Consider the following 95302-nt stretch of genomic DNA (forward strand, 5'->3'; position numbering starts at 1 on the left):
TTAATTTCATTTTCCGTCACCAAATTAGCATCAATGGAAAAAGAAAAAATACTACCGACATTTTCTTCACTAGAAACATTAATTTCTCCCCCCATCAATTCTACAAATCTTTTGCTAATGGATAACCCCAAACCCGTACCATCATTAACCTCTTTTCCTGTTTTAGTTTGGCTAAATGGTTGAAATAAATTTCCCAACTCATCCTGACTAATTCCTTTGCCAGTGTCTCGAATAATAAATAAAAGTTTTACCTGATTTTCTGGTAAATTATCTTCTGAATTATGAAGATTGGCAATTTGTGCAGATATTCCCCCTTGTTCAGTAAACTTGATCCCATTACCAATTATATTAAGTAAAATTTGTCTTAATTTTGGAGCATCAGCTTCCACAAAACGAGGTAAATTATCTACCTTTTCAAAAATTAACTGTAAACCTTTTTTATCACACTTATATTTAAAAATATCCTCAATATCATCTAATAATTTATATAAATCAAATTTTTCTGAATTAAGAGTTATTTTACCTGCCTCAATCTTCGATAAATCTAAAATATTATTGATCAACGTTAATAAATGTTCACCACTACGATTAATAATATCAATACTTTCTTGATGTTCATGGGGTATATCACTAGACCTTAACATAATCTGCGTAAAACCCAAAATAGCATTTAAAGGAGTGCGTAATTCATGGCTCATATTGGCTAAAAACTCACTTTTTGCTTGGTTAGCAACCTCTGCTTTTTCCTTTGCTTTTACCAATTCTTCTGTCCTTAGTTTTACTTTTTCTTCTAAGTCATTTAATAAACTATTAATTTTATCTGCCATTTCATTAAAAGCACTTCCTAAATTACCTAATTCATCATTTCTATTAATCTTAATAGGTTCATTATAGTTACCATCTTTAAAACGATTTACAGCTCTATTTAATTTTAAAATAGGTTTAGTAATATAGCCCGTAGTCCATAAACCAATTATGAGGGAAATTATCAAAGTAATTAACCAAATAAAAATAGTAATTTTCGTATTTTCTCTTACTTCTCCCATCACATCTTTTTCAGGTAAAAGAATAACCACAAACCACGGTTGATCAAGATTATTATCAAAAGGAACAATCTGCACAAAATAAGGTTCATTATCTAGGGTAATTTGTAAAAACTCTGGTTTTTGAACTTGTGCTAATCTACTACTAATTGTTTTACTTAATTCCCTCACTGATGAAGATTTACTATTGGCAATATTTACTCTTTCTGCCACTTGTTCGAGTGTATTTCCTTCAGGATTTCTAATGACAAAAGGATTTTCTAAGGAACTAGCAATTAATTCACTAGAGGAGTCAATAATAAATATTTCTCCTGTTTCTCCAATAGTTAAATTATCCAGAAAATTACTAATTAAAGATAATAGTAAATCACTAAATAAAACTCCCTCCAATTGATTATTTTGATCATATATAGGCACTACGGCAGAAATGGCTAAACGGGGAGTACCTTTGTAGATAAAAACATCACTCCACGTAGCTTCACCCATGGTGACGGCTTTTTGATACCAAGGACGATTTTCGTTAATGAAATTTGGTATGACGGTTTTTTGTGCTAGTCTATTCCCTTGATTATCAGTGCCATAAATGCGTAAATTAGTGGGGGAGGTTTCGTCCATTAAATTTAAGTCAATTTGATTATTATCTAGTCTTTCAACCCCAATTAATTCTCCTTGGGCTGAAGCATAACCAATAAAGCCTATTTCAGAAAAACTATTAATTTGTTTCCACAAGTATTTTTCCATCAAATCAAAATCTTGATAGTTGAGGATTCCTAATTCACGGTTACTGAGATTAAGTTCATTAATTTTTAATGGTTGGGATAGATAATTATTTAATTGTTGTTCAACTTTACTGTTGATTTCTGTTTGTAATTGTTCGGCAAGTTTTTCTACTGTTTTACTACTACTATTGAAGGAAATATAACCCACCAATCCAATGCTACTGAGAAGGGGAATAACGAAAAGAAGGATTATTCTGAAACGCAGAGAAGTAAATGGTTGCATAAAAGAAATATGGTGTCCAATGGAGGACAAACTTTTAACAGATTTGCTTCAATAATAGTGTATTCATCCGCTAATTCGCCTTGCTGAAATTAGGGACTTCTTTTGCCATTCACGTTAAACAATAATGGTTTAATACCAAATCTTGTTTTAATAATAAACTAATCAAGGCAGGGAATAGGCACTCTTGCTGATTCGACTACGCTCATGAACCGGGCAATGGTAATAATAGTGTTGATATTATATATTTGCTGCGATTGAGTCATATCCCATGTCCAAAATCACCAACGCTCAATTTTAAGTTAATGAATAGATATATTCACTAAATCGGATTTGGTATAAAAAGTTGGAAAGATGAAAAAATGAGATTATCCAAAAATTAATTATCAATTGTCAATTGTCAATTGTTCATTACCTATGGGTACAGATGTCAGTAAAATAGAAGGATTGAAATTAAGTTAAATTAAAAGGTTATGAGTCAATTTGATTATGATTTAGTTATTATTGGTGCGGGTGTTGGTGGCCATGGTGCTGCTTTACACGCCGTTAAGATGGGTTTAAAGACTGCTATCGTGGAGGCAGGGGATATGGGTGGTACTTGTGTTAACCGTGGTTGTATCCCTTCTAAGGCTCTTTTGGCAGCTTCTGGTAAGGTGAGGGAATTGGCAGATACTTCCCATCTACAGGATATGGGTGTAAGTGTTGGTGGTGTTACTTTTGATCGCAGTGCGATCGCCTCTCACGCCAATGATTTAGTGAGTAAGATTAGGGGAGATTTAACCAACAGTTTAAAAAGGTTAAAGGTAGATACCATCAGAGGATGGGGAAAAGTAGTTGCCCCGCAAAAAGTAGCGGTGGAAACCGAATCAGGGGAAAAAATCATCACCGCTAAAGATATTATGCTTTGCCCGGGCTCAGTGCCTTTTGTGCCAAGGGGTGTGGAGATTGACGGTAAAACCGTTTATACTAGCGATCATGCGGTGAGATTGGAATCTTTACCCCAGTGGATTGCCGTTATCGGTAGTGGTTATATCGGCTTGGAATTTGCCGATGTTTATACCGCCCTTGGTTCGGAAATTACCATGATTGAAGCCATGGATAAGTTAATGCCGACTTTTGATCCTGATATTGCTAAAATTGCCGAAAAGGTACTAATTAACAGCCGTGACATTGAAACCTATACGGGAGTTTTCGCTACTAAGGTAATTCCTGGTACCCCTGTGATGATTGAGTTAACCGACGCTAAAACCAAAGAAGTGGTAGAAGTGTTGGAAGTGGATGCCTGTTTGGTGGCTACGGGGCGCATTCCTGCCACCGAAAACCTTGGCTTGGAAAATTTGGGTGTGGAAACTGAAAGAGGTTTTATCCCCGTCAATGACAAAATGCAAGTTTTGAAAGATGGTCAGGTAGTTCCCCATCTTTGGGCGGTGGGTGATGCTAATGGTAAAATGATGTTGGCGCACGCGGCTTCTGGGCAAGGTATTGTGGCGGTGGAAAATATGTGCGGTAATGATAAAACCATCGATTATCGTAGTATTCCAGCGGCGGCTTTCACCCATCCTGAGATTAGCTATGTGGGGCTTAGTGAGCCTCAAGCCAAGGAGTTGGGTAAAAATGAAGGTTTTGAGGTAGGCACGGCAAAAACCTACTTTAAAGCGAATTCTAAGGCGTTAGCGGAGAAAGAAACTGATGGTATTGCCAAGGTGATTTATCGTAAAGATACAGGGGAACTTTTGGGGGTACATATCATCGGTATTCATGCTTCTGATTTGATTCAGGAGGCGGCAAATGCGATCGCCTCTCGTCAATCAGTCCACGAGTTAGCATTCAATGTCCACGCCCATCCTACCCTTTCTGAGGTACTCGATGAGGCTTATAAACGCGCTGGTTAGATATTAGGTAATGGGTATTAAGTGTTAGGTAACAATGTTTTTTCTAGCATTGCTGATTTTGAGTATGATTTCTCGTTGAGGAAGGGAACAGCTATAATATTTAGAAATCTTAGTTTTCAGCATAATTCAACTATGTTTCATACCATCATTAAGCAACGCCTTTTTTCTTAAACCTTGGTAATATTTACCGCACAGGCTTTTAATTCAGGTTGTTTAGACACAGGACAAGCTATAGGATGACTTAGGCTATTGGCTTCGGTGTTTTCCCCCCACAAAAAACCCCAGTGCATCGGGATAAATAGGGTTCTAGGGGCGATCGCCCTTGTCACCAAAGCCTTAAAAATTCCTTTGCCCCGTAAAGAAGTAATGGCCACCATATCCCCCGACTCAATGCCATATTGACTTGCATCCTTGGGGTGAATCTCCAACAAAGGCTCAGGGTGCATTTTATTAATTTTGGCAATTCTGCCCGTGCGCGTCATGGTGTGCCAGTGTCCATACAGCCTACCGATGGTTAACACAAAAGGATAATCAGGGTTAGGAGGTTCGGCCAATCCCCGACTATGCACCGCAATAAACTGGGCTTTTTGGTTAGGGGTATGGAACTTTAAATCAGTGTATAACCTTCTGCCATACTTATCATCAGGATTGGTGCCTTCAGGAAAAGGCCACTGGATGGGGGCTTGTTTTAACAAATCATGGCTTAACCCCGACATATCACAGGGGCGATTTTTGGTTAACGACACATACTCATCATATACCTGTGCCGAATTTTCAAAGGCAAAATATTCCTCAAATCCCAACCTTCTGCCCACCTCCGCAAAAATTTCCCAGTCCGCCTTCCCTTCCCCCACAGGTTGACTAAAACGAGGGCAATAGGTAACCACTCGCTCAGAATTGGTCATGGTACCTGCTTTTTCACTCCACTGTGCCGCAGGTAACACCAAATGGGCATAATAGGCGGTTTCCGTGGGAAAATAAGCATCTTGATATACCGTAAAAGGGGAATTGAGCAGGGCTTTTTTTGTCCTTTCCAAGTCTGGCATACTTACCACAGGGTTAGTGGCGGCCACCCAATAAAATTGTACTTCTCCTGTTTCTAAACCCATAATCGCTTCCCAAGCGGTTTTACCAGCTTCAGGAGAGATCGAATTTTCGGGCAGATTCCATAATTGTTCTACCTCTGCTCGATGGTTAGGGTTATGGATAAGGCGATAACCGGGGAGAATATGGGCTAAACCCCCCGCCTCTCTGCCTCCCATGGCGTTGGGTTGCCCTGTGAGGGAAAAAGGCCCACATCCTTCCCTGCCCATGGTGCCTGTCATCAAGTGTAGGTTAATCAAGGTACGAATTTTGGCAGTGCCTTCGGAGGATTGATTCAAACCCATGGACCACAGGGATATAACTCGATTAGACTCCGCCCAATAGGTGGCAGCGGTAATTAAATCGGCTTCAGGAATACCGCATATATGGGCTACTTTTTCGGGGGAATAATCTTTGATAATTTCTTGGTAATGGGCAAAGTTATCGGTATATTGGGCGATAAAGTCGGGGTCAATTTTGCCCCATTTTTGCAATAGATGGGCGATGCCGTTAAATAAGTCAATGTCGGTACCGGGGCGAATAGGTAAATGGAGATCGGCGGCTTCTGCGGTGGCAGTACGGCGAGGATCAATGACTACCATTTTGACATGGTCATTTTTCTTGTGATATGCCCTTACACGATTGAATACAATGGGATGGCAGTCAGCGGTATTCGTTCCCACCAAAAAGGCACAGTCGGTATTTTCTAAGTCGGTATAGGTGCAAGGGGGGCCATCTGCTCCAAAACTACCTACATATCCTGAGACGGCGGAAGACATACACAGACGGGAATTGGCATCAAAATTATTTGTCCTTAAGCATCCCTTGAACAGTTTTTGGGCGATATAGTAATCTTCGGTTTGAAATTGCCCTGAGCCATACATACAGATACCGTCAACCCCAATAGTATTTTTTACTTTGTTGATCTGATTGATGATTTTGTCAAAGGCTTCATCCCATGAAATACGTTGAAATTCTTTGTCTAGGCTTTCTCGCCAGAGGGGATATTGTAAACGACTTTTTTTGATGGATTCACCCACGGTTGCCCCTTTGACGCATACTTTTCCTAAGCTAGATGGGTGGGTGCGATCGCCCATAACCTTACCGATAGATTTTGTTTGATCATCTCCAGAGGGCATTACTTCTAAACCACAACCTACACCACAATAAGGACAAACTGTCTTTACTTTCTCACTCATAATCTAACAACGACAAAGGGACACCCATTTCACTACCACCCTTATCCTGTCAGTTCCTTGTGATGGGGAAAGTATTTTTTGATACTTTTTGTTATCTTATATGTTTTTTTTGAATTTTTAATATTCGATTAAAACATAAGATATTATCACCATTCTCTATTCCCTAAGGTTGATAAATATAATCTACTTATTTCCCATCTTCATCAAAAATAAGTAACCCTTAAATAGATGACATCAAGAGAATCAAATCTGATAATTGTGTATTTATCCCCTTAATTGTTCCCACAACAACTATCAATACCCAAACTTTTAAGAATTAAATCACTAACAGCATTGGCGATGGCAAATTCACTATAAAAACTTTTCTGAAAATCAAAAGACTGCATTTCAGTAACAATAGCAATAACTAGAGAACCTAAGTCATTTTCCCCCTCAAGACGATGACGAATAAAAATCTGTGAGGCACGGTAAGCAATGGTTTCATTAATAGCCTCGGGCAAAAATTCCTCATTTAACCACTTATGCAGATTTTGCCGTAACCAGTTTGCTTCAACTTCAACATTTTCAAGGGGAGGTAAAACTATGGGAGGAATGGGTTTAGACATGATTAAATATTACAATAGATAGATAAGTTGTCTTAATAATGATTATATAAAGATTTCCCATCCTTATGATAGATATTGCCTCCATTATTCAAGGCTATGCCCACGGTAATTTTTTGATGGCTGATGATTACCATAACCTAGGGTGGTATTCTAGCAACGAGCGCACCCTAATCCCCCTAGATCAAAGTTTCCGCTATCCTAAGTCCTTAAAACGAGTTTTAAACCAAAATAAGTTTTCCGTAGCCATTAATCAAGATTTTTTGGGGGTATGTCTAGGATGTGCTAATCGGGAAACTACTTGGATTTCTGATGATCTAATTGAAATATATCTTAAACTAAATCAAGCTCGATGGGCCTATAGTTTCGAGACTTGGCAAGGAGATAAATTGGCGGGGGGAATCTTGGGCATTGTCATCAAGGGAGCGTTTATCGGTGAGTCGATGTTCTACAATATTCCCGATGCTTCTAAAGTTGCCATGGTCAAATTGGTGGAACATTTACGAAGTAGGCATTTTGTTTTATTCGATGCTCAAATGCAAAACCCCCATCTTGCTCGATTTGGTTCTTATATTATCGACAATCATGAGTATATCAAGTTATTAAATCAGGCTTTAGATCGTAATTGCTGTTTTGAATGAACTAAAGCCCGATTATCTCCCCCATGGAGAGGAAGACGAAACCTATTGATTAACTAATTTTTCCTCCAATTTTGCAATGTCGAGGAGGGTTTTAAGCACCGAATCAGGGTTAAGACTAATAGAGTCAATGCCTAATTCCACAAGGAAACGGGCAAATTCGGGATAATCGCTGGGGGCTTGTCCACAAATACCGATTTTACGGTTATTTTGGTGGGCTTTTTCGATTACCATTCTTACCATATCTTTAACGGCCTGGTTGCGCTCGTCAAAAATGTGAGCGACGAGGGAAGAATCTCGATCCAATCCGAGGGTAAGTTGGGTTAAATCATTAGAACCAATGGAGAAACCGTCAAAGATTTCACTAAATTGATCCGCTAAAATAACGTTACTGGGAATCTCGCACATGACATATACCTGTAAGCCATTTTCGCCCCGTTTTAAGCCGTGTTTTTCCATCTCCGCTAAGACTTTACGACCTTCATAGGGTGTACGACAGAAAGGAATCATAGGTATTACATTAGTTAAGCCCATTTCATCCCTTACCCTTTTAAGAGCTTTACATTCCAAGCCATAGGCATCACGATATTTTTCGTCGTAGTAACGGGAAGCACCACGCCAACCAATCATGGGGTTTTCTTCGTGGGGTTCAAAGTCTGCACCACCCAAAAGATTGGCATATTCGTTGGATTTGAAGTCAGACATTCTCACTACCACAGGATTAGGATAGAACGCCGCTGCGATCGCCCCTACCCCTTGAGCCACCTTATCGACAAAGAAATCAGCCTTATGATCATAACCCCTGGTCAGGTGAGCAATTTCTGCTTTCACTGCGTCATCTTTCAATTGTTCAAAATTCATCAAAGCGAGGGGATGAGCCTTGATATGGTTCGCAATAATAAACTCTAAACGAGCCAAACCAACGCCATTACAAGGAATCGAAGCCAATTTAAATGCCTCTTCAGGGTTACCCACATTCATCAAAATTTGAGTCTTCGTAGTGGGTAAATTATCAAGGGGAGTTTCAATAATATCAAAAGGAATTAAACCCTCATAAACTCGACCTTCTTCCCCCTCGGAACAAGACACCGTAATATCTTGACCCGTTTTCAAAATGCCCGTGGCGTTACCACAACCCACAATGGCAGGAATGCCCATTTCTCGGGCAATGATCGCCGCATGGCAGGTTCTGCCCCCTTGGTTAGTAACGATCGCACTGGCTTTTTTCATAATCGGTTCCCAGTCGGGATCGGTTTTATTGGTGACTAAAACTTCTCCCTCCTTAAACTGCCCAATTTCATGGACATCGAGGATAACACGGGCTAAACCTTGCCCAATCATTTCCCCTACTGCCCTTCCCCTGACCAAGACCTTACCATCGCCCAGGAGTTTATAATCTTTAAGTACATTACCCGACTTACGGGATTGTACCGTTTCTGGACGGGCTTGGACAATGAATAATTCTCCCGTTTGTCCATCCTTTGCCCATTCAATATCCATGGGGGTAAGTTGTCCCCGTTTTTCGCTGTAATGATCTTCAATGATACAAGCCCATTTTGCCAGGAGCAAGGCTTCTTCATCACTGATGGCATATTGTTGGCGTTTGGCTTCGGATACAGGGACATTTTTGACCTTTTTGCCACCCCCTAAGTCATATACCATCTTGATTTCCTTGGAACCAAGGCGTTTACTGAGGATGGGTTTAAAACCTTGTTTGAGGGTGGGTTTAAAAACGAAAAATTCATCGGGGTTAACGGCACCCTGTACCACGTTTTCTCCTAAACCATAGGCGGCGGTAACAAAGGCAGCATCTTTGAAACCTGTTTCGGTGTCGATGCTAAACATTACTCCAGAGGAAGCCAAATCGGAGCGTACCATTTTCTGTACCCCTACCGATAACGCCACCTCAAAGTGGTCAAACTTGTTCATGGTGCGATAAGAAATCGCCCTGTCGGTGAAAATGGAGGCGAAACATTTATGGCAAGATTCTAATACGTCTTTTACCCCATGGACATTAAGATAGGTTTCCTGTTGCCCTGCGAAACTCGCATCGGGTAAGTCTTCTGCGGTGGCAGACGATCGCACCGCTACATCAGTATCATAGACGCAATCGCGCAATCTCATCTGTTCTTCTTCGGTTTTTTCGCACAAAGTAGGATCTGCTCCATATCTTTGGCATAATTTGAAGTAAGCATGGGCGATCGCCAATTCCAACTCTTTCGGAAAAGGAGTATTTAAAACCAAAGCCCTCGCCTGTTTACCCACCGACTGCAAACTAACAAGATTATCAACATCCAAATCCGCAAAGATTTTCCGTAACCCAGACTCAATCCCCGCATTTTCAATAAAATAACGGTAAGCATAGGCCGTTGTAGCGAAGCCCGTCGGCACATTTACCCCCTTAGCCGTCAACTGTTGGATCATTTCCCCCAAGGAGGCATTTTTTCCGCCCACCATGGGGACATCTTCGATGCCAACTTCCTCAAACCACAAGACAAATTTATTTTTGTGATTAATGTCTGCGTTAATTTTTTCTGGAGCTGTGTTCACCATAATAGCTAATCTCCTTAATTATTTTACTTACTTCCAATGGGTGGAGACTAAGCAACATTTTTTTTACAAAAAATAGTTATTTGGCTAATATTTTCAACATAAATAAACATAAATTTCATTAAAATAAATTAATTACTTTTTGATGCTTTATTTTTATGTTTTGCTTAAACCCTTGTCGAAATATTTTAAGAAAAAACTATGCTAGGTAAAGATTTACAGTCTCTTACTCTTTGGAAGATCGGATAAATAGTTAGTTATTTATTTAAGTTCCTATTTTTATTAAAGCAAATAAAATCTACTTATAATCTACCTTGATAAAAAACTTAATAAACTTTATCTTTATTTATCTATAATTTAAGTAAAAATACGATAATTATCAATAAATATATATGTTTAAGACTCTTAATCAAATCGAGAAAAAAATAACCAAAAAACCTTAGTTAGATTTATCCGATGAAAAATTATTCCCCATGACAAAAAAACCTAGCCATCAAAAGATAGCTAGGAAAGAGGAAAAGTAGTGTATGTAACAAAGAGATAGATTGCGAAAAAGACTAGAGCTTAAAGTTTGCCCAATCTTGAGGTTGTAGGAAAAAGTCGGTTAATTGTGCCTCACGACTATTCTTTTCTGGTTGATAGCCGTATTCCCAACGGGTAAGAGGAGGTAAAGACATTAATATCGACTCCGTACGTCCATTGGTTTGTAAGCCAAAAATAGTCCCACGGTCATAAACCAAGTTAAACTCCACATAACGCCCCCGACGATATAGCTGAAAATTACGCTCTTTTTCTCCATATTCCATGGATTTACGACGCTCCACAATGGGTAAATAGGAGGGAAGAAAAGCGTTGCCACAACTTTGCACAAAGGAAAATATATCCTCCCAGCTATGGTTCACCTTACCCACTTTCTCGCTATGTTGATGGGCTAATCCTTCATGGTTTGAACCTCCATAGAGTCTTCCTTCACTGTTTTGATAGTCAAAGAAAATGCCTCCTACGCCTCTGGCTTCTTGACGATGTTTGAGGTAAAAATATTCGTCACACCATTTTTTAAAGATGGGATAATATTCGGGGTAATGGCGATCGCACCCTACTTTTAAAGTTTGATGAAAATGAACCGCATCCTCCGCAAAACCATAATAGGGAGTTAAATCAGCACCACCGCCAAACCACCACACGGGGCCGGCTTCAAAATAACGATAATTTAAATGTACCGTTGGCACATAGGGATTACGAGGATGAAGCACCATAGATGTACCTGTGGCATAGAAACCATGACCAGCGCCCTCAGGACGTTGCATAAGAATAGAAGGAGGTAAAGTATCCCCCCAAACCTCAGAGAAGTTAACCCCTCCTTGTTCAAAAACGCCCCCATTGCGAATCACTCTGGTGCGTCCTCCGCCCCCTTCTTTTCTTTCCCATTTATCTTCCTGAAAACGAGCTTTACCGTCGATTTCTTCTAAACCTTGACAGATTTTATCCTGCAACTCCATGACAAATTGTTTGGCTCTTTCTCGGGAGTTTTTTGGTACATCTACACTGGTTTGTTTAGATGCTTGATTTAATACCGTGGTCATATTAGCTTTTTGTCAAAAAATAGTAGTAAGCGTTATTAATCACTATAAAGCGATGAATAAAATATGGTTAGTTTTTGTAATATAACTTTACAGTTGACAAGGTTAAGCAATCAAAATTATGGGCTGATTTTAACTAAATCAACGGCTTCAAGATTTAAAAAAAACAGGACATTAAACATAAAGACATAGCTATTTAAGTCTTTTAAAACTCTCTTTTGCAGTTGATATTCGAAAGATAACGACGTAAAAACCATCACCCTAAGTTTAAGTAATGTAAAGAATCCATGCAAAGAAAATATAATTCATCTAAACTTGTACAAATAAATCACTATTAAGTAATTAAATATGACAACAGCCGTAATTAAACCCCAAAGCAATAAAAAACAAGCTATTAAAGAAACCCTATTAACCCCAAGATTTTATACTACCGACTTTGGGGCGATCGCCTCTATGGATATATCAAGCCAAGAAGACGAACTACGAGCGATGTTAATCGAGATGAAAAACGACTATAATCGTAACCACTTCATCAGAGACGAAGACTTTGAAAAAACATGGGATCATGTGGATGGAGAAACCCGTGCCGCCTTCATCGAATTTTTAGAAAGATCCTGCACCTCAGAATTTTCAGGCTTTATCCTTTTCAAAGAAATTTCTCGCCGTATCAAAGACAAAAACCCCCTCCTAGCCGAAATCTTCAGCCTCATGGCAAGGGATGAAGCCCGTCACGCAGGATTTTTAAACAAAGCTATGGGCGACTTTAACATCTCCCTCGACCTAGGCTACCTCACCAAACATCGAGTTTATACCTTCTTCAAACCCGAATGGATTATTTACGCCGTTTATCTCTCCGAAAAAATTGGCTACTGGCGTTATATCCTCATGTATCGTCATCTTGAAAAAAATCCCCACTACCAATTTTATCCCCTCTTCAAAAAATTTGAACATTGGTGTCAAGACGAAAGCCGTCACGGTGACATATTTAACGCCCTTCTCCGTTCCCAAAAATCCATGTGGCAAGGATGGAAAGCCAAACTGTGGGCAAAATTCTTTCTCCTCTCCGTCTTCGCCACCCATACCCTCACAGTCCACGAAAGAGAAGACTTTTATCAATCCGTGGGTTTAGATGCCAAAGAATATGATCGCCAAGTAATCATCAAAACCAATCAAACCGCAGCCAAAGCATTCCCCGTCATCCTCGATACCGATAACCCCACCTTTTTTCCCAGACTTGAAAAATGCAACGAACATAACATTAAACTACAAAAAATCGAGGCATCAAAACAACCCCAACCCATTAAATTTCTGCGTAAAATACCCATCATGATGGCAATCTTTTGGAATCTACTCTGTTTATATCTACTAAAATCCCAAGACGCCGAAGAATTAAGAACCACTATTTATTAAACCACGTTAAATTAGTTCCCACTACGAACAAATACCAAAAACAGTGGTGGGAAAAATCACTACTCACCTGAAATGAAATAACCAAAACAAAAATTAGAGCCTTACCAAAATATTATTACCATGGGTGTCAGTGCCACAAGTGCTATACAAATTATATTTTTTTGCCATAGATTCAACCACATTCATTTGTTTGGGGCTACACTGCCAAGGTTGAGGATTACCATAAGCATAATAACTCTCTACCCCATCAATACCTAGCAGATGTGCTTCAGTGATTAACTCCTCGGCAGGACGACGATAACGGGCAGGATGGGCTAATGCTACCAAAGCTCCTGCGTTGTGGAGACAATTAATAACTTCCTGTGCTTGGGCGTCATATCCCTCGGGCTTATAGCCTCCTAAATATTTCCGAATAGCCGTAGCGTGGGGATCGAAACCATAGCCTAGTATATGCACAATGGTGCCGTTTAGCTCGGAGGTAATTTCTACCCCAGTCCAAAGATGAGGAAGGGAAATAGAAGAATTAACCTCTTTTTTTTGTTTCATCCATGATAATGCTCGATAAAAACCATCAATGCTGTGATGATCTGTAATGGCTAAACCCTGTAAGCCTATTTGTATGGCTTGTTCAATTAATGATTCGGGGGTTAATTGTCCATCGGAACAACTGGTATGCAAGTGGAAATTATATCTAAATGGACAACTATCGGGTTGAAGGGTAGCCCATACTTGTTTTAACTTTTCAGTATTTCTGGATGCTTTGTTTTCAACCCAGAGGGGTTTTTTTTCTTTACTCAATAGCATAAATTGGTTAACTATTACAGATTGTTAAGTTTAATTTAACAAATAAAACCTCCTTTTGACCGTACAAAATGAACAAATAATTAATTTTTTTTATCAGAAAAACTAATTTAAGTATTATTACTTATACTTGATGGAAGCTATTAAGAAAATTATGGGGGGTTTTTTAGGCAAGAAAATAGGCTAAAATTAGCGGTATATTTAGGACTAAATTGTTATGGTTAATTTTAAAAAATATTGTGGTTTATTAACATTGGGGTTTATCTTGCCCAGTATTATCTATAAGGCTCAGGCACAACCATCACAACAGGTTTATAACCCCATTGCCATTGAACATAATCGTATGGTTCAAGATATTCTCTCACCTAGTGATATTCCCACGGGGGAAGGAGGTTTTGCGAGGGATTTTTTTATTAATTTAAAAAGAGGAGATCAAATTGTCATTGATGTTACCTCGGAAGAATTTGATACGGTGGTGGTGTTGATGAAGGAGGACGGTTCAACGGTGGGAGAAAATGATGATGCTCCTGATGGTACGACCAATTCATTGTTATTTACGAGAATTATGGATGATGGAAAATATATTATTAGGGTAAGTTCTTTTGCTCTTTCAGGAAATGGTAGTTTTAATTTGCGTGTGACAAAATTACAGGAAGAAAATTAACTTTATAGTTGAGTTAACAAATGTGTAGCTTCACTAAGTTGATTAAAGTTTTTTTGCAGAAAATGTAGCGAAAAATTTTTTTTGGTGTATATTGAGGGAAATCGAATAAGTCACATTAGGAAAAGAACAGCGATTATGTCAAAGTTTTATTTTCACCGAGAAAACGTCCGAGCTTCATCACCCCATGGTTTGTCCTCTGATTCGCCGTCTTCTTCTGACAAATCGCCTTCGGTGACTTTTTCGGAAAAAAATCAATCCGTCCATCGTCCCCCTAACTCTAAGGATTCTATGAGACTTTATTTAAGGGATATTGGGCGGATTCCTCTTTTAACTAAGGATCAGGAAATTGATTTAGCTAGGAAAGTTCGCGCCTCGAAAAAGCTGATTGATTTACGGGATAAGCACAAGGATGATCAAAAAATTAAGGATTATATCAATGTGTTTGAGGTTTATGAGTCTTTGTCAAAGGATTTGTTGCGCTGTCCTAATTTTGATGAATGGTGCGCTGCTCTTGATTTCAGTTGTTTGGAGTTAGAGCAAGTTTTAGATGATGGTTTACACCGATGGGCGCAGGTGGCTGGTTTGGATGTGGAGGAGTTAGAGCATATATTGTCTGCAGGTAAGGGCGCTAAGAAGCATATGATTAATGCTAATCTGCGTTTGGTGGTTTCCATTGCTAAGAAGTATCAAAATCGTGGGTTAGATTTGTTGGATTTGATTCAGGAGGGAACTTTAGGCTTAGAAAAGGCGGTGGATAAGTTTGATTATCGTAAGGGTTATCATTTTAGTACTTATGCTTATTGGTGGATTCGTCAGGGGATGACAAGGGCGATCGCCACTCAGAGCCGTTCTATCCGTATTCCTATTCACATCACGGAAAAATTAAATTTACTGAAAAAGACTCAACGGCAATTATCACAAACCCTTGGCAGGACTCCGAAGGCGGAGGAGTTGGCGGAAAAAATGGAAATGACGACTTTTGAGTTGCGTAGTTTTCTTAGTCAGATTCCCCGTTCTATTTCCCTTGAAACGAAGGTAGGGGAAGATTACAATACGGAGTTGGTGGAATTGATTGAAACTGATTCGGCGACTCCTGAGGAAAATTTGATGTTGATTTCTATGCGTCAAGATGTTCATAGTCTTTTGAGTAGTTTAAGTGAGAGGGAAGCCCAAATATTACGCTTACGCTATGGTTTTGAGGATGGCAAAATTTATTCTCTTAGTGATACTGCGGCGATGATGCACCTTTCAAGGGAAAGGGTGAGACAAATTCAGGCTAAGGCAATTCAAAAGTTAAGACAACCTAACACCCGTCAACAGTTACATGATTATTTAGAAATTATTAGTTAAGCTATGGTGCTAGATGTAGATACGGTTGTTTATAAGAATCCTGCTCCCACGGTGGATATTATTATTGAAATGGTTGACCGTAGGGCGATCGCCCCTAGTTCTGCCCCTGAATTTAAAGGTAAATCTTTAGCCCCCATTGTCTTAATCGAACGCAAATTTGAGCCTTTGGGGTGGGCAATTCCGGGGGGATTTGTGGATTATGGGGAATCTGTGGAACAAGCGGCCATGCGCGAAGCCTTGGAGGAGGTGAGTTTGAGGGTTGATTTGTTAGAGCAATTTTATGTTTATTCCGATCCTCGCAGGGATAGCCGTAAACACACCATTAGTATTGTTTTCATTGCCCATGCGAAGGGAGAACCAAAGGCCGATGATGATGCCTTGAATTTAGGGATTTTTCCCCTTTGGGATATTCCTAAAAATCTTTGTTTTGACCACGATCGCATCTTAGCTGATTATGTTCATTATAAGTTGACGGGCGATCAACCTATGTTACAAATCAATAACTAAGAACAATTCAACGGGAAGAAATATATTATCACCATTGCCTATTCTGGGTTTTAAGTAACATTTCATAAATAAAAAATGTTCACCTTTTGTAATATTGCTTATAATCGGTTACATAAGATAAAAATTAATAATTTTTTTAACAAAATAATTTAAAACTCAAGATTAGCAAAAGGTTTGATATAGAATGTCTCGAATATTGGTCATTGATGATGATCCAGCGATCTCCGAATTAGTAGCAATTAACCTCGAAATGGCAGGGTATGACATATCCCAAGCCGAAGACGGTATAAAAGGTCAAGCCCTAGCCCTTCAATTGCAACCAGATCTGATTATGCTAGATCTTATGTTACCCAAAGTAGATGGTTTTACCGTTTGTCAAAGATTAAGGAGAGATGAACGGACAGCTAATATCCCTGTACTAATGTTAACGGCGCTGGGTCAAACAAAAAACAAAGTAGAAGGTTTTAACGCGGGGGCAGATGATTATTTAACGAAACCTTTTGAGGTGGAGGAAATGTTGGCAAGGGTAAAAGCCCTACTGCGTAGGAGCGATCGCACCCCCCAAAGTGCAAAACATACCGAAATTCTCAACTATGGGCCTTTAACCATCGTACCCGAAAGATTTGAAGTAATTTGGTTTGAGAAAACCATCAAACTAACCCATCTCGAATTTGAACTACTTCACTGTTTATTACAAAGACACGGACAAACCGTTTCCCCCAGTGATATTCTCAAAGAAGTATGGGGTTATGATCCCAATGATGACATCGAAACCATTAGGGTTCATGTGCGTCACCTGAGAACAAAACTAGAACCCGATCCCCGTCGCCCTCGTTATATTAAAACCGTTTACGGTGCTGGATATTGCTTGGAGTTACCCTCTAATTAGATGGTAAATCATCAATTGTTGTTTTAAGTGGCGGTTGATAAAATAAGACGAATAACTTTTTTGTTAGATGAAACTATATATTAGAGTATTCGTCAAAAAGCACAGTTTAATTTTTATTATTGAGAGAGATTATGTTAAAAAAGAAATCTATCATAAATACTATTCGTAATGCAAGTATCGTTGGAGCAACCGTCATTAGTTGTTGGTTGACACCCATGGGCAAATTATTGGCTTTACCCCAAGAGGCGATCGTTGAAAAGCTAGAATCTATTCCTGTTTTTACCATTGCCGATGGAGAAGGAGCGCCCTTAGTGGCCACTGATGGTGAAAACGGTAACAGACGAGTAGCTGGGGTGTTTATCAGTAAAACTGACGCTAATAATTTTGTAGAGCAATTAAAACAAAATAATCCCGAATTAGGCTCTCAAGTGCAGGTGATTCCCGTCTCTTTAGCGGAAGTTTATGAGATGTCAGAGGCTAACGCCGATCAACCCAATGGTCTTAGATTTGCCTATGTACCTCGTCAGGCAGATGTTGAACAGGCTAGACAGTTAAATTCTGAATATTCTGGGGGTGTGCCTTTATTTGTGGCTACCGCAGGGGATGACCAAGGTTATCTTACCGTGAGACAAGGGGATCAAGAATTTATACCTTTCTTTTTTGAGCAATCCCAAGTTAACGCATTGGTAAACAGTTTTAAACAGTCTCAACCAGATATGGCCGACTCCATTGAAATTGAAGTGGTTGTTTTAGAAGGGTTTATTTCGGCACTTCAACAGGGAGATGATGAGTTATTAGATAGGATTATTCTTTGGCCTTCCCAAGAGTCGATCCAATTTATTCAAGAAAATTCCCCTCAATTACAAGGAGAATAATTGGAAGGTGGGAAATAGGGAATAGGCAACAGACAAAAGATAATGATTGTTTATTATCAATTGTTAGACGGTGGATAATAGTAAACCTTACAAATCGGATTTGGTATCAGATGGTGGCAATGCCCACCCTAAGTTTCTAAGATTGTCGATTTTTCCTTTCCCTATGCTCCCAAAACCTAGGCTAAGTCATACCAGATTGCCTCTATTTGCTCAACGATCGCCCTTGCATGGGTAATAGTATCATAGTTAGTTAAAACAGTGATATGACCCATTTTACGCCCTGGACGGGATTCTGTTTTTTCATACCAATGAATGAAAGCGTCTTCGATGGTACTTATTTTCTGTAATTTTTCTTCATAGGGGGGATGAGGATGATTTAACCCCAATAGGTTAACCATGATAGCCCCTTGTTTTTGAAAACTTAAATTTCCCAGTGGTTTTCCCGTAACCGCTTGAAGTTGTAGGGCAAATTGAGAAGTGATGCAACCATTTAGGGTATAGTGTCCAGAATTATGGGTACGGGGGGCAGTTTCATTGACTAAAATTTGCCCATTTTTTCCTAAAAATAATTCGATGCCCATGACTCCCACATAATCTAGCGCTGTCAATAGTTTATGGGCGATCCTTTTTACTTCTTCTGTTTGAGCTATGGTAACATTAGCAGGGGCGATCGTCCAACGACAAACTTGATTTTGTTGAAAGGTTTCCACCACAGGATAATTACAAACCATGCCATCCAACCCCCTAGCTACAATTACCGCCAATTCACACTCAAAGGGAATAAATTCTTCTACCAAAAAAGGTACATTACCCAATGTTTTTAACGCAGATTCCAACTCCTGAGCAGATTTAACAATCATTGTACCCTGTCCATCATAACCATGACGACGCACCTTCAACACTAAGGGAAAACCAAAACTTTCTAAATCCTCCACCCTCTCAAAATTTTTAAACCGAGGTACAGGCAAACCAAGACTTTTTAAAAAACATCTTTGCTCATACTTATCCAACAAAGGAGCTAAACTGTTAAGGGAAGGACGAAAACAAACCCCTTTTTCTGCTAAGGTTTGTAGAGCTTCAAGATCAACAAATTCATTTTCAAAGGTTATCACATCACATTTTTGAGCCAGTTTTTTTGTCCCCTCCATAGAATCTATGGGGGCTAATATAACGTTATCAGCTAGACTCACGGCTGAATCATCACTACTAGGAGTTTGTACCGATAATATAATCTTTTGTGTCGGGGCTTCCTTTGCCATCATCCATGCTAATTGCCCTCCCCCGATAACACCTACTCTTGTCATCTTCTCTTTTCCTTATTTTTTCCCTCAACTATCTTAATGGATAAGTGCAAATAATTGATAATCAAAGTGAAAGTATCAGGTGTTGGGAGAATAGCAAATCCACAAACCAAAGTAATTCGTTTATTACACCCAATCCGACGTGAAAAGTATATTATCATCGCCTTGCAATAAATTACAAGGCTAACAATTTATCGTTCAATAAAAGGTATATTTTGATTCACGGATTTGATATTATTTATTGCTCTTTAATTATCCATCGCTTTTTCCATTGACTTGTAGATTCTAAAGTTGATAAAGACTGTTCTTTTTCTCGACGTTTAATAATATTAATGTTATTATCCGTTAAGCTAGGGTCACGATAAGGAATAGCGGCCCGAGTTTGTAAATGTTCTAACTCCATTAATGATAAGGGTTGTAGTGGAATCTTATTTTTAGTGGCGAGGGTGCCGGGCGCTCGTTTACCCACAGTATAATTCCTACCAATATTTAATCCCACCAATGTCATTGCTTTTCTCACCGCCGCCGAACAAGAATAAGTGGCTAAAATCCCATCATTTTCTAAACATTGAACCACCAATTTTAAAAAATCTACAGTCCATAATTGAGGACATTTAGGGGGAGAAAAAGGATCAAAAAAAATTGCATCAGCTTTAATATTTTGTTCTATTATTTTTTTTATAGTTTGTCTAGCGTCACCAATAAATAATTCTATATTTAAATTATTAATATTCAACTTGTTATCATGGACAACTCTTTTTAAATAGTCTTGTGTTTTTGAGGAATAAAAGGATAAAAGATTATTAGTAATAGCTTCTTGAGGAACATTTATATCTATTTCTAAGGCAAAAATATCTAAACTTACATTACTATTGATCTTTTGATATAAATCTAATAGTGAAGCCGTGTTATATCCTAAACCATAACAAAGATCGATAACTTTAATCTTGTTTTTACTATTAAGTTTTTCCTTTATATTACAACCTTTAATATAGGTTATTTCTGATTCTTTTTTTGCTCCATATTTACTGTGAAATGTTTCTTTAAATTGTTGAGAATAAAAAGTATGAGAACCATCTTCAGTTAATCTTGTTTCTAAATATGCCATGAAAAATAATTTTAATAAAAGACAATTAATAAAAAAATAAATAATTATGTGTGTAATACTAAATCTGATTTTAAAAATGTATTATCACTCACTAGGGTTAAGGTATATATTGATGGATGGATTTAGTTAGTATCAAACATTAATATATCTACTTAAATTCTATTTTCATAATTGATAAATCGTCAGAAAAATAGTCACTATCATTATGAGATTTTGCTTGAGCTAAAATTTTATCTAAGTCTGATTCTTTTTCCAGAATCGCACTAAAATTATCTATGCCCCACATCTGTTTATCTTTGCCGATTATTTCATAAATTCCGTCACTAAAAATATATAAAGTGGAAGGGGATTCAATCTCATAACTACTATTGTCGTAATTAACATTGGGAAACATTCCAATGGGTAGTCCAGGGGTTTTGAGTTTTAAAACTTGAAATTTATCTGAGTTGTCTTGATAAACATAAATAGCGGGGGGATGTCCTGCACTAGAGAAGGTTAATTTATTACTATTGATATTATATATACCATACCAAATAGTTAAATATTTATCATTTTTATTACTCATTTGAAAGAAGTTATTCAGGCTAAATAAAACCTGATTAGGTTCTTTATAATTCACTTTTCCAAGATTACCATAACGTAATAAATTAAAAGTAGAAATAGAAGGAAGTGCGGCCCCTAAACCATGACCAGAAACATCTAATAAATAAAAAACTATATTTTCTTCATCTAAAAAAAAGTAATCAAAAATATCTCCTCCTAGTTGACGAGAAGGAATAAAACGAAAATCGATATTAATTTTTTCATGGCGTAAAGATTCGGGTAAGACGACACTAACATAATCGGCGGCTTCTGATAATTCTGTTTCTAGTTGATGCTTTTGTTTTTCTAGTAGTTTTTTCTGTTGTTCTAAAAGTTGTTTTTGCTTTTGTAAATCTTGACTAAGTTGATGTAGTCTTAATCCTGCCCTAACTCTGGCTTTTAATTCTTGTAAGTCAATGGGCTTACAAATAAAGTCGTCGGCCCCTGCATCTAATCCTTGCACTCTATCATCAACGGATATTTTAGAGGTAATGAGAATAAAAAAGGTGGTAGCAAGGGCGGGATTTTGTTTTACTTGCCAACATACATCCAAACCTCCCATACGGGGCATTAACCAATCGGATATGATTAGGGCTGGTTTAATTTTTTCGGCTAATTCTAAACCTGTGATGCCATCGGAGGCGATACTGACTTCATAGCCACTTTTTTTGAGGGTTCTAGTGAGGAGAATTTGAATTGTTCGATCATCGTCTATGATGAGAATGTGCGCCATTGTGGGATGTTTTACATGATTTTGGTGTAATCTTGATCCTTAGTTATTGAGTCTAAAAACCAAATTTTATGCTGGATAATCAATAGGATAACTAATTGTTGCTTATTCGGGGTAGTTTGTATGGTGGTTTATAAATTTTTATGAATTTTGGTTGATTTAATTTTTTTTTATGAAAAATTATAAGTTATATTTATCGTTTATCGGTATTTTTTTGTTATCGGCTGGTGTTATTGTTAGTTTTTTGTCGGAAACCGCTTCTCTAGTTGGTTTTATTGTTTTGGGCTTGGGTGTTTTGGTTTTGGGATTTGTGGTGATTTCTTATCTTTATCAAAATAAAGGTTTTTGGGCAATGCGCTCGACGGAGGCAACCACTAATGCTTTAGTTTCTACGGGTTCGGTTATTCTGATTTTAGGGGTAATTAATTATTTGGGGATTAATTATTCTTGGCGGGTAGATTTGACGGAAAATCAAATTTTTACTCTTTCTCCTGAGTCTCGGGAATTGGTGAGTAATTTGGATGAGCCTTTGAGAGTATATGTTTTTGATAGTCCTGCGAATCCTAACGATCGCACCTTACTGGAAGATTATCAACGTAATAATAACTTATTTGAATATGAATTTGTCGATCCTCAGATTAGATTTAGTTTAGCCCAAGAATTTGGAGTTCAGAGAAAAGGTGATGTATATATAGAAAAGGGAAATCAAAGACAGTTGGTGCAGACGGTTTCCCCTAATAGTCGTCTCACGGAAACAGCGCTTACCAATGCAATCGCCACTATCCAACGCACAGAACAACCGATAGTATATATATTACAGGGTCATGGTGAACCTACCCTTGAGGAGGGTGAAAATAGCTTCTCTCAAGCCATAACTAATCTAACCGATAGGGGTTATGTGGTACAAGGATTAAATCTCACCACCACTCCCCTAGTGCCTCCTAACGCTGATGTTTTAATTATGGGTAGTGGTACAAGAGAACTACTAGAAGGAGAAGTAAGGGCGATCGAAAAATTCGTCAATAACGGTGGCAGTCTATTAGTGATGTATGATGCCCAAAGCCCCGTCAGTTTAAACCCCCTTTTTGTGGAATGGGGAATCGTGCTTCATGATGGCTTAATCGTAGATGGCTCAGGCACTGGAGACGTATTTGGTTTAGGCCCATCTGTCACCTTTGTTGTCGATTATGGCAATCATCCCATAACCAGTAACTTTGATAACGGAATAAGTATTTTTCCATTCGCTCGGGCAATTTTAACCACCCAAGAAGAAAATATTACCCCCAACCCTCTTTTATTAACCAATCCTCAGACATGGGCAGAAAATGACTTAACCCAAGATACCATTGAATTTAACCCACAAGAAGATCTTCCAGGCCCTTTAAACGTAGGTGTTGCCCTAGTTAGAGAAAATCCCGACGCTCAAACTGAGTCCAACACACAAACCCCCGAAAATACTCCACCAGCAACCTCAGAATCAGAAAATGAGACTTCCCAAGAAGAAGACTTATCCCAAGGAGATTTACCCCAACCACCTCCCATAAACGAACCAAATCCCGTACCCATTCAAGAAAATAATATCCCCGAATTACCCCCAGAAACAAGAATGGTAGTTATCGGTAACTCAACCTTTGCCACCAATGGTTGGTTTTCCCAACAACTTAACAGCGATATTTGGCTCAATTCCATTGCTTGGTTATCTGGTGCGGATGAATCGGAATTATCTATTAGTCCTAAATTACCAAATAATCGCCGTCTCAATATTGAAAATATTCACGTTACCTTAATCAGTTGGTTAGCCCTATTTATCATCCCTGCCTTGGGTTTTGGGGCGAGTATCTTGATTTGGTGGAGGAGGAGTAAATAAACTTATTTCGGAATAAACCCACAACCATTAAGCAATAGTGCTATTAGTGGGTTTATTTTTGTCCAAAAGCATCTTTAAATTTTCCTGAATAGCCTGTTGTAACTTATCGCAATAAATCTCTTTACTTTGCTGATAATCTTGGGGAGTATCAAGGAAAATAATACTATCAACTTCCCTTAAGGTAAACATTTGAAATAAAATCTCACTAATGTTGATTTCCTGAGCCACTATTTCTAACTTATCAATTTTACTATCGGCAAACTGTACAGCATCTTCTACCGTAGGAAAAGCGTAAACAACTTTTTTTTCTATTTCTGGTTGATTTTGTTTTCCTAATACCGTAAGGACTAAATTATTTTCTAGGGTTTGTCTGAGGTAGTATTTTTGATGGCTTAATTGTTGAGCATATACTTTTAAAACTGGTACAACACCATATTGCATAATGGGCGCTGGTACACCAAATTTTGGGGCTTGATTGATTAAGTTGTCAAATTGTTGGTCTAAGTTCATTATTTTGATTGGTTTTTCTTTCCCATTTTTATTATACTGACATCCTCTGATCAATCAACACAGCGCACCTTAATTGATTTACTGTGAAGAATTTGATTAATTTTTTATAATGGAAAAAATTTTCTGAGATGTCCCATAATCTACTATTAATAAATAGTTACAAAAATGCGAGGAGAAATTGAATTTAGATCGGATAAGTTAGCGGTTTTAATTGATGCGGATAATACTAGCGGTGACTTACTCCCACGCTGACCTTGCGGTACAGACGTGGGCTTCCAAATATCGCTATTTGGCTTTTCTGCTTCTTTGGGTGGCTCTAGCTGTAGATTTCTCTACAGCCCCGATACCATTATCCTCCACAGACTGCAACACCATTTGCCCAACGGCTATTAATCCTCTCTGCTCTATCACTAGGCTACTTGCATAGTCACGGTCGCAAGTAAAGCCACATTCAGAGCAATGATGGACTCTTTCGTTCAATGGTTTTTTCCCTGTCAGAGTACCGCAATTCGGACAAGTTTGGGACGTATAATCCTTATTAACCTTAAGGAGATATACGTCTCTTTTTTTTGCCACATGGGCTAGTATCTCCATGAAAGCACCAAAAGCAAAATCTAGGGAATGCTTACGCAATAACCCCTTCCCCCATGCTTTGGGGGAAATATCCTCTATAAATATCATTTTTGCTTGGTTACATAGATGATGACTCAATTCATAATGATATTGCTTCCTTTTGCGGTGAATTTTCTCATGGAGCAAGGCTATCTTTCGAGATACTTTTAACCAGTTTGCTGAACTCTTTTCCTTGTTTTTTAACTTACGTTGGAGCGATTTAAGCTGCCCTTGTAAGTCTAGTAAAAACCTCGGTCTACATATAGATTCATTTTTACTGGTATGTATAATTTTTTCAAAACCCAAATCTATACCTAGACTAGAATAACTCAAATCAGGTATGGGGTTGGGTATATCCCCCTCCGATTGGATTGTACAAATAGCATACCAACCTGATGCTTTTTGAACCACCTGAACTTGTTTGACCACAAATCCTTCAGGGATAGGTCGATGCAAGATTATCTTTACAGAGCCAATCTTGGGGAGTTTAATCTTGTCACCAACTATGGGGCAAGTTTTAAACTGGGGGAATACCATCGAGCGTATTTTCTTCCGAAATCGTGGGTATCCTATCCCCCTTTGATGAAAGGCTCGAAAAGCCTTATCTACTTTTCCCACTACTTCTTGAAGTACCTGAGACTGAACCGCTTTTAATTCTGGGTTAGTCTTTTTTGCTTCCGTCAATTGTCGCTTTTGGTGGTAGTAGTCAGGGTATTTGGTATCCGCAGGGATAATATATTCTCTATTAAGAGAGCATCTATCTACCCAAGACTTCCTTGACTTCATCCAGTCTTTTCTTTCCCCCAAGCAGTAATTGTAAACTTTTTTGCATACAAAAAGCCATTCCAGAAGGGTTTGTTCCTGTAGTAGCTCTGGATATATGCGGTACTCAAAGTTTAAATTTATCACTATTTCTAGGCACGGATGTTGTTAGCCTAGATACAGGTTAACATAACTTTCTTGATTTGTGCAATATACCTTGGCAACGATTCATCCCACGCTGATTTTGTCCTAAGTTCTTAAAAGAAAAATACAGCGTGGGGCTTCTCGTTGAGGAGCTAATTTATCAGTGATCAAGCAGATTTGATATAACTATTGACTCGAGGTAATACCCTTTTCTTCTAGTTGACGAATAAAGTAATCTTCGAGGGAATCACGCACAAGATTTAAGCTGACTAATTCGGCGTTAGTGGCGGCTAGATAATTGATAAATTCTTGGGGATTACCTCTCAACTCCCCTCGACAAATATGATTTTCTTGGCTAATGTTGCTTAACCATCCTTCCATGTCCGTGATTTCACAGTTTCTGATGGTGGCGTGGTAGGTTTCTTGAGTGCCTAAAATTTCGTCCAATGAACCTATATTTAATAATTCTCCTCGGGCAAGGATGGCAATGCGATCGCAAATTTTCTCTACATCAGCCAAAACATGGGAATTAAAAAAAATGGTTTTTCCTTGCTCTTTGAGGGATAATATAATTTGTCGTACCTGATAACGCCCCATGGGATCTAATCCTGACATGGGTTCATCAAAAAAGACAATTTCAGGATCGTTAATTAGTGCCTGGGCCATTCCTACCCTTTGCATCATTCCTTTGGAATACTGTCTTAACTGTTTCTTTTGGGCGGTTTGTTTGGCTAAACCCACTAAGTCGAGCAGTTCCAAAATTCTTTTGTTTTGGTGATGTTTGGGGATTTGGAATAGGGAGGCGATAAAGTGTAAAAATTCCCATGCGGTTAAGAAGTCGTAGTAATAGGCGTTTTCGGGTAAATAACCTAATCTTTGTTTAACGCTGTTGTCGCCGAGGGGTTTTCCAAGTAATTTTGCTTTGCCTGAGGTGGGTTTGATAATGCCTAACAGGGTTTTTAGTAGGGTGGTTTTTCCTGCACCATTGGGCCCTAGTAAACCGAATGTTTCCCCTTGATAAACTTTAAGGGTACAGTTTTTGAGGGAGGGGATTTTTTTGTTGAGCCAAAAGCCTGTAAGATAAATCTTTGATAATTCGTAGGTTTCTACTACTACTGTTTTATCGGTGTTGACATCGGTGCTGGGTAAATTTATTGTGGAGGTCATTTTCTGTATGGCAGTTATCGGTTTAAGATAAGAAAATAGAAACAGAAACTTGTTGATGTTCATTATACCCCTAAAGTTCAGTTAATATGACTCAAATTCCTCAATCCCTCGAAAGTGCGATCGCACAGGCACACACTGCAACCCTAACGGCTTTAGAAAGCGGTTTTAATCGCCTACAAGTTGAATTAATCATCCCTGAAATCGCCCTAAAAGCTCAAGAATTAGCTTTTGCCTTTGCCCAGTTGTTTAGCGAATATGGAGCAGGTTTAAAGGTGTTTTTCCCCGACACAGGCGCCGCTGCTTTGGCAAGAAGGGAATGGGGTGAGACGACTTTTGCGGTGACGGATTTGGGTAGTAGCAGAAGCCCCATTGAAAATCGTGTTAGTGATACGGACGAGTTTTATTTGGTGGTATCCCCTTCAGCTGTAGAAGTGGCACAGGTAGAAAAATTGTGTAATCTTGCGGGCGATCGCCCCGTAATCTTGATCATACCGCAGTTAGAAGATATTTCTGTCGTGGGTATCGGTTACGCCGCTAGGCAACTCAGAGAAAGATTTTTAAGCACCCTCGAATCAAGTTACTATTATCGCCCCCTTGAAGATGCCGTCGTGATGCGGGTTTTCCCTGGTTTATGGCAAGTATGGCGAGAATTGGAAGATAATAAATTTGAACTGATTACCGAAGTACCTAAAAAACCCCTCGGGGAAGTCTTAGACAGAATTTTGATGGGGCAAAATGACGAGGAGGAAACCAATCAAAAATCTCCATCTTTGGGATTATTGGCAACTATGAAGAATTTTATCAAAGCACTAAATAACTAATCTTTTAATGGGATAATCACTGATCATAAGCTCTCTGAAACTGTTTTACCGTGAAAACTTATGATTTTATTATTTTACCTATGAATATTTTTTATATCAACCATATACAAAACTCTATCAAAACATATTAAACTATAAACAAAGAACTATATAAAAGTAACTAATTAAACTGTGTTAGAAGCATTCATTTTAATAACGATTCTGAGCGGTTTTTTTGGCACAATTTTTAAGAAAAATTTGGTCATGAAAATAATGTCCATGGATGTGATGAGTACGGGGGTAGTCGCCTATTACGTCTGGGTAGCATCACGCACGGGAATGTTTACCCCTATCTTAGCAGGGCAAGTGGATAATGAATCCATCAAATATGCCGATCCTGTACCCCAAGCGGTGATTTTAACCGCCATTGTGATTGGTTTTTCTATTCAAGCCTTAATGTTGGTGGGGGTAATGAAATTAGGCAAAAATAATCCCACTTTAGAAAGTAATGAAGTCGAAAAAAATAACACTCCATGACAAATTTAACCATTATCTCTATTCTTCTTCCGTTATTTATCGGATTTTTAGTTTATTTATTACCTAAAATAGATAAAATATTTTGTTTATTAACGGTACTATTTTCTATTTTTTATGCAAGTTATATTATAATTAATAATGTAGATTTATCTTTACAGTTATTAGATAATTTTGGTGTACAACTATTAGTTAACAATTTAAGTGCTTATTTTATCATCACCAATGCCCTAGTAACTGGTGCAGTGATATTATATTCTTGGAAAACTAAGAAAAAAACCTTTTTTTATACCCTGTTAATTATCCTCCATGGCAGTATGAATGCTGTCTTTATTAGTGCAGATTTTCTCAGTGTTTATGTAGCTTTAGAAGTCATTGGTATTTCAGCTTTTTTACTGGTAGTTTATCCTCGCACCGACAGGAGTATTTGGGTAGGATTACGCTATCTTTTTACTAGCAATATTGCCATGTTATTTTATTTGATCGGCGCTATATTGGTTTATAAAAGTAATCAATCTTTTGCTTTTACAGGGTTAATAAATAGTACCCCTGAGGCGATCGCCCTTATTTTCTTAGGTTTACTTACCAAGGGGGGCATTTTCATCTCAGGGTTATGGCTACCCCTCACCCATGCCGAATCCCAAAGCCCTGTATCTGCCATTCTTTCAGGGGTGGTAGTCAAAGCGGGAATTTTTCCCCTGCTACGGTGTGCCATCATGATGAATGACTTTGATAGTCTCATCCATGCCGTAGGCATTGCCACCGCCTTTTTTGGCATCACCTACGCCCTATTTTCCCAAGACACCAAAAGAATATTGGCATCTAGTACCGTATCTCAATTAGGCTGGATTTTAGTCGCCCCAGAGGTAGGCGGATTTTATGCCCTTGCCCATGGATTAGCAAAAGCAAATCTATTTATGATTAGCGGTGTGTTACCTAGTCGTAATATTCAAGAATTACAAAATAGGGCTATTAGCACCAGACTATGGTTAGCCTTGAGTGTTGGTAGTTTATCCATTTGCGGATTTCCTTTATTCTATGGTTTTGCCGCCAAAACCCTCGCTTTAAAAAATCTTTCATCCATCGAAGAATTATTAATGAATATTAGCGCCGTGGGTACTGCCATGATTTATGCTAAGTTCATCTTTTTACCTCGGGGGGGAATTGATAAAACTCCCTCAAATTTATGGTGGGGTTTAGCACCTTTAATAGTTGCCATTTTCGCAGGTAATTTTTTATATATTTCCGCTTATACTCCCCTCAATGTTATCAAGGGTTTGGGATTAAGTGCGATCGGTTTTCTTCTACATTTTCTCATTTTTAAAAAAGCCGTATTTACTTTATCCCGATATTTTGAAGAATTAGAGCAAATTATGGGAGTAATGATTTTAATGTTAGTTGTATTATTTTGGATGGTAGTAGCATGGTCCCCAGTATCCTTTTTCGTTTAATACTTTGGTTTTTATTAACCGCTGATTTTGGTATTACTAATGTGATTATAGGCATATTAGTAGCTTTACTTTTACCACCCTATAACATTTTTAGTAAAGCACCATATACCAACACAGAAGAAAAACTTAAAGATTTATTAACTATTTTTAAACATATTATTATTGCCATTCCCCAAGCCTATAAAGAATCCATAGAAATGATTTTGAGTCCCCATCGCCATGAGGAAGTTGTTAGGGAAGCAGTACCCCCTAATCGTTCAAAACTGCTCATATTTCTTGATACCTATGTAATTACTTTTACCCCCAAAGCCGTTGTTATCAAATACAATGATAAGGGTTGGTATGATGTACATTATGTAAAAAGAAAAGCTGTGGATAGGACTATGGATAATTAGGCTGTATGGTAGCATTGTCAATTGATAATGATTATTTTTTCATCTTCTTTGACAATTAAGAAATACCTAAACTATTGATATTTCTTTATTTAGCAGATTCTAATTAAGTTTTTTCAAAATGGCAAAATAGTTCATATGTTATCAATTTTTTGACCTAAAAAAATAGCTATTAAATAAGTTTATTATGTGTTATGGGTTCATCTCTTTTGTCTATTGAAAATTTAAAAATTGCCTATCCAAGTTCTGTTAATGACAGCGATAAAAATACAAGCTGGGCGGTAAATGATGTTTCTTTTTCAGTGGATAAGGGAGATATTGTGGCCTTGGTGGGGGAGTCTGGTTGTGGAAAATCCACTATTGGTAAGACAATTATTGGTTTGTTACCCTGTCATACTAGGGTTGAGGGAGATATTTTTTTTCAAGGAAAATCCATCACCTCTTATAACCCCCAAGAAATGCGCCGTTTACGAGGAGAGGGAATAGGGTTAGTTTTCCAAGATCCTATGACAAGGTTAAATCCTTTAATGACCATTGGCAACCATTGTCAAGAAACCTTGAAAGCCCATCGTTCAGATTTATCTTCCCAGGAAATACGACAGAGGGTTTTAGATACCTTGGAGTTGGTGAAGATACCAAAAAAGCGTTTTAGTCAATATCCCCATGAGTTTAGCGGTGGTATGCGTCAACGGGTGGCGATCGCCCTTACTCTTATACTACAACCGAAATTGATTATTGCGGATGAACCTACTACCAGCCTTGATGTAACTATTTCTAATCAAATTTTGCAGGAGTTAACCACTCTTTGTAAACAACAGGAAATGGGTTTAATTCTAATTTCCCATGACTTAAATATGGTAGGTAAATATGGCGATCGCATCGGGGTAATGTATCAGGGAAAAATGGTGGAAACTGGTATGGTAAAGGAAATTATGAAAAATCCTCACCATGATTATAGTAAAATATTGTTAAATTCTACTCTACATAATAAAGAAAAAAAAGAGAATATTTTAGAATCGTTAAAAGAAAAAACAAAAACTATTTTAGAATTAAAAAATGTAGAAAAATATTATAGTTTAGAAGCTAACTTTTTAGAGCAATTATTAGGTAAAAAAACAGAAATAATAAAGGCTGTTGATAATATAAATCTTCAATTATATGAAGGAGAAATTTTTGGTTTAGTAGGGGAGTCAGGTTGCGGGAAAAGTACCCTATCCCGAACAATTTTACAATTAATCAAGCCCACTTCAGGACAAGTAATTTTTCAGGAACAAGATATTAGCCAATTATCTCCCCAATCCATGATCAGTTTGCGTCGAGAAATGCAAATGATTTTCCAAGATCCCCATGCTTGTCTTAACCCTCTTATAACGGTGGAAAAGGCGATCGCAGAACCTCTCATAATCCATAAATTGGCGGATAAAACAGAAATTAGGTCAAAAGTGACCCAAATGCTAGAAAAAGTAGGTCTATGCCCTCCAGAAGATTATCTGAGACGGTATCCCAAAGAACTATCAGGGGGTCAACAACAACGAGTGGCGATCGCCCGAGCCTTAATTACTAATCCCAAATTGCTAATCTGTGATGAGCCTGTGAGTATGTTAGATGCTACCGTACAAGACCAAGTCTTACAATTAATGTTAGATTTGAAACAAGAATTTCAACTTACCTATCTATTTATCACCCATGATTTGAGTGTGGCTCGGTATATGTGCGATCGTATTGCCGTCATGAATCAAGGGAAAATAGTTGAACAAGGCATCACCGAGGAAATTTTCATGCACCCGCAACATCCTTACACACAGAAATTATTAACACAGTGAAACATCGGGATGACAGGATTTGAACCTGCGGCCCCTTCGTCCCGAACGAAGTGCGCTACCAAGCTGCGCCACATCCCGTTGACCATAAAATATGATAACATTTTTGGTTATTCTTGGCTAGGAATCTTGGTCTTCGGGTAAAGAGGAGTAATTTTGCCATGTTTTAACTCCTGCTTTTAATCCAGCCCAAATACTTTTACTTTTCACTTGAACGTTATTAATCTGTTTTTTGGCTTCATTGAGATTATTATCAATTTGTTTACTAACGGAAGAAACGCTTTTAACCCCTTGTTTTACTTCCCCTGTTAATTGGGTGATTTCATGGTTTGTGGCTTTTAGGGATTCGATGGTATCAGGAAATTCTTTGTTAAGGGTGTCGAGTAGTTTTTCAGCACTACGGGCAGTATTTGTTAGTTGTTGAGCGACGGGAATAAGGGCAATTAAAACGGCAGTGAGACTAAGGGCAACGAGGGCAAAGGATAATCCTAACCAAATGATGGGATTATTCATAGATATTTATTTTTCTTCTTCTTCTTGATTAGTTTCTTCTTTACTGGCTTCTAATCCTGCGGCGATCGCAACTTTGAGCCTTGTTAAAGTATGTTCCCAATTATCAAGCGCCGATGCTGATAAACGATTACTATTAATTTTTAGGGTAGAGGATAAATCTTCTGCCATTTCTGGAAGGGCTTGGGCAGTTTTTTTTAACATCTGACGATTTTCTTTTCCGCTTCTCGGGGTGAAAAAAATAGAGGCGATCGCACCTAGACTACCCCCCAATAATAAACCACCAATAAAAGCCGTCTTATTCTTATCTTCACTCATGGTCTAATTAATCAATAACAATAAACCTCTATTTCTTAGTTTAACTGAGATTGTAAATTGTCAAACAATCAAACACAAAAAAAGGAGCAGATATTATCCACTCCTCTAAATTAGACTACAGCCTTAAAACTATACAGCTACAGTTTTCTTGGTAGTCGCAGCTAACTCACCACTAGCATATTTAGCAGCAAAATCATCTAAGCTAACTTGCTTAATTTTACTTGCATTACCAGCAGTCCAGAACTGCTCATAACGATCTAAACATACTTGCTTCATGTACTTCATAGAAGGTTTCAAGAAGTGACGAGGATCGAAGTTAGAAGGATCTTTTGCCGCCGCCTCACGGATAGCCGCAGTAATAGCTAAACGGTTGTCAGTGTCAATATTTACCTTACGAACACCACTCTTAATACCTTTTTGGATTTCCTCTACGGGTACACCATAGGTTTCAGGGATTTGACCACCATATTCGTTGATCATATCTAACCACTCTTGGGGTACAGAAGAAGAACCGTGCATTACTAAGTGGGTGTTAGGTAATTTGGCGTGAATTTCTTCGATACGGCTGATAGCGAGGATTTCACCAGTGGGCTTACGGGTAAATTTGTAAGCACCGTGGCTAGTACCGATGGCAACGGCTAAAGCGTCAACCTGGGTGCGCTCTACGAACTCCACTGCTTCATCGGGATCGGTTAATAATTGGGAATGGTCTAATTTTCCTTCAAAACCGTGACCGTCTTCGGCTTCACCCATACCGGTTTCCAGAGAGCCTAAACAACCCAATTCACCCTCAACACTAGCACCAACAGAGTGAGCTACTTTAACAACTTCTGCGGTTACGTTGACGTTATATTCAAAACTAGCAGGGGTTTTAGCATCTTCTTGTAAAGAACCATCCATCATAACGCTAGTAAAACCGTTACGGATAGCAGAATAACAAGTTGCAGGGCTATTACCATGATCTTGGTGCATAGCCACAGGGATATGAGGATAGGTTTCGGTAGCCGCTAAGATGAGGTGACGAAGGAAGTTTTCTCCAGCATATTTACGAGCGCCACGGGAAGCCTGTAGAATAACAGGACTATCAGCTTCATTGGCTGCGTCCATGATAGAAAGAATTTGTTCGAGGTTATTTACGTTAAACGCAGGGATGCCATAACCATTTTCTGCTGCATGGTCAAGCAGAAGTCTCATAGGAACTAAAGCCATAAATTGCCTCCGTTAAATTTTTTTTATAGTAATTTAAGATTTTCTATGTTAAGGATCTTAACTCATTATGGTTTGATCTTCAGATATTTTTCAGATTTTTGTCTTAATCTGCTCGAAAAAACTGATCATAATCAAAATAATCTCAGGAAGACGGAACGGGGAATAGGGAATAAGCAATAAAATAGTTGTCAATTCTTTACAAGACCATAAATTTTATCCCGAACTCAGATTAACCATTAACTAGCTTTCTTGTTTGGTGGCGAAGCTCCAAATTTTCCAAGCCCCTAAACAAAGGGTACAATTACCAATAACAGTAGTAAGAGCTTGGATGGTAACGAGCCATTCTAAACGGGGTAAATTATCATAAAAATGCCAAGTACAAGCACACATGGCGCTAACAAGGGCGGGTAACATTCCCCATGCTAACCAACGCCAACTATCTTCCCCTGTTACTTCTGCGTAACGCCAGATAAACCAAATGGCGGCTATCCATTCGATGACGCTAGAAACATGGACTATCCAAGTGGGAATTGATAATGCGTGCATGATTTCTGTTTCAAAATAACTACTCATTGCTGATTATGTTTATCTTAGCTCTTGTTTTACTTTTTCCCCATCTCTTTTAATAATGTAGGCGGGAATTCCCACCACTACGCAGTTAGGGGGTACATTTTTGGTGACTACGGCATTGGCGCCGATTACTACGTTATCACCGATTTCGATGTTGCCGATCACTTTTGCCCCTGCGGTAATTCTGACGTTATTACCAATTTTTGGTCTGCCTGTTTTGTCTTTGTAGCCGATGGTTACTTGTTGATTTATCCAGCAATTTTCGCCCATGTCTGCCATAATGATGGTACTGAAACCGTGCTGAATGAATAAGCCTCCACCGATATTACAGGATTCATCAAGGAAGAAATAACCACAGGGACGATAAATTATTTTCAGAATTTGGCTGATGATTTTGGCTGTTAGGTTTCCTTTTTTTAGGCGAAAGTAGTATAAGTTTCGATATTCGGGAGCGTTTTTTAAGAGTGTAATTAGTTGAATTATTAGATTTTTTGATTGTATAGATAGATACTCAACCCATTTTTGATTATCTTGTTTTATTAGCTCTTTTTCTGTGGTAAAATAATAAGGAATTAGGAGGGGGAAAAAAATAATTATTTCAATATAAAACCATAGTTTTTTAAGAGTTTTTTTCATCTATTTCAAGATTAACAGCAATGTAAAATAATTTGAACTAAATTCCCTGACCCCCTTATTAAAGGGGGAGTTTAGTTAATAACTAATGTTACTTTAGGAATGATATTGGACGATTAATTGACTAGGTGAGGTGCGTCCTGCGGAGCATATCCTTTCGGGATCGCCCTTAATATTTATACCTCTATTATTAGCCTCTAAATGGCGTAAAATTTTATAAATAGCTTCTATTTCTTGAGGATCAACTTGATTAGCAATATCCGCAATTGTCAGAGAATTATTTGAGCTTTTAACTACTTCTAAAACCCTCTTTTGTAAATCTAAAATAGAAGCAGCTGCCTTTTTACCAGCCTCAACCCCGGGTTGGTGGTAAGCATTAATATTAATTAAATAAGCATAGATACTAACAGCCCTTTCATAGAGTGCAATTAAAGCACCAATCATTTTTGGCGTAACCTCATTAATAGTAACCGTAATGGAGTCCCTACCGTTGTCATAGAGAGCTTTTCTCGTACCCTGTAACAGCCCCGAAAGGTAATCACCACTGGTGATGTTTGGCTCTAACTCCAAGGAATTTCCAGCCCTATCTTTTAATACCTCAATAAAAGTAACAAAGAAATTGGCAACCCCTTCCCTCAACTGTTGCACATAGGCGTGTTGATCCGTTGAACCTTTGTTACCATATACAGCAATACCCTGATAAACTTTGTTTCCGTCCAAGTCTTCTTCTTTACCCAAAGACTCCATCACCAACTGTTGTAGATAACGGCTAAACAATAATAAACTATCTTTGTAGGGTAAAATTACCATGTCTTTTTCCCCCTTACCATTCCCTGCATAATACCAACCAAGGGCAAGAAGGGCGGCAGGATTTTTTTTCACATCGGGGATACGGGTAGCCATATCCATTTCCTTTGCCCCATCTAACATTCCTTGAATATCGATGCCTTCTAGGGCGGCAGGTAACAATCCCACGGCGGATAATTCTGAGGTGCGCCCCCCTACCCAATCAAACATGGCAAAACATTCTAGCCATTTTTCTTCCTGAACAATTTTATATAATTTACTGCTATCATCGGGCATGGTGATGGCTACGGCATAATCGGCAAAGTTTAAGCCTTTATCTGTATAGGCTTTTTTGGCTTCCAACATCCCGTTACGGGTTTCGGGAGTGCCTCCTGATTTACTGATTACTAATACTAGGGTAGTTTTTAGTTTATCTCCAATTTGGGCTAAGGTGCGATCGATTCCTGCGGGATCTGTGTTATCAATAAAGTGAATCTTTAAAGGAGGATGGGTTGTGGTGAGGGCAGAAGAAACAAATTGAGGGCCTAAAGCTGAGCCTCCAATACCAATTGACAATAAATCGGTAAACTTTTCCCCATCAGGGGTGGTTATATTACCTGAATGAATATCCGTGGCAAATGCTTTTATTTTCGTCAAACTATCATTTATTTCTTTTTTTATCTCCTGATTAGGGGCTATATCTACATTGCGTAACCAATAATGCCCCACCATTCTTTTTTCATCAGGATTAGCAATGGCGCCTTGCTCTAATTTTGCTACCGCCTCAAAAGCATCAACAAATTTTGGTTGTAAATTGTTGTAAAAATCATCATCAAAACCCATGCGACTTATATCAACATAAAGCCCTAAACCTTCGTGATAATAAAGCCAGTCTTGATAACGTTGCCACAATTGTAAATTATCCATCATCTTTTATTTAATCTGATTCTGTTCTTATTATGATCGACAATCAACAGAAAACAACCTTGTTTTTAGTAAAATCAGTCAAGATTACTTTCTTTTAGTGATCGTTAATCTTTAATTAATTTATGCTAAAAGTATCAAATTAACAGCATTTTTAATTTTTAACCTAACTCCTAAAACTCACCTTGATTCAAGTAATTTTGGTGATATACTCTAATTAAACTTAGCTTTTGCCCGTTGATAAACTTCCACTGTAATAGTTACTTCTCCATTTTCTTGGGCAAACTTTTCAATCTTCTTTCTGGCGGCAGGGCGTACAAAAAAAGGTATTTCTTTCAATTTTGCTTCTGCTTCTGAAGTCCATTCCATAAATTTTTTTGATTACTGATTATTTTGTAAGGCAATTGTACCTTGAAAAATATGGTAATTGAAAGTTACCATTGTTACTTTTTTCTTTTAAAGCGGTGATGATTAAGCTGATTTCTATGCAAAACACAGAATAATTTGGCGTTGGTGAATTAAGATATAATTTTTAGTTTTGTTTGGCAATGGGGAATGGGCAATAGTAATAATAGTATAGTTTTAATACTATACACTTACTGTAATTTAATAATGTTTCATGCTCAAAATCAGCAATGCCAATAATTTTAAGGTGTTAGCTATTGGGGTGTTTCTCATGTTGAACATTATTTTTTGTTTGGGAGGAGAATCAATAATGGTGAGAAATAATATTTTGACATTTTAATTGTTAAGGTAATTCAATTATAGTTCACGCCACGATCCTTGCAATGGGATGATTAAAAAAATTTCTTTTTATTTACTCTATAATTTTTATTTTCTTATCAGTAGTAAATTATTTAGGTAAATGATAGGCTAGATTGTTTTTATTTCAATGATAAAGATTATTTTTTATAACTTGATGTATTACATTATGATTACGCTTACATCATACTTTGTAACATCAAATCAAGGATATTTTACAATATAAATACTTTTTTTCATAATGTATTTGTTATTACACCCATTTTATATAAATATGTTCTAACATGTTCATAAATCTTAAGAAAATATTAAAAATATGATTGACTTCCTAAGTTTTCTGGCTTCTAATAGTGTTTTGGAGTGGAATCAATGGAGAAAAGAAAATCCTGATGTGATTCCAAATTTGAGTGGAGTTGATTTAACAAAAAGAGATTTAAAGAATATCAATCTTAGTTGGGCAATATTATCTGATACAAATTTGGCGGGAGTTAATTTAAATCAAGCTAATTGTAGTAATGCTAATTTTGAGGGGGCTAATTTAAGTGAAGCTATTATCCGCAAAAGTAATTTTAGCAAAGCAAATATGACTAATGTAACTTTAGTCAAAAGCAATATTAAGGACACAGATTTTAGTAATGCAAACTTAAAGAATGCAGACTTAACGAAAGCTAAATTAATCGAATGTTATTTCATTAAAAGCCATTTAAAACTAGCTACTTTCACAGAAGCTAATTTGAGTAACTCCTATTTCACCCAAGGAAATTTAGAAGATGCAGATTTGATGGGTTGCAATTTAAATAACGTTGATTTGAGTAATGTCAATGCGTCGGGGGCAAATTTTACAAAAGCTGATTTGACGGGAATAACTATCGAGGAGTGGATAATCAGCAAAGCAACAAAACTTGATCAAGTTTATTGTAAGTATTTTTATGATGAATTACGGCAGAAGATAGGCAATGATACCTCTAAATTAATTAATTTTGAGATTTTAATGAATGAAAGCAATAAGAGTAATATAAGTAACTTAGATAATAGAGTTTCTGGCTATGATGATACTCCTGCACTATTAAACAGAAATATATCTTACATCAACAAAAAAGCTGATGAGGTGGATTTTAAACAAAAATATCTAAATTCTTCCATTAAAAGATTACAAAATAGATGGAAAAATTCTCGTGATTCATTCGTTGTCAATGAATAGACTAAAAGGGTTTGTTATTATTTGACTAACGTTGTGGAAAAAAAATGATTAGTCTTTGGTTTGGGGTGTTAGGTATCCAATTTTAAATAAAAAAAATCGTTATTTTCTTTTGTAAAAATAATAAAGATAAAGGCTAATTAAACTCACTATATAAGTAGTGCATCCGTTTAATCGTTAATATCAATTAATCTATTTTCTAAGTCATTTAACACTCGAATGCGGAAAGCAATTAAACTAATAACTACTCCCAAAAAAGAAAATAAACTATATTGTAAAGCCATACCACTTCCCTCACCAGCACCAAAAATAAAGTTAAAAATTGAGCCACTATTAAAATACTTCTCGAAAACATTATCCGCTAAAAATCCCGAAATTAATAAACCCACAGGAGACATTATCTGAGCTATAAAATAACGGGATGCAAATACCCTTCCTTGAATAGAAGGCTCAACCTTAGAAAGCCAAATTGATTGATTACAACTACCAACCAAAGGAGCAAAAAAAGACATTAAAAAAGCTGATACCATCCAGAAAGAAGGAATTTGAAATATACCAATTAAAATACTGTTAAATTCTGTCAAAAAATTACCTAATAACAATCCTTTTACTCGATTTCTAAATCCTCTCCACAGAGTTAAACTGATTCCCCCCACTACTCCACCCATGCCCATAGCCCCTTGAATCATAGCTAATATAGTTCCTGAGTTGTTAGTTCGAGCTAAAATCATAGCAGGAAATATACCCCAAGCAATGTTACTGACGAAATTAGTGATTAATAGGAAAATAAGTAAAGCTAGTAAACTAGAATTGTTGAAAATATAGCGAAAACCAAAAGTTAATTTATCTCTTAAGTTTTCCTGACAATTAAAGTTGTGAGTTGGTTGGGGTATCTTAACAATGATAACTGTGAAAATAGCAATAAAAAAGGTTAATAAATCAATAATTAAAATGCTACTTAACCCCTGTTGATAATAAAAAAAGGTTGCTAAAAAAGGGGCTAATATTTCTCCTGCAGAATAGGTTAAATAATCTTCCATTACTGTGGCTCTAGCATAATCTTTTTTTGGTACAATCATCGCCATGGATGTGGAAAAAGCTAAGTCTTGAAAGTAGCTAAATAATCCGTTAACTGCGCCTGTACAATATAAATGCCAAATTTGTAAATTATCAGTGAGTAATAAGGTTAAAATTGCCATGGTGGAAATTCCTGCAACGGTATCCCCCAACATCATCAAATATTTACGGTTAAAACTATCTACGATTACCCCTGCAAATAAAGAAGCGATAATCCTTGGTGCTTGTACAAAGAAGATAATTAGTGCTAAAGGGGTAGCTTTTTCGGTGGCTTCCCATGCCCATAGGGTGATGGCAAAATTGGTCATTTGTGTGCCAATGGTTGAGAGGGTAATGCCTACCCATAATGTTAAAAATGTGTTGAGATTTTTAGGTTTATTTACTAGTTTTTTTTTCAGCATAGGTATCTACTGCGGGTACTCTGACGAGAAGTTTTTCTTTTAAAATTTCGGGTACTTTTGCGGGTAAGATATAGCCGTTTTCGCTTTCTGTATATAGTTCTCCAAATTCTAATAAGGCTTGATAATATTCTTCTTGCAATGGGGGAATATTGACAAAATGATAGGTATATTTGTTATTAGCTAAAAATGATACTGCACAGGGTTGGTTACACGTCCATAAACAGCCACTTTTTATAATTTCTATGGATGATTGTTCTGCTTCTTTGATGAGGTTTTCATAAAGATAATATCCCCCTGTTTTCCCTTCTATTTTTTCTATTTCAGGGGATATTTGGCAGGATTTACAGATAAATAATTTTTCTTTTTTCATAATAATTTTAGTTAGTTTCTTCGGGTATTAAATACTTAAATAAATCGTCTAAAACTAGGTTAGCGGCGATCGCCCCTGAACCAATCCAATAACTAGGCACTTGATAAACTCGACCATTTTTCACGGCTTTGAGATTTTGCCAGAGGGGATCTTGCTGTAACTCGTCTAATTTCTCTTGTAATTCGGCATTGATTTCGGGGTCATTTTCTCCAGTCCAAATAAAAATGACATCCCCATCGGCTTGGCTTAATGCTTCCTTGCTAATGCTCCTTTGAATGGGATTTCCTGCTATTTTTTGGGCTTCTTCTGCCCCAATATCCTGACTTTCGGGGCGTTGTAATCCTGCATCGGCGATGATGGTGCCGGGAAAGGAATCCCGTAGATAAAGGTTGATATTGTCGGGGTAAATCCTGACAATAGATATTTCGGTATCCTGGAGGCGATCGCCCATTTTTTCTTTAAAATCTGCTATTCTTCGGTCATATTCTGCCATTACTTGTTCCCCCACCTCTTTTTTGCCGATTACCTCGCTAAACTCTTTAAATACAGCTTTCCATTGACCGCTGTGGGCAAAATTAATTAGCACTGTAGGGGCAATTTGAGATAATTGGGGATAGATAGTGGCTTGATAGTCCGTACCCACAATTAAATCAGGTTGTAATTCTAAAATCCTCTCTAAATTAGGCTCTCCCGAAAGCCCTATGTCTGTAACCTCCGTCAATTGTTCCTCTAAATGGACTGTTAAACCCGAAAAAGGAACTCCCATGGGCTTAATTCCAAGGGCGATCGCATTTTCTGCCGTCACAAAATCAACAGATACCAAACTTTCCCAGTTTTCAGGAATACAAGTAATCCCCTCAGAATGTTCCACTTGCTGACAATTATTCTTAGAAAAAGACTCTAAATTATTATCAATATTTTGATTTTGACAACCTAAAAAGAAGAAACTTACAATTATTAAAAAGATATATTTTTTAGTCATAAATTATTCATAAAATGAACAAATGTTATAAAAGATATTTTGGACAAAAGCTAATTATTTCTTTATATAAGTGGAAGTAAATAATTACTATTAAAGTCCCCTCTCTCCCCTTTTAAGGGGAGATATAGAAGACAAAGGAGTAGAGATTTAGGGGCAAAGCTGAGAAGTAATCATTTCAGTACGAATACAAATTAAAAACGCCAAGAAAACTTACCCGAAACAGTAAAAGGAGCCCCTGGACGAGCAGAGAAAAACTCCCCTGATTCAAAATAATTAGTATCAAATAAATTTTCGATATTAACTTGAGCATCCCAATTATCTCGCTTATAAAACAAAGCTAAATCCGTGCGAAAATAACTAGGTAAAATATAAGTATTGTCTAAAGTGCCTTGCCTTTCCCCCACATAAAATAAGCCCAAACCGAAACCTAACCCTTGATAATTTCCTTCTTGGACTTCATAAGTAGTCCATAAACTAAATTGATTAGAAGGGGCATTATCCAAAATATTACCTTCAAATCCGCTATTATCTCGATTGACAAAAGCATCTAAATGGCTAAATCCACCGATAACATTCCAGCCTGGTAAAACTTCCCCATTAACGAATACCTCAAAACCTCTGCTAGTTTGTTCCCCTGTTTGGATGCTTAATAAAGGATTGGTGGGGTCATCGGTACTGATGTTCTGTTTTTTAATGTCAAAAAATGCCGCCGTCACACTCAATCTATCTAGTAAATCAGCCTTAACACCTACCTCCCATTGTTGCCCAGTTTCAGGTTCAAAACTCGAGCCATCACCGTTACGACTAGCCCCAAAGCTAGGACGAAATGAACTGGTATAGGATGTATATAGGGAAACATTCGGAATGGGTTTATAAACTAAACCAAAACGAGGGGAAATTTTGCTATCTGTTTGCTCAAATTCATCACGAGAATCACCCACAAAACCTGCTGTACGGAATTGATAAGCATGATCATAACGTAATCCACCTAGGAAAATTAGGTTATTACTAAATTTAATTTGATCTTGTATATATACTGCAAAACGATTAACAAAATCATCTCTAAAAAATTCATTTTCAATGTCATAGGGCACTCTAGTATAAACAGGATTAAAAATATTAATGCTAGGATAAGGATCGCTAAATTGAAACCCGGGGCGCTCGGATAAATGTTGATATTCAACCCCTAATAAAAGTTGGTGTTCAATATTTCCTGTGTTGAATTTACTTTCTAATTTAGCATCAGTAAATAAGCGATTATAATTCCCATCTGCTGCATAGGCTAGTCGGGGTAACTCCCCTGTTTGTTCATCGGGAAAATCATCAAAAAATGGGATATATCTTAGGGGTGTATAATTGAGATATTGTAAATTATGCCGTGGGGCTAAATTATCATTAAATTGATGTTCAAAGTTATAACCGATAGTGAATTGTTGCTGACTAAATTCGGCAAAATCTTCCCCTAAAAAACGATTTCTTGGTAAATCAATAATACCGTTTTCTGATACAGGTATTCCTTCATCATTGGTTTCACTAATATCAAAATATTGGGCATAAATATTCAGAGAAGTTTGAGGACTTATATCCCATGTAATAGTAGGGGAAATAAAGATACTTCTTCCTTCTACAAAATCACGAAAACTGCCATAGTTTCTATAGGCTAAATTAAAGCGATATTTAACGGTTTTATCTTCATTTAAAGGGCCACTTAAATCGATCGCACCTTTATAATTATCAAAACTGCCAACGGTGGCAGAAATTTCCGCAAAGGGATTTTCTAATGGTTGTTTTGGGGTTAAATTAACAATGCCCCCGGGTTCGGCCGCACCATATAATATGGAAGCAGGACCTTTTAAAACATCTACACTAGCCAAATCATCGGTTTGCAAAGGTGCAAGAGAAAAATAGGGAATACCATTACGATATAAATTTTCGTTGGTTCTAAATCCTCTGATGGTAAAACCAGGGCCAAATCCACTGGTACCCCTACCCCCTGCCGAAACTACCCCTGGGATTGTCTCTAGGGCATCGCCTAATTCTTGTACGTTGCGATCGTCAATAACCCTTTCTGGTATAACTTGGATAGACTGAGGCACATCAATTAATGGGGTTTGTGTACCCGTGCCAGTGGTGGAATTGGGGGTAAAATAGCTCTCTGGTTGGGCTTCTTGGGTGGAAAATACTTCTATGTCAGGACTATTATTTTGAGCCATGAAAGTGGGGTTTTCGGTGGCGATGTTGATGGTTAAATCATTGGCGATGGAAGCGATGTTAACCTCTGGGGTTTGATTTTTACCAATGATGATAATCCTTAATCCGCCTTCGTCGGTGGAAAAGGCTTTTGTTTCTTGGATGGTTTCATGGGGATTGATTTGGATAAATTCTTGATCTTGGGATATTTTTAGATTATTAAAGTCAATAAAGATAGTATTTATATCACTAATTATTTGAGGTTGTGATATTTGATCCACAATATCATCAAGGGTAATAACAATCTTCTCGGAATTATTAACTACATTTAATGTGGTAATGGTTGATGATTGACTGGTTTTTGCTAATGGTTCGGCAATGGTTGATGATTGCTGAATTTTAGATTCCCCATTGCTGATTATTTCTTGAGCTATGGCTGACTGTGTATAGGTAAGGGCGATCGCACTTATTACCCCCGAAGCCAAACAATAAGATCTCATTTTCATCTTTATCTCCTTCACACTTATTGCATATATTTATCAGTTAAATTAACAGTGTAAGGAATTTGGATTTTTTTTTCTTATCCAAAATGAAATTTTCTTATCCTAAACGGATTTTTTTTCAAATTCATTAAATCAATGTGAAGATAGTCTTTGTTCATGAAGACGACAAACTTTATTTTCGTTTGCGTACCTTTGTATTAAATATCAAGTATGGATTAAAATAAAATACGATCGCCCTTAGGACTAATACCAAAATATTTTTTAAAGGCTTTAGAAAAGGAAGGTAAACTAGAGTAACCGCACAAATAGGCAATATCAGTTACTTTTAGATTATTTTGCCTTAATAAATGTTGAGCATATTCCATTCTTTGTTGATGTAAATAACCAAAAACAGTAGTTCCAAATAGTTGTTTAAACCCAGATTTTAATTTAAATTCATTTAAACATATTTTATGGGATAATTCTTGAAGACTAGGGGGATTTTGGAGGTTTTTATTAATTATTTCTTTTGCATAATTAAGAGCTTCAATGTCTTTTTTTTTCAAAGATAAATTAACATCAGCATCAATATTATTAGTATTTTCTGCCAACCATAAAGAAACTAATTCGAGAGCTTTACTTTCTAAATAAAAATTACGGGTACATCCTTGATAGGGACATTTGATAATTTGAGAAAGGGCATGATTCATCGCCATAGTATTATTTCCCTGACGATAACAAGGAAGCATTTTTTTGCCCTCTACTAAATGTTTTAACTCCATGGGTAAGGTATCTAAACAATCTTCACTCATTGCCCGTAAAGTATCGACTTCAATACCTACCCTTAGTTTTAAGATGCGATCGCACTTAGTCCAATATTCCGTCTCCTGACGAGAATCCCAAAACTCAATATAATTTTTTCCTGCGGTTTCCCAAACATAATCCGTCACCCCATGATGAATAGTTTTCACATTACCAGATACCACAAAATTAATAACAATATTGTCTAAATAATTTTGCTCTTTATATTCAGAATAAAAAACTACATTTTCATACATTTGAGAATCAGAAATTTCCAAAAATAAACCATGACATAAAGGAATATATTTCTCCAAAGATTCCCCTAATAAACCCTTTTCCTGCCAAATTTCTTCAGTTTTACCCACAGAATTAACCACGGATATACATTCCTGTTGCCAATAATTATGCCAATTTGAAGCCGAAAGTGCGATCGCCATTTAATCCTCCCAAAAAATTAAGACAATTGAGAAAAAGAAAACTTTTTACTAATAGGAATACATAAAGGAGTATTACTCACAGGATCAGCTATAATCTGAGCAGACAAACCAAAAACCTCCCAAATATTCTCAGTAGTCATCACCTCCTCAGGCTTCCCCTGCACATAGATATAACCCTCCTTCATCGCCACCAAATAATCGGCATAACGGGCAGCTTGATTCAACTCATGCAACACTATTACGATGGTGCGCCCCAAGCGATGATTTAACTCCGTCAATAAGTCCAAAACCTCGATTTGATGGGCTAAATCAAGAAACGTAGTTGGCTCATCTAATAGCAAAATTTCCGTATTTTGAGCCAACGTCATAGCAATCCACGCCCTTTGTCTTTGCCCCCCCGACAGGGAATCCAACTCCCGATGGGCAAATTCTGCCATAGCAGTAATTTCCAAGGCTTCATTAACTAATTTTTCGTCTTCCATACTCCATTGTTGCCACCATTTTTGATGGGGATAACGCCCTTGGGCTACCAAATCTTTAACCGTTAAACCCTCGGGGGCGCTAGGATTTTGGGGTAAAATACCCATGGTTTTGGCAACGGTTTTACTAGGTAATTTCTGAATGGCTTTACCATCTAAATAAACCATACCCCCAGAGGGGTGAAGAATACGCCCCAAACCTTTGAGCAGGGTTGACTTTCCGCAACCATTTGCCCCGATGAGAATAGTTATTTTTCCCGCAGGAATTTCTAGGGTTAAGTTATTAATGATTGTCGTATTTTGATAACCAAGGCTAATTTCTCTGGCGGATAATTGTTTCATTGCATTTAAGATTTTTTGAACTTAATTTTTTTATCAGAAATAAAATGTGAGTTATGTAAACTGTAGGTAATTTGTTTTACTTAAAAAAACTTGATTTTTTTTCCAAAATATCCCCCTATCATCGAGACTTAGTCAATAAAAAAAGGAAATACGGCGCCCCAATAATAGCGGTAACGATGCCACAGGGTAACTCTGTGGGGCTGAATAACCACCTTCCCATCACATCTGCACCAACCACCAACAAACCCCCCATTAAACCTGTAACGGGAATTAAACCCTGATGGGTGTTACCTACCAAAAAACGAGCCATATGGGGGGCAACTAAACCCACAAAGCCGATAGTACCTGCGATCGCCACACTAGCACTAGATAAAGCCACACTGGTGATTAAAAGCATTAACTGCACTTTACCAAGGGGTAAACCTAACCCAATACTCAGATTTTCTCCTAAATTAAGACTATTTAATTCTTTGCTCATAATCCAAGCTATGATCATAAAAATCATAATCCAAGGCAACAAAATCAAAACTTGGGCGTTGGTTTTGCCATAAACACTCCCTGTTAACCACACCAAGGCTTGAGAAACACTGTTAATATTGCCGAAGGTAACGATAATATTAGTAATAGCGAAAACCATAAAGTTAAAACCAATACCCACTAACACTAAACGGATTACAGAGTTTTCCCCCTGCCACGCCACCAAATAAATTGCCCCTGCCACCAATAAACCCCCCACAAAAGCCGATATGGGCAATAGGGCGATGGGTAAGTTAGGGAAAATCACGATGAATAAAACAGCGGTTAACCCTGCCCCTGCGTTGATGCCGATGATACTGGGATCTGCTAAGGGATTACGGGTGATTGTTTGCATAATACAACCTGCGATCGCCAAGCCCACTCCCACCAAAAGGGCAACAAGGGTACGAGGTAAACGGAGGGTATTGATAATAAATTGAGCGTCTGAGTTAGTATCCAATCGAAGGAGAGTTTTAACTACTTCAAGGGGTGCAATATAATATTCTCCCTGAACAAGACTAATAATAATTACTAGCAATAAACTGAGAGTTAAAATTAATAGTACTTTTGGTAATCGCCCATCTAACCAAAAAGAAACAGGGGGTTTTTGAAAGCGAATAATTAACCAAGGATTTTTCATGGATGGTTTAACGGGTAATGGTTTTCCAGCGAATGAGATAAATAAAAAAAGGAGCGCCTAAAATGGGCAAAATTAAACCCACGGGTACTTCTTGGGGTTGAATAATCAACCTAGCGATGATGTCTGCGTTGAGCAGTAAAATAGCCCCACCCACCAAGGAAAAAGGCAATATCCAGCGATAGTCATTACCCACCAGCAGACGCACCCCATGGGGCATAATCAAGCCAATGAAGCCCACAGGTCCTGCAATGGCAACACTTGCCCCCGCCAAAAGAATTACTGCTACCATGGCTAAGAGTTTAATAAGCAGGGTATTTTGGCCCAAACCTTTGGCGGTTTCTTCCCCTAAACTAAGGATAGAAATTTGTCTTGATAATGCTAGGGCGAGGATAAAACCGACGATAAAATAAGGTAGTATCTGCGTAACTAATTGTATATCTCTACCGGCGATCGCCCCTGCTAACCAAAAACGAATTTCTTCTAAGGTGCGCTGGTTAATAATCAAAATGCCACTGGTGAGGGAAGAAGTAAAAACAGTAATGGCAGCCCCTGCTAATGTGAGACTCAAGGGGGATAAACCCTGCTTACTCCGTGAAGCAAAAAAGTAAACTGCGATCGCACTTATTCCCGCTCCCAAAAAAGCAAACAAAGCAAAAGTCGTCAGATTACCATCCCTAAAAAATAAACTTGCACTAACTACCGCCAAAGCCGCACCACTATTGATGCCCAAGATACCGGGATCGGCCAAAGGATTACGAGTAATACCCTGCATCAAACAACCTGCCATGGCTAAAGCACCCCCCACCATCACCGCAACTATCGCTCTCGGCAGTCTTAGGGTGCGGATAATTAAATGTTCTGTGGAGTTATCAAAATTATAAAAAGCATCATATAAATCAGCCAAGGAAATATCAGCTACCCCCAAAATTAGACTCCCAAAGAAGCTCAATCCCAACACCAGTAAAGCAATGGTGAAAGGAATGATCAAAGAAAAGGACGTTTTTTTGCTCCTTTGTTTAGTTCGCATCTTTTATGAATAAAACAACTGTAATTATTGCTAATATATAGCATTTAGTATCTCCGTACAAGACGTATCATAATAATAGCCAATGTCATCAATAACATTTTTGATCACTGATTTTGAGGGGAAATAGAGAATCGGGAATTATTGAACCTATTATATTTGAATAGTTTTCGTTATTGTTATATTCAATTAGAGGTTGTGTCGGATGATTTTTAACCCATTGATACATACAAAAAAACTATTTTAGGGTTAAAATGTGATCAATTTTTCATTATCTATGGTGAATGATTCATTTTAACGATAGGTTATCCAGTGCAATATTTTAATCAATCAGCTTTAAAGGGTGCGTTATGGGGTGCTTTAGGGGGTAATTATTTTTCTTCTTATCCCCATTCTCAACTATTTCTTAATGATGATTTTCAGAACATTTCAGATGGTTTAAATATATTATTTTTAAGTCTCAAAAATATTAGTAATAATGATATTTTTTCTGTTAATGATTGGTTATATAGTTTAGAGAGCCATGGTGTTTATTTTATCGATTTAAATTTAGAAAAAAGGGCGATCGCCCTTATACCCTTAATTTTATATTGCTACGAAAATCCACTAAAATTAGCAACCTATTTACAAGAAATAAAAGAAAAACTATTGATAGATAATCTAAGGGAAGAAAGTATTTTTGATCTGATGGAAATATTTCGGTTAGTCTTAACAAAAAAAGACCATTTAAATTGGCAAACACTAATAAACAGTGATAGGAAACAATTAACTACACTATGTTCCATAACATATACAAACAATAATATTAAAGCAGTAGAAAAACAAATCAAGGAATTATATAACCCCCAAGAAATTTTCATCTATCAAGCAATTTATAGTTTTATTAGCTTACCCAATTATGTAGAAATATCACTTTTAAGAAGTACCTGTTTTGAACATCAAAAACAACTTACTGCCATTGTTACAGGCTTACTATTAGGTTTAAATAATGGTTACCATTCCTTGCCACTGTCTTGGCGAAAATATTTACAATTAATCCCCCTAATCAGAGAAAAAAATATCGACCAACTAAGTCAAAATTTTGTCGATAAATGGCAAGGTAAATATATCAAAAATCCCCTACTCCAAACCTAGAGAGGGGAATATTATTATGATAATTTTGAATCCTATTGATTAAACATCATAGGGATTTTTACCAGAAAACTTGAGGGTAACAGGCTCAGGATTTCTGCCGATATTTCTATCTTTTTTACCGTGGAATTCACGCCCTTCATTAACTTTTTCAGGGAATACACCATCAGCAGGATGAAGATATTGTACTTCACCATTAGGATATACACGGTAAATTTTATAATCTTCCATTTTAGGCTTAAATTTGGTGCGTAATTGAGTACCTAAAGCCAAACATTGCTCTTTACGAGCAAAGTAAAAGAGGTTTTCCCCTTCATTCATAATGGCAGCGCCACCAGTGGGCATTTCAAATACTTGCTCTTTACTACTAGTCCAAGTAATGGCGTATTTTTCTTCCCTGTCAGCTGCAGAGAGTAAACCGCCAGTGCTTCCGCCAAATTTAGGCATTTGACCTGTTAATTGGATTGTTTCGCTCATAGAGATATTGCTTTTATAGAAATCAGATTTACTATCTAGGCAATGCTATCACTGACTTAGCCCCTATTTACTATGTCTGTTATGAACTGTAACAGTTTGTTACCTTTTGTTATTTAAAAGCTAGGGAACGGGGAATAGGGAAAACAATTAATAATTAATTTTTTTTATTCTCGATTAAGTTAACGAAGTTGGAGAGGATTTTTAGGCCGTAATCGGAGGATTTTTCGGGGTGAAATTGCACTGCCATGAGGTTTTTATGGGCGATCGCACTTGTAACCTTTTGACTACCATGGGTAACTTCCCCTGCAATTACGCTTTTATCCGTAGGATCGACATAAAATGAATGAACAAAATAAAGATAGGGTTCAGGGGGTAGCCCAGCCCACAGAGGATGCACTGCTTGAGTTTTTGTCATGGTATTCCATCCCATGTGAGGAATGGTTAAATCTGGTTCAGATTGAAAACGACGGACCTTACCCTTTATTACCCCTAAACCTTGCTCCTTACCTTCCTCTGAAGACTCAAAAAGGATTTGTAAACCTAAACAAATACCTAAAAATGGTGTTCCAGAGGCGATCGCGCCTTTGAGGGGTTCAATTAAATTACGTTCCTTTAAATGTTCCATGGCAGGATCAAATGAACCAACCCCAGGTAACACAATGGCTTTAGCTTGGGCGATTACCTCCGCAGAATCAGTAATTTCGGGAATTGCTCCCGCCTTTTCCAAACCCTTGCACACCGAGTGCAAGTTACCCATATCATAGTCAATTACAGCAATTTTCATGGTTTTAGAGAAAAATGGTTTTTTCTTTCAGAATATTTCATAATAAATCCGCTCACCAGAGTCAACTAATAAAATTAATTAACAAAGATATTAAAACAATTAACTTTAGTTCAATTTATTGAACGAACTACCGTTAGCCGTGTAATTCATTACACGGTGGGCAACAGTATCATGAGATTTGTTGAGAAATCGGGCTAGAAGCCCGAACTACGAAAGCCTGAACTACATTAAAAACCTATTTCTTCCCCCCGAATTCGCGGGGGGCTAGGGGGGATCTTAAATACCTAGTCTTTCATAAACCTGATCAAGATTTTTGAGGTGCTGATTAGGATCAAAACAAGTCTTTAATTCATCTGCGGATAAATGCTTTTTAATGTCTGGACTAGCTTCGATTAACTTACGGAAATTACCATCTTGGGTATTCCATGCTTGGTGAGCGCACCCTTGCACCACACGATAAGCATCTTCTCTACTCATGCCTTTTTCCACCAAAGCCAGTAAAACTTTTTGGCTGAAAATTACCCCACCATATACATTCATATTACGGAGCATATTTTCAGGATAAACTAACAAGTTTTGTACTAAATTAGTGGTTTCCTTGAGCATAAAATGGATCAAAATACAAGTATCAGGTAGGATAACCCTTTCCACAGAACTATGGGAAATATCTCTTTCATGCCAAAGGGCTACGTTTTCAAGGGCGGCCACCGCATGACCACGAATAATTCTTGCCATACCCGTAATACGCTCACTACGGATAGGGTTACGTTTGTGAGGCATAGCAGATGAGCCTTTTTGTCCTTTAGAGAAATATTCTTCTACTTCTAAAACATCGGTGCGTTGTAGGTTACGAATTTCTACAGCAAATCTTTCTAAAGAAGCACCCACAAGGGCAATTTGTTGGACAAATTCGGCGTGTCTATCCCTCGATATTACCTGAGTTGATGCGGTGTCAGGTTGTAGTCCTAAAAGGTTACAGGCGATCGCCTCTACCCGAGGTTCAATGTTTGCATAGGTACCCACAGCCCCAGAAATTTGACCTACTGCTACATCTTGACGCAGTTTAACTAAACGGTCACGGTTACGGCGCATTTCTGCCAACCATCCCGCCAACTTAAAACCAAAGGTAATGGGTTCAGCATGGATACCATGGGAACGTCCTACCATTACAGTATAACGGTGTTTTTGTGCCTGATAACGAATTGCTTGGATTGTTTCCTCCACTGCCTCTAAAATGAGATCCAGACTTGCAACCATCTGCAAAGCTAAAGCAGTATCTAGCATATCAGAGCTAGTCATGCCCAAATGGATATAACGCCCTACATCGCCCACATATTCGTTAACATTGGTCAAAAAAGCGATCACATCGTGGCGCACTTCCGCTTCAATTTCCAAAACCCTGTTAACGTCAAAGGCAGCTTTTGCCTTGATTTCTTCCACGGCTTCTTTGGGAATATTACCTAACTCCGCTTGAGCTTCACACACGGCAATTTCCACCTGCAACCATGTTTTTAGTCGATAGTTATCAGTCCAAATTTCGCCCATTTCGGGCAATGTATAGCGTTCAATCACTGCAATTCTATGTTTCTTTGCAAATACGACTGTTACATTTTACCTTACTTTGGACAAGGGAAGAATAATTGAGAATTGATAATGGATAATGGATAATTATCAGGTTTTCTTGTCTCATAGTTATGATGACGTAATCCTTGCCCTATATAGGCTTTAATTAAAGACTGATACCCTGAAAATCCCAATAAAGGAGCTATGGTTTTTAATTCTTCTACCACATCTTCGGGGATACGAAGAGTAACACTTTCCATGGGGCGATCTTTTTTAAGTCTCTGTTTCAAAGTCTCAATTTTCATTGTAGGAGGGAATAGGGAATGGGCAACGGGGAATAGTAATCATATCTTGAGTATCTTTAAATATGATTTTATCAGCTACTCAATTAGTTTTATATTGACATTATCCATTATCAATTATCCATTATCAATTATCCACTATCAATTATCTACGCCAATCGCCTCACTAATATTACTCAATCCTTTCTGTTGTAATCTAGTTTGTAACCCTGTCAAAATATCCTTCACTGCCCAAGGCCCTTCATATACCCAACCGCTATAAAATTGTAATAAAGTAGCCCCTGCGGTGATTTTTTCCCACGCATCTTGGGCGTTAAAAATTCCACCCACCCCAATAATGGGTAATTCTCCTTTGGTTTGTTGATAGATAAAACGAATTACTTCGGTGGAGCGTTGTTTGAGGGGTAAACCACTGATGCCCCCTGCTTCATCTACCAATAAATTGCCTGTTTCTTTGAGGATTTTTGTTTGTAGTTGCTCTTTTTTGATGGTGGTATTGGTGGCAACAATACCCGATAAGTTATAGTTCCTAGATAGGTCTAAAATGCCTTTTATATCGTCCCAACTCAGGTCGGGGGCAATTTTGATTAAAATGGGTTTTTCCCCTTGATTTGCTTCTTGGAGGGTTCTTAAAATGGGTTCTAGTTGTTCCCCTCCCTGGAGCGATCGCAACCCAGGAGTATTGGGAGAACTAACATTAATGACGAAATAGTCGGCATAGGGGCGTAATGCTTCAAAACTGCCTAAATAATCTTGATGGGCTCCTTCTAGGGGGGTTATCTTCGATTTACATAAATTTATGCCCACAGGAATTGTTCTCGGGCTTCTTTGCCATGTTTCTTTTAGTCTAAGGGCGATCGCCTCTGCTCCCTCATTATTCGCCCCCATCCTATTCAAAATCGCCTTATCTCCCTCAATGCGAAACATCCTCGGTAAAGGATTACCCCCTTGTCCATGGAGTGTTACCGCCCCCAACTCCGCAAAACTAAAGCCAAAACTAGACCAAATTCCAGCGCCCACCCCATTTTTATCAAAACCAGGTGCTAAACCCATGGGATGAGCGAAATTCATCCCCCATAACGATTGTTTGAGGCTAGGTGCATCCATACAAAAAGACTTTTCTAGCTCTTGAATCGTCCACTTTCCCCAAGACTTATGCCGATTATGGTCAATTTTTTCTAAAATTCTTAAACTTTGCAAATGTGATTTTTCAGGATTACCCTTCAAAGCCGCAAAAAAAAGGGGATAAGCAGGACGCAAAACATTAAGCATAATTAAAGTCTTTTAAAAAACAATCTAGTAGCATACTAATTTTTACCTATTTTACCTTGATTTTTACCCCTCTCGGAACCCTAAAAATACCCCAGAAAGAAAAATGAGAGACTACACCTCAAAAAGTAACTTTTTCTCAGAAAACTCTTTGATATAGCCCCATATCAATATTTTTTACCAAAAATAAAGCCATATCCATCAATATCTTAGTTAAATACATAACCATAAGATAATATATTTTTTACTAAAAAAAGAGCATTTTTTACTTGATCCCCTTTATTTTTTCTTAAACTCTTAAAAAAAACAAATGTTTTTAAATATACATTTTTTTGTCAATTTTGTAAATGTATCTTTGTATTAAGCAATAGTTAAGACAATATAAAAAATAAATAGTTCTAAATATAGTTGATTCCCTCATTCCCTCTAGGTTATACCCAAAAAACCCTTGATCCCAGATAGTTAATAATATAAAGAAGAAGGTTTTAATAAAAAAATATAGAAAAGAAAATGATACCCAACAACAGTAAATGTGCTTCTGCCTGTCGATACTGTCGATTTTATCACCCAGAAGGAAGGCGAGGCGGAATGTGTGAACAATTAAATGTGTCAGTACAAGGGGCTTGGAAGTCTTGTAGTTTAGCCGTTTTAGCCTTTGGAGAATCTTGGGAAACCATGCCCGAAGTAGTTTTATTGGAAAAATCTTTTTCCCTCGGGTGTGCCACTCCCAATGTGGAAGTTAATAACCCAAAAGTTACTCAATATTTGCCAGAAGATATGTCCCAGAAAATAGAAGCCACTTTATAATTAATCAAGAATTTATTTTTAGCTGATTTCTATATATTTCTAGCGACATTAATAGCAACAAAAAAGTAAGAATAATTAAAACATTTTCACCCAATTAATTAATAATTTATTATCGCCTTTGGGGAAACAAATTACACACCTTTCGTTTCGTAACCCTAATCATTCATCTTGTTTACCCCACTAAATAGCATTATCAAACCACCCACTACAATTAATAAGGCTATTATTCCCAACAGGGCATCTAATTTACTGGTATCCATTTTTTATAAGTTTTAAGGCATTAATAAGTTTGCACCACCCCTGCGAGGTAATATTGGGGAAGTATTATTGTTATCGGAAGAATTATTTTCTGCGGGATTTGAGTCGTCAGATGATTCTTCAGATTCTGGGGTAGTAGGTTGATAAATACTCACTAAAACATCTACTAATTGATTTCTTTGCTTCCTTGAAAGACTTCTAATTAACCTGACATCTTCTGTGAAAGGATTTTCAGTTAGGGTGCTAAAACCAGGATACCTTTCTTCTCTCATGGTTTCGTTGTAACCTAAATAATCTGCAAGGGTTAATTTCCAATCGAGGCGAAAAATAACGGGGCGAGATTTTATATATTCATGGTAACGGATAAGACGACTTATCAAGGTATGTTCAGGAATTATCTGTCCACTGTTAACAGAAGTATATTGATTATTTTTGGGTATTTCTGGAATTTTTTCATATACTTGTAAAGCTATAGTTTCTGGGCTAATTCTTTGGGCATATACAGGGTTATTCCATGATAGATTTTCTATGCCTTGTAAGGTTAAACCCTGTCCATGAAAAAAATATACCATCAAAAAGGTTGTAAGTGCGATCGCACCATAAACCAATTTTGGTAAAAAAAGTCCAGAAAAACAAGAAAACCTTTTGAAAAACCTAATCATCACTAATAATTTCAGGTTGGGTAAGCTCATCAGACATCTCAATAATAGCCCGTAAAACAGGCTTCATAATTTCTTCAACATTTTCAAAATCTTCAAAACGTCTTTGTTTCGCCCTTTTTGCCACTTGCACAGTAATTTTGTAACGATTAGAAGCCGCCTCCATTAACTCATCACTACGAAACATAATTTGTCCTGAGTCAAAATTGTTTTTTAACATTATCTGCTCTTATAGTTTACTAAAAAAGGTGCAAACCAATATTCTATCAATTTTTGGTTCATCACACCATTAACCATCCTAAAAAATGTTGGAGAGTATAAAACCTTAAAAATAAAAAAAGCCCGTTACATACCAATGATGATAACGGGAAAATTAGGTCTATTCGTGTAATATAGTTATATTATTCCGCATCTTTGCGTCCAGGATTACGTGCAGGATCTCCAGAAAGGAAACCGAAAATAAACATTAAAATGAAAGAAGCAACCACTATATTGACAACAATTTTTAAAGTTAACATTTAATTTTCTCCAAGTTATTTATAATCATCATTATATTTTACACCCCTTTCAGATTTTCTTGAACTCCGAACCAATATCCTTTTCCATAGATAGTATGAATAAGAGGTTTTTCCCCTCCACTTTCAATCTTTCGACGCAATAATCTAATCACCGCCGCCACCACATTACTACTAGGCGCTTGTGCCTCAGACCATAAATGATGATATATTTGTTCTTGAGTAACTAACTGATTAGAATTTAGTAAAAAAAATTCCAATAACCTAATCTCCTTATCAGAAAGTTTAAGTAATCTTCCCTGACGATAAGCAACCTGACTACTAACATCCAACTCTAAATCATCCATTTTCAATATCTTTTTCTCCTCCTCCCCAGCATAATCAACCCTTTGACTACCCCTCCTCAACAAAGCCCTTACCCTAGCCAGTAATTCTCTCAACTCAAACGGTTTTATCAAATAATCATCCGCCCCCGCATCCAATCCCTTCACCCTATCATCTAAAGTATCCTTCGCCGTTAAAAATAATACAGGAGTGTCAATCTCCGTCTTAGGTAATCTTTTATCATCAGCACAATTTTTTAAACCCCGTAAACATTCACAAATACTCAAACCCGTTTTATAGGGTAACATCCAATCAAGAATTAAAAGATCAAAACAATTTTCTACCGTCAAATCCCATCCTTGTTTACCATCATAAGCAACATCAACCTTATAACCCTCCTTTTCTAAAACATGGGCAAGACTATCTGCCAACTGCTTCTCATCTTCTACCAATAATATTTTGATTGACATAAAAAACTTTTACCACCTACTAATAAGAATTACCAATATTAACCATTAATTTAGCAGTGTTAGAAATTATGAAATTATAACTCTACTTAAAAAAAATCATTCACAACACCATCATTAATTACAACAAAGATTAACTAATTTTCGAGTTTAAAATATTTCCGAAGGTTTTAGATATTAAAGCATCAATAGAGACAAGATTAACAAACCATGATATTCTTTATAATACCAATAAAAATCAATCAAAATCCCAGTAAAACTAATTATGTCTCCTTCCCAATTTGGGCAATATGACGACAAAGAAATTGTCATCATTAATGATGAGCAAGGAAAGTTTCTTGAATGTTATGTTGAAAACGAAATTAATTATCAAGGTAACAAGTATCTGTTACTAATGCCCGTTGATAACACCATTGTTATCTTAACTGATGATGTGGTTGATGAGGATGATCCTGATTATACCGAAACTGTCATTGTCGAGGATGATGATGAAATCGATGCTATTTTTGATGATGCTAAAGCTGTGTTAGGGGAATTGAATTTATCCCTCAAACGCTCCGGTATTAGTCTTACCGCCAGTGGAGATTTACCCCCAGAAGAAGATGATAACATCATTCGTTTAGAATTAGATGATGAGGAAGAAGGGTTAGAGGTGGAGGAATTACAGTTTTTAGCTAGTTTTTATAGCTTAGAACAAAAATATGATATTTGTACTCCCCTTGCCCCCATTCTTTTGATTGGTGAGCAAACATCTTCTGGAAAGGTAAGTTTATTCAATCCTGATAAGGCGGAGTTACAAGCTATTGTCGGAGAATTACTTTTAGATTTTAATGATGACTAAACATCATTTATTATTGCTTTTTAACTATTTTTTTAAAGATGATTATAGGTGGGATTTTCCCACCTTTTTTTCTACATATAGAGTATTTTTATTGATTTTATTTGTATCAAAATTTATGCTTTATTTTCGACTTTTATTTTTTTAATTTCTGAATAAAAAGAAGTTTCAATTACTTGATTTTTACTTTTGATAACGGTGTTTCTTAAACGTAGATTATCATTGGCAAACCAAATTCTTTCTTCGATGGAGTGAGTATCTTCTTTAATTGTAAAGGTTAAAGAGTCATCTTCGGCTATGGTGAAATTACCTTCTAATAATTTTTGATTAGGTAATAGACGCCAAATTTTACCATTTTTTAAGTCATCTTTTTGATAGTTAATAATCATGGTACTGTTACCGCTTTTTTTTGGTTTTCCCCAGTCGGGAGAGTTATCCCATTCTGAGGTAATTATGGTCATGTTATCTTCTGTTTTAAGATTATTTTCTTGACAAATAACTTTTGCTTGGTTGCTATCTTTGTCTAATAAGTTAATGTCTAAGTTGGCTTTACTATTATCGACGGCTTCTTTATTTATGTTGTAGGTGGTGCGCTGAGAAAACCAACTTCCTGCAGTTTTCTCTATAAAGGTATTTATATCCATTAATCTTATATTAAATTGCTTTATTAATCGATCGCCCTTAATCGTAAATATGGTCAAAGGCAACATTAATTATATCATTTAAGGGAACAGGGAACGGGGAACAGACAATGGTTATAATATTTGAACTCAGAATTTCTATCTAGTATCATTCAATTATGTTTCATACCATGATTAAGTAATACCAAGTTGAAATGAGAGAATAAAAAAAGAATAATTGTTCATTGTCCATTGTCCATTGTCCATTGTTTAATATATCCTTCGATCAAAAAATCATCATCAAATCTTTGTAAACTAACATTATGTAACTTTAAAGCATCTTGCATCGCATTAATATCTAAATCTCCCACAGGATTAAAACCCCCTTGCCCACCGATTATTTTTGGGGCGATAAACCCTAATACCTTTTGTATCATACCAGAGGCGATCGCCCTTGCCCCCAAATTACCACCACATTCCCAGAAAACAGAATTAAAACCACGCTCATATAAACTATCCATCACCACCGTAGGAGAAAGATTTTCATACTCCAAAACCTCCACCCCCCGAGATAACAAATAAGTCTTAAGAGGAGAATCAACATCTTGAAGGAGAGTAAAAACCACCGTAGGCGCCATGGTAGTATCCCACAAATGACAATCCATAGGTAAATCAAAACCCTTGGACATTACCACCCGCAAAGGATTATGGCTACTCATCCCATGGGTAGTTAAACGGGGATTATCTTTTCTTACCGTATTTCCCCCCACTACCACCGCATCACACCCAGAACGCAAAAAATGAACATAATCCCGTGACTTTTGCCCCGTAATCCACTTACTATCGCCCGTTGCCGTCGCAATCTTACCATCAACCGTCATCGCATACTTTAAAATACCAAAAGGGCGTTTATAAATAACACGATGAATAAAAGCCTCATTCAACTGCCGACAGGCTTCCTCCTCCACCCCCACCTTAACATCTATTCCAGCGGCCACCAGACGCTTAATACCACCACCCGCAACCCTTTCATCAGGATCCACCATTCCCACCACAACTTGACTAATTCCTGCCTTAATAATCGCCTCCGTACAAGGGGGAGTTTTACCATGATGATTACAGGGCTCAAGGTTGACATAAATTGTCGCCCCCCTAGCCTCCTCTCCAGCCTGCTTTAGGGCAAAAACTTCAGCATGGGGTAATCCCGCCCGAGGATGGAAGCCCCTGCCCACAATTTGACCATTTTTAACCACCACTGCACCCACCAACGGATTAGGGGAGGTTCTTCCCAGTGCTTTTTTGGCTAACTCTAAGCACTCTGAGATCATTTTTTGGTCAAACTGATTCATAGCTCCATGGTTGAAAATCAGAAAAAAACTTGTAACCCTTATGAAACATAAGTTGTAGGTAATTTTAAAAAAAAGTTTTACAAAACTTTCCCTTATGCCTTATGATTGATTAGTGGTCAACTTTACTATTATGCCGTAACTAATCCAAGAAAGACAAGGTTAGTAATAGTAAAAGGCGAGTTTGTTATGCGAAAAACTCAAAAAAATGACCGAGATTTACGCACTATTATGTATAATTTTAATTCCCTAGATCTTATTAACTAATCTAGTATAGATAATTATTGTCTTATGCAACCTTTACCCAAGAATATTGATACAATCCGTGTTTATTTGAAAGAAATTGGTCGAATTCCTCTATTAACCCAAGAGGAAGAGATTATTTATGCTAAACATATTCAAGAGCTAGTTTCCCTCGAAAAAAAGAAAGAAACCCTTGCTAAAAAACTCGATCAAGAACCCACTTTGGAAGAATGGGCAAAGGCTGCCAAAATTTCCGAAAAAAATTTACAAATTAAAATCACCCAGGGTGAAAAAGCCAAGCGTCGCATGGTAGAAGCAAATCTGCGTTTAGTCGTATCCATCGCCAAAAAATATCTCAAACGCAATTTAGATCTTCTTGATCTTATCCAAGAAGGTACTATCGGCATGCAGCGGGGCGTAGAAAAATTTGACCCCACCAAAGGTTATCGTTTCTCTACCTATGCTTATTGGTGGATTCGTCAAGCTATTACAAGGGCGATCGCCGAGAAAAGCCGAGCTATTCGCTTACCTTTACATATTACCGAAAAATTAAATAAAATTCGTCAAACCCAAAGAAAACTATCCGAAGAAAAAGGTCGCCCTGCCACCATTGCAGAACTAGCCGAAGCCTTAGAATTAAGCACCGAACAAGTTAGAGAATACCTTGGTAAAGCCCGTCAACCCCTCTCCCTAGATCTTAAAGTAGGAGACAACAACGACACCGAATTAGGAGAACTATTAGAAGACAAAGGACAATCCCCAGAAGACTTCACCGACTATTCTTGTTTACAATTCGACCTCAAGAAAATGATGTCCGAATTAACCCAGCAACAGCAAGACGTAATTAGATTACGTTACGGCTTAGAAGACGGAAAACCCCTCACCCTCTCCAAAATTGGTGACATTCTCAGCATCTCCCGCGAAAGAGTCAGACAAATCGAAAGAGAAGCTCTCACTAAACTAAGAAAGCGCAAAGAAGTAATCCAAGAATATATTGCCAGTTAATTAAATTATTTTTGACCTCCTAACAGGAGGTTTTTTTGTATCAGACACAACAGCTAACTTGACTATCTCTACACAATTCAAGCAACAACTTTATATTAAGAACATTGAAAGTAAAAAAACATAAACAAAATCTTTAAAAATTTAATTTATATCTATAAATAAAGCCACTATAATAACTACTAATAGGAAATAATTTTTTAAATATAAATAATATGAAAGGAATATATATAATAGCTAATGATAAAGTTTTAGATAACTGTATTACCTTACTAAATAGTATTAGATTATATGACAAAGACGTTCCAATTACTTTAATTCCCTATGATGATAATTATCATCAAGTATTTAATATATTATCTAAAAAATATAAGGTTACTTTATATCCTGATTTGGACTTTATTGATAAATTATCTAATAATTTACATAGCATTTTTGGAGAGAATTTTTTTGCCCGTCCTAATCAATTTAGAAAACAAGCCTGTTGGTTTGGTGAATATGATGAATTTCTATATATTGACACTGACATTATTGTTTTTGATAAAATTATTCAATGCTTAGATTATCTTCAAGACTATGATTTTATTGCTTGTGATTACCAAGGCAAAAAAGGAATTCAAAATGTTTTTAGTCAACAAGTAATTGACAACAATATTTTTACATCTGAACAACTAAAAGATATCTTCAATTGTGGTTTTTGGGGTTCTAAAAAGAAGATTATCTCCGAAGAAACTTTATATAAAATTTTTAAAGAATGTTCTCAAAATTTGCAATATTTTGACTTCACCCAAAAAACATCCGACCAACCCATTATTAACTATTTGATATTAACCCAAGTAAAGAAAAGATTAAACTTAACACAAATTACCGATGATGAACCAGGTAACTGGGCTGGTTCAAAGCATTTCATCGAAAAAGATCATAAACTCTATGACAACGGTAAGCCATTACGCTATTTACACTGGGCGGGAGTTCCCTTGCACCCTGGGGGGAATTATTATGAGTTATGGCAACATTATCGCTATCTAGGAGAAGAAAAACCTCTCCCCATGGCAACTAACACAATCCATAAAAAAAATTATTGGCAAACCCTAAAAAATAAAGCTAGAAAACTATTCAGTAAATAACCTAACACCCGTTTTTATTTTGCTTCAGGACGTTCAAATTGAGAAGCCGCAGGAAAGGGTAACACTGGTTCATTTTCCAATGCCATATTCATAAACTGTCGCCACACAGGAGCGGCAGTGCCACCCCCTGTTACCCCTCTTCCTAAGGTTTGATTAAAGTCATCATTGCCAATCCATACCGCCACTGACAACTGAGGTACATAACCCACAAACCAAACATCACGCTCTCCGCTGGTAGTTCCCGTCTTACCCGCCGCAGGCCTACCTATATTGGCAGCAGGGGCAGTTCCCCCTGGACGCAATACATTTTGTAACACTGTTGTTAATGATGCAGTTGACCATTCATCTAAGACTAATTTAGGTTTAGGAGTATTATCGATAATGGTATTACCATCACTATCTGTCACTTGTAAAATCATAGTAGTCTCCGATTGCCAACCATTACTGGCAAAAGTAGCATAGGCACTCGCCATTTCCATCGGTGTTATACCAATAGGGCCTAGAGGAAGAGATATAACAGGTTGTAAAGGACTTTCAATGCCTAAGGTACGAGTAACATCAATAACACTATCAAGACCTATTTCCTGACCTACCACCACTGCAGGAATATTAAGAGATACTGTCAAGGCGTGGTTAATACTCACATCGCCTCCCCCCATGTCACCGCCATAGTTTTGGGGACGATAAATTCCCGAACCATCCCGATAACCACGGGAATAGTTAGCTACACTACTGGCAGGACTATATTTTCCTGTGGCAAAAGCGGTATAGAATACGAAGGGTTTGAAAGCCGAACCGGGTTGACGACGAGAATCTAATACTCGGTTAAATTGACTGGTTTCATAATCGATGCCTCCCACCACAGCTTTTACAAAATGGGTACGAGGATCGATCGCCACTAGCGCCATTTGATCCGCCCTAACTCCCGAACGACGCAAATTTTGATGGGCATTTCTAACCAACTCCTCCGCCCGAATTTGCATATTATAATCAAGGGTAGTTTGCACATTTAAACCCCCCTTAATCAACATATCACTACCAAATCGATTAATAACTTCTTCCCTCACCGCATCAGTAACAAAAGGAAGTCGGCTTCTTTGCCATGCTTGGGGTTTGCCCACCCCTAAAGGCTCAACCTTAGCCGCTTCGGCTTCTTCTTGGGTAATCCAACCTAAATCAGCCATGCGATTAAGAACTAATGCTTGTCTTCTCTTGGCAATTTCATAATTAATAAAAGGACTAAAAGCCTCCGGGGCTTGGATAATTCCCGCCATCATCGCTGACTCAGCCAAATTTAAATCTGAAGCGGGTTTATTAAAATAACTTTTAGCCGCAGTTTGTACCCCATAATTATTATGACCCCAATAGATATTATTGAGATACATATCAAGGATTTCATCCTTTGTAAAAACCTGTTCAATGCGCAACGCTAAAATGGCTTCGGCCAACTTCCGAGTATAGCTCCTTTGATGGGATAGGAACATATTTTTGGCCAATTGCATGGTTAAAGTTGATGCTCCTTCTACCACCCCTCCACTCTGATAGTTAACCACGATCGCCCTTGCCACACTAGTGGGATTAATACCATCATGATAATAAAAATTACTATCCTCAAAAGCAAGAACAGCTCGTTTTAACTCAGGGGAAATCTCATCTAACTCCACCGTTTGTCGATGCTCCTCAGAATGAAAACTAGCCAACAATACCCCTTTAATATCATATACATAACTGGTTTGAGCGGGAACATGACTCCGTAAAACCCTCACATCGGGAAGATTACGAAAACTGATCGCCAATCCTGCTAAACCTCCTGCCACCACAGAAGTTGTCAACAAAGTTAAACCAAGGAAAGTTCCCCCTGCAACTTTGGTAACACCTAATACAAAATTTCCCACTTGATTAGGTTTTGGCGGTTGAGTTTTTAACTTAAAAGTAGTAGATGACACTGTGATTTATTTAGTAAGTATAGGACAGGTTTTCAATAGGGAAGGGTACGCAATAGCCATCAATAACTATTGTCTATAAATAACATCAAAAATAACTGCGCATGATTCTAACACAAACACCCTATAATGTATCAAGATATGACTTGACATTTAATTACCCTTATTTTAAAGCAAAATTTAGTTTAACTTAACTCATGTTTGTTCTTAACGGTTACGAATACTTTCTCGGATTTTTACTTGTTAGTAGTTTAGTACCCATTCTAGCCCTAACTGCTTCAAAATTACTTAGACCTAGAACGGGAGGCCCTGAAAGACGCACCACCTACGAATCAGGGATGGAACCTGTGGGCGGAGCTTGGATTCAATTCAACATCCGTTATTATATGTTTGCCTTAGTGTTTGTGGTCTTTGATGTAGAAACAGTTTTCCTCTATCCTTGGGCTGTCGCTTTTAATACCCTCGGATTACTCGCTTTTGTGGAAGCCCTTATTTTTATAGCTATTCTTGTGGTTGCCCTTGTCTATGCTTGGCGTAAAGGTGCTTTAGAATGGTCTTAAATCAATTGACAATTAACAGTGGACAATTGACAGTTAAAATTGAGAGAGAAGCAAAGACAGCTATTAAATTAAAATTATTATGAACAATTCAACCCCTGATTTAGCCACTTTGGAACAAAATGCCAAAGATAAAATCCTCAATCCCATTGCCAGAAGTCAGGTAACTCAAGATTTATCAGAAAATGTTATCTTAACCACCGTTGATGATTTGCACAACTGGGCAAGATTATCTAGTCTATGGCCTATGCTTTATGGTACGGCCTGTTGCTTCATTGAATTTGCAGCGCTTATCGGTTCTCGATTCGACTTCGATAGATTTGGTTTAGTACCCCGTTCTAGCCCTCGTCAAGCGGATTTGATCATCACTGCAGGTACCATTACCATGAAGATGGCTCCTGCTTTGGTTCGGTTATATGAAGAAATGCCTGAGCCTAAATATGTCATTGCCATGGGCGCTTGTACCATTACTGGGGGAATGTTCAGCAGTGATTCTACTACCGCCGTGCGGGGAGTTGATAAATTAATCCCTGTGGATGTTTATATTCCTGGTTGCCCTCCTCGCCCTGAGGCAATTTTTGATGCCATCATCAAGTTAAGGAAGAAAGTGGCCAATGAATCTATCCAAGAAAGGGGTACAGTACAAAAACAAACTAACCGCTACTATAGTACAACCCATAACCTCAAGATAGTTGATCCTATTTTAGACGGGAAATATCTTCGTAATGATTCTTTGAAAAATCCCCCTGCAGAGTTGGCGGCAGCCATGGGTATGCCTGTTAATCCTGCATTAGAAACCAATAAAGAAAAAGAGGAGGCTTAAAATAGTGACTGAAGAAAATCAAGAAAATGTAGAAACCACTGAAGCAACTGAAATTGTTGAGGCAGGAGAAACTTCTAAGTGGTTAACGGAAAATGGTTTTGATCACCAATCTTTGGAAAAAGATCATTCTGGTATTGAGTTAATACAGGTTGAGCCTGAGTATTTATTGCCTATTTGTACGGCTTTGTATGCCTATGGTTTTAATTATCTTCAGTGCCAGGGGGCTTATGATTTGGGCCCGGGTAAGGAGTTGGTGAGTTTTTATCATCTAATTAGGGTTGGTGATAATGCTGATACTCCCCAAGAGGTGAGAATTAAGGTTTTCTTGAATCGTGAAGAGCCCAAAGTTCCTTCGGTATATTGGATTTGGAAGGCGGCTGATTGGCAGGAGCGCGAAAGTTATGATATGTATGGCATTATTTATGAGGGTCATCCTAATCTTAAGCGTATTTTGATGAATGAAGATTGGGTGGGTTGGCCTTTACGCAAAGATTATATTTCTCCTGATTTTTATGAGCTTCAGGATGCTTATTAATTAATATTTTTGTTTATATTTTGGGTGATCTTTTTGCGTTTTTTGTAGGACGCAGGGCGATCGCCCTTTTTTTGTGCTTTGACACTCTTTTTTCTATGGTTCTATAATAATGAATAAAATAAATTATTCTTAGTCAAAATATGATTGCTACTCAACCATTGACTGATAAATTATCCTCGGAACAATATCTAAAAGACGAGCAAAAAAGTTTAGTAAAACGAGAATACATTAATGGGGAAGTATATGAAATGGCAGGTGCAAGTTCAAATCATGTAACCATTGCAGGAAATATCTTTTTTTTATTAAAAAGTCATTTAAGAAGAAGCAATTGTCGAGTTTATATTTCGGATATGAAAGTTAAAATTGATCACTTGAATGTGTTTTATTATCCTGATGTGATTGTTACCTGCAGTGAAGAAGATAAGAGCTTAAATTATTACAAAAAACAACCACAAATTATTATTGAAGTTTTATCAGATAGTACAGAATCTTTTGATCGAGGAGATAAATTTGCTGATTATCGTTCCATTGAAACTTTACAAGAATATTTACTTATTTCCCAAACAAAAAAAAGATTAGATTTATTTACGAAAAAAGATAATAATGCTTGGGAATTGACTTCTTTTTCCGAAGGAGAAAACTTCAGATTAAATAGCATTAATTTTACCTGTGAAGTAACTGATATTTACGAAGATATATAAAATTATTCATGTTTTTTTCAATGTTTTATACTGTAATTTATTCCTTTTTAGACATTGATCAACAAAATTTAATAATTAATAACCTAGAAATATTGTACAGTAAAGGGTTGAGACGATTTTAAAAATCATATTATCTATGTCACAACCTACAATAGAATCAATTTTAAAAGAAAAAAGAACTTTTAAACCCTCCCCAGAGTTTGCGAGTAAAGCACATATCCGCAGTTGGGAAAAATATCAGGAATTATATCAAAAAGCCTCGGAAAACCCCTCAGAGTTTTGGGGCGAGTTGGCAGAATCAGAACTAGAATGGTTTGAAAAATGGGATCAGGTATTGGATTGGAGTAATCCTCCTTTTGCGAAATGGTTTGTTAATGGCAAAATCAATATTTCCCATAACTGTTTAGATCGTCATCTCACCACTTGGAGACGCAATAAAGCCGCCATTATCTGGGAAGGTGAGCCTGGGGATAGTCGTACCCTTACCTATGCTCAGTTACATCGTGAGGTGTGCCAAATGGCTAATGTGATTAAGCAATTGGGGGTTAAAAAAGGCGATCGGGTAGCCATTTATATGCCTATGATTCCTGAAAGTGCGATCGCCATGTTAGCCTGTGCCAGAATTGGGGCCGTCCATAGCGTCGTGTTTGGCGGATTTAGTGCCGAAGCTCTGCGGGATAGACTCAACGCAGCCGAGGCAAAATTAGTCATTACCGCCGACGGTGGTTTCCGCAAAGATAAAACCATCGCCCTCAAACCACAGGTTGATTTAGCCCTCGAAGACAATAAAGCCCCTACCGTAGATAACGTTTTAGTGGTAGAACGCACCAAAGAAAAAGTCCATATGGAAGCAGGGCGCGATCATTGGTGGCATGACTTACAGGCAGGGGTTAGCGCCCATTGTCCCGCCGAGCCCATGGACAGTGAGGATATGTTATTTGTTCTCTATACCAGTGGTAGTACGGGTAAACCCAAAGGGGTAGTCCACACCACGGGGGGATATAACCTTTATGCTCACATTACCAGCAAATGGATTTTTGACCTCAAGGATGATGATGTTTACTGGTGTACCGCTGATGTGGGCTGGATTACAGGACATAGTTATATCGTTTATGGGCCTTTATCCAATGGTGCTACTACGGTAATGTATGAGGGAGTGCCACGACCTTCTAATTTAGGTTGTTTCTGGGATGTGGTGGAAAAATATGGGGTAAATATCTTTTATACTGCTCCCACGGCCATCCGTGCTTTTATTAAAATGGGAGAACATCACCCCAATGCACGGGATTTATCTTCTCTTCGTCTTTTGGGTACAGTAGGCGAACCCATCAACCCTGAAGCCTGGATGTGGTATCACAAGGTAATCGGTAAGGAAAAATGTCCTATTGTGGATACTTGGTGGCAAACGGAAACGGGAGGGGTGATGATTACGGCGCTACCTGGGGCAACTCCCACTAAACCTGGTTCGGCTACCCATCCTTTTCCTGGTATTATGGCGGATGTGGTGGATTTGGATGGTAATCCCGTGGCGGATAATCAGGGGGGTTATTTGGTGGTGAAACATCCTTGGCCTGGAATGATGAGGACGGTATATGGTGATCCTGATCGCTTCCGCAATACCTATTGGGAGCATATTGCCCCTAAAGACGGAAATTACCTCTATTTTGCTGGAGATGGGGCGAGAAGGGATGAGGATGGCTATTTTTGGGTAATGGGTCGTGTGGATGATGTGATTAATGTTTCGGGTCATCGTCTTGGTACTATGGAAGTAGAATCTGCCCTTGTTTCTCATCCTGCGGTGGCTGAAGCTGCGGTGGTTGGTAAGCCTGATGAGGTGAAGGGTGAGGATATATGCGCTTTTGTTACCCTTGAGGGGGGTTTTGAACCCCATGACGATTTGGCTAATCAGCTTAAAGCCCATGTGGTACAGGAAATCGGTGCGATCGCCCGTCCTGCTGAAATCAGATTTACTGATGGGATGCCCAAAACCAGATCAGGTAAAATTATGCGTCGTCTGTTGCGCAGTCTTGCTTCTGGACAAGAAATTGCTGGGGATACCTCTACTTTAGAAGATCGTAGCGTCTTAGATAAACTAAGAGAGGGCGCATAACAAAAATATTAGGGGGTTTAGGTGTTAGGTTTTAAACGCAATAAATATAAGAGCTAAAAATACAATTTCGTAACATCAGTTAATAATAAATTGGCACAATTCAAATTTATTGATTTATTTGCAGGGATAGGAGGATTTCATCTAGCCTTCCACGCCTTGGGGGGAAAATGTGTTTTTGCATCCGAAATTGACATTCATGCCCGAAAAACCTATCAACATAACTTCTATTCCCTGAATCCAGAATTATTTGAGCACGGAATGTTTAATGATGATATTAGAACAATATCTCCAGATGAAATTCCTGATTTTGACATATTGTGTGCAGGATTTCCTTGCCAACCATTTAGCCAAGCAGGATATAAAAGAGGATTTAATGATAATCATAAATCAGAACGAGGAAATCTTTTTTTTAATATAGTTGATATTTTAGAAATTAAAAAACCAAAAGCATTTTTTTTAGAAAATGTTAGAGGTTTAATAAGTCATGATAAAGGTAAAACATTTAAAATTATTAGACAAATTTTAGAAGAAGAATTAAACTATAGTTTTTATTATCAAATAGTTAAAGCATCGGATTATGGATTACCACAATTAAGACCTAGAACTTTTATTATTGGTTTTAGAGATGAAGGATTTTTAAAAGGATTTAATTTCCCCCCAACTAAACCATTAAAATTCAATATGTCAGATGTTTGGGGCGGAAAATGTTCAAGGGAAATTGGTTTTACTTTAAGGGTAGGAGGACGAGGTTCTAATATTAATGATAGAAGAAATTGGGACTCTTATTTAGTTGATGGCCAAATAAAACAGTTGATGCCTGAGCAAGGGAAAAAAATGCAAGGATTTCCTGATAGTTTTGAATTTCCTGTATCAAAAAAAGAAGCTATGAAACAGCTAGGAAATAGTGTAGCGGTTGATGCTATTAGGGAATGCGGTAAAAGTTTATTAGATCACTTAAAGGTTATTGCATTACAAAATTTATATATGAAAAAAACAAAAAATAAGGGAGAATGGACTGAAATATATTCCTTTTTTAAAATTATTAATGATAAACAAATTAACTTATCAGATAAAGATTTAAATGATACGCAAAACTACTTTTCTGTCTCTAAAGTATCTACCCTAAATCTAGATCAAGATATAATATTGACTGATACTGATTCAGTTTTTATAGAGAATAAAATAACGAAGGAAAAGAGACAAGTTAATATAAAAGAACTTATTAATAAAGATATTTTACAAAATTTAAGTCATCAGATTCAACAGAATAAAGGTACATTTGAAATTGATGATATGATAGCAATACAAAATAAGTTAGGAATCTCTATTATTAAAGGAGGTACAAGCAATCAAAAAGCCGATATTGTTTTGGATATAAGGAAAAAAAACTTTTATAAAATTAATGAAGGATTTGGTATTAAGTCTTATTTAGGCAATAAACCAACGTTATTAAATGCTTCTGGAAATACTAATTTTATTTTTAAGGTTAACAATTTATCAACTGAATCTTTAGATAGCATTAATGATATTAATAGCCTCAAATCTCGTATTAGTAAAATAATTGAACTGGGTGGTAATTTTTGTTTTCATCGAGTGGAAAAAGAAACCATGGCTTACAATCTTAAAATAATTGATTCAATGATGCCTGAAATTATAGCTCAAATGTTATTAGAATTTTTTGTAGGAAGAAATAATATGTTATCTAAAAATTTAGCATCTATTTATCATAAAAAATTATGTGAAAATATAAGTGATGATTTACCAGTTTTAGCAATCAAAGTAAAAAGATTTTTAGTGGGAATTTTATTAGGCTTTTTTGCTGGGACAAAATGGGATGGTAAATATTTGTCGAATGGTACAATAATAGTGAAAGAAGATGGAGAACAAGTAGCTTTTCATATCATTGATCTTCATTCTTTAGAAGATTATTTATTTCAAAACATTGTTTTTGATACTCCTTCTACTACGAGACATCGCTATGGTAAATTGTTTTTAGAAAATGATGGTAATTTATATTTTAAATTAAATTTACAACTAAGATTTCGCTAGTTTATTTAATAAATATTAAAGAGATAAAATTTTATGATAAAATCATGTTATCCTCATAGGATTTAGCTATAGTAAAATAATAATATGCTATGAATCGTAAAACATTTTTTGGTTTAAGTATAGGTGCGATTTTAAAAGTAAGTTTTGCTCCCACTTTTTTAATGGCATTAATCAAACCCGAACAAAAATCAGCGGGTAATAGTAATAACCAACAAAAAATTACTCTTTCTGATAACCAATGGCAAGAAAAATTAACCCCTGCCCAATACCATATACTAAGGGAAGAAGGTACAGAAAGACCTTTTTCTAGTGAGTTAAATGATGAAAAACGCAAAGGCACTTTTGTTTGTGCTGGATGTGAATTACCCTTGTTTAAATCCAGTATGAAGTATGATAGCGGTACAGGTTGGCCTAGTTTTTATGATACGATCGCCCTTAACATAGAAACAAAAAAAGACTTTAAACTAATCATACCTCGTACCGAGTACCACTGCCGAAGATGTGGAGGCCATCAAGGTCATGTCTTCAATGATGGACCTGCACCCACAGGCAAACGTTACTGTAACAACGGTTTAGCCCTTAAATTTATACCTGAAACCTGATTTTTTGATGAAAAAGCTATTATTAATTATTCTTCTATTCTGGCTCACCCTAGCCCCCGTAGCACAAGCCGAAAATATTACCAAAGCAACTTTTGCCGGAGGATGTTTTTGGTGTATGGAAGAACCCTTTGACCAATTAGACGGAGTTATTTCCACTACCTCAGGTTACACTGGAGGGAGAGTTGCTAACCCCACTTACAAACAAGTTAGTGCGGGAAATACTGGACACGCTGAGTCAGTACAGATAGAATATGACTCAGATAAAGTTAGTTATGACCAACTATTGGACATATTTTGGCACAATGTCGATCCTACCGTCCAGAATAGGCAATTTTGCGATGTAGGAAATCAATATCGTACTGCGGTATTTTATCATAACCAACAACAAAAGAGCCTTGCCGAGACTTCTAAGGATAAGGTTGCCCAAGAATTAAATAGCAATATCTACACCGAGATTAACCCAGCCACAGAGTTTTATCCCGCTGAAGACTATCATCAAAATTATTACCAGACTAATACTCTACTTTATAAATTTTATCGTAGTCGGTGTGGGCGCGATCGCCGCTTAGCCGAAGTTTGGGGCAAATAATTTTTTTCACATTCCAAGGGTTGATACAAAATATTCCTCAACTCTAAACCAATATTACAAATTTCTAATAAATACCACTGAGAAAAGACTTTTTCAATGTAGGATGAGGGAATACCGAACCTAAATATTAAGAAATGTAAAGTAAAATTAAAGGAGGAAGTCAATCATTGTTTAACAATATGAATATTTGTTTTGAGGCAACGGAGAAAGTTAAATTAAAAGTAGAACAAAAATCCCCCCCCATTCAACATTATCTAAGACAACCACAACGACTTGTAAAAGCCATTGCCGATGAGAAGTTGATGACTCCTTTGCCCGATGATTGCTATAAATTAAGAATGCACCCTCTTAATTTTTTAGACATCTACCATTTTCAGCCCATCGTAGTCTTAAAAGTCTGGGCAGGGGCTTCTGGTTGTGTTTATCTTAATTCTGAATCCTGTGAAATAAAGGGTATAGAATATATTAACCGTCGTTTTTCTCTTTATCTCAAAGGAAAATTAACCCCTGAAGAAGTGGAAGGAAAAGTTTATCTCACAGGGAAGGTAGATTTACAAGTGAAAGTCGATTTACCTCCTCCATTGTGGCTAACTCCTAAACCATTACTTAAAAGTACGGGGAATGGTTTGTTAAGGGGAGTTTTAATGCGCATTAAACAACGATTGATGTCTCAGTTAGTACAAGACTATTATAGTTTTGTGGCGGAAGATTCTGGGCAAACCAAAAAAGATGGTTATGATTTAAAAGACGTTTTGCCTCAAATGTAATTAACTATTGAGCAAAAAAAATATAGTGATGAGCATAGGTTCATCATTACCTACTTTGGTAAAAATTATATCTAAAATCAGCAACACCATTAAAATTTTTTAACAGAGAAACAAATTAAGATTTGATAGTAAACGATCGCACCTCGAGTATTTTCCCTATCATTGAAATAGTCATCACATCATCCCTAATAATTCCCTTCACCTCTACGGTGATACCATCTTGCTTTAAATCTTGGGGGGGGTTATATAATTCGTAGGTTTTTCCCCCTTGGGTGACTAAAGCCCATGCCCCTAGGGCGATAACTCTATACTCTACTTTTCCTGAAACTTGAATCATAATTTTATACAAAAAAATAACAGTAGTCCGGATTTAACTCACTCAATCACTTCCTATGCTTGTTGATACTGCTCGAAGTTGCACTACTAAGATAATTATATATTAATAGTTCCCTTGCTTCCTGCGTCAATACATTTTAGGAAATCAGAGCGGTAGTTTTGACCACTGCTATTTTTTTTCGACCTTTGAAAATGGAACTAACCGTAAACAGCTTGTTTAACCTCCTTATTTTTACTATCTAAGTTTAATAGTTTTCCTTCTCTACATTGATATTTTACAGAGTTGCACTGAAGATGAGTCATTCAATTAACTTATCCAGTTCCCTTGCTCTCTGGTGTAGCACTCTAGGAAAAATGAAACAGAAAACGAAAAGCTGTTTCGGCACTCGAAAGACGAATAATACAACGTATCTTATTCAGTTAAGTTACCTCACTTTTTCAATGGGTTTTAATCGTTGTTTTGTCTAACGGTGGAAGAACTTTTTTCTTCCATATATATAATATAACAACCTTTTTCCTCTAATGCTATTAGGTTTTACAAAACTTTACATGTTTTTTGATCAATGCAAAAATGAGTATTTATGCATAATTTCTTGTAAATTTACCTTTTTTTCTAATAGACAACAATGGCCACTATGGGGAAGAATTTTAATTAAACTTTGACTAAAAAATTGTTTTAATCTTTGGGCTTCTTCCACCGAGGGTAAGAGGCTATCTTCTTGAGAGGCAATGATTAATACTGGTTTAGAAAATTGTTTAATTTTGGGGAAATTAAGTTGGAATTTATCAAGTAATTGAATGCGATTGGATACGGTATGTGGATGGAGGGATTGGAGAGTATCGAGGAGGATTTGTCTTTGTAAAGGTGCGATCGCACTTATTTTAACCAAAAAAGGAAATAAAATAAAAGTAGTTCCATAGTAAATAGTTTCAGGAATAACAGAAGTAATCAAAGTACCTAAATTTAACCAACTACGACGGTAAAAACTAGAAGCCGAATTAATTAAAATTAACCTATCAAACAAATGGGGAATCATCTCCACTAACTTTAATGCCAAACAAGCCCCAAAAGACTCCCCACAGAGATATATCCCTGAATAATTACCTTTATCAACCTCTCTTTCTAATAACTCTATTAAAGGTTTAATTAACCCATGCCAATCCGATGCCCTATCATGGGCAAAATGTAAGCAACGCACCTCAAAATTTTGATATAAAGCCCTTTGACTTTCCAACAGTCTTCCACTACCATCCATCCCGGGTAAATAAATAAAAAGGGGTTTTTTTTCTTGACTAATTTTATAGGGCAAAAATTTCATATCGGGAAATATACATTAAGCAATAGATGTGTCAGAAAACAATTAAAGTGCGCTGAAAACTCCTTTTACTCCTAAAAAGGGCAAGGGATATTAAAAAATACCTTCTCCCCAGTATTCGGATGATGAAAACTAATCTCACGGGCATGGAGATGGAGTCTATCTCTATTATCTCCCATAAAGCCATAAAGGCGATCGCCCCTAATAGGAAAACCCAAACCCATCAAAGAATGCACCCGTAACTGATGAGTGCGCCCCGTTATCGGCAAAAACTCAACCCGAGTATTAACACCATCACAGCCCATCACCCTAAAAACAGTTAAAGCATCCTTACCAAACCGATAACTAACCTCCTGTAAAGGGCGACTATCAGGGTTAGCCCACAAAGGCAAATCAATCTTACCTTCACTTTCCACAATTACCCCAGCCAACAGCGCCTCATATACCTTCTTCACCCTCCTAGTGGCAAACTGTTGAGATAAATATTTATAACAATCAAGACTTTTAGCTATAACTAATATACCAGAAGTATCCTGATCCAAACGATGAACAGCCCTAAAAAAAATCCCCCCTTTTCCCATCACCTTCAAACGAGATTCCACACTATCAAACTTATCACTGCCCCTCCCCGGCACCGATAATAAACCACTAGGTTTATTAACCACTAAAAAATAACTATCTTCATAGATAATTTCCATGTCATAATCATTATTTTTAATAGTATTACCATCCAAACCTGACAATAAAAAACCCATAATAGGTTGGCAGCGCTCCACACAAGCAGGATAAAAATTTCCCAAAATCTTTTCCCCATTAGGCGAAGACAAGCCCCACCAAAACTCAGCCATAGCAATCGGCTTAAGACTATTAACCGCGGCATAATGTAACAACTTAGGAGCGCAACAATCTCCCGTACCAGTCGGAATAAAAGACTTATTTACCAACTCCGATAAACTTAAAGTTTCCCCAGCAAAATTAGTCAAACAATAAGCACCCTGCATTTGACTTTGTAATTGACGAGAAAGATTTTTACGCTTCTTTTTTAACTCTTGAATTTGTTTATCAGCATCATAAATCTGTTTTTTAAAAAAGGCTAACTTATTATTCCATTTTTTCTTAAAAGTTCTTCTTTCCCAATCATCTTTTCTGCTCTCTTGAGCTAAATTTTCTAGCTTTTCTTGTAGTAAAATATCCTCTAAACTTTCTTGATAATATTTTCTTCTATTATTTCTTAACCTTTTTCTCTCCCGATGAATTTCCCTTAATTTTTGGTAATCTTGATTATATTTACCCTCTAAAAGTTGATACTCCTCCCTTACCGCCAGACTCTCTAGTAAAATAATTTCACCCTTAATCCTGTCTAACTCTGCGAGAGTAATTTTTTCCGCCATAGCAAACTTTTTACGCCCCGGAATTTGATTTACCCATCCCGATATATTATCCCTACCTTTCCATAAACCAGAAAAAGCCTTAATAACCTTCAATCGCCCTGAGTTATCTTCACATAACAATATCCCATACATTTTTCCCTCCCCATCAAAACCACCATCTTCCCTCAAATAATCCATTAACTCATAAGCAATCTTCTCCGCCAATGTGGTGCGAGGTAGCCTAAGAAGTTGATTGGTTTTTGGACAATATCCCTCATACCAATAAGTAACCTTATCATCTCCACTCAGTAACTCATGGGAGAGGAAATTTTCGACAGTATCACTAAAATCATTAACCATAAAAGCAAAAAAAAACAAGACTAAATTAATAGCCTTGTTCTTTCAGTGAGCTGGGATGCTAGGATTCGAACCTAGGAATGGCGAGACCAAAACCCGCTGCCTTACCGCTTGGCGACATCCCATCGCTTTCGCACATAAATTATTATAGCGAATCCCACCCATATTTTGTCAAGGTTAATTTAATTTTTTTTTCATCTTCATCAAAAGATGCAAACTAAGCTGATTTTATTTGTCTTAAATTGAGGGTGGGAAACGTGGAAAAAATTAAATAAATAAACTACTAACCACAGTAATACCAATACCCGAAAGAGTAAAACCAACAAATCTTAGATTGAGAGAATTATTAGGGCTTTCGTTAATATTCGATTTAGTTAAAGAAATTAGTTTGTAGGAAACAAAAGCAATAATCCATTGAATCAAAGAAAAACCAACGAGATAGGATATTAAAGGAGTCATGGTAGCGCCGATAACAGCTTCTCCATAAGCATAACCATGAAAAATACCCGCCATTAGGGCAAAAGATATTAACCATAGTTGCTGGGGTTTTTTCCCTAGGGCGAGAGTAATTCCGCTAAGAAGCACAGATAAAGCGATAATAGTTTCTGCATAGGGTAAGTTAACTCCCATAAGGTGAATTCCTGTGCCAATGACGGAAGCAACAATAAATCCTGTGGGAATTATTAAACCAAGGGATAGTAAGGCGGCAAAGCAACCAGTCGCAATGATAAAGGCAAAATGATCTAAACCTATGATAGGATGTCCTAATCCAGACATAAAGCCCTCAAAAAAATTACTAGGGGTTTTTCCGTCTAAGGGATGATGGGCAAGGGCTGGATTTTGCCATAAGCTGACAAGGGCAATGGTGCTTGTTATGAGTATTAGTTGGGTTTTGATATTAGTTATTGTTTTCATCGTTTGTATGGTGATGTTGTCATCAAAATAGGGTTTTAGGGTTAATGAAATCACATTCAGTCATTAATAGTTGTTGACTATTTTAAAGGTTTTTTGATTGATGATTCCTTCAATATCTTATGAAAAATATGTCAAGATAAAAGGTAATCTTATTTTTCTTTTTACTGAGTAATTTTATGTTAGGTAAGTTCCAAAGTAGTCAATTACGTATTGAAATTGAGGCGGGAGAAAATATTCTTCGTCAATCTATTTTAGAGGTTGATAGTCTTAAAAGGTGGTTTTTTCCTCTGGGGTTAGATAAACAGTTATCTTCTTCACTGACTAAAGGGGCTCGGTTTAAAGCCTATGTTGGTTTAGCGGAAATTAATCACGAGGTAAAATGTATTGAAAATAATTGTATTTGTTTTATTCTGAGTGGGGCTATTGATGGTTATCAGGAATGGTGTTGGGGTGATGGTTGGGTGCAATCTAGCCTTGAGGGTGTTTCTCTTTTACCTCTTAAGTTAGGGCATTCTTTTAATTTGTTTAAATTTCGGGAGTTTGTTGGTTACAAGGTGAGGCAATTAAAATCAGAGGATTAGTTATCAGTAATAACTAATTTTAAATACCATTTTTATGATATTTATTTAGCCAATATTCTTATCTAATTCAGTTAATTAAATAATTAATAATTTCTTTAATTACATTTACAACAACACTATTTCCAAATTGTTTATAAGCAATATTTTTGTTTTCATGAACTACAAAACTATCAGGAAAACCCATAATTCTGGCACATTCTCTTGGGGCTAATTTTCTCACTTTATCATTAATTAAATATAAACCTGTTTTTGCTCCTACCCCACCACCATAAGCAGAAAGAGTAATCGCATGACCATTTTGATGATAAATTCTTTCCCCTTGTCCTCCCTTATTTACCGTACCAATTCTGATGGGTTTTTGAGGATAATTACCCAGAATATCTGGGACTATATCTATCTTTTCTTTAAAGTTTATATCTTTTCTATTAATAATAAAATCTTGGGTTTCTTCATCATCCAAGCAAAAATCTATTAATTTTACAGGTTGATGATAACCATTAGGAAAAATAAAATTATCAACTTCTAAATCTTTTCTAAAAGCAACTATATAAATTCTTTCTCTCTTTTGCGGTACTCCAAAATAAGAAGAATTTAAAACTTTATAGTAAACCTTATAACCAATTTCATCTAAAGTATTAACGACTATATTTAAAGTATTACCATGATCATGTCTGGCAAAGTTTTTCACATTTTCAAGGATAATAAATTTAGGTTGGTGATACTGTACAATCCTAGCCACATCAAAAAATAAACTTCCTCTAGTATCATTAAAACCTAACTGCTTTCCCGAAATACTAAAGGCCTGACAAGGAAAACCAGCACATAAAAGATCATGACTAGGAATAGCAGACTCAGGTATTTTGGTAATATCTCCCTTGGGTAAAATACCATGATTTTTTAAATATATTTCTTGGGAATATTTATCCCATTCCGAAGCAAAAATACAATCAGCTTGATAAGATTTTAGGGCTTGATGAAAGCCACCGATTCCTGCAAATAAATCTACGAATTTTAAATTTTTAGTAGGAGTCATTTTAAAACATCAAGTGGGGTGGGCATTGCCCACCTAAATCAATCTCCGTTGGGAATAATAGTTGTCAGTATGGTTGGGGTTTCGGTTTTAGGTTGCAGATTTCATAGCATGATCAATCAAACTATGAATACTATTGCCCATTGCCTATTCCCTAACTTCATGAGAAATCATATCTCAAATCAGCAATGCTTTATTTTCGTAAAGCCAAAATTTGAGCAGTAACATCCATGCTTTCACGATATAAAGTATCTTTGCCCCCTGCTTGTAGCTGTTGACTTAAAAGATGTTCCGTATCTTGATCTGCTAAAGATGTTACCTGTTGAATACGACAGGCTTGGGCTCCTCCCCCTGCTTCCATGCGCATACAACCTGTGGTATTAGAGCATAAAACCGTACAACAATCGGCTTGAAGATTGGTGGAACTCAATTTGAGACTGATTAAATCCCCTAGAATGTCGCCCCAATCAGCCAAAGGCACTCCGGCAAGTTCGGTATTAATTTCTTTTCCTTCGGGGCTAAGAAACCTAATTTTGGTGATGTCATAATCCCCTGTTTCGTTGCTGTAATCCACGGGTTGCCAATTTAGGCGACTGGCTAACCAACCTAAATACATCAGGGCTTGGGTTTTATTACCTTTTTCGTAATCCACTACCACTTGGTCAACTTCCCAAATGGCACTACGGCGCTCTGGGGGATCAAATGCTTCGGCGGTTAGCTCCTGCCATGGGGCAATTCTAGCCCAGTTGAGGTCGATAATGGGGGTATCTTGGGCGAGGAATTGGGCGATACGTTCTAATTCGGCGGTGGGTTCAACAAAGGTGCTAGAGTCGATTATGAGCCGATCGCACTCAGCCTTTAACCGTTGAAATAAACTATAATCAGTATCGATACCGGCCTTCCACCAGACATATTTAGGCAACTCAGGAATCATTAACTCTGAAATTACCCCCCCGATGCGCTCGAGGGCAGAAGAAACCCCCGTAACGTTGATATACTCACAACAGATCAAGCTATTGGAAGAACGCTTATTAACAGGGCAGTAGGCGGATACTTGGGCTTTTACCCCCCTATCTTCCCCCGTGGTAGGGCATAAAGTAATAATTCTACAGGGGTTCACAGAGGCGATCGCATCTGCCATTCCAGCCCCTTCCCCATCAGGAGAATACTGTTTGAGAATGGATTGATCCCGTAAATTAACCTTACCCTCCTCCTCAAAAGTCTCATATTCCTGCTGTAAACGAGCTAATAAATCAGCACTAGAAACCCCCGTCACCTCAAAACCATATTCCTTTTGAGCCGCCTTGATAGCAGAAGTAGTACGAGGCCCGGCGATACCATCCACAGGCCCAGTATAAAAACCCAACGCCGCCAAAAGAGGCTGGGTAGGCTCGGGCTCATATACCAAAAAACTGAACGTAGAAGCCCTAGTGGCCGCCAATCCCTCACTATTGCCCGTATAAGTTTGCCAAATTTGCCTTAACTCACGGTCAATGTAATCGAGATCAACATCTTTAGGCGCTTGTAAAGAAACTAAAGGAGTAGTAGTCATAATGAATAATTGCTAATAATAATTGATCATAAACAAAGAAAAAAAATAGATCACCCCTTTCTTACAAACGGCGCCATCTTCTGCCATCACGGTTAAGCAAAAATTCCGCCTCGGGAGGTTGCCATGTACCAGCTTCATAAAAAGGCACCGAATCAGGAGCAGAAGGAGCATCCCAAGCCGTCAGGGCAGGGGTAACAATCCGCCAAGCCTCTTCCACCTCATCGGCACGGGTAAACAAAGTTTGATCCCCTAACATACAATCCAATAACAAACGATGATAGGCATCTGCCGTGGCTACCCCAAAAGAAGAACCATAACTAAAATCCATATCCACCGTGCGGGTACGTAACTCAGCCCCCGGCACCTTCGCCTCAAACCGTAGAGAAATTCCTTCATTAGGTTGAATCCTCAATGCCAGAATATTGGGGTTGGTTTGTTGTGCCGCCGAAGGGAAAATCGTTAAAGGTACATTTTTAAACTGAATGGCAATCTCGGAAACCTTTTTCGGCAAACGTTTTCCTGTACGTAGATAAAAAGGCACACCCTGCCAACGCCAATTATCGATCATCAACTTTAGTGCCACAAAAGTAGGGGTAGTGGATTCAGAGTTAACCCCACTTTCTTCCCGATAACCCGGCACAGGTTTCCCTTTCATCCATCCTGCGGTGTATTGTCCCCGAATGGCACTTTTTTCCAAATTTTTAATATCAGCCAAACGGGTAGATTGTAAAACCTTCACCTTTTCTCCCCTAATGCTATCGGCATTAATACCGTTGGGGGCTTCCATGGCCGTTAAACAGAACAACTGTAAGAGGTGATTTTGCACCATATCCCTCAGCGCCCCTGCTGACTCATAATAACCTGCCCTTTCTTCTACCCCAACGGTTTCGGCTACGGTGATTTGAATGTTATCCACATAATTACGATTCCATAACGGCTCAAAAATGGCGTTAGCAAACCTAAACACCATCAAATTTTGTACCGTTTCTTTACCAAGATAATGATCAATGCGGTATATTTGTTCCTCTCGACAGACTTTCTGGACAATGCTGTTTAATACTTGCGCACTGCTTAAGTCTTTCCCAAAGGGCTTTTCAATCACTAAACGATGTTTGAGGGGATCTTTTAACATCCCTGCGGCACCTAGTTGCTTGATGGCAGGGGGAAAAAATTGCGGTGATACTGCCAAATAAAAAACTCTGTTTCCCCTTGTTCCTCTTTTGCCGTCTAATTCTTCGAGAAAACCTTTTAGTTTATCATAACTTTCAGGCTCATCCATATTACCAGGGCAGTAATATAAACCTTCGGCAAAATCATTCCATAATTCCTCGTTGGCGATGCCATCGGAAAATTCCTCAATGCCCTGTCGCATCTGCTCACGAAAATAGTCATGACTCCATTCCCGCCTCGCCACTCCAACAATGGTCATTTCACCAGGTAATCTACCCTCTTTTTTTAATTGATATAAGGCCGGTACTAATTTTCTTTGGGTCAAGTCTCCTGAAGCCCCGAAAATTGTCAGAATAAGAGGCTCTGGAGTTTTAGCTTGTTTTAAACCCGCTCTTAAGGGGTTTTCTTGTAGTGTAACCATTATGCTTTTGTCCTTGAACAACCACTCTCATTCTAGTTTCTCTGTTTGAATGTGGGTCAATTTGTTGGACTATGTAAAGTTTTGTTACGTTCTTATTTTATTTGATTTTCTAGTCCACAATAGGCGGCATAGGTAAGGGCGATCGCATCTACACTGTCATCAATGGGCAAAGATTCGATGTGAAAAATGTTTTGTAGAGCTTCGGCAACTTCATTTTTTGTAGCCTTGCCATGAACTAAATGGGCTTTCCAACTAGATTGATGTAAAAAAATCGGGTTAATTTTCCCCTCCCGATAACACACCAAATGAATTACCCCCAATGCCTGTAAAACCCCCCCAGCCGCTTTTATCTGACGACTAAAAAAAGGCATTTCGATGGCCACATGGTGGGGTTTAAACTCTTGAAATAAACCATTAAAGTCATCTTCGATTTCTTGTAACCTTTCTCCCGTTGATTGTTTTTTGCTGGTTTCAATGATGCCATAGTCAATTAGAGAAGGGCTAACCATGTCATCCCCTTCTAACACCGCCCAACCAATAATGGCTAACCCAGGATCAATTCCTAACCAAATCATATATTTAAAACGTGATAAAGTGTGTTCCCATCAAAAAACCGCCCCCATCAAACACAAGAGCGGTTTTTATTATTGCATTGTTAAAGAATGATTTAAACTCTAACAATCATTAAAAAAATTTAATTAAACGAAATTATAAAGAAGAACCTACACCAGCATAAGCACCATAGAAAAATAATGCTAACACCGCTAAAGCACCCATTCCAGCAACGGTGCCAACAATCCATAAAGGAATTCTTGCGTCTCCCATAATCCGAACCTCCTAAATAATAAAATAGTTGATATTAGTTGAAAAAGTAGCTAGAAAATAGAATGCCAAGGGTGGCAATCATTAACAAACCTAAGAATAAAGAAGTACGGTTTAATTCTACGCTTTGCTTATTGGGATTTTGATTTCTTTCCATTGATAACTCCTATCTTTGAATAAACTGCATAGCGGTAATTGCACCTACGAAGAAGACAGAAGGTACACCAAGGGTGTGTACTGCTAACCATCTAACGGTGAAAATAGGATAAGATACTGGTTGATTAGGGCTATTGCTGCTAGTCATAGTTATTTTTACCTTGTGATATTAATTACTTATTAAATTGGTCAATTTGTTGATTGGCTTCATAGCGATCGCTAATGATCGGTAATTCTTCACGGGTTTGGGTAAAATATTCATCAGGGCGAGGGGTGCCAAATGCGTCATAGGCTAACCCGGTGCTGACAAATAACCAACCTGCAATGAATAACATGGGGATTGTAATGCTATGGATTACCCAGTAGCGGACGCTGGTTACAATATCAGAAAATGGACGTTCTCCTGTATCTCCTGCCATGGGAAACTGTTTCCTCCTACAATATTTTTTTGGTTAAATGTATTTATCTAATTTACTATATCGAAGTACCTTTGTTCAGAACAATTCTCGCAAATGGAACAATGATTACTTTGTCTGTCATTTGCTAAATTTATCATTTAATTTTTCTGATTCGATAGTTAAGTACTGTTAAGTAAATTATATCATAATCATAGGAAAAAGATTTAATTCTTAATGTCCTGTCAATTTGTTCATTTTACGCTCAAGGGTTTTATTTTATGGTGTTTCTAGTCTTTGCTTAATAATTCTTCATATATTACAGTGTTAAAAAAGTTAAACTTTCTTCTCATAATTCTTTTATCTCAAGTTCGGATAATTCCTTATAAATATTGCCCACTTTTCTTTTATTTATCAAAAATCGTTTATGGCACTACCAGAAACCATTGCTCTTGTGAGAATAACCAATCAATCGTGGCAAACGGGTAAAATATACGGTGAAATAGAGGCCGGTAGCTATCAATGGCAGTTTGAGTGGCAGTTTTTGCAGGGTAAGTTATCTGTTAAACCTACCCTTGGACGCAGTTTGATTCAAGAGCCTTTAGCTCGTTTTCTTGAACATTGTGATTATCAGTTGGAAGTTGGGGGTGATTATCATTTTGCGGTTCGGGCAAAACTTTAAATTTTGATCATTAATAATTAAGGTTTTTTATAAGAATATTATTCGGGAATATCAAATAATACTTTGTTCATATAAGTTTCTGCCCAATCAATTCCAAATGCTTTTTCAAGAATTTTACGGGTTTTATCGTTTTTTTGTTGCTGTTGACAATAATGTTTTTGTCCTTGTAAATAAATATTTTTTTCAGTTTCTATTACTGGTTTAGAGGCGATCGCCCCTTGACAGTGAATAGTTAAAAAATGGATTACCCTATCTAAAAATTTTTGTTCTTCTTGGACATCGGTGGGGCGAATAAAAAGACAATAGGGAGAAAAAATATCGCCCCAAGGGGGTAATTCTCGGACATCCTGAAAATTAGGATTATCCACATTAGCCAATTTTTCATCATAAAAAGGAGATAAGGTTTTATCACCACTGGTAGGGGATAAATCTACAATGGCGGCACTAATGCCCCTTTTCCCTGCCACAATATCACAACCAAACATGGGTAAGGGATACTCTGGTTTAGGAAACATTACACAATGAAGAATATCAAGGTTTTCTCCTACCTTAGCCAATTCTAGGTGCATCTTGCGAAATTCTCGACTTTGAAAACAACAGTTTTGGATAGTGAGTCTTTCTCCCTCTAATTTTCCCTCTACATAGCCTAATTCTTCTGGTAATTGAAATGGGGATAGTTCTAAGTGCGATCGCCACGTATCCACAATACCATCACCCAATTGATTAATAAGAGGGTGTAACCTTTCCTTAAGGTCAGATTTAAAAACTTGACTCATCTTAAACTTGTACTTTTATAATGGTTATTCGTTATCATTCAGTTAACAGTGTACAAAAAAACTGATCTCCCAACCTTTTCATTATGTAACAACCATAGGAGCATAAATTTATGTTTGGCTTAGGCATTCCCGAAATAGCAATTATCTTGGTAGTAGCAATCCTCATTTTTGGTCCAAAAAAACTACCAGAATTGGGTAATGCTTTGGGTAAAAGTTTAAGGGGATTTAAAGAAGAAATCAACAACAAACCCGAAAACGAAGAAGACATTGAAAAAGACTATTAACCATGGATAAAGACACCCGTTTCGCCCTGTTAGTAATAGGTTTACCCTTTCTTGGGTTGGTTTACTGCCTATTAATTGTCGGGGTGATGATGACATCAAGCATCGCCCAAGATAACCCCGTTACCACAGGAATTATTTTTGGAGTAATTCCCCTCGCTACGGCTATGTATTTTTGGATTAGTGCTTCTGCAAAAGCATATAAAAAGAAAAAATAATCTTTATGGGGGGAAACAACTAAACCTCATTGTCCATAAACTTCATCAGTTTGGATTAGGTATTAGTAAATTAGGAATTAAGTAGAGAATCAATAATAATAAGATATAAATAGCTATTCTCCACAAAATTACTTAAAAATAGCAAATAAAAGTTTTTAAAAAAAACCTAAAGTCTAAAACCTATCCATCACTAAAAATTTCTGAAACAAATTCAGATTAATTGATATTTTCCACCCCAAACAAGATCATAATAAACCAACAAAATGTAAAGGGCCATGACCACTCATCAACTCAAGTAATAAGGCCATAAAGCCCAACATGGCTAAACGTCCATTCCATACCTCAGCGGCGGTGGTTAAACCCCATTCCCACTTCTCTTGGGGATACATTTTCATGTTTTTCTTAGGATGGGTAACTTGATCAAAGCGTAACGGGTTTTTATCTAGGGCTTCGGTGGTTAAGTTACAAAGAGCATCGATAAATTCGGGGTGAGTGTTGGGGGCAGGTACTCTTTTAAAATTGCTGATTCCTGCTTCTTCTGCCACTTCTCGATATTCAAGATCAATTTCTTGTAATGTTTCGATATGCTCAGATACGAAGCTGATGGGGACTACCAATAAATCTTGAATTTGTTGTTGCCCTAATTCCATTAAAGCATCTTCGGTGTAGGGCTTAAGCCATTCTACTGGTCCTACTTTACTTTGATAAGCTAAAGTATAGGGATTATTGGTGTTTAAGTTAGCCATAATTAACTCTGTACACCGTTCAATTTCTTCTTGGTAGGGATCTCCTGCTTCAGTTACGTAGCTTTTAGGCACTCCATGGGCGCTAAAGAAAATATGAACATGATCAGGATTTTCAAACTGTTCTAGCTCCTGTTTAATTAAATCTGTCATGGAAGCTAGATAATTCTGATGATCGTACCATGAAGGAACGAGGGTATATTCAATGTTTTGTAGTTCTCTATCTGTGGCCCACATTTCCTCTAATACTCGGAAGCTAGAACCGCTGGTACTGATGGAAAAATGGGGATAAAGGGGTAGGATAACTAATTTTTGCACGTTATCGGCTTTGATTTGGGCGATCGCCTCCTCGGTGAAAGGATGCCAATATCTCATGCCCACATATACTTTAATATCTTCTCCTTGCTCTTGTAACTTACTTTGTAAAGCCTGAGCTTGAGCTTCTGTAATTTGTAGTAATGGTGAACCTCCCCCAATTTCCTTATAATTTTCCTCTGATTTTTTACTTCTGAGGGTAGAAATCAACCATGCAAGGGGTTTTTGTAAGAGGGGAGATGGTAGGCGGATAATTTCGGGATCAGAAAATAGATTGTAAAGGAAGGGACGTACATCCTCTAGCTTTTCTGGTCCACCTAAATTTAACAATAATACTCCTGTCCGAGCCATAATATTAATATTGATTTTTTTTAAGTTTCTTTACTAAGTGTAACAATATCTTATTGTCGCTTTTAATTTGTGAATGAAATGATACTTATTTAATCTTAATTTTAGGAATTATTATGATAATGATAACTTTTTTTGACAAAAAACTTCACAGAAGTTCATTCTTAATTTAATTTAGTAATTATGGATACTTTACAGAATAACCATTGTTCATCCATAAGTAGGTCATGACTAACTAGAATTATTAGCAATAAAGTGGAATTTATGATAAGTACGCTCAATGACTTATATAAAGTCTGCTTGATCACTTACAAATTAGTAATATCAATATCTTAGTTCAATTTATTGAACGAACCATCCTTAGCCGTGTAATTCATTACACGGTGGGGGTGCAAAAATACTAATAATTTATCTCCACTGATAGACGATAAATTTCGCTGCGAGATAAGTTAGTTAATTTCGCCAGTTGCTTACTTGCTTCACTTTTGCTGATGCCTTCATTTATTAATTTTCTGAGCTTGTCTTTAATTTCTTCCTGCGATAGTTGCTCAGATTCTTGATTCTCATTTCCCGCCACGATAATAGTATATTCTCCCCTCGGTTCTTTTTCTTGGTAAAGTGCGATCGCACCTTCCACCGTACCCCGCCAAAAATCCTCATGTAGCTTAGTCAACTCCCGTGCAAGGGTAATTTGTCGTAAAGCCCCAAACACCCCTAAGAAATCCTCCAAAGTGCGCCTCAATCGATGGGGAGATTCATAAAAAATTAACGTACGTTTTTCCCCCCCTAACTCCGACAACAAACCATCCCGTAACTTCTTCTTCGTAGGCAAAAAACCTTCAAAAACAAATCTTTCCGTAGATAAACCAGAAGCAATTAAACCACTAATACCAGCATTTGCCCCTGGAATAGGTACAACTTGTATATTTTCCTCAATACAAGCCCTAACCATATTGTAGCCCGGATCAGAAATTGCAGGAGTTCCAGCATCCGTCACCAAAGCAATACTCTCCCCCCCCTTAAGTCGAGGAATAAACTCCGCCACCCGACTTTGAAAATTATGCTGATGATAACTAACCATAGGAGTCTTCACCTGAAAATGATGTAATAACTTACCCGTATGGCGAGTATCCTCCGCCCCAATCAAATCAACCGATTCCAACACCTTTAACCCCCGAAAAGTCATATCCTCAAGATTACCGATGGGAGTTGCCACTAGATAAAGTATGCCTGTCAATGTAAAATCCTAGAAGTAACACAAAAAATCTCATGAACCAGTTTACCATTAACCTCAACCAAGGCTCAGTTTCCTTCAACTTTAGCCAAGACGCCGCCCAAAAACTTAGACAAGAAATCAATCTACTAATACAGAGTTTAAAAGATAACCCCCAAGCCAGTACAAAACCCAGTGCTAAAAAACCCATGGAATATCAACACACAGGGGAAGTGTTTTTAGAAGTTTTTTGTAACCCCAATATTTACCCCAGCCCCTTCGCCGCCAAAGTTTTAATTACCATCAGAGATGAGCGTTTAAGGATAACATCTGAAGCAGAATTAACCCGTTTAATTGAAGACTTAGAGCAATATTTGCAATAGGTTTGCAATAAGTTATAGATAATATACTTCGTTAGTTCAATTTATCGAACAATAACTATTCGCCGTGTAATAAATTACACGGTAGGTAATGATAAATCTTATAAATATTTCTATCTATGCCAGATAAACCAAGTTTCTAACAAACTACACTTTAAAGGATGATATTTTTTCATAATTTTCTGCTCTAACCGATTAATAATATCCTTAATAAAATCATCACTAATAGACATCTTAAATAAAAAATCAATACTACTATCTTTTTTGATTAACATAGCAACTATATTAACCAACAATTCTGCTTTATATCCCCAACAATGACATCCTAAAAATTTGCGATTTTTACTAACAATTAACTTAACAAAAAACGCCTTTCTTTCTAAATCAAAAGGCGATAAAAAGCTATCATTAATAATAAAACTATCCCAACTATCTCCATATAGACTTTTTACTTGAGATTCATTATAACCAACCCTAAAAATTCCTTTACTGACATTAAGATTATAGGGAATTACATCATAATTTATCTGATGAATCTTCAAAAATAAAATATTATCAATGGCAATCCGTAATTCTTCCTTGACAATATTTAAACAACCATATCCTCCCAAAATATTACCTACACTATAAATTTTATTATAGCTAGTTTGCAACTTACTATTAACAATAATACTATTATGTAATTTATCAACTTTTATAAATTTTTTATCCTGTAATGTGATCAACTTAAAATTAAATTTCCTTTCCAAAAAATCATTACTAATAATAATTTCTTCACCTTCTATGGCTGTGTTTCCTGCCTGAATCCATTTACTATTGTTAATAGACTTAACCTGATTAACTTGATAATCACTTAATACATTAACGCCTATGCTTTCTAACTCACATTGAATCAAAAAAGTAATATCTTCATCTTCCCAAGGCAAAATATGTTTTTGTGTTGTTAATAAAGTCACTTTTTTTTGATAACGACTCAATAAACCACAAATGTTAATAGCTACTTCGTCATCACCAATCACCACCAAATTATTAGGTAATGAATCTATATCGCATAATTGAAAAATATCGTAACCCGTTAAATAATTAATATCTTCTATTCCCAACCAATCAGGATGCTGATAATTATATAAAGGAGAGGTAATAATATAACCATTAGCCATTAAAATATCTTGTTTTGTTTTAATAGCAGTTTGATTATTTTCTAAAACAAACTCAAAATCAGAAAAAATAACGTCAACTTCTAAACCTTCCAACTCAGGTAATAATTTACTTTCAATTAATAGCTTTTTTTCTTCAAGAATATCTTGCCTATTATGAAAACTATTAGGGGATAAAAGCTGACTTTGTAACTGTTGAAATAAATATTTTTGACCTTCTTCTGTATCAAAATCGACATCAATAATTAGAGCAACTCTTGCCCCTATATTGACAGCATATTTAGCCCCCCAAATAGCCTCTAAACTACCACCAATTAAAATCAAATCATAGGTTAACTTCATGGGAAGTAATCTTAAACCTTAGTTAATAGAGAATCAACCATATTTAAAGCCCTTTCTCCATAGGCTTGATAACGTTCCCGTTTATTTTTGATTTTTTTCTCAAAGGTGGGTAAAATACCAAAATTAGGGGGCATCGGCTGAAAGTGTTTAGCATCCGCAGAGCTGATAAAATCAAACAATGCACCCATCATGGTATAGGGGGATAATACTAAAGGTTCTTGATTTTTATATGCCCTAGCAGCGTTTGTACCGGCTAACCATCCCCCTGCACAGGCGGCAGTATAACCTTCCGTGCCAATGAGTTGTCCTGCGGCAAAAAGGGTTGATCTGGTTTTAAATTGTAAACTAGCATGGAGCAGTTGAGGGGCGTTAAGGAAGGTGTTTTTGTGCATTACTCCCATGCGTACAAATTCGGCGTTTTCTAACCCAGGGATAAGGCGAAATACCCTTTTTTGTTCACCCCAACGAAGGTTAGTTTGAAAACCTACCATATTCCACAGTTGCCCTGCTTTGTCTTCTTGTCGTAGTTGTACCACGGCATAGGGGCGTTTATCTTTGTTTTCCCGAAAGTCACCAAGACGGGAATCAAATAAGCCAATGGGTTTTAGGGGGCCATATCTCATGGTTTCCTCCCCTCTTTGGGCTAATTCTTCGATGGGTAAACAACCTTCAAAAAAGTTTGAGCTTTCCCTATCAAAGTCTTTTAATTCGGCTTGTTCAGCGTTACATAATTCTTGCCAAAAGTTGATATACTGTTCTTTATTCATGGGGCAGTTGAGATAAGCCGCTTCTCCTTTGTCGTAACGGGAGGCAAGAAAGGCGATGTCTTGATTAATGGATTCACCGACGATGATAGGGCTGGCCGCATCAAAAAAGCTCATATATTCCATGCCCGTTAAGCCTTGTAATTCGGTAGCTAAACTTTCGGTGGTTAGGGGGCCTGTGGCTAAAACTACGATGGTATCGGGGGGTATTGATGTGATTTCCTCCCGTTTAAGGGTGATTAGGGGGTGATTGTCGAGGGTTTGGGTCAAATCTTGGCTAAATACCCCTCTATCCACTGCTAATGCCCCTCCTGCGGGAACTTTATGTTTATCGGCGGTGTGGATAATGATGGAGTTAAGACGGCGTAATTCTTCGTGGAGTAGTCCTGCGGCTCTGTCGGTGGCATCTGCCCCAAAGGAATTACTACAGACTAATTCGGCTAGATGTTGGCTATGGTGCGCTGGGCTATGTTTGACAGGGCGCATTTCGTAGAGGGTGACGGGAATCCCTGCTTGGGCTATTTGCCATGTGGCTTCTGTTCCTGCTAAACCACCACCTATTACGATTATACCTTTTTGGCTCATTATTCTTTGCTTATCTTGTCTGTAGAGTTTATTGGTTTTTATTTTACTTGTTTTAATAGGTATTTGATAGTTTTGAGGAGTTGCATTTTATCTTTAATAAATTCTTCTTTGACGATGTAGGCATCTCCTCCTTGTTTTTGGGCCCAGTGAATGTCAAAGTCTTGGTTTTTTGTGGAGCAAAAGATGACGGGAACTTTTTTGGTGCTGGGATTTTCTTTAATCCATCTACATAGTTCGTAGCCGTTCATTTCGGGCATGACTACGTCGGTGATAACAAGGTTAAATTTTTCGGCTTTTAATACTTCGATCGCCTCTACCCCGTTGGTTGCTTCTGCTACTTGAATATTAAATTGTTTGAGTGTATCACAAATCACCTCTCGGGGAGCATGACTGTCATCAACTACTAAGATTTTAATCATGATTTGATCGATGATGAATAATTAAGAAGAGTAGATCAATTAAAGAATCTGAGCCTTACGGTTTATTATACCTAAAAATGGTTAAATATTTCGTTACTATCTAATAAAACTTCGGAATCAGGGTTACTATTGTCGATCAAAATAATTGGTTTTTCTTCAGTAATTTCACCTATTCTTTTTATTAGGGGGCGATCGCCCTTAATTAATTTTTCGGCTTTTTCTGGGGATAAACACAACACCAATTCAAAATCTTCTCCCCCAAATAATGTCCACTTAAGAGCAGTGGCATCATCAGTAATATGGAGAATTTCGGCACAAGGGGCAATTTTATCTAAGTATATTCTCGCACCCTTATTGCTCTGTTGACAAATTTGTATAATGGCATCGGCTAACCCATCGCTACTATCCATCCCCGTTATGGGGGCATATGGATGGAGTCGGGGAATGACATCAAGACGGGGTTGAGGTTTTTGGTGAGCAAGGATTAATTTTTGTTTGATATTTTCTTGCAAATCTTGATATTTTTCAGGATACAAAAGAATTTCTAAACCTGCCCTTGAAAGTCCATGATTTCCAGTGGTTACAATCACATCCCCTGTTTGAGCGGTATTTCTCAGAATTTTTTGGTTTGCTTTTACTTCTCCTAAAGCCGTAATGGCGATCGCACAGCGCCACTCCGTGATCGCACTTACCTTCCCCCCAGTTAAATCACCCCCTATAATAAACGTATCAAATCGATCTAAACAATCCTTCATCCCCTGATAAAGAGATTCTAACCAATCCCAAGGAGTTTGAGGAGAAAGAGAAAGAGCCACGGTAATTCCCAAAGGATAAGCCCCCATAGCCGCTAAATCAGACAAATTAGCCGCCACACTACGCCAACCTACCATGTAAGGGGGTGTGGTGCGATCGCTAAAATGGACATTCTCCACCAACATATCACTACTAACCACCAACTCCATTCCCTCCGACACCTTAAAAACTGCCCCATCATCCCCCACCAAATTAGGATGACAATATTTTCTTAACCGCCTTAATAACTCATGTTCCCCTAAATCTTTTATTAACTCCATCCCCAAAAATTTTTATAATAAAACTAGCAAACCCTAACTAAATTGTTAAGGGCAACCTTAATAATTGTCAATCATCATGACAGAAGGCTTAATCCATTCCCTCGAAAGTTGTGGCACCGTTGACGGGCCTGGTATTCGTTTCGTTATCTTTACCCAAGGTTGCCCCCTCCGTTGCCTATACTGCCATAACCCCGACTGCCGACACCCCGAAGACGGCAAAAAAATTACCACCCAAGAATTAATCACCCAAATCAAAAAATATCGTTCCTATTTCCAATACTCAGGAGGAGGTGTCACCGTCACAGGAGGAGAGCCACTCATGCAACCCGAATTTGTTCAATCCATCTTTGAAGAATGTCACAAAATAGGTATCCATACCACCCTCGATACCTCTGGTTATGTCACCCTCAACGCAGCTAAACCCGTTCTCCAACACACCGACTTAGTATTATTAGATATAAAATCCTTTAATCCCGACACCTATCGCACCGTAACCAGTGTATCCATCGAACCAACCCTTAACTTCGCCAAATACCTAGCTAAAATCCATAAACCCACGTGGATTCGGTTTGTTTTAGTACCAGGATTAACCGATGCCCAAGACAATGTCCTAGGATTAGCCAAATTTGTCTCTCAACTTCCCAACGTCGAAAAAGTAGAAGTCTTACCATTTCATAAAATGGGAGAATATAAATGGGAACAACTAGGCTTCGATTATAAACTGAAGAATACCGAACCTCCCACTCAAGAATTAATTGAAAAAGTGACAAAAACCTTTCAACAATATAACCTAATCACTCAATAACCAAGAACTTGTTAACAAGTTTTAAGTTACTTTGTTCGCTCAAATTGTAATTAATATCGAGTCCGCTTAATAACTTATATCAAGTCCCCTTGATCACTTACAAATTAGCAGTATTAATATCTTAGTTCAATTTATTGAACGAACTACCATTAGTCGCGTAATTCATTACACGGTGGGGTAACTGCGAAGGTACAATCTATTTGTAACGAATTATCCGAACTTAATATTACAAATTACCAATATCAATATCTTAGTTAAATTGATTAAAAGAACTACCCTTAGCCGTGTAATTCATTACACGATGGATTTGTGAAGATACTTGATATAAAACTTACTTATTAAACTTAGACGCAGCCTCCTCAAAAGACTTTCCTAAATCCTCCCAAGCACCTTGAAAACCTTTAACCACAGTATCCCAAGCCTCATCACTAGAAGACTTTAACTTATTAAGATTTTCCTGCATTTCGGCTTTTTTACCCTCTAAATAGTCGATTCTTTTTTGTAAATCTGCCTGTGCATCTTCTCCCGCCTTATCAGCTTCAGCCTTTAAAGAATCTAACTTTGCTCCCCACTCTTTTAAGGTAGCTTCCATTTGCCCTTGTTTTAGTTCTCTATTTTCCATAACTGTAAATTATTCCTAAAATATTTTCACCTTCATAATAGATAAAAGAAATTTTTTTTTCCAGAGCCTAAAATTACGGTAATCCGTAATCCGATTTTAGAACCTAGAGCTGTAATCCAAGAAAAATAATTAAAAAGATATTAACAAAACATAATCTTTCTTAACTATTAATAATAGTAATATTTGCTTACATATAATTTTTATAAAATAAAGATACCATTAAAAATCAAAATACAACAATCATGTATAGTGTCACCCTCGCATGGCAAGAAAATAGGGAAATTCATACCCGTACCATCACAGAAAACGACTATACCCTAAGACCCCAAAGAATAATCATTGGTAGAGGAGAAGAAAAAGAATGTGACATCATCTTAAAACACTCAGACCCTACGATTATAAAAACTGTTTCTAAAACTCACCTAGAAATATTTTATGATCAAGAAAAAAATAAATTGTTTGCCCAAAACTTAACCAAAAATCGTCAACCACCAAAGCAACCCAACCCTATTATTATTAATGGAAAAAAAATAATTCATGACATCTTAGAAATTCATAAAAAAACAGTTATAAAATTAGGCAAAATTACCCTTGTCGTCAGAAACATTGAACTACCCGATCGCACCGGAGAATATATTGTTAAATGTTCAGGTCAAAAAAAACACATTCTTCCACCAGAATACGAAGGCCTAAACTGTCCCTATTGCGGTTACGTAGTCTTCACAGGAACAACCCTTAAATCATAGGTAATCATCAATCAACCCCCTACCATGGAAATCCAACTTATAACCCAAAACCCCATCACCGAAGAACAAGAAGAACAATCATTCACCCTACCTATCGTCATCGGCAGAGATCAAAGCCAACTACCCACCATCATAGACCATCTACCATCTACCCCCATCACCCTCCTAGACTCCGAAAACTTAATCTCTCGCTTTCACGCCATTATCAAAGAATCCAACCAACAAATCATCATCGAAGACAAAAGCAGTAACGGCAGTCTAATCAACAACCAAAGAATTTACCAAGAGTCTCAACCCCTCCATAACGGCGATGTCATCACCATTGGAAACTATAGCATTACCATCGCTTGGGGAATGCCTCCCACCATCATCGCCCAAAGTCCATCGACTATTTTAAACCCCACATCTCCACCAAACTATCGAGCCTCTACCATAATTTTTGATCCCGAAACAGACTTAATCCAAACCGCCCCAGACACACCCCCTAACCC

Annotated in this window: 96 protein-coding genes and 2 tRNA genes (1 of these 98 running past the window's edge); 37 read left to right on the forward strand and 61 right to left on the reverse strand. The window is 37.3% G+C overall.

Annotated features, from left to right (window positions below; genetic code table 11):
• Positions 1-2045: the 5' portion of a hybrid sensor histidine kinase/response regulator gene (locus IQ215_RS00510; RefSeq protein ID WP_193799366.1), read on the reverse strand. Its footprint begins 670 nt before the window's first position; the window shows 2045 of its 2715 coding nt (coding positions 1-2045); the start codon lies at positions 2043-2045; its stop codon lies beyond the left edge, outside the window.
• 470 nt (positions 2046-2515) lie between these two features.
• On the opposite strand from IQ215_RS00510, the gene lpdA reads away from it, so the two are divergent.
• Positions 2516-3934 (forward strand): dihydrolipoyl dehydrogenase, encoded by a 1419-nt coding sequence (gene lpdA / locus IQ215_RS00515; RefSeq protein ID WP_193799367.1) that lies wholly within the window; start codon positions 2516-2518, stop codon positions 3932-3934.
• A 167-nt stretch (positions 3935-4101) separates the two neighbouring features.
• Here the strand turns inward: lpdA and IQ215_RS00520 are convergent, their stop codons facing one another.
• Together IQ215_RS00520 and IQ215_RS00525 are read right to left on the reverse strand one after the other, a co-directional pair.
• Positions 4102-6216, reverse strand: a complete 2115-nt coding sequence (locus IQ215_RS00520) for a molybdopterin oxidoreductase family protein (RefSeq protein ID WP_193799368.1) — start codon at positions 6214-6216, stop codon at positions 4102-4104.
• Positions 6217-6488: 272 nt separating this feature from the next.
• A complete protein-coding gene (locus IQ215_RS00525; protein WP_193799369.1) occupies positions 6489-6821 on the reverse strand; it encodes a hypothetical protein in 333 nt (110 codons plus the stop codon).
• Between the two features lie 65 nt (positions 6822-6886).
• Here IQ215_RS00525 and aat point away from each other — a divergent pair, with 65 nt between their 5' ends.
• Entirely contained in the window at positions 6887-7459 is a 573-nt protein-coding gene (aat, locus tag IQ215_RS00530; protein WP_193799370.1) for a leucyl/phenylalanyl-tRNA--protein transferase, read from the forward strand.
• 42 nt (positions 7460-7501) lie between these two features.
• Here the strand turns inward: aat and ppsA are convergent, their stop codons facing one another.
• Both ppsA and hemF read right to left on the reverse strand, forming a co-directional pair.
• Positions 7502-10009 carry a phosphoenolpyruvate synthase gene (gene ppsA, locus IQ215_RS00535; RefSeq protein ID WP_193799371.1) on the reverse strand — a complete coding sequence of 836 codons (2508 nt, stop codon included), beginning with the start codon at positions 10007-10009 and terminating at the stop codon, positions 7502-7504.
• Between the two features lie 554 nt (positions 10010-10563).
• A complete protein-coding gene (gene hemF / locus IQ215_RS00540; RefSeq protein ID WP_193799372.1) occupies positions 10564-11589 on the reverse strand; it encodes an oxygen-dependent coproporphyrinogen oxidase in 1026 nt (341 codons plus the stop codon).
• 345 nt (positions 11590-11934) lie between these two features.
• Here hemF and acsF point away from each other — a divergent pair, with 345 nt between their 5' ends.
• Complete coding sequence (gene acsF, locus IQ215_RS00545) at positions 11935-12996, forward strand: magnesium-protoporphyrin IX monomethyl ester (oxidative) cyclase (RefSeq protein WP_193799373.1); 1062 nt, start codon at positions 11935-11937, stop codon at positions 12994-12996.
• Positions 12997-13089: 93 nt separating this feature from the next.
• Here acsF and IQ215_RS00550 read toward each other — a convergent pair whose 3' ends face one another.
• On the reverse strand, positions 13090-13800 hold the full coding sequence (locus IQ215_RS00550) for a PHP domain-containing protein (protein ID WP_193799374.1): 711 nt from the start codon (positions 13798-13800) through the stop codon (positions 13090-13092).
• Positions 13801-14014: 214 nt separating this feature from the next.
• Here IQ215_RS00550 and IQ215_RS00555 point away from each other — a divergent pair, with 214 nt between their 5' ends.
• The 5 genes from IQ215_RS00555 to IQ215_RS00575 all read left to right on the forward strand — a co-directional run bounded on the left by IQ215_RS00555 (position 14015) and on the right by IQ215_RS00575 (position 18082).
• Positions 14015-14461 (forward strand): pre-peptidase C-terminal domain-containing protein, encoded by a 447-nt coding sequence (locus IQ215_RS00555; protein ID WP_193799375.1) that lies wholly within the window; start codon positions 14015-14017, stop codon positions 14459-14461.
• Positions 14462-14596: 135 nt separating this feature from the next.
• Complete coding sequence (locus IQ215_RS00560; RefSeq protein WP_193799376.1) at positions 14597-15811, forward strand: RNA polymerase sigma factor, RpoD/SigA family; 1215 nt, start codon at positions 14597-14599, stop codon at positions 15809-15811.
• A gap of 3 nt (positions 15812-15814) precedes the next feature.
• Entirely contained in the window at positions 15815-16318 is a 504-nt protein-coding gene (locus IQ215_RS00565; protein WP_193799377.1) for an NUDIX domain-containing protein, read from the forward strand.
• 184 nt (positions 16319-16502) lie between these two features.
• The gene (locus IQ215_RS00570) at positions 16503-17207 is read left to right on the forward strand and encodes a response regulator transcription factor (protein WP_193799378.1); all 705 of its coding nucleotides are present in this window, start codon (positions 16503-16505) and stop codon (positions 17205-17207) included.
• A gap of 131 nt (positions 17208-17338) precedes the next feature.
• The gene (locus IQ215_RS00575) at positions 17339-18082 is read left to right on the forward strand and encodes a Tic22 family protein (RefSeq protein WP_193799379.1); all 744 of its coding nucleotides are present in this window, start codon (positions 17339-17341) and stop codon (positions 18080-18082) included.
• Between the two features lie 176 nt (positions 18083-18258).
• Here the strand turns inward: IQ215_RS00575 and IQ215_RS00580 are convergent, their stop codons facing one another.
• The 3 genes from IQ215_RS00580 to IQ215_RS00590 form a co-directional block, all read right to left on the reverse strand.
• Entirely contained in the window at positions 18259-19386 is a 1128-nt protein-coding gene (locus IQ215_RS00580; protein WP_193799380.1) for a 5-(carboxyamino)imidazole ribonucleotide synthase, read from the reverse strand.
• Between the two features lie 235 nt (positions 19387-19621).
• On the reverse strand, positions 19622-20491 hold the full coding sequence (locus IQ215_RS00585; RefSeq protein ID WP_193799381.1) for a tRNA (5-methylaminomethyl-2-thiouridine)(34)-methyltransferase MnmD: 870 nt from the start codon (positions 20489-20491) through the stop codon (positions 19622-19624).
• Positions 20492-20639: 148 nt separating this feature from the next.
• The gene (locus IQ215_RS00590; RefSeq protein ID WP_193799382.1) at positions 20640-21806 is read right to left on the reverse strand and encodes a PP2C family protein-serine/threonine phosphatase; all 1167 of its coding nucleotides are present in this window, start codon (positions 21804-21806) and stop codon (positions 20640-20642) included.
• A 169-nt stretch (positions 21807-21975) separates the two neighbouring features.
• Here IQ215_RS00590 and IQ215_RS00595 point away from each other — a divergent pair, with 169 nt between their 5' ends.
• Positions 21976-23670, forward strand: coding sequence for a GldG family protein (locus tag IQ215_RS00595; RefSeq protein WP_193799383.1), 1695 nt, complete (start codon positions 21976-21978; stop codon positions 23668-23670).
• Between the two features lie 27 nt (positions 23671-23697).
• On the opposite strand, the gene IQ215_RS00600 is transcribed toward IQ215_RS00595, so the two are convergent.
• The 3 genes from IQ215_RS00600 to IQ215_RS00610 all read right to left on the reverse strand — a co-directional run bounded on the left by IQ215_RS00600 (position 23698) and on the right by IQ215_RS00610 (position 26865).
• Positions 23698-24180 carry a hypothetical protein gene (locus tag IQ215_RS00600; RefSeq protein WP_193799384.1) on the reverse strand — a complete coding sequence of 161 codons (483 nt, stop codon included), beginning with the start codon at positions 24178-24180 and terminating at the stop codon, positions 23698-23700.
• Between the two features lie 285 nt (positions 24181-24465).
• The gene (locus IQ215_RS00605) at positions 24466-25701 is read right to left on the reverse strand and encodes an RNA-guided endonuclease TnpB family protein (protein WP_193799385.1); all 1236 of its coding nucleotides are present in this window, start codon (positions 25699-25701) and stop codon (positions 24466-24468) included.
• A 183-nt stretch (positions 25702-25884) separates the two neighbouring features.
• Positions 25885-26865 carry an ABC transporter ATP-binding protein gene (locus tag IQ215_RS00610; RefSeq protein ID WP_193799386.1) on the reverse strand — a complete coding sequence of 327 codons (981 nt, stop codon included), beginning with the start codon at positions 26863-26865 and terminating at the stop codon, positions 25885-25887.
• 86 nt (positions 26866-26951) lie between these two features.
• On the opposite strand from IQ215_RS00610, the gene IQ215_RS00615 reads away from it, so the two are divergent.
• The 5 genes from IQ215_RS00615 (at position 26952) to IQ215_RS00635 (ending at position 31865) form a co-directional block, all read left to right on the forward strand.
• Complete coding sequence (locus tag IQ215_RS00615; protein ID WP_193799387.1) at positions 26952-27686, forward strand: DUF1995 family protein; 735 nt, start codon at positions 26952-26954, stop codon at positions 27684-27686.
• Positions 27687-27857: 171 nt separating this feature from the next.
• A complete protein-coding gene (locus IQ215_RS00620) occupies positions 27858-28202 on the forward strand; it encodes an NADH-quinone oxidoreductase subunit K (RefSeq protein WP_193799388.1) in 345 nt (114 codons plus the stop codon).
• The gene (locus tag IQ215_RS00625) at positions 28199-29650 is read left to right on the forward strand and encodes a cation:proton antiporter (protein WP_193799389.1); all 1452 of its coding nucleotides are present in this window, start codon (positions 28199-28201) and stop codon (positions 29648-29650) included. Before IQ215_RS00620 ends, IQ215_RS00625 begins: the two co-directional genes overlap by 4 nt.
• Positions 29623-30045: a Na+/H+ antiporter subunit E gene (locus IQ215_RS00630; RefSeq protein ID WP_193799390.1), complete on the forward strand. Its 423-nt coding sequence runs from the start codon at positions 29623-29625 to the stop codon at positions 30043-30045. The genes IQ215_RS00625 and IQ215_RS00630 overlap by 28 nt, the downstream gene beginning before the upstream one ends.
• Before the next feature lie 191 nt (positions 30046-30236).
• A complete protein-coding gene (locus IQ215_RS00635; protein ID WP_193799391.1) occupies positions 30237-31865 on the forward strand; it encodes a dipeptide ABC transporter ATP-binding protein in 1629 nt (542 codons plus the stop codon).
• 4 nt (positions 31866-31869) lie between these two features.
• On the opposite strand, the gene IQ215_RS00640 is transcribed toward IQ215_RS00635, so the two are convergent.
• From IQ215_RS00640 to IQ215_RS00675, 8 genes are all read right to left on the reverse strand, one after another.
• Positions 31870-31943, reverse strand: a tRNA-Pro gene (locus IQ215_RS00640).
• A gap of 39 nt (positions 31944-31982) precedes the next feature.
• Entirely contained in the window at positions 31983-32375 is a 393-nt protein-coding gene (locus IQ215_RS00645) for a DUF948 domain-containing protein (protein ID WP_193799392.1), read from the reverse strand.
• Positions 32376-32381: 6 nt separating this feature from the next.
• On the reverse strand, positions 32382-32690 hold the full coding sequence (locus IQ215_RS00650; protein WP_193799393.1) for a YtxH domain-containing protein: 309 nt from the start codon (positions 32688-32690) through the stop codon (positions 32382-32384).
• A 129-nt stretch (positions 32691-32819) separates the two neighbouring features.
• Positions 32820-33899 (reverse strand): class II fructose-bisphosphate aldolase, encoded by a 1080-nt coding sequence (fba, locus tag IQ215_RS00655; RefSeq protein WP_193799394.1) that lies wholly within the window; start codon positions 33897-33899, stop codon positions 32820-32822.
• 240 nt (positions 33900-34139) lie between these two features.
• Positions 34140-34445 (reverse strand): DUF2499 domain-containing protein, encoded by a 306-nt coding sequence (locus IQ215_RS00660; protein WP_193799395.1) that lies wholly within the window; start codon positions 34443-34445, stop codon positions 34140-34142.
• A gap of 39 nt (positions 34446-34484) precedes the next feature.
• The gene (locus IQ215_RS00665) at positions 34485-35105 is read right to left on the reverse strand and encodes a serine O-acetyltransferase (RefSeq protein ID WP_193799396.1); all 621 of its coding nucleotides are present in this window, start codon (positions 35103-35105) and stop codon (positions 34485-34487) included.
• Between the two features lie 93 nt (positions 35106-35198).
• Entirely contained in the window at positions 35199-36815 is a 1617-nt protein-coding gene (locus IQ215_RS00670) for a glucose-6-phosphate isomerase (RefSeq protein ID WP_193799459.1), read from the reverse strand.
• A gap of 210 nt (positions 36816-37025) precedes the next feature.
• Entirely contained in the window at positions 37026-37181 is a 156-nt protein-coding gene (locus IQ215_RS00675) for a protochlorophyllide oxidoreductase (RefSeq protein ID WP_193799397.1), read from the reverse strand.
• Positions 37182-37929: 748 nt separating this feature from the next.
• Between IQ215_RS00675 and IQ215_RS00680 the strand changes: the two genes are divergently transcribed.
• The gene (locus IQ215_RS00680; protein WP_193799398.1) at positions 37930-38775 is read left to right on the forward strand and encodes a pentapeptide repeat-containing protein; all 846 of its coding nucleotides are present in this window, start codon (positions 37930-37932) and stop codon (positions 38773-38775) included.
• Between the two features lie 167 nt (positions 38776-38942).
• Here the strand turns inward: IQ215_RS00680 and IQ215_RS00685 are convergent, their stop codons facing one another.
• The 8 genes from IQ215_RS00685 to IQ215_RS00720 all read right to left on the reverse strand — a co-directional run bounded on the left by IQ215_RS00685 (position 38943) and on the right by IQ215_RS00720 (position 48516).
• On the reverse strand, positions 38943-40250 hold the full coding sequence (locus IQ215_RS00685) for an MFS transporter (RefSeq protein WP_193799399.1): 1308 nt from the start codon (positions 40248-40250) through the stop codon (positions 38943-38945).
• On the reverse strand, positions 40225-40620 hold the full coding sequence (locus IQ215_RS00690) for a DUF1636 domain-containing protein (protein ID WP_193799400.1): 396 nt from the start codon (positions 40618-40620) through the stop codon (positions 40225-40227). Before IQ215_RS00690 ends, IQ215_RS00685 begins: the two co-directional genes overlap by 26 nt.
• A 7-nt stretch (positions 40621-40627) precedes the next feature.
• Complete coding sequence (locus IQ215_RS00695; RefSeq protein ID WP_193799401.1) at positions 40628-41602, reverse strand: ABC transporter substrate-binding protein; 975 nt, start codon at positions 41600-41602, stop codon at positions 40628-40630.
• Between the two features lie 191 nt (positions 41603-41793).
• On the reverse strand, positions 41794-44298 hold the full coding sequence (locus tag IQ215_RS00700) for a TonB-dependent siderophore receptor (protein WP_241735213.1): 2505 nt from the start codon (positions 44296-44298) through the stop codon (positions 41794-41796).
• A 212-nt stretch (positions 44299-44510) separates the two neighbouring features.
• Positions 44511-45512 (reverse strand): AraC family transcriptional regulator, encoded by a 1002-nt coding sequence (locus IQ215_RS00705; RefSeq protein ID WP_193799402.1) that lies wholly within the window; start codon positions 45510-45512, stop codon positions 44511-44513.
• A 17-nt stretch (positions 45513-45529) separates the two neighbouring features.
• Positions 45530-46333 carry an ABC transporter ATP-binding protein gene (locus tag IQ215_RS00710; protein WP_193799403.1) on the reverse strand — a complete coding sequence of 268 codons (804 nt, stop codon included), beginning with the start codon at positions 46331-46333 and terminating at the stop codon, positions 45530-45532.
• Between the two features lie 118 nt (positions 46334-46451).
• Positions 46452-47489, reverse strand: a complete 1038-nt coding sequence (locus IQ215_RS00715) for a FecCD family ABC transporter permease (protein ID WP_193799404.1) — start codon at positions 47487-47489, stop codon at positions 46452-46454.
• 7 nt (positions 47490-47496) lie between these two features.
• The gene (locus IQ215_RS00720; protein WP_193799405.1) at positions 47497-48516 is read right to left on the reverse strand and encodes a FecCD family ABC transporter permease; all 1020 of its coding nucleotides are present in this window, start codon (positions 48514-48516) and stop codon (positions 47497-47499) included.
• A gap of 309 nt (positions 48517-48825) precedes the next feature.
• On the opposite strand from IQ215_RS00720, the gene IQ215_RS00725 reads away from it, so the two are divergent.
• On the forward strand, positions 48826-49647 hold the full coding sequence (locus IQ215_RS00725) for a hypothetical protein (protein WP_193799406.1): 822 nt from the start codon (positions 48826-48828) through the stop codon (positions 49645-49647).
• Between the two features lie 39 nt (positions 49648-49686).
• On the opposite strand, the gene IQ215_RS00730 is transcribed toward IQ215_RS00725, so the two are convergent.
• The 5 genes from IQ215_RS00730 to IQ215_RS00750 form a co-directional block, all read right to left on the reverse strand.
• Positions 49687-50121, reverse strand: a complete 435-nt coding sequence (locus IQ215_RS00730; RefSeq protein WP_193799407.1) for a photosystem I reaction center subunit II PsaD — start codon at positions 50119-50121, stop codon at positions 49687-49689.
• Positions 50122-50275: 154 nt separating this feature from the next.
• On the reverse strand, positions 50276-50905 hold the full coding sequence (gene hisH, locus IQ215_RS00735; RefSeq protein ID WP_193799408.1) for an imidazole glycerol phosphate synthase subunit HisH: 630 nt from the start codon (positions 50903-50905) through the stop codon (positions 50276-50278).
• A 276-nt stretch (positions 50906-51181) separates the two neighbouring features.
• Entirely contained in the window at positions 51182-52477 is a 1296-nt protein-coding gene (purB, locus tag IQ215_RS00740) for an adenylosuccinate lyase (protein ID WP_193799409.1), read from the reverse strand.
• A 44-nt stretch (positions 52478-52521) separates the two neighbouring features.
• Positions 52522-52773 carry a hypothetical protein gene (locus IQ215_RS00745; RefSeq protein WP_193799410.1) on the reverse strand — a complete coding sequence of 84 codons (252 nt, stop codon included), beginning with the start codon at positions 52771-52773 and terminating at the stop codon, positions 52522-52524.
• A 138-nt stretch (positions 52774-52911) separates the two neighbouring features.
• The gene (locus IQ215_RS00750; RefSeq protein ID WP_193799411.1) at positions 52912-54042 is read right to left on the reverse strand and encodes a quinone-dependent dihydroorotate dehydrogenase; all 1131 of its coding nucleotides are present in this window, start codon (positions 54040-54042) and stop codon (positions 52912-52914) included.
• A gap of 507 nt (positions 54043-54549) precedes the next feature.
• Here IQ215_RS00750 and IQ215_RS00755 point away from each other — a divergent pair.
• Positions 54550-54846 (forward strand): hypothetical protein, encoded by a 297-nt coding sequence (locus IQ215_RS00755; protein ID WP_193799412.1) that lies wholly within the window; start codon positions 54550-54552, stop codon positions 54844-54846.
• 272 nt (positions 54847-55118) lie between these two features.
• On the opposite strand, the gene IQ215_RS00760 is transcribed toward IQ215_RS00755, so the two are convergent.
• From IQ215_RS00760 to IQ215_RS00775, 4 genes are all read right to left on the reverse strand, one after another.
• Positions 55119-55766: a hypothetical protein gene (locus IQ215_RS00760; protein WP_193799413.1), complete on the reverse strand. Its 648-nt coding sequence runs from the start codon at positions 55764-55766 to the stop codon at positions 55119-55121.
• A complete protein-coding gene (locus IQ215_RS00765) occupies positions 55759-55983 on the reverse strand; it encodes a DNA-directed RNA polymerase subunit omega (protein WP_015222394.1) in 225 nt (74 codons plus the stop codon). The genes IQ215_RS00760 and IQ215_RS00765 overlap by 8 nt, the downstream gene beginning before the upstream one ends.
• Positions 55984-56164: 181 nt before the next feature.
• A complete protein-coding gene (locus IQ215_RS00770; protein WP_069791879.1) occupies positions 56165-56281 on the reverse strand; it encodes a photosystem II reaction center protein I in 117 nt (38 codons plus the stop codon).
• 38 nt (positions 56282-56319) lie between these two features.
• Complete coding sequence (locus tag IQ215_RS00775; protein ID WP_193799461.1) at positions 56320-57066, reverse strand: response regulator; 747 nt, start codon at positions 57064-57066, stop codon at positions 56320-56322.
• Between the two features lie 268 nt (positions 57067-57334).
• On the opposite strand from IQ215_RS00775, the gene IQ215_RS00780 reads away from it, so the two are divergent.
• On the forward strand, positions 57335-57910 hold the full coding sequence (locus IQ215_RS00780; RefSeq protein WP_193799414.1) for a DUF3727 domain-containing protein: 576 nt from the start codon (positions 57335-57337) through the stop codon (positions 57908-57910).
• A gap of 113 nt (positions 57911-58023) precedes the next feature.
• Here the strand turns inward: IQ215_RS00780 and IQ215_RS00785 are convergent, their stop codons facing one another.
• A complete protein-coding gene (locus IQ215_RS00785; protein ID WP_193799462.1) occupies positions 58024-58551 on the reverse strand; it encodes a phycobiliprotein lyase in 528 nt (175 codons plus the stop codon).
• A 218-nt stretch (positions 58552-58769) separates the two neighbouring features.
• Positions 58770-59876, reverse strand: coding sequence for a bifunctional diaminohydroxyphosphoribosylaminopyrimidine deaminase/5-amino-6-(5-phosphoribosylamino)uracil reductase RibD (ribD, locus tag IQ215_RS00790; RefSeq protein WP_193799415.1), 1107 nt, complete (start codon positions 59874-59876; stop codon positions 58770-58772).
• Between the two features lie 288 nt (positions 59877-60164).
• On the opposite strand from ribD, the gene IQ215_RS00795 reads away from it, so the two are divergent.
• Together IQ215_RS00795 and IQ215_RS00800 are read left to right on the forward strand one after the other, a co-directional pair.
• On the forward strand, positions 60165-61121 hold the full coding sequence (locus tag IQ215_RS00795; RefSeq protein ID WP_193799416.1) for an RNA polymerase sigma factor, RpoD/SigA family: 957 nt from the start codon (positions 60165-60167) through the stop codon (positions 61119-61121).
• A 212-nt stretch (positions 61122-61333) separates the two neighbouring features.
• The gene (locus IQ215_RS00800) at positions 61334-62245 is read left to right on the forward strand and encodes an Npun_R2821/Npun_R2822 family protein (RefSeq protein WP_193799417.1); all 912 of its coding nucleotides are present in this window, start codon (positions 61334-61336) and stop codon (positions 62243-62245) included.
• A gap of 14 nt (positions 62246-62259) precedes the next feature.
• Here the strand turns inward: IQ215_RS00800 and IQ215_RS00805 are convergent, their stop codons facing one another.
• Positions 62260-64191: a PBP1A family penicillin-binding protein gene (locus IQ215_RS00805; RefSeq protein WP_193799418.1), complete on the reverse strand. Its 1932-nt coding sequence runs from the start codon at positions 64189-64191 to the stop codon at positions 62260-62262.
• Positions 64192-64385: 194 nt separating this feature from the next.
• Between IQ215_RS00805 and ndhC the strand changes: the two genes are divergently transcribed.
• The 9 genes from ndhC to IQ215_RS00850 all read left to right on the forward strand — a co-directional run bounded on the left by ndhC (position 64386) and on the right by IQ215_RS00850 (position 72921).
• Positions 64386-64748, forward strand: a complete 363-nt coding sequence (gene ndhC, locus IQ215_RS00810; RefSeq protein WP_193799419.1) for a photosynthetic/respiratory NAD(P)H-quinone oxidoreductase subunit C — start codon at positions 64386-64388, stop codon at positions 64746-64748.
• A gap of 79 nt (positions 64749-64827) precedes the next feature.
• A complete protein-coding gene (ndhK, locus tag IQ215_RS00815; protein ID WP_193799420.1) occupies positions 64828-65568 on the forward strand; it encodes a photosynthetic/respiratory NAD(P)H-quinone oxidoreductase subunit K in 741 nt (246 codons plus the stop codon).
• A gap of 1 nt (position 65569) precedes the next feature.
• Positions 65570-66103 (forward strand): NAD(P)H-quinone oxidoreductase subunit J, encoded by a 534-nt coding sequence (locus tag IQ215_RS00820; RefSeq protein WP_347239009.1) that lies wholly within the window; start codon positions 65570-65572, stop codon positions 66101-66103.
• Positions 66104-66243: 140 nt separating this feature from the next.
• A complete protein-coding gene (locus IQ215_RS00825; RefSeq protein ID WP_193799422.1) occupies positions 66244-66804 on the forward strand; it encodes a Uma2 family endonuclease in 561 nt (186 codons plus the stop codon).
• 136 nt (positions 66805-66940) lie between these two features.
• Positions 66941-68914: an acetate--CoA ligase gene (gene acs / locus IQ215_RS00830; RefSeq protein ID WP_193799423.1), complete on the forward strand. Its 1974-nt coding sequence runs from the start codon at positions 66941-66943 to the stop codon at positions 68912-68914.
• 90 nt (positions 68915-69004) lie between these two features.
• Positions 69005-70963 (forward strand): HpaII family restriction endonuclease, encoded by a 1959-nt coding sequence (locus IQ215_RS00835; RefSeq protein ID WP_193799424.1) that lies wholly within the window; start codon positions 69005-69007, stop codon positions 70961-70963.
• A gap of 89 nt (positions 70964-71052) precedes the next feature.
• On the forward strand, positions 71053-71565 hold the full coding sequence (msrB, locus tag IQ215_RS00840; protein ID WP_193799425.1) for a peptide-methionine (R)-S-oxide reductase MsrB: 513 nt from the start codon (positions 71053-71055) through the stop codon (positions 71563-71565).
• Positions 71566-71572: 7 nt separating this feature from the next.
• A complete protein-coding gene (msrA, locus tag IQ215_RS00845; protein ID WP_193799426.1) occupies positions 71573-72154 on the forward strand; it encodes a peptide-methionine (S)-S-oxide reductase MsrA in 582 nt (193 codons plus the stop codon).
• A gap of 179 nt (positions 72155-72333) precedes the next feature.
• Positions 72334-72921 carry a DUF1997 domain-containing protein gene (locus IQ215_RS00850; RefSeq protein ID WP_193799427.1) on the forward strand — a complete coding sequence of 196 codons (588 nt, stop codon included), beginning with the start codon at positions 72334-72336 and terminating at the stop codon, positions 72919-72921.
• 115 nt (positions 72922-73036) lie between these two features.
• On the opposite strand, the gene IQ215_RS00855 is transcribed toward IQ215_RS00850, so the two are convergent.
• The 5 genes from IQ215_RS00855 to IQ215_RS00875 all read right to left on the reverse strand — a co-directional run bounded on the left by IQ215_RS00855 (position 73037) and on the right by IQ215_RS00875 (position 77215).
• Positions 73037-73258: a hypothetical protein gene (locus IQ215_RS00855; protein ID WP_193799428.1), complete on the reverse strand. Its 222-nt coding sequence runs from the start codon at positions 73256-73258 to the stop codon at positions 73037-73039.
• Between the two features lie 559 nt (positions 73259-73817).
• The gene (locus IQ215_RS00860; protein ID WP_193799429.1) at positions 73818-74576 is read right to left on the reverse strand and encodes an alpha/beta fold hydrolase; all 759 of its coding nucleotides are present in this window, start codon (positions 74574-74576) and stop codon (positions 73818-73820) included.
• Between the two features lie 71 nt (positions 74577-74647).
• A complete protein-coding gene (locus IQ215_RS00865; protein ID WP_193799430.1) occupies positions 74648-76303 on the reverse strand; it encodes an RluA family pseudouridine synthase in 1656 nt (551 codons plus the stop codon).
• Between the two features lie 50 nt (positions 76304-76353).
• Positions 76354-76425, reverse strand: a tRNA-Gln gene (locus IQ215_RS00870).
• A gap of 142 nt (positions 76426-76567) precedes the next feature.
• Positions 76568-77215 (reverse strand): HupE/UreJ family protein, encoded by a 648-nt coding sequence (locus tag IQ215_RS00875; protein WP_193799431.1) that lies wholly within the window; start codon positions 77213-77215, stop codon positions 76568-76570.
• Positions 77216-77391: 176 nt separating this feature from the next.
• Here IQ215_RS00875 and IQ215_RS00880 point away from each other — a divergent pair, with 176 nt between their 5' ends.
• The gene (locus tag IQ215_RS00880) at positions 77392-77796 is read left to right on the forward strand and encodes a hypothetical protein (RefSeq protein ID WP_193799432.1); all 405 of its coding nucleotides are present in this window, start codon (positions 77392-77394) and stop codon (positions 77794-77796) included.
• Between the two features lie 67 nt (positions 77797-77863).
• Here the strand turns inward: IQ215_RS00880 and IQ215_RS00885 are convergent, their stop codons facing one another.
• From IQ215_RS00885 to psbE, 8 genes are all read right to left on the reverse strand, one after another.
• Positions 77864-78829 carry a DNA cytosine methyltransferase gene (locus IQ215_RS00885; protein ID WP_193799433.1) on the reverse strand — a complete coding sequence of 322 codons (966 nt, stop codon included), beginning with the start codon at positions 78827-78829 and terminating at the stop codon, positions 77864-77866.
• Positions 78830-79019: 190 nt separating this feature from the next.
• Positions 79020-80378, reverse strand: coding sequence for a glucose-6-phosphate dehydrogenase assembly protein OpcA (gene opcA, locus IQ215_RS00890; RefSeq protein WP_193799434.1), 1359 nt, complete (start codon positions 80376-80378; stop codon positions 79020-79022).
• A 61-nt stretch (positions 80379-80439) separates the two neighbouring features.
• On the reverse strand, positions 80440-81969 hold the full coding sequence (gene zwf, locus IQ215_RS00895) for a glucose-6-phosphate dehydrogenase (protein WP_193799435.1): 1530 nt from the start codon (positions 81967-81969) through the stop codon (positions 80440-80442).
• Positions 81970-82061: 92 nt separating this feature from the next.
• Positions 82062-82544, reverse strand: coding sequence for a crossover junction endodeoxyribonuclease RuvC (locus IQ215_RS00900; protein ID WP_193799436.1), 483 nt, complete (start codon positions 82542-82544; stop codon positions 82062-82064).
• A 133-nt stretch (positions 82545-82677) separates the two neighbouring features.
• Positions 82678-82794, reverse strand: a complete 117-nt coding sequence (locus IQ215_RS00905) for a photosystem II reaction center protein J (protein WP_069790254.1) — start codon at positions 82792-82794, stop codon at positions 82678-82680.
• A 34-nt stretch (positions 82795-82828) separates the two neighbouring features.
• Positions 82829-82948, reverse strand: coding sequence for a photosystem II reaction center protein L (locus IQ215_RS00910; protein ID WP_193799437.1), 120 nt, complete (start codon positions 82946-82948; stop codon positions 82829-82831).
• 9 nt (positions 82949-82957) lie between these two features.
• Entirely contained in the window at positions 82958-83095 is a 138-nt protein-coding gene (gene psbF / locus IQ215_RS00915; RefSeq protein WP_193799438.1) for a cytochrome b559 subunit beta, read from the reverse strand.
• Positions 83096-83120: 25 nt separating this feature from the next.
• Entirely contained in the window at positions 83121-83366 is a 246-nt protein-coding gene (psbE, locus tag IQ215_RS00920) for a cytochrome b559 subunit alpha (protein ID WP_193799439.1), read from the reverse strand.
• 403 nt (positions 83367-83769) lie between these two features.
• Here psbE and IQ215_RS00925 point away from each other — a divergent pair, with 403 nt between their 5' ends.
• Positions 83770-84024, forward strand: coding sequence for a DUF3146 family protein (locus tag IQ215_RS00925; protein WP_193799440.1), 255 nt, complete (start codon positions 83770-83772; stop codon positions 84022-84024).
• A 38-nt stretch (positions 84025-84062) separates the two neighbouring features.
• On the opposite strand, the gene IQ215_RS00930 is transcribed toward IQ215_RS00925, so the two are convergent.
• Positions 84063-84800, reverse strand: a complete 738-nt coding sequence (locus tag IQ215_RS00930) for a phycocyanobilin:ferredoxin oxidoreductase (RefSeq protein WP_193799441.1) — start codon at positions 84798-84800, stop codon at positions 84063-84065.
• A gap of 110 nt (positions 84801-84910) precedes the next feature.
• On the opposite strand from IQ215_RS00930, the gene tatA reads away from it, so the two are divergent.
• Complete coding sequence (tatA, locus tag IQ215_RS00935; protein ID WP_193799442.1) at positions 84911-85084, forward strand: twin-arginine translocase TatA/TatE family subunit; 174 nt, start codon at positions 84911-84913, stop codon at positions 85082-85084.
• Positions 85085-85086: 2 nt separating this feature from the next.
• Positions 85087-85299, forward strand: coding sequence for a hypothetical protein (locus IQ215_RS00940; RefSeq protein WP_193799443.1), 213 nt, complete (start codon positions 85087-85089; stop codon positions 85297-85299).
• Positions 85300-85544: 245 nt separating this feature from the next.
• Here the strand turns inward: IQ215_RS00940 and hemH are convergent, their stop codons facing one another.
• Together hemH and rsmI are read right to left on the reverse strand one after the other, a co-directional pair.
• Positions 85545-86708: a ferrochelatase gene (gene hemH / locus IQ215_RS00945; protein WP_193799444.1), complete on the reverse strand. Its 1164-nt coding sequence runs from the start codon at positions 86706-86708 to the stop codon at positions 85545-85547.
• A 397-nt stretch (positions 86709-87105) separates the two neighbouring features.
• Positions 87106-87942 (reverse strand): 16S rRNA (cytidine(1402)-2'-O)-methyltransferase, encoded by an 837-nt coding sequence (gene rsmI, locus IQ215_RS00950; protein WP_193799445.1) that lies wholly within the window; start codon positions 87940-87942, stop codon positions 87106-87108.
• A gap of 32 nt (positions 87943-87974) precedes the next feature.
• Here rsmI and IQ215_RS00955 point away from each other — a divergent pair, with 32 nt between their 5' ends.
• Positions 87975-88301: a hypothetical protein gene (locus IQ215_RS00955; protein ID WP_193799446.1), complete on the forward strand. Its 327-nt coding sequence runs from the start codon at positions 87975-87977 to the stop codon at positions 88299-88301.
• 110 nt (positions 88302-88411) lie between these two features.
• On the opposite strand, the gene IQ215_RS00960 is transcribed toward IQ215_RS00955, so the two are convergent.
• From IQ215_RS00960 to thiL, 4 genes are all read right to left on the reverse strand, one after another.
• A complete protein-coding gene (locus IQ215_RS00960; protein WP_193799447.1) occupies positions 88412-89797 on the reverse strand; it encodes an NAD-binding protein in 1386 nt (461 codons plus the stop codon).
• Positions 89798-89808: 11 nt separating this feature from the next.
• Complete coding sequence (trmFO, locus tag IQ215_RS00965) at positions 89809-91146, reverse strand: FADH(2)-oxidizing methylenetetrahydrofolate--tRNA-(uracil(54)-C(5))-methyltransferase TrmFO (protein ID WP_193799448.1); 1338 nt, start codon at positions 91144-91146, stop codon at positions 89809-89811.
• A 38-nt stretch (positions 91147-91184) separates the two neighbouring features.
• A complete protein-coding gene (locus IQ215_RS00970; RefSeq protein ID WP_193799449.1) occupies positions 91185-91565 on the reverse strand; it encodes a response regulator in 381 nt (126 codons plus the stop codon).
• 71 nt (positions 91566-91636) lie between these two features.
• Positions 91637-92638: a thiamine-phosphate kinase gene (gene thiL, locus IQ215_RS00975; protein WP_193799450.1), complete on the reverse strand. Its 1002-nt coding sequence runs from the start codon at positions 92636-92638 to the stop codon at positions 91637-91639.
• A gap of 76 nt (positions 92639-92714) precedes the next feature.
• Here thiL and pflA point away from each other — a divergent pair, with 76 nt between their 5' ends.
• On the forward strand, positions 92715-93443 hold the full coding sequence (gene pflA / locus IQ215_RS00980; protein WP_193799451.1) for a pyruvate formate-lyase-activating protein: 729 nt from the start codon (positions 92715-92717) through the stop codon (positions 93441-93443).
• Positions 93444-93774: 331 nt separating this feature from the next.
• On the opposite strand, the gene IQ215_RS00985 is transcribed toward pflA, so the two are convergent.
• Positions 93775-94065: a hypothetical protein gene (locus IQ215_RS00985; protein ID WP_193799452.1), complete on the reverse strand. Its 291-nt coding sequence runs from the start codon at positions 94063-94065 to the stop codon at positions 93775-93777.
• Between the two features lie 242 nt (positions 94066-94307).
• Between IQ215_RS00985 and IQ215_RS00990 the strand changes: the two genes are divergently transcribed.
• Positions 94308-94811, forward strand: coding sequence for an FHA domain-containing protein (locus IQ215_RS00990; protein WP_193799453.1), 504 nt, complete (start codon positions 94308-94310; stop codon positions 94809-94811).
• A gap of 24 nt (positions 94812-94835) precedes the next feature.
• Positions 94836-95302, forward strand: a 467-nt coding sequence (locus tag IQ215_RS00995) for an FHA domain-containing protein (protein WP_193799454.1), incomplete at its 3' end; no start/stop codon positions are given.

The organism is Cyanobacterium stanieri LEGE 03274 (assembly GCF_015207825.1).
Classification (GTDB): Bacteria; Cyanobacteriota; Cyanobacteriia; order Cyanobacteriales; family Cyanobacteriaceae; genus Cyanobacterium; species Cyanobacterium stanieri_B.

Coding starts and splice junctions, on each gene's coding strand:
- IQ215_RS00825 (WP_193799422.1), top strand. CDS start 66,244: ATGATTGCTACTCAACCATTGACTGATAAATTATCCTCGGAACAATAT.
- IQ215_RS00710 (WP_193799403.1), bottom strand. CDS start 46,333: ATGAAACAATTATCCGCCAGAGAAATTAGCCTTGGTTATCAAAATACG.
- IQ215_RS00715 (WP_193799404.1), bottom strand. CDS start 47,489: ATGAAAAATCCTTGGTTAATTATTCGCTTTCAAAAACCCCCTGTTTCT.
- IQ215_RS00685 (WP_193799399.1), bottom strand. CDS start 40,250: ATGCTGAAAAAAAAACTAGTAAATAAACCTAAAAATCTCAACACATTT.
- IQ215_RS00750 (WP_193799411.1), bottom strand. CDS start 54,042: ATGCTTAATGTTTTGCGTCCTGCTTATCCCCTTTTTTTTGCGGCTTTG.
- IQ215_RS00800 (WP_193799417.1), top strand. CDS start 61,334: ATGAAAGGAATATATATAATAGCTAATGATAAAGTTTTAGATAACTGT.
- IQ215_RS00690 (WP_193799400.1), bottom strand. CDS start 40,620: ATGAAAAAAGAAAAATTATTTATCTGTAAATCCTGCCAAATATCCCCT.
- ndhK (WP_193799420.1), top strand. CDS start 64,828: ATGAACAATTCAACCCCTGATTTAGCCACTTTGGAACAAAATGCCAAA.
- IQ215_RS00695 (WP_193799401.1), bottom strand. CDS start 41,602: ATGACTAAAAAATATATCTTTTTAATAATTGTAAGTTTCTTCTTTTTA.
- hemH (WP_193799444.1), bottom strand. CDS start 86,708: ATGGCTCGGACAGGAGTATTATTGTTAAATTTAGGTGGACCAGAAAAG.
- IQ215_RS00520 (WP_193799368.1), bottom strand. CDS start 6,216: ATGAGTGAGAAAGTAAAGACAGTTTGTCCTTATTGTGGTGTAGGTTGT.
- IQ215_RS00875 (WP_193799431.1), bottom strand. CDS start 77,215: ATGAAAACAATAACTAATATCAAAACCCAACTAATACTCATAACAAGC.
- thiL (WP_193799450.1), bottom strand. CDS start 92,638: ATGGAGTTAATAAAAGATTTAGGGGAACATGAGTTATTAAGGCGGTTA.
- IQ215_RS00860 (WP_193799429.1), bottom strand. CDS start 74,576: ATGAAATTTTTGCCCTATAAAATTAGTCAAGAAAAAAAACCCCTTTTT.
- IQ215_RS00925 (WP_193799440.1), top strand. CDS start 83,770: ATGGCACTACCAGAAACCATTGCTCTTGTGAGAATAACCAATCAATCG.
- IQ215_RS00580 (WP_193799380.1), bottom strand. CDS start 19,386: ATGACAAGAGTAGGTGTTATCGGGGGAGGGCAATTAGCATGGATGATG.
- pflA (WP_193799451.1), top strand. CDS start 92,715: ATGACAGAAGGCTTAATCCATTCCCTCGAAAGTTGTGGCACCGTTGAC.
- IQ215_RS00700 (WP_241735213.1), bottom strand. CDS start 44,298: ATGAAAATGAGATCTTATTGTTTGGCTTCGGGGGTAATAAGTGCGATC.
- ribD (WP_193799415.1), bottom strand. CDS start 59,876: ATGAATCAGTTTGACCAAAAAATGATCTCAGAGTGCTTAGAGTTAGCC.
- trmFO (WP_193799448.1), bottom strand. CDS start 91,146: ATGAGCCAAAAAGGTATAATCGTAATAGGTGGTGGTTTAGCAGGAACA.
- IQ215_RS00940 (WP_193799443.1), top strand. CDS start 85,087: ATGGATAAAGACACCCGTTTCGCCCTGTTAGTAATAGGTTTACCCTTT.
- msrA (WP_193799426.1), top strand. CDS start 71,573: ATGAAAAAGCTATTATTAATTATTCTTCTATTCTGGCTCACCCTAGCC.
- IQ215_RS00645 (WP_193799392.1), bottom strand. CDS start 32,375: ATGAATAATCCCATCATTTGGTTAGGATTATCCTTTGCCCTCGTTGCC.
- psbF (WP_193799438.1), bottom strand. CDS start 83,095: ATGACTAGCAGCAATAGCCCTAATCAACCAGTATCTTATCCTATTTTC.
- IQ215_RS00560 (WP_193799376.1), top strand. CDS start 14,597: ATGTCAAAGTTTTATTTTCACCGAGAAAACGTCCGAGCTTCATCACCC.
- IQ215_RS00785 (WP_193799462.1), bottom strand. CDS start 58,551: ATGGATATAAATACCTTTATAGAGAAAACTGCAGGAAGTTGGTTTTCT.
- IQ215_RS00675 (WP_193799397.1), bottom strand. CDS start 37,181: ATGGAATGGACTTCAGAAGCAGAAGCAAAATTGAAAGAAATACCTTTT.
- ndhC (WP_193799419.1), top strand. CDS start 64,386: ATGTTTGTTCTTAACGGTTACGAATACTTTCTCGGATTTTTACTTGTT.
- IQ215_RS00930 (WP_193799441.1), bottom strand. CDS start 84,800: ATGAGTCAAGTTTTTAAATCTGACCTTAAGGAAAGGTTACACCCTCTT.
- ppsA (WP_193799371.1), bottom strand. CDS start 10,009: ATGGTGAACACAGCTCCAGAAAAAATTAACGCAGACATTAATCACAAA.
- IQ215_RS00665 (WP_193799396.1), bottom strand. CDS start 35,105: ATGAAAAAAACTCTTAAAAAACTATGGTTTTATATTGAAATAATTATT.
- IQ215_RS00850 (WP_193799427.1), top strand. CDS start 72,334: ATGAATATTTGTTTTGAGGCAACGGAGAAAGTTAAATTAAAAGTAGAA.
- acsF (WP_193799373.1), top strand. CDS start 11,935: ATGACAACAGCCGTAATTAAACCCCAAAGCAATAAAAAACAAGCTATT.
- IQ215_RS00595 (WP_193799383.1), top strand. CDS start 21,976: ATGAAAAATTATAAGTTATATTTATCGTTTATCGGTATTTTTTTGTTA.
- IQ215_RS00985 (WP_193799452.1), bottom strand. CDS start 94,065: ATGGAAAATAGAGAACTAAAACAAGGGCAAATGGAAGCTACCTTAAAA.
- IQ215_RS00670 (WP_193799459.1), bottom strand. CDS start 36,815: ATGGATAATTTACAATTGTGGCAACGTTATCAAGACTGGCTTTATTAT.
- IQ215_RS00865 (WP_193799430.1), bottom strand. CDS start 76,303: ATGGTTAATGATTTTAGTGATACTGTCGAAAATTTCCTCTCCCATGAG.
- IQ215_RS00745 (WP_193799410.1), bottom strand. CDS start 52,773: ATGAAAATTGAGACTTTGAAACAGAGACTTAAAAAAGATCGCCCCATG.
- IQ215_RS00720 (WP_193799405.1), bottom strand. CDS start 48,516: ATGCGAACTAAACAAAGGAGCAAAAAAACGTCCTTTTCTTTGATCATT.
- IQ215_RS00795 (WP_193799416.1), top strand. CDS start 60,165: ATGCAACCTTTACCCAAGAATATTGATACAATCCGTGTTTATTTGAAA.
- IQ215_RS00780 (WP_193799414.1), top strand. CDS start 57,335: ATGTCTCCTTCCCAATTTGGGCAATATGACGACAAAGAAATTGTCATC.
- IQ215_RS00575 (WP_193799379.1), top strand. CDS start 17,339: ATGTTAAAAAAGAAATCTATCATAAATACTATTCGTAATGCAAGTATC.
- opcA (WP_193799434.1), bottom strand. CDS start 80,378: ATGACTACTACTCCTTTAGTTTCTTTACAAGCGCCTAAAGATGTTGAT.
- aat (WP_193799370.1), top strand. CDS start 6,887: ATGATAGATATTGCCTCCATTATTCAAGGCTATGCCCACGGTAATTTT.
- hemF (WP_193799372.1), bottom strand. CDS start 11,589: ATGACCACGGTATTAAATCAAGCATCTAAACAAACCAGTGTAGATGTA.
- acs (WP_193799423.1), top strand. CDS start 66,941: ATGTCACAACCTACAATAGAATCAATTTTAAAAGAAAAAAGAACTTTT.
- IQ215_RS00990 (WP_193799453.1), top strand. CDS start 94,308: ATGTATAGTGTCACCCTCGCATGGCAAGAAAATAGGGAAATTCATACC.
- IQ215_RS00630 (WP_193799390.1), top strand. CDS start 29,623: ATGGTCCCCAGTATCCTTTTTCGTTTAATACTTTGGTTTTTATTAACC.
- IQ215_RS00600 (WP_193799384.1), bottom strand. CDS start 24,180: ATGAACTTAGACCAACAATTTGACAACTTAATCAATCAAGCCCCAAAA.
- IQ215_RS00550 (WP_193799374.1), bottom strand. CDS start 13,800: ATGCTATTGAGTAAAGAAAAAAAACCCCTCTGGGTTGAAAACAAAGCA.
- msrB (WP_193799425.1), top strand. CDS start 71,053: ATGAATCGTAAAACATTTTTTGGTTTAAGTATAGGTGCGATTTTAAAA.
- zwf (WP_193799435.1), bottom strand. CDS start 81,969: ATGGTTACACTACAAGAAAACCCCTTAAGAGCGGGTTTAAAACAAGCT.
- IQ215_RS00610 (WP_193799386.1), bottom strand. CDS start 26,865: ATGACCTCCACAATAAATTTACCCAGCACCGATGTCAACACCGATAAA.
- IQ215_RS00755 (WP_193799412.1), top strand. CDS start 54,550: ATGATACCCAACAACAGTAAATGTGCTTCTGCCTGTCGATACTGTCGA.
- IQ215_RS00960 (WP_193799447.1), bottom strand. CDS start 89,797: ATGAAGTTAACCTATGATTTGATTTTAATTGGTGGTAGTTTAGAGGCT.
- IQ215_RS00900 (WP_193799436.1), bottom strand. CDS start 82,544: ATGATTTGGTTAGGAATTGATCCTGGGTTAGCCATTATTGGTTGGGCG.
- tatA (WP_193799442.1), top strand. CDS start 84,911: ATGTTTGGCTTAGGCATTCCCGAAATAGCAATTATCTTGGTAGTAGCA.
- lpdA (WP_193799367.1), top strand. CDS start 2,516: ATGAGTCAATTTGATTATGATTTAGTTATTATTGGTGCGGGTGTTGGT.
- IQ215_RS00565 (WP_193799377.1), top strand. CDS start 15,815: ATGGTGCTAGATGTAGATACGGTTGTTTATAAGAATCCTGCTCCCACG.
- IQ215_RS00615 (WP_193799387.1), top strand. CDS start 26,952: ATGACTCAAATTCCTCAATCCCTCGAAAGTGCGATCGCACAGGCACAC.
- IQ215_RS00910 (WP_193799437.1), bottom strand. CDS start 82,948: ATGGAAAGAAATCAAAATCCCAATAAGCAAAGCGTAGAATTAAACCGT.
- IQ215_RS00570 (WP_193799378.1), top strand. CDS start 16,503: ATGTCTCGAATATTGGTCATTGATGATGATCCAGCGATCTCCGAATTA.
- IQ215_RS00880 (WP_193799432.1), top strand. CDS start 77,392: ATGTTAGGTAAGTTCCAAAGTAGTCAATTACGTATTGAAATTGAGGCG.
- fba (WP_193799394.1), bottom strand. CDS start 33,899: ATGGCTTTAGTTCCTATGAGACTTCTGCTTGACCATGCAGCAGAAAAT.
- psbE (WP_193799439.1), bottom strand. CDS start 83,366: ATGGCAGGAGATACAGGAGAACGTCCATTTTCTGATATTGTAACCAGC.
- IQ215_RS00625 (WP_193799389.1), top strand. CDS start 28,199: ATGACAAATTTAACCATTATCTCTATTCTTCTTCCGTTATTTATCGGA.
- IQ215_RS00760 (WP_193799413.1), bottom strand. CDS start 55,766: ATGATTAGGTTTTTCAAAAGGTTTTCTTGTTTTTCTGGACTTTTTTTA.
- IQ215_RS00970 (WP_193799449.1), bottom strand. CDS start 91,565: ATGATTAAAATCTTAGTAGTTGATGACAGTCATGCTCCCCGAGAGGTG.
- IQ215_RS00905 (WP_069790254.1), bottom strand. CDS start 82,794: ATGGGAGACGCAAGAATTCCTTTATGGATTGTTGGCACCGTTGCTGGA.
- IQ215_RS00855 (WP_193799428.1), bottom strand. CDS start 73,258: ATGATTCAAGTTTCAGGAAAAGTAGAGTATAGAGTTATCGCCCTAGGG.
- IQ215_RS00730 (WP_193799407.1), bottom strand. CDS start 50,121: ATGAGCGAAACAATCCAATTAACAGGTCAAATGCCTAAATTTGGCGGA.
- IQ215_RS00585 (WP_193799381.1), bottom strand. CDS start 20,491: ATGGCATATTTAGAAACAAGATTAACTGAAGATGGTTCTCATACTTTT.
- IQ215_RS00660 (WP_193799395.1), bottom strand. CDS start 34,445: ATGCACGCATTATCAATTCCCACTTGGATAGTCCATGTTTCTAGCGTC.
- hisH (WP_193799408.1), bottom strand. CDS start 50,905: ATGAAAATTGCTGTAATTGACTATGATATGGGTAACTTGCACTCGGTG.
- IQ215_RS00765 (WP_015222394.1), bottom strand. CDS start 55,983: ATGTTAAAAAACAATTTTGACTCAGGACAAATTATGTTTCGTAGTGAT.
- IQ215_RS00525 (WP_193799369.1), bottom strand. CDS start 6,821: ATGTCTAAACCCATTCCTCCCATAGTTTTACCTCCCCTTGAAAATGTT.
- IQ215_RS00635 (WP_193799391.1), top strand. CDS start 30,237: ATGGGTTCATCTCTTTTGTCTATTGAAAATTTAAAAATTGCCTATCCA.
- IQ215_RS00955 (WP_193799446.1), top strand. CDS start 87,975: ATGAACCAGTTTACCATTAACCTCAACCAAGGCTCAGTTTCCTTCAAC.
- IQ215_RS00650 (WP_193799393.1), bottom strand. CDS start 32,690: ATGAGTGAAGATAAGAATAAGACGGCTTTTATTGGTGGTTTATTATTG.
- IQ215_RS00885 (WP_193799433.1), bottom strand. CDS start 78,829: ATGACTCCTACTAAAAATTTAAAATTCGTAGATTTATTTGCAGGAATC.
- IQ215_RS00590 (WP_193799382.1), bottom strand. CDS start 21,806: ATGGCGCACATTCTCATCATAGACGATGATCGAACAATTCAAATTCTC.
- IQ215_RS00705 (WP_193799402.1), bottom strand. CDS start 45,512: ATGGCGATCGCACTTTCGGCTTCAAATTGGCATAATTATTGGCAACAG.
- IQ215_RS00555 (WP_193799375.1), top strand. CDS start 14,015: ATGGTTAATTTTAAAAAATATTGTGGTTTATTAACATTGGGGTTTATC.
- IQ215_RS00770 (WP_069791879.1), bottom strand. CDS start 56,281: ATGTTAACTTTAAAAATTGTTGTCAATATAGTGGTTGCTTCTTTCATT.